At 70.2% G+C, this 110259-nt stretch carries 112 protein-coding genes and 3 tRNA genes (2 of these 115 running past the window's edge); 79 read left to right on the top strand and 36 right to left on the bottom strand.

Features of this window, described 5'->3' with window-relative positions:
• From ACFVYF_RS25970 to ACFVYF_RS25990, 5 genes are all read left to right on the top strand, one after another.
• Window positions 1-677: the 3' portion of a 2Fe-2S iron-sulfur cluster-binding protein gene (locus ACFVYF_RS25970; protein WP_389459089.1), read on the top strand. Its footprint begins 1048 nt before the window's first position; only the last 677 of its 1725 coding nucleotides appear in the window; its start codon lies off the left edge, out of view; it ends in the stop codon at window positions 675-677.
• Window positions 674-2980, top strand: a complete 2307-nt coding sequence (locus tag ACFVYF_RS25975) for a xanthine dehydrogenase family protein molybdopterin-binding subunit (RefSeq protein WP_389459091.1) — start codon at window positions 674-676, stop codon at window positions 2978-2980. The genes ACFVYF_RS25970 and ACFVYF_RS25975 overlap by 4 nt, the downstream gene beginning before the upstream one ends.
• A complete protein-coding gene (locus ACFVYF_RS25980; protein ID WP_389459093.1) occupies window positions 2977-3165 on the top strand; it encodes a hypothetical protein in 189 nt (62 codons plus the stop codon). The genes ACFVYF_RS25975 and ACFVYF_RS25980 overlap by 4 nt, the downstream gene beginning before the upstream one ends.
• A 319-nt stretch (window positions 3166-3484) precedes the next feature.
• Entirely contained in the window at window positions 3485-4663 is a 1179-nt protein-coding gene (locus ACFVYF_RS25985; RefSeq protein WP_389459095.1) for an SUKH-4 family immunity protein, read from the top strand.
• 349 nt (window positions 4664-5012) lie between these two features.
• On the top strand, window positions 5013-5501 hold the full coding sequence (locus tag ACFVYF_RS25990; RefSeq protein ID WP_389459097.1) for a DUF6083 domain-containing protein: 489 nt from the start codon (window positions 5013-5015) through the stop codon (window positions 5499-5501).
• Between the two features lie 81 nt (window positions 5502-5582).
• Here the strand turns inward: ACFVYF_RS25990 and ACFVYF_RS25995 are convergent.
• Window positions 5583-5654, bottom strand: a tRNA-Cys gene (locus ACFVYF_RS25995).
• Between the two features lie 347 nt (window positions 5655-6001).
• Between ACFVYF_RS25995 and ACFVYF_RS26000 the strand changes: the two genes are divergently transcribed.
• From ACFVYF_RS26000 to ACFVYF_RS26010, 3 genes are all read left to right on the top strand, one after another.
• On the top strand, window positions 6002-7555 hold the full coding sequence (locus ACFVYF_RS26000) for an MFS transporter (RefSeq protein ID WP_389459099.1): 1554 nt from the start codon (window positions 6002-6004) through the stop codon (window positions 7553-7555).
• Between the two features lie 612 nt (window positions 7556-8167).
• Window positions 8168-9964: a DEAD/DEAH box helicase gene (locus tag ACFVYF_RS26005; RefSeq protein WP_389459101.1), complete on the top strand. Its 1797-nt coding sequence runs from the start codon at window positions 8168-8170 to the stop codon at window positions 9962-9964.
• Between the two features lie 491 nt (window positions 9965-10455).
• Window positions 10456-11094 carry an IclR family transcriptional regulator gene (locus ACFVYF_RS26010; RefSeq protein ID WP_389459103.1) on the top strand — a complete coding sequence of 213 codons (639 nt, stop codon included), beginning with the start codon at window positions 10456-10458 and terminating at the stop codon, window positions 11092-11094.
• A gap of 99 nt (window positions 11095-11193) precedes the next feature.
• Here the strand turns inward: ACFVYF_RS26010 and ACFVYF_RS26015 are convergent, their stop codons facing one another.
• Window positions 11194-11637: a winged helix-turn-helix transcriptional regulator gene (locus tag ACFVYF_RS26015; RefSeq protein ID WP_389459105.1), complete on the bottom strand. Its 444-nt coding sequence runs from the start codon at window positions 11635-11637 to the stop codon at window positions 11194-11196.
• Between the two features lie 92 nt (window positions 11638-11729).
• Between ACFVYF_RS26015 and ACFVYF_RS26020 the strand changes: the two genes are divergently transcribed.
• The 5 genes from ACFVYF_RS26020 (at window position 11730) to ACFVYF_RS26040 (ending at window position 15428) form a co-directional block, all read left to right on the top strand.
• Entirely contained in the window at window positions 11730-12569 is an 840-nt protein-coding gene (locus ACFVYF_RS26020) for an SDR family oxidoreductase (RefSeq protein WP_389459107.1), read from the top strand.
• Window positions 12570-12851: 282 nt separating this feature from the next.
• Entirely contained in the window at window positions 12852-13211 is a 360-nt protein-coding gene (locus ACFVYF_RS26025) for an ArsR/SmtB family transcription factor (RefSeq protein WP_389459109.1), read from the top strand.
• A complete protein-coding gene (locus ACFVYF_RS26030) occupies window positions 13208-13750 on the top strand; it encodes an SRPBCC family protein (protein WP_389459111.1) in 543 nt (180 codons plus the stop codon). Before ACFVYF_RS26025 ends, ACFVYF_RS26030 begins: the two co-directional genes overlap by 4 nt.
• Window positions 13751-13800: 50 nt before the next feature.
• Entirely contained in the window at window positions 13801-14301 is a 501-nt protein-coding gene (locus ACFVYF_RS26035) for a TIGR03086 family metal-binding protein (protein WP_389459113.1), read from the top strand.
• Window positions 14302-14642: 341 nt separating this feature from the next.
• Window positions 14643-15428 carry a S16 family serine protease gene (locus ACFVYF_RS26040; RefSeq protein ID WP_389459115.1) on the top strand — a complete coding sequence of 262 codons (786 nt, stop codon included), beginning with the start codon at window positions 14643-14645 and terminating at the stop codon, window positions 15426-15428.
• Window positions 15429-15623: 195 nt separating this feature from the next.
• On the opposite strand, the gene ACFVYF_RS26045 is transcribed toward ACFVYF_RS26040, so the two are convergent.
• The 5 genes from ACFVYF_RS26045 to ACFVYF_RS26065 all read right to left on the bottom strand — a co-directional run bounded on the left by ACFVYF_RS26045 (window position 15624) and on the right by ACFVYF_RS26065 (window position 20008).
• The gene (locus ACFVYF_RS26045) at window positions 15624-16511 is read right to left on the bottom strand and encodes a glycine betaine ABC transporter substrate-binding protein (RefSeq protein ID WP_389459334.1); all 888 of its coding nucleotides are present in this window, start codon (window positions 16509-16511) and stop codon (window positions 15624-15626) included.
• A gap of 128 nt (window positions 16512-16639) precedes the next feature.
• On the bottom strand, window positions 16640-17545 hold the full coding sequence (locus ACFVYF_RS26050) for an ABC transporter permease (RefSeq protein WP_389459117.1): 906 nt from the start codon (window positions 17543-17545) through the stop codon (window positions 16640-16642).
• Window positions 17542-18825 (bottom strand): betaine/proline/choline family ABC transporter ATP-binding protein, encoded by a 1284-nt coding sequence (locus tag ACFVYF_RS26055; protein ID WP_389459119.1) that lies wholly within the window; start codon window positions 18823-18825, stop codon window positions 17542-17544. The genes ACFVYF_RS26050 and ACFVYF_RS26055 overlap by 4 nt, the downstream gene beginning before the upstream one ends.
• Window positions 18818-19465 (bottom strand): ABC transporter permease, encoded by a 648-nt coding sequence (locus tag ACFVYF_RS26060; RefSeq protein ID WP_389459120.1) that lies wholly within the window; start codon window positions 19463-19465, stop codon window positions 18818-18820. Before ACFVYF_RS26060 ends, ACFVYF_RS26055 begins: the two co-directional genes overlap by 8 nt.
• 72 nt (window positions 19466-19537) lie before the next feature.
• Window positions 19538-20008: an Lrp/AsnC family transcriptional regulator gene (locus tag ACFVYF_RS26065; protein ID WP_389459122.1), complete on the bottom strand. Its 471-nt coding sequence runs from the start codon at window positions 20006-20008 to the stop codon at window positions 19538-19540.
• 133 nt (window positions 20009-20141) lie between these two features.
• On the opposite strand from ACFVYF_RS26065, the gene hppD reads away from it, so the two are divergent.
• The 4 genes from hppD to nthA are packed head-to-tail and all read left to right on the top strand — an operon-like array spanning window position 20142 to window position 22550.
• Window positions 20142-21287, top strand: coding sequence for a 4-hydroxyphenylpyruvate dioxygenase (hppD, locus tag ACFVYF_RS26070; protein ID WP_389459124.1), 1146 nt, complete (start codon window positions 20142-20144; stop codon window positions 21285-21287).
• Between the two features lie 40 nt (window positions 21288-21327).
• Window positions 21328-21633: a hypothetical protein gene (locus tag ACFVYF_RS26075; RefSeq protein WP_389459126.1), complete on the top strand. Its 306-nt coding sequence runs from the start codon at window positions 21328-21330 to the stop codon at window positions 21631-21633.
• Window positions 21626-21976, top strand: coding sequence for an SH3-like domain-containing protein (locus tag ACFVYF_RS26080; RefSeq protein WP_389459127.1), 351 nt, complete (start codon window positions 21626-21628; stop codon window positions 21974-21976). Before ACFVYF_RS26075 ends, ACFVYF_RS26080 begins: the two co-directional genes overlap by 8 nt.
• Window positions 21966-22550, top strand: coding sequence for a nitrile hydratase subunit alpha (nthA, locus tag ACFVYF_RS26085; protein WP_389459129.1), 585 nt, complete (start codon window positions 21966-21968; stop codon window positions 22548-22550). Before ACFVYF_RS26080 ends, nthA begins: the two co-directional genes overlap by 11 nt.
• 18 nt (window positions 22551-22568) lie before the next feature.
• Here nthA and ACFVYF_RS26090 read toward each other — a convergent pair whose 3' ends face one another.
• The gene (locus ACFVYF_RS26090) at window positions 22569-24098 is read right to left on the bottom strand and encodes a tetratricopeptide repeat protein (RefSeq protein WP_389459131.1); all 1530 of its coding nucleotides are present in this window, start codon (window positions 24096-24098) and stop codon (window positions 22569-22571) included.
• Between the two features lie 92 nt (window positions 24099-24190).
• Between ACFVYF_RS26090 and ACFVYF_RS26095 the strand changes: the two genes are divergently transcribed.
• On the top strand, window positions 24191-25597 hold the full coding sequence (locus tag ACFVYF_RS26095; protein WP_389459133.1) for an FAD-binding oxidoreductase: 1407 nt from the start codon (window positions 24191-24193) through the stop codon (window positions 25595-25597).
• A 26-nt stretch (window positions 25598-25623) separates the two neighbouring features.
• Here ACFVYF_RS26095 and ACFVYF_RS26100 read toward each other — a convergent pair whose 3' ends face one another.
• Entirely contained in the window at window positions 25624-26103 is a 480-nt protein-coding gene (locus tag ACFVYF_RS26100) for an SsgA family sporulation/cell division regulator (RefSeq protein WP_389459135.1), read from the bottom strand.
• A 299-nt stretch (window positions 26104-26402) separates the two neighbouring features.
• Between ACFVYF_RS26100 and ACFVYF_RS26105 the strand changes: the two genes are divergently transcribed.
• Window positions 26403-27911 (top strand): RDD family protein, encoded by a 1509-nt coding sequence (locus tag ACFVYF_RS26105; protein WP_389459136.1) that lies wholly within the window; start codon window positions 26403-26405, stop codon window positions 27909-27911.
• 83 nt (window positions 27912-27994) lie between these two features.
• Window positions 27995-28714: an RDD family protein gene (locus ACFVYF_RS26110; RefSeq protein WP_389459138.1), complete on the top strand. Its 720-nt coding sequence runs from the start codon at window positions 27995-27997 to the stop codon at window positions 28712-28714.
• Between the two features lie 112 nt (window positions 28715-28826).
• Here ACFVYF_RS26110 and ACFVYF_RS26115 read toward each other — a convergent pair whose 3' ends face one another.
• Window positions 28827-29132, bottom strand: a complete 306-nt coding sequence (locus tag ACFVYF_RS26115) for a hypothetical protein (protein ID WP_389459139.1) — start codon at window positions 29130-29132, stop codon at window positions 28827-28829.
• Window positions 29133-29609: 477 nt separating this feature from the next.
• On the opposite strand from ACFVYF_RS26115, the gene ACFVYF_RS26120 reads away from it, so the two are divergent.
• From ACFVYF_RS26120 to ACFVYF_RS26150, 7 genes are all read left to right on the top strand, one after another.
• Window positions 29610-31955 carry an immune inhibitor A domain-containing protein gene (locus ACFVYF_RS26120; RefSeq protein WP_389459141.1) on the top strand — a complete coding sequence of 782 codons (2346 nt, stop codon included), beginning with the start codon at window positions 29610-29612 and terminating at the stop codon, window positions 31953-31955.
• A 121-nt stretch (window positions 31956-32076) separates the two neighbouring features.
• Window positions 32077-32418: a hypothetical protein gene (locus ACFVYF_RS26125; RefSeq protein ID WP_389459142.1), complete on the top strand. Its 342-nt coding sequence runs from the start codon at window positions 32077-32079 to the stop codon at window positions 32416-32418.
• A 97-nt stretch (window positions 32419-32515) separates the two neighbouring features.
• Window positions 32516-33058, top strand: coding sequence for an RNA polymerase sigma factor (locus ACFVYF_RS26130; RefSeq protein WP_389459144.1), 543 nt, complete (start codon window positions 32516-32518; stop codon window positions 33056-33058).
• Complete coding sequence (locus ACFVYF_RS26135; protein ID WP_389459146.1) at window positions 33055-33672, top strand: hypothetical protein; 618 nt, start codon at window positions 33055-33057, stop codon at window positions 33670-33672. Before ACFVYF_RS26130 ends, ACFVYF_RS26135 begins: the two co-directional genes overlap by 4 nt.
• 112 nt (window positions 33673-33784) lie before the next feature.
• Window positions 33785-34093, top strand: coding sequence for a hypothetical protein (locus ACFVYF_RS26140; protein WP_389459148.1), 309 nt, complete (start codon window positions 33785-33787; stop codon window positions 34091-34093).
• Window positions 34090-34446 (top strand): hypothetical protein, encoded by a 357-nt coding sequence (locus ACFVYF_RS26145; protein ID WP_389459150.1) that lies wholly within the window; start codon window positions 34090-34092, stop codon window positions 34444-34446. The genes ACFVYF_RS26140 and ACFVYF_RS26145 overlap by 4 nt, the downstream gene beginning before the upstream one ends.
• Window positions 34446-34829, top strand: coding sequence for a hypothetical protein (locus ACFVYF_RS26150; protein WP_389459151.1), 384 nt, complete (start codon window positions 34446-34448; stop codon window positions 34827-34829). The genes ACFVYF_RS26145 and ACFVYF_RS26150 overlap by 1 nt, the downstream gene beginning before the upstream one ends.
• A 44-nt stretch (window positions 34830-34873) precedes the next feature.
• Here ACFVYF_RS26150 and ACFVYF_RS26155 read toward each other — a convergent pair whose 3' ends face one another.
• Window positions 34874-35458, bottom strand: a complete 585-nt coding sequence (locus ACFVYF_RS26155; RefSeq protein WP_389459152.1) for an isochorismatase family protein — start codon at window positions 35456-35458, stop codon at window positions 34874-34876.
• Between the two features lie 241 nt (window positions 35459-35699).
• A complete protein-coding gene (locus ACFVYF_RS26160) occupies window positions 35700-37028 on the bottom strand; it encodes a nicotinate phosphoribosyltransferase (RefSeq protein WP_389459154.1) in 1329 nt (442 codons plus the stop codon).
• A 79-nt stretch (window positions 37029-37107) separates the two neighbouring features.
• Here ACFVYF_RS26160 and clpS point away from each other — a divergent pair, with 79 nt between their 5' ends.
• The 7 genes from clpS to ACFVYF_RS26195 all read left to right on the top strand — a co-directional run bounded on the left by clpS (window position 37108) and on the right by ACFVYF_RS26195 (window position 42075).
• Window positions 37108-37425 carry an ATP-dependent Clp protease adapter ClpS gene (gene clpS / locus ACFVYF_RS26165; protein WP_383285061.1) on the top strand — a complete coding sequence of 106 codons (318 nt, stop codon included), beginning with the start codon at window positions 37108-37110 and terminating at the stop codon, window positions 37423-37425.
• A 74-nt stretch (window positions 37426-37499) separates the two neighbouring features.
• On the top strand, window positions 37500-38105 hold the full coding sequence (locus ACFVYF_RS26170) for a DUF2017 domain-containing protein (RefSeq protein WP_389459156.1): 606 nt from the start codon (window positions 37500-37502) through the stop codon (window positions 38103-38105).
• Between the two features lie 330 nt (window positions 38106-38435).
• Window positions 38436-39872: an amino acid permease gene (locus tag ACFVYF_RS26175; protein ID WP_389459158.1), complete on the top strand. Its 1437-nt coding sequence runs from the start codon at window positions 38436-38438 to the stop codon at window positions 39870-39872.
• 183 nt (window positions 39873-40055) lie between these two features.
• On the top strand, window positions 40056-40478 hold the full coding sequence (locus ACFVYF_RS26180; protein WP_389459159.1) for a Mov34/MPN/PAD-1 family protein: 423 nt from the start codon (window positions 40056-40058) through the stop codon (window positions 40476-40478).
• A gap of 79 nt (window positions 40479-40557) precedes the next feature.
• Complete coding sequence (locus ACFVYF_RS26185) at window positions 40558-40659, top strand: putative leader peptide (RefSeq protein WP_383285048.1); 102 nt, start codon at window positions 40558-40560, stop codon at window positions 40657-40659.
• A 172-nt stretch (window positions 40660-40831) separates the two neighbouring features.
• Complete coding sequence (locus ACFVYF_RS26190) at window positions 40832-41119, top strand: MoaD/ThiS family protein (protein ID WP_389459161.1); 288 nt, start codon at window positions 40832-40834, stop codon at window positions 41117-41119.
• Between the two features lie 5 nt (window positions 41120-41124).
• Window positions 41125-42075 carry a PLP-dependent cysteine synthase family protein gene (locus ACFVYF_RS26195; RefSeq protein ID WP_389459164.1) on the top strand — a complete coding sequence of 317 codons (951 nt, stop codon included), beginning with the start codon at window positions 41125-41127 and terminating at the stop codon, window positions 42073-42075.
• 294 nt (window positions 42076-42369) lie between these two features.
• Here ACFVYF_RS26195 and ACFVYF_RS26200 read toward each other — a convergent pair whose 3' ends face one another.
• A complete protein-coding gene (locus ACFVYF_RS26200; RefSeq protein ID WP_389459166.1) occupies window positions 42370-42816 on the bottom strand; it encodes a type II toxin-antitoxin system PemK/MazF family toxin in 447 nt (148 codons plus the stop codon).
• Window positions 42817-43086: 270 nt separating this feature from the next.
• On the opposite strand from ACFVYF_RS26200, the gene ACFVYF_RS26205 reads away from it, so the two are divergent.
• Window positions 43087-43839 carry an MBL fold metallo-hydrolase gene (locus ACFVYF_RS26205; protein WP_389459168.1) on the top strand — a complete coding sequence of 251 codons (753 nt, stop codon included), beginning with the start codon at window positions 43087-43089 and terminating at the stop codon, window positions 43837-43839.
• A gap of 101 nt (window positions 43840-43940) precedes the next feature.
• On the opposite strand, the gene ACFVYF_RS26210 is transcribed toward ACFVYF_RS26205, so the two are convergent.
• Window positions 43941-45206: a PTS transporter subunit EIIC gene (locus ACFVYF_RS26210; protein WP_389459170.1), complete on the bottom strand. Its 1266-nt coding sequence runs from the start codon at window positions 45204-45206 to the stop codon at window positions 43941-43943.
• 352 nt (window positions 45207-45558) lie between these two features.
• Between ACFVYF_RS26210 and ACFVYF_RS26215 the strand changes: the two genes are divergently transcribed.
• The 3 genes from ACFVYF_RS26215 (at window position 45559) to ACFVYF_RS26225 (ending at window position 49119) form a co-directional block, all read left to right on the top strand.
• Complete coding sequence (locus ACFVYF_RS26215) at window positions 45559-45747, top strand: hypothetical protein (RefSeq protein WP_389459171.1); 189 nt, start codon at window positions 45559-45561, stop codon at window positions 45745-45747.
• 90 nt (window positions 45748-45837) lie between these two features.
• Window positions 45838-47952 carry a peptidase domain-containing ABC transporter gene (locus tag ACFVYF_RS26220; protein ID WP_389459173.1) on the top strand — a complete coding sequence of 705 codons (2115 nt, stop codon included), beginning with the start codon at window positions 45838-45840 and terminating at the stop codon, window positions 47950-47952.
• Window positions 47953-47964: 12 nt separating this feature from the next.
• The gene (locus ACFVYF_RS26225) at window positions 47965-49119 is read left to right on the top strand and encodes a glycosyltransferase (protein WP_389459175.1); all 1155 of its coding nucleotides are present in this window, start codon (window positions 47965-47967) and stop codon (window positions 49117-49119) included.
• Between the two features lie 14 nt (window positions 49120-49133).
• Here the strand turns inward: ACFVYF_RS26225 and ACFVYF_RS26230 are convergent, their stop codons facing one another.
• The gene (locus ACFVYF_RS26230) at window positions 49134-50423 is read right to left on the bottom strand and encodes a PTS transporter subunit EIIC (protein ID WP_389459177.1); all 1290 of its coding nucleotides are present in this window, start codon (window positions 50421-50423) and stop codon (window positions 49134-49136) included.
• A gap of 176 nt (window positions 50424-50599) precedes the next feature.
• Between ACFVYF_RS26230 and ACFVYF_RS26235 the strand changes: the two genes are divergently transcribed.
• From ACFVYF_RS26235 to rdgB, 4 genes are all read left to right on the top strand, one after another.
• Window positions 50600-50833, top strand: coding sequence for a glucose PTS transporter subunit EIIB (locus tag ACFVYF_RS26235; RefSeq protein ID WP_043679504.1), 234 nt, complete (start codon window positions 50600-50602; stop codon window positions 50831-50833).
• 95 nt (window positions 50834-50928) lie between these two features.
• On the top strand, window positions 50929-51663 hold the full coding sequence (gene rph / locus ACFVYF_RS26240; protein WP_389459179.1) for a ribonuclease PH: 735 nt from the start codon (window positions 50929-50931) through the stop codon (window positions 51661-51663).
• 101 nt (window positions 51664-51764) lie between these two features.
• Entirely contained in the window at window positions 51765-52157 is a 393-nt protein-coding gene (locus tag ACFVYF_RS26245; protein ID WP_383285024.1) for a hypothetical protein, read from the top strand.
• A 53-nt stretch (window positions 52158-52210) separates the two neighbouring features.
• Complete coding sequence (gene rdgB / locus ACFVYF_RS26250) at window positions 52211-52813, top strand: RdgB/HAM1 family non-canonical purine NTP pyrophosphatase (RefSeq protein WP_389459181.1); 603 nt, start codon at window positions 52211-52213, stop codon at window positions 52811-52813.
• A 54-nt stretch (window positions 52814-52867) separates the two neighbouring features.
• Here rdgB and ACFVYF_RS26255 read toward each other — a convergent pair.
• From ACFVYF_RS26255 to bcp, 5 genes are all read right to left on the bottom strand, one after another.
• Window positions 52868-52943: transfer RNA gene (locus ACFVYF_RS26255), tRNA-Leu, on the bottom strand.
• A gap of 61 nt (window positions 52944-53004) precedes the next feature.
• Window positions 53005-53661: an HNH endonuclease gene (locus ACFVYF_RS26260; RefSeq protein WP_389459183.1), complete on the bottom strand. Its 657-nt coding sequence runs from the start codon at window positions 53659-53661 to the stop codon at window positions 53005-53007.
• Window positions 53658-54317, bottom strand: coding sequence for an HNH endonuclease (locus ACFVYF_RS26265; protein WP_389459185.1), 660 nt, complete (start codon window positions 54315-54317; stop codon window positions 53658-53660). The genes ACFVYF_RS26260 and ACFVYF_RS26265 overlap by 4 nt, the downstream gene beginning before the upstream one ends.
• Window positions 54318-54394: 77 nt before the next feature.
• Window positions 54395-55903 carry a glycine betaine/L-proline transporter ProP gene (gene proP / locus ACFVYF_RS26270; protein ID WP_389459187.1) on the bottom strand — a complete coding sequence of 503 codons (1509 nt, stop codon included), beginning with the start codon at window positions 55901-55903 and terminating at the stop codon, window positions 54395-54397.
• Between the two features lie 230 nt (window positions 55904-56133).
• Entirely contained in the window at window positions 56134-56601 is a 468-nt protein-coding gene (bcp, locus tag ACFVYF_RS26275; RefSeq protein ID WP_389459188.1) for a thioredoxin-dependent thiol peroxidase, read from the bottom strand.
• 209 nt (window positions 56602-56810) lie between these two features.
• Between bcp and ACFVYF_RS26280 the strand changes: the two genes are divergently transcribed.
• The 3 genes from ACFVYF_RS26280 (at window position 56811) to ACFVYF_RS26290 (ending at window position 58100) form a co-directional block, all read left to right on the top strand.
• Window positions 56811-57149, top strand: coding sequence for a DUF3618 domain-containing protein (locus ACFVYF_RS26280; RefSeq protein WP_383285008.1), 339 nt, complete (start codon window positions 56811-56813; stop codon window positions 57147-57149).
• Between the two features lie 43 nt (window positions 57150-57192).
• Window positions 57193-57537, top strand: a complete 345-nt coding sequence (locus ACFVYF_RS26285; protein ID WP_389459190.1) for a GroES family chaperonin — start codon at window positions 57193-57195, stop codon at window positions 57535-57537.
• 242 nt (window positions 57538-57779) lie between these two features.
• Window positions 57780-58100, top strand: a complete 321-nt coding sequence (locus ACFVYF_RS26290; RefSeq protein WP_383285002.1) for a DMT family transporter — start codon at window positions 57780-57782, stop codon at window positions 58098-58100.
• Window positions 58101-58119: 19 nt separating this feature from the next.
• Here the strand turns inward: ACFVYF_RS26290 and ACFVYF_RS26295 are convergent, their stop codons facing one another.
• Entirely contained in the window at window positions 58120-60558 is a 2439-nt protein-coding gene (locus ACFVYF_RS26295; protein WP_389459192.1) for a transglycosylase domain-containing protein, read from the bottom strand.
• Window positions 60559-60793: 235 nt separating this feature from the next.
• Between ACFVYF_RS26295 and ACFVYF_RS26300 the strand changes: the two genes are divergently transcribed.
• Genes ACFVYF_RS26300 through ACFVYF_RS26315 form a run of 4 tightly spaced genes read left to right on the top strand, consistent with a single transcriptional unit; the run spans window position 60794 to window position 64406 of the window.
• Window positions 60794-61561 (top strand): ABC transporter permease, encoded by a 768-nt coding sequence (locus ACFVYF_RS26300; protein ID WP_389459336.1) that lies wholly within the window; start codon window positions 60794-60796, stop codon window positions 61559-61561.
• The gene (locus tag ACFVYF_RS26305) at window positions 61554-62483 is read left to right on the top strand and encodes an ABC transporter permease (RefSeq protein ID WP_389459193.1); all 930 of its coding nucleotides are present in this window, start codon (window positions 61554-61556) and stop codon (window positions 62481-62483) included. Before ACFVYF_RS26300 ends, ACFVYF_RS26305 begins: the two co-directional genes overlap by 8 nt.
• 6 nt (window positions 62484-62489) lie before the next feature.
• Entirely contained in the window at window positions 62490-63467 is a 978-nt protein-coding gene (locus ACFVYF_RS26310) for an ATP-binding cassette domain-containing protein (protein ID WP_389459195.1), read from the top strand.
• Window positions 63468-63476: 9 nt separating this feature from the next.
• Window positions 63477-64406, top strand: coding sequence for a DUF1707 domain-containing protein (locus ACFVYF_RS26315; RefSeq protein ID WP_389459197.1), 930 nt, complete (start codon window positions 63477-63479; stop codon window positions 64404-64406).
• A gap of 211 nt (window positions 64407-64617) precedes the next feature.
• Here the strand turns inward: ACFVYF_RS26315 and ACFVYF_RS26320 are convergent, their stop codons facing one another.
• A complete protein-coding gene (locus ACFVYF_RS26320) occupies window positions 64618-65976 on the bottom strand; it encodes an SGNH/GDSL hydrolase family protein (protein ID WP_389459199.1) in 1359 nt (452 codons plus the stop codon).
• A 204-nt stretch (window positions 65977-66180) separates the two neighbouring features.
• On the opposite strand from ACFVYF_RS26320, the gene ACFVYF_RS26325 reads away from it, so the two are divergent.
• From ACFVYF_RS26325 to ACFVYF_RS26340, 4 genes are all read left to right on the top strand, one after another.
• Entirely contained in the window at window positions 66181-67575 is a 1395-nt protein-coding gene (locus ACFVYF_RS26325; protein WP_389459201.1) for a DUF445 domain-containing protein, read from the top strand.
• Between the two features lie 146 nt (window positions 67576-67721).
• Window positions 67722-69233 carry an MFS transporter gene (locus ACFVYF_RS26330; RefSeq protein ID WP_389459203.1) on the top strand — a complete coding sequence of 504 codons (1512 nt, stop codon included), beginning with the start codon at window positions 67722-67724 and terminating at the stop codon, window positions 69231-69233.
• Window positions 69234-69317: 84 nt separating this feature from the next.
• Window positions 69318-69797, top strand: coding sequence for a hypothetical protein (locus ACFVYF_RS26335; protein WP_389459205.1), 480 nt, complete (start codon window positions 69318-69320; stop codon window positions 69795-69797).
• 124 nt (window positions 69798-69921) lie between these two features.
• Entirely contained in the window at window positions 69922-70293 is a 372-nt protein-coding gene (locus ACFVYF_RS26340; RefSeq protein ID WP_389459207.1) for a VOC family protein, read from the top strand.
• A 141-nt stretch (window positions 70294-70434) separates the two neighbouring features.
• Here the strand turns inward: ACFVYF_RS26340 and ACFVYF_RS26345 are convergent, their stop codons facing one another.
• The 3 genes from ACFVYF_RS26345 to ACFVYF_RS26355 all read right to left on the bottom strand — a co-directional run bounded on the left by ACFVYF_RS26345 (window position 70435) and on the right by ACFVYF_RS26355 (window position 71472).
• Window positions 70435-70947, bottom strand: a complete 513-nt coding sequence (locus ACFVYF_RS26345) for a levansucrase (RefSeq protein WP_389459209.1) — start codon at window positions 70945-70947, stop codon at window positions 70435-70437.
• A gap of 10 nt (window positions 70948-70957) precedes the next feature.
• A complete protein-coding gene (locus tag ACFVYF_RS26350) occupies window positions 70958-71083 on the bottom strand; it encodes a hypothetical protein (RefSeq protein ID WP_389459210.1) in 126 nt (41 codons plus the stop codon).
• An 86-nt stretch (window positions 71084-71169) separates the two neighbouring features.
• On the bottom strand, window positions 71170-71472 hold the full coding sequence (locus tag ACFVYF_RS26355) for a hypothetical protein (protein ID WP_383284973.1): 303 nt from the start codon (window positions 71470-71472) through the stop codon (window positions 71170-71172).
• A gap of 371 nt (window positions 71473-71843) precedes the next feature.
• Here ACFVYF_RS26355 and ACFVYF_RS26360 point away from each other — a divergent pair, with 371 nt between their 5' ends.
• Window positions 71844-72263, top strand: a complete 420-nt coding sequence (locus ACFVYF_RS26360) for an Hsp20/alpha crystallin family protein (protein WP_389459212.1) — start codon at window positions 71844-71846, stop codon at window positions 72261-72263.
• A gap of 179 nt (window positions 72264-72442) precedes the next feature.
• On the top strand, window positions 72443-72892 hold the full coding sequence (locus ACFVYF_RS26365; RefSeq protein ID WP_389459338.1) for a DUF2267 domain-containing protein: 450 nt from the start codon (window positions 72443-72445) through the stop codon (window positions 72890-72892).
• 255 nt (window positions 72893-73147) lie between these two features.
• On the opposite strand, the gene ACFVYF_RS26370 is transcribed toward ACFVYF_RS26365, so the two are convergent.
• The gene (locus tag ACFVYF_RS26370; protein WP_389459214.1) at window positions 73148-73633 is read right to left on the bottom strand and encodes a hypothetical protein; all 486 of its coding nucleotides are present in this window, start codon (window positions 73631-73633) and stop codon (window positions 73148-73150) included.
• 196 nt (window positions 73634-73829) lie between these two features.
• Between ACFVYF_RS26370 and ACFVYF_RS26375 the strand changes: the two genes are divergently transcribed.
• Window positions 73830-75104: a transcriptional regulator gene (locus ACFVYF_RS26375; RefSeq protein WP_389459215.1), complete on the top strand. Its 1275-nt coding sequence runs from the start codon at window positions 73830-73832 to the stop codon at window positions 75102-75104.
• On the opposite strand, the gene ACFVYF_RS26380 is transcribed toward ACFVYF_RS26375, so the two are convergent.
• Together ACFVYF_RS26380 and ACFVYF_RS26385 are read right to left on the bottom strand one after the other, a co-directional pair.
• Window positions 75085-75747, bottom strand: a complete 663-nt coding sequence (locus ACFVYF_RS26380) for an HAD family hydrolase (RefSeq protein ID WP_389459217.1) — start codon at window positions 75745-75747, stop codon at window positions 75085-75087. The genes ACFVYF_RS26375 and ACFVYF_RS26380 overlap by 20 nt on opposite strands.
• A gap of 304 nt (window positions 75748-76051) precedes the next feature.
• Window positions 76052-79213, bottom strand: a complete 3162-nt coding sequence (locus ACFVYF_RS26385) for a DUF3427 domain-containing protein (RefSeq protein ID WP_389459219.1) — start codon at window positions 79211-79213, stop codon at window positions 76052-76054.
• Between the two features lie 158 nt (window positions 79214-79371).
• Here ACFVYF_RS26385 and ACFVYF_RS26390 point away from each other — a divergent pair, with 158 nt between their 5' ends.
• Entirely contained in the window at window positions 79372-79884 is a 513-nt protein-coding gene (locus ACFVYF_RS26390) for a YDG/SRA domain-containing protein (RefSeq protein WP_389459221.1), read from the top strand.
• A 93-nt stretch (window positions 79885-79977) separates the two neighbouring features.
• On the opposite strand, the gene ACFVYF_RS26395 is transcribed toward ACFVYF_RS26390, so the two are convergent.
• Window positions 79978-80994 (bottom strand): SEC-C domain-containing protein, encoded by a 1017-nt coding sequence (locus ACFVYF_RS26395; RefSeq protein WP_389459222.1) that lies wholly within the window; start codon window positions 80992-80994, stop codon window positions 79978-79980.
• A 238-nt stretch (window positions 80995-81232) separates the two neighbouring features.
• Window positions 81233-81667, bottom strand: a complete 435-nt coding sequence (locus ACFVYF_RS26400; RefSeq protein WP_389459224.1) for a DUF3592 domain-containing protein — start codon at window positions 81665-81667, stop codon at window positions 81233-81235.
• Between the two features lie 183 nt (window positions 81668-81850).
• Between ACFVYF_RS26400 and ACFVYF_RS26405 the strand changes: the two genes are divergently transcribed.
• From ACFVYF_RS26405 to ACFVYF_RS26415, 3 genes are read left to right on the top strand one after another with little or no spacing between them, the layout of a single operon-like run.
• Window positions 81851-82642, top strand: a complete 792-nt coding sequence (locus ACFVYF_RS26405; RefSeq protein ID WP_389459226.1) for a class E sortase — start codon at window positions 81851-81853, stop codon at window positions 82640-82642.
• 11 nt (window positions 82643-82653) lie between these two features.
• Window positions 82654-82860: a DUF3311 domain-containing protein gene (locus ACFVYF_RS26410; RefSeq protein WP_389459229.1), complete on the top strand. Its 207-nt coding sequence runs from the start codon at window positions 82654-82656 to the stop codon at window positions 82858-82860.
• Window positions 82857-84383 carry a sodium:solute symporter gene (locus tag ACFVYF_RS26415; RefSeq protein WP_389459231.1) on the top strand — a complete coding sequence of 509 codons (1527 nt, stop codon included), beginning with the start codon at window positions 82857-82859 and terminating at the stop codon, window positions 84381-84383. Before ACFVYF_RS26410 ends, ACFVYF_RS26415 begins: the two co-directional genes overlap by 4 nt.
• Here ACFVYF_RS26415 and ACFVYF_RS26420 read toward each other — a convergent pair.
• On the bottom strand, window positions 84352-85743 hold the full coding sequence (locus ACFVYF_RS26420; protein WP_389459233.1) for an MFS transporter: 1392 nt from the start codon (window positions 85741-85743) through the stop codon (window positions 84352-84354). The two genes, ACFVYF_RS26415 and ACFVYF_RS26420, sit on opposite strands and share 32 nt — an antisense overlap.
• A gap of 112 nt (window positions 85744-85855) precedes the next feature.
• Between ACFVYF_RS26420 and ACFVYF_RS26425 the strand changes: the two genes are divergently transcribed.
• From ACFVYF_RS26425 to ACFVYF_RS26440, 4 genes are all read left to right on the top strand, one after another.
• On the top strand, window positions 85856-86383 hold the full coding sequence (locus ACFVYF_RS26425) for a winged helix-turn-helix transcriptional regulator (RefSeq protein WP_389459235.1): 528 nt from the start codon (window positions 85856-85858) through the stop codon (window positions 86381-86383).
• Between the two features lie 133 nt (window positions 86384-86516).
• Entirely contained in the window at window positions 86517-86834 is a 318-nt protein-coding gene (locus ACFVYF_RS26430; protein ID WP_389459237.1) for a DUF6412 domain-containing protein, read from the top strand.
• Window positions 86835-86940: 106 nt separating this feature from the next.
• Window positions 86941-87726 (top strand): YidC/Oxa1 family membrane protein insertase, encoded by a 786-nt coding sequence (locus ACFVYF_RS26435; protein ID WP_389459339.1) that lies wholly within the window; start codon window positions 86941-86943, stop codon window positions 87724-87726.
• A 180-nt stretch (window positions 87727-87906) separates the two neighbouring features.
• Window positions 87907-88764, top strand: a complete 858-nt coding sequence (locus ACFVYF_RS26440; RefSeq protein WP_389459238.1) for a fumarylacetoacetate hydrolase family protein — start codon at window positions 87907-87909, stop codon at window positions 88762-88764.
• Between the two features lie 95 nt (window positions 88765-88859).
• Here the strand turns inward: ACFVYF_RS26440 and ACFVYF_RS26445 are convergent, their stop codons facing one another.
• Entirely contained in the window at window positions 88860-89336 is a 477-nt protein-coding gene (locus ACFVYF_RS26445; RefSeq protein ID WP_389459241.1) for a heme-degrading domain-containing protein, read from the bottom strand.
• Window positions 89333-90427 carry a Gfo/Idh/MocA family oxidoreductase gene (locus ACFVYF_RS26450; RefSeq protein ID WP_389459243.1) on the bottom strand — a complete coding sequence of 365 codons (1095 nt, stop codon included), beginning with the start codon at window positions 90425-90427 and terminating at the stop codon, window positions 89333-89335. The genes ACFVYF_RS26445 and ACFVYF_RS26450 overlap by 4 nt, the downstream gene beginning before the upstream one ends.
• Window positions 90428-90726: 299 nt before the next feature.
• Between ACFVYF_RS26450 and ACFVYF_RS26455 the strand changes: the two genes are divergently transcribed.
• The 6 genes from ACFVYF_RS26455 (at window position 90727) to ACFVYF_RS26480 (ending at window position 96779) form a co-directional block, all read left to right on the top strand.
• The gene (locus ACFVYF_RS26455; RefSeq protein ID WP_389459245.1) at window positions 90727-91866 is read left to right on the top strand and encodes an ROK family protein; all 1140 of its coding nucleotides are present in this window, start codon (window positions 90727-90729) and stop codon (window positions 91864-91866) included.
• Window positions 91867-92224: 358 nt separating this feature from the next.
• Window positions 92225-93028 (top strand): hypothetical protein, encoded by an 804-nt coding sequence (locus tag ACFVYF_RS26460; protein ID WP_389459247.1) that lies wholly within the window; start codon window positions 92225-92227, stop codon window positions 93026-93028.
• A gap of 154 nt (window positions 93029-93182) precedes the next feature.
• On the top strand, window positions 93183-93962 hold the full coding sequence (locus tag ACFVYF_RS26465; RefSeq protein ID WP_389459248.1) for an HAD-IIA family hydrolase: 780 nt from the start codon (window positions 93183-93185) through the stop codon (window positions 93960-93962).
• Between the two features lie 201 nt (window positions 93963-94163).
• A complete protein-coding gene (locus tag ACFVYF_RS26470) occupies window positions 94164-94724 on the top strand; it encodes a hypothetical protein (protein WP_389459250.1) in 561 nt (186 codons plus the stop codon).
• Between the two features lie 11 nt (window positions 94725-94735).
• Window positions 94736-95401 carry a class F sortase gene (locus ACFVYF_RS26475; protein ID WP_389459252.1) on the top strand — a complete coding sequence of 222 codons (666 nt, stop codon included), beginning with the start codon at window positions 94736-94738 and terminating at the stop codon, window positions 95399-95401.
• A 358-nt stretch (window positions 95402-95759) separates the two neighbouring features.
• Window positions 95760-96779, top strand: a complete 1020-nt coding sequence (locus tag ACFVYF_RS26480) for a glycoside hydrolase family 6 protein (RefSeq protein WP_389459254.1) — start codon at window positions 95760-95762, stop codon at window positions 96777-96779.
• A gap of 93 nt (window positions 96780-96872) precedes the next feature.
• Here ACFVYF_RS26480 and ACFVYF_RS26485 read toward each other — a convergent pair whose 3' ends face one another.
• From ACFVYF_RS26485 to ACFVYF_RS26495, 3 genes are all read right to left on the bottom strand, one after another.
• Window positions 96873-98810: a galactose oxidase-like domain-containing protein gene (locus ACFVYF_RS26485; RefSeq protein WP_389459255.1), complete on the bottom strand. Its 1938-nt coding sequence runs from the start codon at window positions 98808-98810 to the stop codon at window positions 96873-96875.
• Complete coding sequence (locus ACFVYF_RS26490; RefSeq protein ID WP_389459258.1) at window positions 98807-100750, bottom strand: glycosyltransferase family 2 protein; 1944 nt, start codon at window positions 100748-100750, stop codon at window positions 98807-98809. Before ACFVYF_RS26490 ends, ACFVYF_RS26485 begins: the two co-directional genes overlap by 4 nt.
• Before the next feature lie 543 nt (window positions 100751-101293).
• Window positions 101294-101367 (bottom strand) — tRNA-Lys (locus ACFVYF_RS26495).
• A gap of 189 nt (window positions 101368-101556) precedes the next feature.
• Here ACFVYF_RS26495 and ACFVYF_RS26500 point away from each other — a divergent pair.
• From ACFVYF_RS26500 to ACFVYF_RS26540, 9 genes are all read left to right on the top strand, one after another.
• Complete coding sequence (locus tag ACFVYF_RS26500) at window positions 101557-102948, top strand: peptidoglycan-binding protein (protein WP_389459260.1); 1392 nt, start codon at window positions 101557-101559, stop codon at window positions 102946-102948.
• Window positions 102949-103146: 198 nt separating this feature from the next.
• The gene (locus ACFVYF_RS26505) at window positions 103147-104334 is read left to right on the top strand and encodes an SPFH domain-containing protein (RefSeq protein WP_389459262.1); all 1188 of its coding nucleotides are present in this window, start codon (window positions 103147-103149) and stop codon (window positions 104332-104334) included.
• A gap of 153 nt (window positions 104335-104487) precedes the next feature.
• Window positions 104488-105105 (top strand): lytic polysaccharide monooxygenase, encoded by a 618-nt coding sequence (locus tag ACFVYF_RS26510; protein WP_389459264.1) that lies wholly within the window; start codon window positions 104488-104490, stop codon window positions 105103-105105.
• Between the two features lie 114 nt (window positions 105106-105219).
• Window positions 105220-105645, top strand: a complete 426-nt coding sequence (locus ACFVYF_RS26515; RefSeq protein WP_389459266.1) for a DUF3592 domain-containing protein — start codon at window positions 105220-105222, stop codon at window positions 105643-105645.
• A gap of 102 nt (window positions 105646-105747) precedes the next feature.
• Window positions 105748-106191 carry a DUF3592 domain-containing protein gene (locus ACFVYF_RS26520; protein WP_389459268.1) on the top strand — a complete coding sequence of 148 codons (444 nt, stop codon included), beginning with the start codon at window positions 105748-105750 and terminating at the stop codon, window positions 106189-106191.
• A gap of 49 nt (window positions 106192-106240) precedes the next feature.
• Window positions 106241-107950: an AMP-binding protein gene (locus tag ACFVYF_RS26525; RefSeq protein ID WP_389459270.1), complete on the top strand. Its 1710-nt coding sequence runs from the start codon at window positions 106241-106243 to the stop codon at window positions 107948-107950.
• A 69-nt stretch (window positions 107951-108019) separates the two neighbouring features.
• Window positions 108020-109243 (top strand): sensor histidine kinase, encoded by a 1224-nt coding sequence (locus tag ACFVYF_RS26530; RefSeq protein WP_389459271.1) that lies wholly within the window; start codon window positions 108020-108022, stop codon window positions 109241-109243.
• Window positions 109228-109881, top strand: coding sequence for a response regulator transcription factor (locus tag ACFVYF_RS26535; protein ID WP_389459273.1), 654 nt, complete (start codon window positions 109228-109230; stop codon window positions 109879-109881). Before ACFVYF_RS26530 ends, ACFVYF_RS26535 begins: the two co-directional genes overlap by 16 nt.
• A 134-nt stretch (window positions 109882-110015) precedes the next feature.
• On the top strand, window positions 110016-110259 hold the 5' portion of the coding sequence (locus ACFVYF_RS26540) for a nuclear transport factor 2 family protein (protein ID WP_389459275.1). It continues 224 nt past the right edge of the window; the window shows 244 of its 468 coding nt (coding positions 1-244); the start codon lies at window positions 110016-110018; the stop codon falls past the right edge of the window.

Below are 110259 nucleotides of genomic sequence, written 5' to 3' on the forward strand. Positions count from 1 at the left end.
AGGACACCCCGGAGGACGAGAACGCCGCGCACCCGGCCCCCGCGCACAACGAACACCCCATGGCGTCGTACGTCCTGCGGGTGAACGGCGCCGACCGCCCGGTCACCGACGCCTGGATCGGCGAGTCGCTGCTCTACGTCCTGCGCGAGCGGCTCGGTCTCGCCGGCGCCAAGGACGGCTGCTCGCAGGGCGAGTGCGGCGCGTGCAACGTGCAGGTGGACGGGCGGCTCGTGGCGTCCTGCCTGGTGCCCGCCGTCACCGCCGCCGGCAGCGAGGTGCGCACCGTCGAGGGCCTGGCCACCGAGGGGCAGCCCTCGGACGTGCAGCGGGCGCTCGCCAAGTGCGGCGCGGTCCAGTGCGGCTTCTGCGTGCCGGGCATGGCCATGACCGTGCACGACCTGCTGGAGGGCAACCCCGCGCCGACCGAGCTGGAGACCCGCCAGGCGCTCTGCGGCAACCTCTGCCGCTGCTCGGGCTACCGCGGCGTCCTGAACGCCGTACGCGAGGTCGTCGCCGAACGCGAGGCGCACCACGCGGCCGCCGACCCGGCGGCCGACGGCGACGAGGCACGTATTCCGCACCAGGCGGGTCCGGGCGCCGGTGGCGTCAACCCCTCCGCGTTCGAGTCCCCAGGTCCGCACGACCAGCCGTACGGCCAGGACGGAGGCCAGGCGTGAGCAACGAAGCCGCGACCGCGACCACCCCGGCGGCCGCACCCGCCCCCGAACCGCTCCCGCACGGCCTGGGCGTGTCCCTGCCGTCCGTGGAGGCCCGCGCCAAGACCGAGGGCACCTTCCCCTACGCGGCCGACCTGTGGGCCGAGGGCCTGCTGTGGGCCGCCGTGCTCAGGTCGCCCCACCCGCACGCGCGCATCGTGTCCATCGACACCACCCACGCGCGCGAGATGCCCGGCGTCCACGCCGTCGTCACCCACGAGGACGTGCCGGGCGCCGCGCTGCACGGACGCGGCAAGCCCGACCGCCCGGTGTTCGCCTCCGAGGTCGTACGCCACCATGGGGAGCCCATCGCGGCCGTCGCCGCCGACCACCCGGACACCGCGCGCATGGCCGCAGCCGCCGTCATCGTCGAGTACGACGTCCTCGAACCGGTGACCGACCCCGAGCAGGCCTTCGAAGCCGAACCGCTGCACCCCGACGGCAACCTGATCCGCCACATCCCGCTGCGCCACGGCGACCCCGACGCGGCCGCCGAGGTCGTCGTCGAGGGCCTGTACCGCATCGGCCGCCAGGACCCGGCCCCCATCGGCGCGGAGGCCGGCCTCGCCGTGCCCCGCCCCGACGGCGGAGTCGAGCTCTACGTGGCGTCCACCGACCCGCACACCGACCGCGACACGGCCGCCGCCTGCTACGGCCTGGAGCCCGAGCGCGTGAAGGTCGTCGTCACCGGTGTCCCCGGCGCCACCGCGGACCGCGAGGACCAGGGCATCCAACTCCCGCTCGGTCTGCTGGCGCTGAAGACCGGCTGCCCGGTGAAACTCACCGCCACGCGCGAGGAGTCCTTCCTGGGCCACGCCCACCGGCACCCCACGCTGCTGCGCTACCGCCACCACGCGGACACCGACGGCAGGCTGGTGAAGGTCGAGGCACAGATCCTGCTGGACGCGGGCGCCTACGCCGACACGTCCTCCGAAGCGCTCGCCGCCGCCGTCTCCTTCGCCTGCGGCCCGTACGTGGTCCCCAACGCCTTCATCGAGGGATGGGCCGTACGCACCAACAACCCGCCCTCCGGCCATGTGCGCGGCGAGGGCGCCATGCAGGTGTGCGCCGCCTACGAGGCGCAGATGGACAAGCTCGCCAAGAAGCTCGGCGTCGACCCGGCGGAGCTGCGGCTGCGCAACGTGATGTCCACCGGCGACATCCTGCCGACCGGCCAGACGGTGACGTGCCCGGCCCCGGTCGCCGAACTCCTCCAGGCGGTACGGGACTTCCCGCTGCCCGCCCTCCCCAAGGACACCCCCGAGGACGAGTGGCTGCTCCCGGGCGGCCCCGAGGGCGCGGGCGAGCCCGGCGCCGTACGCCGTGGTGTCGGGTACGGCCTCGGCATGGTCCACATGCTCGGCGCCGAGGGCGCGGACGAGGTCTCGACGGCCACGGTCAAGGTCCACGACGGCGTCGCCACCGTGCTGTGCGCGGCCGTGGAGACCGGCCAGGGCTTCGCCACGCTGGCCCGGCAGATCGTCCAGGAGACGCTCGGCATCGACGAGGTGCTCGTGGCGCCCGTCGACACCGACCAGCCCCCGGCGGGCGCGAGCTGCCGAGGCCGGCACACATGGGTGTCGGGCGGCGCGGTCGAACGGGCCGCCAAGATGGTGCGTACGCAGCTGTTGCAGCCCCTGGCGCACAAGTTCGGCATGTCCACGGAGCTGCTCCAGATCACCGACGGCAAGATCACCTCGTACGACGGCGTGCTCTCCACGACCGTCACCGAGGCGATGGACGGCAAGGAACTGTGGGCCACCGCCCAGTGCCGCCCGCATCCGACGGAGCCGCTGGACGCCGCGGGCCAGGGCGACGCCTTCGTGGGCCTCGCGTTCTGCGCGATCCGCGCGGTGGTGGACGTCGACATCGAGCTGGGCTCGGTCAGAGTCGTGGAACTCGCGCTGGCCCAGGACGTGGGCCGGGTGCTCAACCCCGCCCAGCTGGCGGCCCGGATCGAGGCGGGCGTCACCCAGGGCGTCGGCGCGGCGCTCACCGAGAACCTGCGCACCGCGCGGGGCCTGGTCCGCCACCCCGACCTCACCGGCTACGCCCTGCCGACCGCCCTGGACACACCCGACATCCGCATCGTCAAGCTCGTCGAGGAACGCGACGTCGTCGCTCCGTTCGGCGCGAAGGCGGTCAGCGCGGTGCCGGTCGTGACGTCCCCTGCGGCCATCGCGTCGGCCGTCCGCGCGGCGACCGGCCGCCCGGTCAACCGACTGCCCATCCGCCCGCAGGCGGCGGTGGTGACGACCCCGTGAGCACGGACGACACGCGGGAGCCGGCCGAACCCGGCTCCGCCGCGCGGGAGTCCGCTGTGCGGGAGTCCGCTCCGGAGGAGCCCCGTTACGAGCCCGCGCCGAGCGTCGGCAGGCTGATGCTGGTCCTGCTGGTATTCGTCGTGGCCGCGGTGGTGGTCGTGGCGGGCGGCGTGTACTTCACCTGAGCCGGCGGTGGCTCTTCATCGTGGACGGTCGAGGAGCTCGACCACGAACTGCGCTCGGCGACCCCGCGTATCGGGCTGTGGCTGGACAGTTCCGAACTGGACGTGGCCCGGACGGTGGACGCGATTCTGGCGGGTCGTGAGCAGGCCCGGGTGGCGTGAGAACCGGTGTTCCCGCGGTGTGCGGGGGCCGTACCTGTGCGTTTCCGGTGTTGTCAGTGGTGCGGCGTATGGTTCTGCTCCATGGGGAACCGCCGCTGGGCAGTGGGGTGTTCCTCCTTCCGGGGGGAAGCACGAATGCGTTCATATGCGCGGGGGAGCCATGAGCACGACTGACACCGATGTCGGTGGCACGATCACACTGACCGACGACGAGCTGGACCCGTACGTCACGCACGCGGAGACGCGCCACCGCCTGACCGGACCCGGACTGCCCCGCGAGGGTTCGCTGTTGGGGTTCGGCGTGCTGCGGGATGCCGCGCCGCGCCGGGTGGCGGACCTGGTGGACACCATCGACAAGCTCGCCGAGGAGCTCCGGAACCAGCTGGTCATAGGGACCGTCCGCACGTACGACAGGGACCTGGAGTCGATCGTCCTGGACGGGGCGACGGGCGAGATCTGCACCACGCGCCTGGACCGCGTCCCCGGCCTCATGGGCCTCGCCCCGCTGGCTCCCTCACTGGAGGCGCTGCTGCGGTTCGCGGCGGCGACGGAGGAACTGGCGGCGGCGCGCGGGGAGTTCGCCTCGCTCAGCGGGCGCTTCGGCCCCAAGGCGGTCGCAGAGGCGTCCGAGCGGCTCTCCGCCGTCTTCGAGAAGGGCACCGAAGGCGCCGTCCCGCCGTACTGGCGGATGGCCGCGATGATCCGCCCGCTCGCCCGGATCGCGGGCCCCGGGACGGGCCTGCGCCTCGACCTGCCGCCGCGCCTGCTGGAGGAGGAGTTCGGCTCCGGCGAGATCATGCGCTTCGAGGAGGTCGACTTCCCGGCGTCGCTCACCCATGAGCCGAGCCGCCGCTTCCTGCGTGAAACGGGACTCCCGGAGGACGGTTTCATGTTCCAGCTCGACACCGAGGTACCACTGCCGACCCTCGCCGAGTACTACGCCGACGAGCGCCCCGGTGAGTTCACCGACGACGACCTCCCGGACGAGGCGCGCCGGCTGATACGCCTCGGACACCTCATGGAGGACACCAGCCTCGTGGTCGAGGGCGGCACGGGCACGGTCCTCGCCTGGAGCGAGCCCGACTTCACCCTTCGCCCCCTCAACGCCGACCTCTCCACCCTGGCGTTCACCGTCTGGCTCCTCCACCGCGAGAAGTCACTCGCCGCCACCCACGACCTCACGGCCTCCTACGGCCAACTGGCCGCCACCATGACCCAGACCCTCGCCACGGTCGACCCCCTCGCCTGCGACCCGTCCCCGGCCTTCCTCACGGACGACGGCCGCCGCCACTGGCCGGAGACGTTTGCGGATCAGGGGGTTGGGGTGCTGTACGCGTAGCGGGGCTGCCGGGCTGCCGGGGTGCTGCGGTGCCGGGGTGGCGGGGTCGCGGGATCCGCGGGCGTCGGGCCGCGAGGGTGCGGTCGACACCGGCTGAGGCCGCGACCCCGGCAACTCCGCACGTACCAAAGGGCGGCACCCTCCTGGGGCACCGCCCTTACGCCGCCTGCTGAAGGCGCTGGAGGCCGTGGCGGGAAACGGAAACAGCCCGGCCAGAGCGGGCGCGAAGGGTGAGTCGTCGGGTGTCTCCCGAGCCGTCACCCACGCTTCGGGACCCCGCCCATCTGCTTCCGTTGCGCCCTATTCGCGCCCTGTCCCACGCCCGTAAGCCACCCGCACGCTCTAACTCATGGGGGATACAGGCGAATCGAGCATCATCCCGATATCCGGCCCCGACGGACACCGCCATCCGCCGTCGGATGCGCCGCAGCCGTGGGAGAACACCGACCGTGCCCAAGCCGCGATGGAGGGTGCCACAGGGCCGGAGCCGCCGGCTACCCCCATCTGCCCCAACTGTGGGCTGGTCGGTGATCGGCATGTCACCTACTACGGCATGCATGTTCTCCTTGAGCCGGGCATGCCCGTGCTCGCGCACATGGTGCCCGCCTGGCACCGCTGGTACATCGACTCCAATGGGACGGCGTGGAACAGCCGCGAGGACGAGCCCGGGCCTGGCGCTGTGTGCCGGATACCGCATCAGATCGCCTGTCCGGGCCTGAAGCCGGAGGAGATCGGGCTGTGGCGGTGGTTGGACGCTGTGCGCGCGGAAAATGCGCGTCGTGCACAGCGGAAGGCGGACGAGGAAGACACTCCAGAAGCGCTGCCGGACGTCGGTTGAGCGGCCAACTGAGACGGACGGCCAAAAGGGCGGCACCCCGGATGGGGTTCCGCCCTTTTGTTTTGCCAGGTCAGGCCATAGAGGCCGTGGCGGGAATCGAACCCACGTAACTCGCTTTGCAGGCGAGTCCCTAAACCACTCGGGCACACGGCCGGGCCGGGAACGATGTGCAGTTCCGAACTCGGTGTACCGACCGTAGGCGGACGGGACGCGGGGCTCAAGGGGGACGGGCGCCGTGCAACGGGACTGCCACACGGCGTTCATGAAGAGCGTCGTACGGCCCAGGAGACGTGTGTGTCGTACGAGCCAGGACGCGTCGACCGGCCGGCAGCGCGTCCCTGTGTCGTACGAGCCAGGAACCCGTCGGCCGACCGGCAGCGCGTCCGTACGGCCGGCAGCGCGTCCATACGGCCGGCGGCGGGGGCGTACGACCAAGGTCGCAGGTGATCACGGCCTTCTGACAGGGGTCAAACGGGGCTACGCCTCTTACTCTGGCGTGTATGAGCACCCTGGACCCGAGGGACGACGACGTCACCGTCACCGTCACTCCGACCATGCTCCCGGATGCCGCTGAAACAGCCGTGCTCCCGGAGGCCGCTGAAACGACGGTGCCGCCGGAGGCCGCCGAGGTGACCGGACGGGCGGTGGTCGCCGAGGTGACCGTGACGGACGGGGTCGGCGGGGGAGTGCTGAGCCGGGATCACCGGGCCCTGAGCATCGGCATCGTCTCCGTCGTGCTGCTGATCGCCTTCGAGGCGACGGCGGTTGGCACGGCCATGCCGGTCGCGGCGCGCGAACTCCACGGTGTCGCCCTCTACGCCTTCGCCTTCTCGGGGTACTTCACGACGAGCCTGTTCGGCATGGTGCTTGCCGGCCAGTGGTCCGACCGGGCCGGGCCGCTGGGTCCGCTGGCCACCGGGATCGGTGCCTTCGCGGCGGGCTTGCTGCTGGCCGGTACGGCCGGAACCATGTGGATGTTCGTGCTGGGCCGGGCGGTGCAGGGTCTCGGCGGCGGACTGGTGATCGTCGCGCTCTACGTGGTCGTGGGCCGCGCCTACCCGCAACGGCTGCGGCCGGCCATCATGGCGGGGTTCGCGGCGGGCTGGGTGGTCCCGTCCGTCGTCGGGCCGCTCGCCGCGGGTGCGGTGACCGAACACCTCGGCTGGCGCTGGGTGTTCATCGGGATACCCGTCCTGGTCGTCTTCCCGCTGGCGCTCGCCCTGCCGCAGATACGGCGCCGGGCGTCCGGCCCGGCGGACGGCACCGTCCCCGCTCCCTTCGACCGCCGCCGTATCCGGCTGGCGTTCGGCATCTCGCTCGGCGCGGGGCTCCTCCAGTACGCCGCCCAGGACCTGCGTCCGCTCGCGCTCCTCCCGGGCGCCGTGGGAGCCGCCCTGCTGGTCCCGGCCGTCCTCGGTCTCCTGCCGCCCGGCACCCACCGGGCGGCCCGCGGGCTGCCGTCCGTCGTGCTGTTGCGCGGAGTCGCCGCGGGTTCCTTCATCGCCGCCGAATCCTTCGTGCCGCTGATGCTCGTCACCCAGCGGGGGCTGTCACCGACGCTCGCCGGGTTCTCGCTCGCGGCGGGCGGCGGGACCTGGGCGCTGGGCTCCCTCGTACAGTCCCGGCCGCGTGTGGAGCCGTACCGGGAACGGCTGATGCTCCTCGGGATGCTGCTCGTGGCGGCCGCCATCGCCGCCGCGCCCAGCGTGCTGATCCCCTCCGTGCCGGTGTGGACCGTCGCCGTCGCCTGGGGGTTCGGCTGCTTCGGGATGGGGCTGGTGACCGCCTCCACCAGTGTGCTGCTGCTCCAGCTCTCCGCGCCCAAGGACGCCGGTGCCAACTCCGCCGCCCTCCAGATCTCCGACGGTCTCTCGAACGTCCTCCTCCTCGCCGCGGGCGGCGCCGCCTTCGCCGCGCTCGGCGGCGGGGCGGTCTCCCACACCGCCGCCGACTCCGCCGGCTCCCACCCGGCGGCCTTCGCTGCCGTCTTCCTGCCGATGGCCGGGGTGGCGCTGGTGGGCGCCTGGGTGACTACGCGGCTTCGGGAGCGGTGATGCGAGAGAGCGGTGCTCGCTAGGGGGAGCGGTGCTCCGAACTGAGAGCGGTGCTCTCGATGGAGATCGGTGCTCACGTCTGGGATCGGTGTCCGCGTTGGAGAGCGTCGCTCGCGACGGGGCGGTGCTCCCGGCTCGGTGCCTGGGTGACCACGCGCCTTCGGGAGCGGTGATGCGAGAAGAGAGCGGTGCTCACCACGGAGAGCGGTGCTCTCGACGGAGATCGCTGCTCCCCACCGAGAGAGTCGCTCGCGACAGAGGTCGGTGCTCTCGACGGAGATCGCTGCTCCCCACCGAGAGAGTCGCTCGCGAGAGAGGTCGGTGCTCTCGACCGAGATCGCTGCTCCCCACCGAGAGCGCCGCTCGCGACAGAGATCGGTGCTCGCGACAGAGATCGGTGCTCAAGATGGAGAGCGGTGCTCACGGCGGCGGGCGCGCTCTGTGACCTGAGTCCCATCCATGGGTGCCCCCGCGTCGTCCGCCCGTTGACACGTCCGGGGCGCCGGTAGGGTGGCCCGGTTGTCATACGTAGCCGAGCCGCCCGCCCGTCTCGCATCGCCGCCCCACCCGAGGCGCAGCGCGCGGCCCTTGATTCGACCACCCACGGAGACCGTGACTACCACCGCCGCCAGTGCCGCCTCCTCGCACCACCTCTCACCCGCCTTCCCCGGCCGGGCCCCCTGGGGTACCGCCAACAAGCTGCGCGCCTGGCAGCAGGGGGCGATGGAGAGGTATCTCCAGGAGCAGCCGCGCGACTTCCTGGCCGTCGCCACACCCGGCGCCGGCAAGACGACCTTCGCGCTGACGCTCGCGTCCTGGCTGTTGCACCACCACGTCGTGCAACAGGTGACCGTGGTCGCGCCGACCGAGCATCTGAAGAAGCAGTGGGCGGAGGCGGCCGCGCGGATAGGGATCAAGCTCGACCCCGAGTACAGCGCGGGCCCGCTCGGCAAGGACTACCAGGGTGTCGCCGTGACGTATGCCGGTGTCGGCGTGCGGCCCATGCTGCACCGCAACCGCGTGGAGCAGCGCAAGACCCTGGTCATCCTCGACGAGATCCATCACGCCGGCGACTCCAAGTCCTGGGGCGAGGCCTGCCTGGAGGCGTTCGAGCCCGCCACCCGCCGGCTCGCGCTCACCGGTACGCCGTTCCGCTCCGACACCAACCCCATCCCGTTCGTGGCGTACGAAGAGGGGAACGACGGGATCCGGCGATCCGCGGCCGACTACACGTACGGCTACGGCAGCGCCCTGGGCGACGGGGTCGTGCGGCCCGTCATCTTCCTCTCCTACAGCGGCAACATGCGGTGGCGTACGAAGGCGGGCGACGAGATCGCCGCGCGGCTCGGCGAGCCGATGACCAAGGACGCCATCTCGCAGGCCTGGCGCACCGCACTCGACGCGCGCGGTGAGTGGATGCCGAGCGTGCTGCGCGCCGCCGACCAGCGGCTGACCGAGGTCCGCAAGGCGATCCCGGACGCGGGCGCCCTGGTCATCGCCTCCGACCAGGACTCGGCACGCGCGTACGCCAAACTCATCCGCGAGATCACGGGTACGAAGGCGACGCTGGTGCTGTCCGACGACACGGGCGCGTCCAGCCGGATCGACGAGTTCAGCCAGAGCAACGACCGGTGGATGGTCGCCGTCCGCATGGTGTCCGAGGGTGTCGACGTGCCCCGGCTCGCAGTCGGGGTGTACGCGACCACCATCTCCACGCCCCTCTTCTTCGCGCAGGCCGTGGGCCGTTTCGTACGGTCCCGGCGCCGTGGCGAGACCGCCTCCGTCTTCCTGCCGACCGTCCCCGACCTCCTCACGTTCGCCAATGAGATGGAGGTCGAGCGCGACCACGTCCTCGACAAGCCGAAGAAGGACGGCGAGGAGGACCCGTACGCGGAAGAGGACAAGCTTCTCGAGGAGGCCGAGAAGCAGCAGGACGAGGACACCGGCGAGGACATGCTGCCCTTCGAGGCGCTGGAGTCCGACGCCGTCTTCGACCGGGTGCTCTACGACGGCGCCGAGTTCGGGATGCAGGCCCATCCGGGGAGCGAGGAGGAGCAGGACTACCTCGGTATCCCCGGGCTCCTCGAACCCGATCAGGTCCAGCTGCTGCTGCAGAAGCGGCAGGCCCGGCAGATCGCGCACAGCCGCAAGAAGCCGGACGACGAGGCCGACCTCCTCGAACTCCCCGCCGAGCGGCGGCCGGTCGTCTCCCACAAGGAGATGCTCGAACTGCGCAAGCAGCTCAACACCATGGTCGGCGCGTACGTCCACCAGACCGGCAAGCCGCACGGCGTGATCCACACCGAGCTGCGGCGCGTGTGCGGCGGTCCGCCGAGCGCGGAGGCCACGGCGGGCCAGTTGCGGCAGCGGATCGCCAAGGTGCAGGAGTGGGCAACGCGGATGCGGTGACTCCGGGGGCTCGGCGGCTTCGGTGCCTCCACCGACTCCGGTCCCTCCAGCGACCCCGGTGCCTCCACCGACTCAGGTCCCTCCAGCGAGCCCGGTGCCTCCACCGACTCCGGTGACTCCCGTGTCTTCGGCGCGCGCCGCGCCCCAGGGAGCGCGCGGTTGAGTGGTGCGCCTGGGGGTGCGCGCCGTGTGCAGGGGTGGCGTACGCCGAGTGATCCGCTCCGTACGTACTGGGGCAAACGGAATCACCGTACCCCGGCAGGTGACCGGATTCTGGACGGTGCCTTCCGCTGAGCGGACCGGCTCGCTACTGTCCCGCTACGCACACGCCCCGTGGCAGCGCCGCCGCGGAGCGCAGCCGTGAAGCGACTCCGCCCGGGAAAGCCCGGGTCGCTTGCCGACCGGCGGCCTCTGTAGCGCGTCGCCGACGGGACCGGTGACGCAACCGCCGCGCAGGGACCGCCGACCCTCACCACGAAGGAGTGGGCGTCGTGACCGCGGAGACCTCCCAGACGCTCGACCGGGGACTGCGCGTCCTCAAGTTGCTCGCCGACACGGATCACGGGCTGACCGTCACCGAACTCTCGAACAAGCTCGGGGTGAACCGGACTGTTGTGTACCGGTTGCTTGCGACGCTGGAGCAGCACGCACTCGTACGCCGTGATCTGGGGGGCCGTGCCCGGGTCGGGCTGGGAGTACTGCGCCTGGGCCGCCAGGTGCACCCCCTCGTCCGGGAAGCCGCGTTGCCCGCGCTGCGCTCGCTCGCCGAGGACATAGGAGCGACCGCGCACCTCACCCTCGTCGACGGGGCCGAGGCGCTCGCCGTGGCCGTCGTCGAGCCGACGTGGACCGACTATCACGTGGCGTACCGCGCCGGGTTCCGTCACCCGCTGGACCGTGGTGCCGCGGGCCGTGCGATCCTCGCCGCCCGGCAGGCCGTGGCCGAGCCCGGATACACGCTCACGCACGGGGAGTTGGAGGCGGGGGCGAGCGGAGCCGCGGCCCCGTTGATCGGCGTGACCGGGGTCGAGGGCAGCGTCGGTGTCGTCATGCTCACGGACTCCGTACCGGAGAGAGTGGGACCGAGAGTCGTGGACGCGGCCCGCGAGGTCGCCGAAGCGCTCCGCTGACCCACCCCGAACCCGCACCCACGCCCCCGGCTCCCGGCTCCCGTATGCACCACCCCACCCGATACGGGATCTCAGCTCCCCTGGCCGGGTCCGGGGTGGTCAGCTGCTTCGCTCGACCTGTTGCGCCGGCCGCCGCGTGGCGAACGTTCCACTGATCGCCGGCCGCTGCGTGGCGGACGTTCCGCCGGCAGCCAGCCGCTGGGTGATCCGGTCGAACAAGTCCGTCAGTGGCTCACCGACGTCCCGGCCGAACTCGGTCAGCCCGTAGGTGACTTGGGGCGGCGTCGTCGGCGCGACCTCCCGCCGGACCAGGCCGTCCTGGACCAGGGCGCGCAGGGTCTGCGCGAGCATCTTCTCGCTGATGCCGTGGATGCTGTCGCGCAGCTCGTAGAACCGAAGGTCGTTGCTCCGCAAGGAGATCAGCACCCAGATACCCCACCTGCTGGTCACGTGGTCGACCATGTCGCGCGCGGGGCAGTCCGTGTGAAACACCTCATACCGAGGGCCCGCCTCGGCCCGCGCCAGCTGCGCACCTTCTGTCATGTCAGGAGCTTACCTTTAGGTATGTTCTTACGAAAAGTAAGCCCGGCTCCTAGTGTCAGCCACCGCAGTGCACAACGGACTAGGAGCTGAAGATGATCGTGGTAACCGGGGCTACCGGGAATGTGGGCCGGCCTTTGACGCAGGCCCTGGCCGAAGCCGGCGAGCAGGTGACGGCGGTGTCGCGGCACGCGGCGGTGGTGCCGGACGGGGTCCGGCACGTGTCGGCCGACTTGACCGAGCCGCAGGGCCTCGCCCCCGTGCTGGACGGGGCGAAGGCACTGTTCCTGCTGCTGTCGGGCGACCTGCACGCCCCCGAAGCCAGGCCGGCCGACCTCATCGACCTGGCCGCGGCCGGCGGGGTCCGCCGGATCGTCCTGCTGTCTTCTCAGGGCGTGGCGACCAGGCCGCTCGGCCCGTCGCGGATCGCGATGCGCGCGGTGGAGGACGCGTTGAAGGAGTCCGGCTTGGACTGGGCCGTCGTACGGCCGGGCGGTTTCGCCTCCAACGCCTTGGCCTGGGCGGAGTCCGTCCGCACGCAAGGGACGGTCGCCGCACCCTTCGGTGATGTCGGGGTTCCGGTCGTCGACCCGGCGGACATCGCCGAGGTCGCGGCGGCCTGCCTGCTGGACGACCGGCACGCCGGCAGTGTCCTGGAGCTGACCGGGCCCGAGGTGATCACGCCGCGTCAGCAGGCGGAGGCCATCGCCGCCGTGCTCGGCTCGCCGGTGCGGTTCCATGAACTCACCCGCGAGGAGGCCAGGGCCGCGATGACCCGGTTCGTGCCGCCGGAGCTCGCCGACGACACCCTGGACATCATCGCCGCCCCGACCCCCGCCGAACTGCGGATCAGCTCGGACGTGGAACGAGTCCTCGGCCGCGCCCCGCGGCCCTTCAACGACTGGGTCGCCCGTAACGTCGCCGCTTTTCGCTGAGAAGCGGTGCCTGAACCCCTTCCTACTGGTCACAGGGGTGTGCAGCGGGTAGGCCGCGTGCTCGCCGTTGGGATCGGCATCGACGGGCAGTGTTTCGGAGAGCGTTGGGAGCGCGCTGAGGGTGGCCGGGACGGAGGGGAGGGACGGCCGGTGTCCGGGTGCGCATCTCGGGCGGCGGCCGTGGCCGGCCGGCGCGTCGACCGCTATTCAACCAGTTGGTTGACAACGCCATGGCTCGGCCATAGGTTTAATCAACCAATTGGTTGAGGATGCGAGGTCGAGATGGCCAACGACCGGCTGTCCCGGGTGTTCTCCGCGCTGGCCGACCCGACCCGGCGCGACATCGTGGCCAGGCTGGCCGCCGGGGATGCCACGGTCAACGAACTGGCCGAGCCGTACGACGTGACGGTACAGGCCGTGTCCAAGCACATCAGGGTCCTGGAAGACGCCGGTCTGATCAGCCGCAGCAGGGACGCTCAGCGGCGGCCCTGCCGCCTTGAGGGCGAGGTCTTCGACCTGATGACGCAATGGATCGAACGCTACCGACGCGAGGCGGAAGACCGTTTCCGTCAGCTCGATGGCGTCCTTGAGCGGATGGAACAGCCGGTGACGGGCATCCCGGCGAAGGAGGCGGCATCATGAGCACCACAAAGGCGAACCGCCGGCACGAGACACAGATCGTGGCCGACCCGGCTCTGCCCACCATCCTCATCATCCGGGAGTTCGACGCTCCGCCGGGACGCGTGTTCCGGGCATACACCGACCCTGACCTGGTCGTCCAGTGGCTCGGCCCGCGTCGGCTCACCATGCGGATCGACCAGTACGACGCGCGCACCGGCGGGTCGTACCGCTACGTGCATCGCGAGGACGACGGGACGGAGTACGGCTTCCGCGGTGTGTTCCACGAGGTACGCCTCAACGAGCGCATCGTGCAGACCTTCGCCTTCGACGGCTTCCGGGACGCCGTCAGCCTGGAGACAACCGCCTTCGAGGACCTCGGCGGCCGCACCCGGGTCACCACCAGATCCCTCATGGACTCCATCGAAGCCCGCGACTCGATGATCAAGAGCGGCATGCAACGCGGTGTCCGGGAAGGCCACGAGCGGCTCGACGAACTGCTCGGCGGCCCCCAGAGCGGCAACGCCGACCGACGTACCGAGACGGAAGGCCTGGGATCATGACGAGGGCAGCCGATGAACACCGCACCGTCACAGAGGTATTCACGGACCGCGTGCGCGCAGTGCGTCCCGGGGCGTGGGACAGCCCAGCGCCGTGCGAGGGGTGGCTCGCCCGGGACGTGGTGCGCCACCTCGTCGAGTGGTTCCCGGACTTCCTGAAGGCCGGCGCCGGAGTCGAACTGCCGAAAGGCCCGTCGGTGGACGACGACCCGGTGGCGGCCTGGACGGTGCACAGCGACGGAGTGCAGGCCCTCCTCGACGACCCGGCCACGGCACAGAGGATGCTGTCGAACCCTCACATCGGAGAGGTCCCGCTGGACCAGGCGGTCGACCGGTTCTACACCGCCGACGTCTTCATGCACACCTGGGACCTGGCTCGGGCCACCGGCCAGGACGAGCGCCTCGACCCAGGCAGGTGCGCCCAGTTGCTCGACGGGATGCTGCCGCTCGACGACGTGCTCCGCAAGAGCGGGCAGTACGGACCACGGGTCGAGGTACCCGAAAACGCCGACGTACAGACTCGCCTGCTTGCCTTCATCGGCCGTACCCCCTGAGGTTCCGGTACTGGAAGCTGAGGCGCGACTCGGCTGAAGCGCCCGGGCAGTCTCGTGCGACTACGGCCGCACGGGGCGGCCCCGTGGCGCCACCGCCCACCCCACGCCCCACCCCACCCCACGCCCCACCCCGCTCCGAGCCTCCACCCCACGCCCCAGCCCCCGCACGCCCCACCCCGCTCCGAGCCTCCACCCCACGCCCCAGCTCCCGCACGCCCCACCCCGCTCCGAGCCTCCACCCCACGCCCCAGCCCCCGCACGCCCCACCCCGCCCCGGACCCCCACCCGCGCCCCCCGCCCCGAGCCCCAGCCGATGCGTGGCGTCACGTTAGATTGATCCCGTGCTCTCTCGCCTCACGCGTCCCCAGGCCGTCGTCGTCTGCGCCGTACCTTTCGTGGCTCTGCTCGCCACGGCGGTGTTCGCGCCGCTGCCGTTCTCCCTGGCGCAGCCCGGCCTGACGGCGAACGTCCTCGGTGAGAACAAGGGCGACCCGGTGATCACGATCACGGGTGCGGCCACGCGCGCGACGAGCGGCCAGCTCCGTATGACGACGATCGAGGCCACGGGCCCGGACGCGCACGTCGGTCTCGGCGAGGTCGTGGACAGCTGGTTCCGTACGGACCGGGCGGTGATGCCGCGCGACTCCGTCTATCCGAGCGGCGACAGCGTCGAGGAGATCGAGCAGCACAACGCCGAGCAGATGCAGGAGTCCCAGGGCACCGCCACCGAGGCCGCGCTGTCCTACCTCCACGAGAAGCACGTGAAGGTCACGCTCAAGCTGGCCGACGTCGGCGGACCGAGCGCCGGGCTCCTCTTCTCGCTCGGCATCGTCGACAAACTGGACGGCGACGGCAGCGGCGGCGACCTCACGGGCGGCCGCACCATCGCGGGTACGGGGACGATCGACCCCGACGGCAAGGTGGGCGCGGTCGGCGGAGTGGCCCTCAAGACCCAGGCCGCCCGGCGGGACGGCGCCACCGTCTTCCTCGTCCCTCAGGCGGAGTGCTCGGACGCCGAGTCGGAGCTCCCCAAGGGGCTGCGCCTGATCCCGGTGACCACCCTGAAGGGCGCGGTCGACGCGCTGGTGGCCCTGGAAAAGGGCAAGGGCTCCATCCCGAGCTGCTGAGCCGGGCGCCCCAGCCGGCCGCCACGGTCAAGCCGAACCGGGCTCCTCACCGAGCCGGCACGCTCACGCCGAACCGGGCTCCTCACCGAGCCGGCACGCTCACGCCGAACCGGGCGCCCCAACCAGCCGGCACGCGACGCCCAACCCAGCCCCGCCCGCCCGTCCGGCACGGACGCGGCACGCGTACCGTCACACTCAACCCCCCTTCACGAACCCCTCCTGCTTCATCCAGTCCAGCGCCACCTGGTGGGGATCCTCGCCATCCACGTCGACCTTGGCGTTCAGGGTCTGGGCGACGGAGTTGTTGAGCTTCTTGGTGATCGGGTCGAGGACGGTGGCGATCGCCGGATACTCGTGCAGGGCCTTGGTGTTGATCTCGGGGGCGACGTTGTAGTTGGGGAAGAACTTCCTGTCGTCCGCCATGATCGTCAGGTGCATCGACTTGATGCGTCCGTCGGTGGTGAACACCTCGCCGTAGGTGCAACTCCCCTTGGCCACCTGGGTGTAGATGATCCCGGTGTCCATCTGGGTGACGTTCCCGGCGGGCACGCTCATGCCGTACGCCTTCTCCATGCCCGGCAGCCCGTCGGCGCGGTTGGCGAACTCGCTCTCCACGCACAGCGTGACGGCCTTGGGGTCCGACCTGGCGAGCGCGGCGACCTCGGAGAGCGTCCTGGTCCGGTACTTCTTGAAGTTGGCCTCGTTCATGGCGAGCGCGTAGGTGTTGTCGAGGGCGGACGGCGGCAGCCAGGTGAGGCCGTTCTTCGCGTCCGCCTCACGCACCGCCTGCCACTGTTGCTGTGGGTCGGTGATGGGGGTGCCGTTGCCGAGATACGTGATCCAGGCGGTGCCCGTGTACTCGTACATGGCGTCCGCGTCCCCGCTCTTGACGGCCTCGCGGGCGCCGATGGAGCCCTGGATGCCGGTCCGGTCGAGGACGTCCGCGCCGGCCGCCTCGAAGGCGATGCCCATGATCGCGCCGAGGACCAGCTGCTCGGTGAACTCCTTGGAGGTGACGGTGAGATGGGCCCCCTTGAGCGGCTCGCCCCGGCCGATCGTCCCGGGACCGACGTCGTCGACCATGGGGGAACCGCTGGTCAGCCCGCAGCCGGAGACCAGCACCAGCGTCCCGGCCAGCGACAGGGACAGCGACACAGTCGCGGCCGGCCTCGGACGCCGTACCCCGCTCGCCCCCACCGCTCGGCCCCGCCTCATGACCCCGCCTCCAGTCCCCGTGGCCGCAGCAGCAGTTCGGCCAGCGAGGCGAGCCAGTCCACCAGCAGGGCGAGCGCGACCGTGAGGATCGAGCCGAGGACCAGGACCGGCATGCGCTGGGTGGTGATCCCGGTGGTGATCAGGACGCCGAGCCCGCCTCCGCCGCCGAAGGTGGCGAGCGTCGCCGTACCGACGTTCAGCACGAGGGCCGTCCGCACGCCCGCGAGGATCAGCGGTACGGCGAGCGGGAGTTCGACGCGGGACAGGACGCCGAGGGAGGACATGCCGATGCCGCGGGCGGCTTCCAGCAGGGTGGGGTCGTTGGCCTTCAGGCCCGCGATCGTGTTGGAGAGGACCGGCAGGACCGCGTAGATGATGATGCCGATGAGGGCCGCCTTCTGGCCGGTGCCGAGCCAGATCACCAGCAGCGCCAGCAGACCGATCGCCGGAGTGGCCTGCCCCATGTTGGCGAACGTCATCGCCACCGGGGTCGCCTTGCGGAAGGCACCGCGGGTCAGCAGGATGCCCAGCGGGATGGCGATGATCAGCACGAAGAACGTGGAGATGACCGTCAGCTGGATGTGCTGGCGCAGCGCCTTCCACACCTGGCCGTTCGACAGCGCGTTCTCGGAGATCGAGTCGAGGTCGGCCTGCCGGAACCAGAGCCAGGTGGCGAGCAGCAGGATGACCAGGACCGTGGGCAGAAAGGTCAGCTTCTGCCAGCTGACCCGCCGCCGGGTGGCCGCCGGTGACGGCGGCGCCCCGCCCCCGCCGTCCGCCCCGTGATCCTCGCGGTCGCGGTCGCGGTCGTGGTCGCCGTTGCCGTCACCGTCGTCACGGAAGGCGAGCCCCTTGACCTCGTGCTCGCCCGCCGGGCGCCGACTCGCCCAGGGAGTGCTCACGCCTTCGCCTCCCCGTCCTCGGCGCCCTCCTGCGCGAGGTGGGTCTGCTGGGCGCGCGCCTCCTCCAGCTCGTGCTGGTGCTCCATCGCGTCGAGCCGGTCGGCTTCGAGGAGTTCCTGCACGGAGTTCATCAGCGTCTCCATGTCGACGACTCCGATGTACTCGCCGCGCCGTCCGGTGACCGCGACCCGCCCCGTGTTGTCCGTGAGGACGGCTTCGAGGGCGTCCCGCAGGGTGGCGTCCCGGGTCACGGTGTCGTGCACCAGCGTGCCGGCCCGGGCAAGCGAGCCCCGCGCCCGCATCAGGTCGCCCCGGCGCAGCCATTTGTAGGGGCGGCCCCGCCGGTCGAGCAGCAGGATCTCGTTCGTACCGCTCGACCGGAGTTTGTTGAAGATGTCCTGGAGCGGGTCGTCGACGGTGACCGTCGGATAGTCGGTGATCCCCACGTCCCGTACGCGGGAGAGGTTGAGCCGCTTCAGGGCGGCGCCCGCACCGACGAAGCCGGAGACGAAGTCGTCGGCCGGGTTGGTGAGGATCGCCTCCGGGGTGTCGAACTGGGCGATGTGCGAGTGCTCCCGCAGGACGGCGATCCGGTCGCCCAGCTTGATGGCCTCGTCGAAGTCGTGTGTGACGAAGACGATCGTCTTGTGCAGCTCGTGCTGCAGGCGGATCAGCTCGTCCTGGAGGTGGTCGCGGGTGATCGGGTCGACCGCGCCGAACGGTTCGTCCATCAGCAGGACGGGCGGATCGGCCGCCAACGCCCGTGCCACACCCACGCGTTGCTGCTGGCCGCCGGAGAGCTGGCGCGGATACCGGCCGTGGAACTCGCCCGGGTCGAGGCCGACCAGGTCCAGCATCTCCTCGACCCGCGCCGTGATCCGCGTCCGCGGCCAGCCGATCATCTTCGGGACCAGGGCGATGTTCTGCGCGACCGTCATGTGCGGGAAGAGCCCGGACGCCTGGATCGCGTAACCGATCTTGCGGCGCAGCTTCACCGGGTCCATGTCGGTGACGTCCTCGCCGCCGATGCGGATGCGCCCGCCGGTCGGCTCGATCAGCCGGTTGATCATTTTGAGCGTCGTGGACTTCCCGCACCCCGAGGGGCCGACGAAGACGACCAGCTCGCCCGCCTTGATCTCCATGCTGACGGCGTCCACCGCGGGTTCCCGGCTGCCCGGGTAGCGCTTGCTGAGGTTCTCCAGCTCGATGGTGGCGCCCGTGGTGGGCGCCCTGACCGGCGGGGGAGCGGCGTCGGAGACGGGCGCGGAAGGCTCAGGCACGGATCCCCCTCGGGATGGTCAGCCGCCCGACGACGACGTACGCGGCATCGAAAAGGAGCGCCAGGATGATGATCCCGAGCGTCCCGGCGAGCACCTGGTTGAGTGCGTTCTTGCTGCCCAGGGAGCTGATGCCACGGAAGATCTCGTTGCCGAGACCCGGCCCCGAGGCGTACGCGGCGATCGCGGCGATGCCCATCAGCATCTGCGTGGAGACCCGGATGCCGGTGAGGATCGGCGGCCAGGCGATCGGCAGCTCCACCTTGAGCAGCCGGGTGATGCGTGACATCCCGATGCCGGTCGCCGCGTCCACGAGGGAGGGGTCGACGCCACGCAGGCCCACGATCGAGTTGCGCACGATCGGCAGCAGTCCGTAGAGGGTCAGCGCGGTCACCGTCGGCGGGACGCCCAGACCCACGATCGGGATCAGCAGACCGATCATGGCGAGCGACGGGATGGTCAGGACGGTGGAGGTGGCGGTGGTGGCGAGGCTGCCCGCCCACTCGCTGCGGTAGGTGACGACACCGATCAGCACGCCGATGAGGGTCGCCACGACCATGCACTGGAAGACCGCGCTGGCGTGCTGGTACGCGTCCGTGAGCAGCTGCTGATGGCGGCTGCTCAGGTACTCCCAGAAGTTCACGGACCCTCACCTCACGACGGTGTGCGCCCGGAGTCGGCCCCCTCCTCGACGGGTCGTCCGCGCGGAGCCGCGTCAGGAGTCTCCCGACGCCTGCTCCACCAGCGGGATGATCCGCAGCGGAACGGGGTTCTCCATGACGATCGCCGTGGAGGCCCGGACGATGCCATCAAAACCGACAACCCGGTCGATCACCCGCTGGAGATCGGCGTTCGAGCGGGCCACGAGCCGGCACAGCATGTCCCCGGTGCCGGTCGTGGTGTGCAGCTCCAGGACCTCGGGGACGGTCGTCAAATGCGCCCGTACGTCGGCACCTTGTCCCTGCCGGATCTGCAGGGTCGCGAACGCCGTCACCGGGTAGCCCAGCGCGGCGGGGTCGACCTGCGGGCCGAATCCCCGGATGACGCCATTCGACTGAAGCCGGTCGAGCCGGGCCTGCACCGTGCCGCGCGCCACTCCGAGCCGCCGGGACATCTCCACGACCCCGATCCGCGGCTCCCGCGCCAGCAGCACGATGAGCCCGCCGTCCAGATGATCGATCGCCATACGTGCCTCCGGGGCCTCTCCGAGGTGGTCATCCTGTACAGAACGCCCGACCTTCCGGGCCTGCTATTGAGCATATTGCTCAGCGATTACGCAAACTATTGCGCACCTTGCGGAACGGGGTGACGCTTTCGCCATGACTCAGACCACCCACCACACCCCCAGCACCGCGCGCGAGGCCGACCCCTTCCCGGTCAAGGGCATGGACGCGGTCGTCTTCGCCGTCGGCAACGCCAAGCAGGCAGCGCACTACTACTCCACCGCCTTCGGCATGCAGCTCGTCGCCTACTCCGGTCCGGAGAACGGCAGCCGGGAGACAGCGTCGTACGTCCTGACCAACGGTTCGGCCCGTTTCGTCTTCACCTCCGTCATCAAGGCCGCCACCACCTGGGGCCACTTCCTCGCCGAGCACGTCGCCGAGCACGGTGACGGAGTGGTCGACCTCGCCATCGAGGTCCCGGACGCCCGCGCCGCCCACGCGTACGCCGTCGAGCACGGCGCCACCTCGCTCGCCGAGCCGTACGAGGTCAAGGACGAGCACGGCACGGTCGTCCTCGCCGCGATCGCCACCTACGGCAAGACCCGCCACACGCTGGTCGACCGCTCCGGCTACGACGGCCCCTATCTGCCGGGTTACGCGGCCGCCGCCCCGATGGTCGAGCCGCCGGCCCGCCGCACCTTCCAGGCCGTCGACCACTGCGTCGGCAACGTCGAACTCGGCCGGATGAACGAGTGGGTCGGGTTCTACAACAAGGTCATGGGCTTCACGAACATGAAGGAGTTCGTGGGCGACGACATCGCGACCGAGTACTCGGCGCTGATGTCGAAGGTCGTCGCCGACGGGACGCTGAAGGTCAAGTTCCCGATCAACGAACCCGCCATCGCCAAGAAGAAGTCCCAGATCGACGAGTACCTGGAGTTCTACGGCGGCGCGGGTGTCCAGCACATCGCGCTGAACTCGAACGACATCGTCGAGACGGTACGCACCATGCGCGCCGGGGGAGTCCAGTTCCTGGACACGCCGGACTCGTACTACGACACGCTCGGCGAGTGGGCCGGCGAGACCCGCGTCCCGGTCGACACCCTGCGCGAGCTGAAGATCCTCGTCGACCGCGACGAGGACGGCTATCTGCTGCAGATCTTCACCAAGCCGGTCCAGGACCGGCCGACCGTCTTCTTCGAGATCATCGAACGCCATGGCTCGATGGGCTTCGGCAAGGGCAACTTCAAGGCCCTCTTCGAGGCGATCGAGCGGGAGCAGGAGAAGCGCGGCAACCTGTAACGCCCCGCGCAGCCGGCCGGCCGCGTCGTAATCTGACCCCATGGCCAGGATCAACGACGTGGGCGGCATGCAGGGGTTCGGTGCCGTCGACACCACCGACGACACCGAGCCCTTCCGGGCCGACTGGGAGGCGCGGGTCGTCGGACTCTTCAACGCCCTGCGCGGGCAAGGGCTGTTCAACACGGACGAGTTCCGTGACGCCATCGAGTCGATGCCACCGGCGGAGTACCTCGCGGCCTCGTACTACGAGCGCTGGTTCCACGCGATCTGCACGCTCCTGCAGCGCAAGGGCGTCCTCGCTCCCGGCGAGCTGGACCTCGCGTCGGACGGCGCCTCGCATGGCTGACCGCTTCGCGCCGGGCGCGCACGTGCGGACGTACCGCCACGACCCGCCGCACCACACCCGGCTGCCGCGTTACGCGCGCGGAAAGCACGGTGTCGTGGTCGAGCCGGAGGGCCGCGCCGCCCTCGCGGACGTCAGCGCGGCCGGGCACGACGACGCACCCGTCGAGCAGGTGTACGCGGTCCGGTTCGCGGCCCGCGACCTGTGGGGCACGGGCGACCACCACGTCGTACTGGACCTGTGGGAAAGCTACTTGGCAGACGACGCAGACGACGCAGACGACCCAGACGACCCAGACGACCCAGCGCACCCAGACAACGCAGAGGACCCGGGCCATGAGCGGTGACCACCACGACGACGCGCTGATCTCCCGGCGGGTACGGCGCCTGGAGACCCTCCTGGAGGAGAAGGGCGTGCTCTCGGGCGGTGCGCTGGACGAGGTGATCGACGCGTTCATGGCGGCCGCGTCGCCGGCGAACGGGGCGCGCGTGGTGGCCCGCGCCTGGGTGGACCCGGCGTACCGGTCCCGGCTGCTCGCGGACGGTACGGCGGCGGTGCAGGAACTCGGCCTCATGGAGGGCTCGTTCCAGCGCCTGCGCGTCGTCGAGAACACGGAGTCGGTGCACAATGTCATCGTCTGCACCCTGTGCTCCTGCTACCCGCTGCGCCTCCTCGGCCCGTCCCCGAGCTGGTACAAGTCCGAGTCCTACCGCTCCCGCGTCGTCCGCGAACCCCGCACCGTGCTGGCCGAGTTCGGCCTCGCCCTTCCCGCCGGCACGGAGATCACGGTCTGGGACTCCAGCGCGGAGACCCGCTACATGGTCCTGCCCCGCCGCCCCGCGGACACGGACTCCCTCGGAGAGGCGGAACTGACCGGACTGGTCACGCGCAACGCACTGATCGGCACGGCGGCCGTCTGACCGCCCGGGCCCCCGGGGTCAGCGCGTCCCCGAGCGCCGTGGAGCGGGCGCCGACGGGGAGCGGGGCGGCCGGGGCGCGGCCGGCGCCGCCGCGACCGGCTCCGGCGCGGACGCCGCCGGAGTCTCCGCCGTCTCCTCGGGCAGCCCCTCCGCCGGGGGCTCGCCCAGCGCCGCCAGGGCCTCCTTCGCCGACGGGACGAGGAGCGGGGAGAAGTACGGGTTGATACGGAGCGCCTCCGCGAGATGGCGGCGGGCCGGCCCGAACCACTCCAGATCGCGTTCGATCTCTCCGCGGTGGTAGGCGTACAACGCGTTGCGCACCCCGCCCCCGTGCTCCTTGTCCATGGCCTTCGTCGCGAACTTCACCGCTTCCTGGTTCTCCCCGGCCCGGTGCAGCGCCCAGCCCAGCGCGTCCGCGACGGCGATGCCGGGCCGCCGCTTCCACTCCTCGCGCAGCCGGCGCACGGCCGACTCCGCGTCCCCGTGGTCGGCCTCGAAGAGCCCGAGCACCAGTTCGTCGTGCACACCGCCCGCCTCCTCCTGCTGCACCCGCGTCCGCAGCAGGTCGTACTGCACCTGGGCGGCCCCGGCGAGCCCCAGCGACTCGTACAACTCGCCCAGCTCCAGGGCGTACTGCGGAGACGGCTGCTTGGTGAGCGCGGTCTGGTACGCCCGCAGCGCCTCCGAGGTACGGCCCAGCGCGGCCAGCGCCCGCCCCTGCCCGGCGACGGCGGAGTGCTCGTCGGGGTCGGTGACCAGCGCGGCCGCGTACTGGCGCAGCGCGTCCTCCGGCTCGCCGCGCTCCCAGGCGAAGTCGCCCGCCCGGGACAGCCAGGCCGCCTGCTCGGCGGGCGTCGTCGCGCCCGCGGCCGCGTCGGCGAGGGCGGCCGCCGCGTCCTCGCGCCAGCCGCGGTCCCAGTACACCTGGGCGGCCCGCGCCATGACCGTCGGCCCGGACCGCAGTTCGAGGAGCTTGTCGAGCGTCCTGCGGGTGGCCTTGTAGTCACCCAGCGCGTCGTACGCCTCGATCAGCTGCGGATACGCCGTCCACCGCTTCGGCGCCCGGGCGACCGCCGTCTCGCCCCACTTCTTCGCCGCCGGGAAGTCACCGCGCGCGTTGGCCAGCGCGGCCAGCCCGTTCAGCGCGTCCACGTTGCTCTTCGGGCCGGCCTCCAGCGAGGTGCGCAACGCCTTCTCGGCCCGCGGGTAGTACGCGGGCGTGGCCGTCCGCCGTCCCTGTTCGACGTACGCGGCACCGAGCACCGCCCACGCCTGCCCGTCACCCGGATGGGCCCGCAGATGCGCCTCGTGATCGCCGATGAGCGCCGCGAGATCGGGTAGCGCCACGGGCACCCCGGCGCCCACCGCCGTCACCGCCCGGGCCACCGGACCCGGCGCCGGAGGCGCCGTCCGGTGCCGGTCGGGAGGCAGCAGCACCAGCACCCCGCCGAGCACCGCACAGCCCGCGACCGCGCCGATCAGCGCGCGCTTGAGGACGGGGGAGCGGCGCGGGCCGGCCAGAGACAGCTGTCGCGGTTGGATCTCCATGCCGCTCACTGTGCGTCAATACGAAGACCACATCCCGGCACGCGAAGGGTGCCGTAGACGGGGTTCACACCGATGGCCCCGAGTGCGAGGCTGTGATCATGAGCCGTATCGAAGCCCCGCGCGAGGACGTCACGGGGAACCTCGTCGACCTTCTGCTGGCGGGCCTGCCGGCCGAGGCCGTCCTCACCGACCCGGACGTCACGGCCTCCTACGCGAACGACATGGCGAGCTTCTGCGAGGCCGGCACACCGGCCGTCGTCGTCCTGCCGCGCACCGCCGAACAGGTCCAGCACGTCATGCGCACCGCGACCGCGCTGCGCCTCCCGGTCGTCCCCCAGGGCGCCCGCACCGGTCTGTCGGGCGCCGCGAACGCCTCCGACGGCTGCATCGTGCTGTCCCTGGTGAAGATGGACCGGATCATCGAGATCAACCCCGTCGACCGCATCGCCGTCGTCGAGCCCGGCGTCATCAACGCCACGCTCTCCCGCGCGGTGGGCGAGCACGGCCTCTCCTACCCGCCGGACCCCTCCAGCTGGGAGATGTGCACCATCGGCGGCAACATCGGTACGGCCTCCGGCGGCCTGTGCTGTGTGAAGTACGGGGTGACGGCCGAGTACGTCCTCGGCCTGGACGTCGTCCTCGCCGACGGACGCCTGATGAGCACCGGCCGCCGTACGGCGAAGGGCGTCGCCGGGTACGACCTCACCCGCCTCTTCGTCGGCTCCGAGGGCTCCCTCGGCATCGTCGTCCGCGCGGTGCTGGCCCTGAAGCCGCAGCCGCCCCAACAGCTCGTGCTGGCCGCCGAGTTCGCGTCGGCGAGCGCCGCCTGCGACGCCGTGTGCCGGATCATGGAGGGCGGGCACGTCCCGTCCCTGCTGGAGCTGATGGACCGTACGACGGTGAAGGCGGTCAACTCGCTGGCCCGGATGGGCCTCCCGGAGACCACCGAGGCGCTGCTGCTGGCCGCCTTCGACACCCACGACCCGGCGGCCGACCTCGCCGCGGTGGGCGCCCTGTGCGAGGCTGCGGGTGCCACCCAGGTGGTGCCGGCCGAGGACGCGGCGGAATCCGAACTCCTGCTCCAGGCACGGCGGTTGTCGCTCACCGCGCTCGAAGCCGTCAAGGGCACGACGATGATCGACGACGTCTGCGTGCCGCGCTCCCGGCTCGGCGAGATGCTGGAGGGCATCGAGGGCATCGCCGAGAAGTACGCCCTCACCATCGGCGTCTGCGCCCACGCCGGCGACGGCAACACCCATCCCACCGTCTGCTTCGACGCGGACGACCCGGACGAGTCCCGGCGCGCCCGCGAGTCCTTCGACGAGATCATGGCCCTCGGTCTGGAGCTCGGCGGCACGATCACCGGCGAGCACGGCGTGGGCGTCCTGAAGAAGGAGTGGCTGGCGCGCGAGATCGGCCCGGTGGGGGTGGAGATCCAGCGCGGTATCAAGGCCGCCTTCGACCCCCTGGGCATCCTGAACCCGGGGAAGGTCCTGTAGGGGCCGCGGATGACGGGGACACCGGATCACTCCCCGTCCTTCGACTCGTCCGACGGCCACGGGTCGCGCAGCCACAGCTCGTCGGGACAGCCCGGTGTGGGAGCGAGCAGCTCGGCGAGGCCGTCGTCGATACCGAGCTGCTCGGCCTCAGAGCCCGGGGGGACCGCCCGCAGGGTGCGTTCCAGCCAGGCGGACACCTGCGCGGCGGGCGCTTCGAGCAGCGCGTCGCCGTCGGGTGAACTCAGTGCCATCAGAACGACACTGCGGCCCGCGACCTTCGTCGGCCACACCCGCACATCACCGTGTCCGCACGCCCGGAACACCCCCTCGACCAGCAGCTCGCGGGCGAAGGTCCAGGCGACGGGATGGTCGGAGCCGACGTGGAAGGTGATGTGAACGGCGTACGGATCATCGGTGCGGTACATCAGCCGGGCCGGGACCGGGATGCTCCGCTCCGGCGACAGGACGAGTTTGAGCTCCAGCTCGCGTTCCACCACGGTGTGCATGTCGGGCACTTCCTTTCCGGGTACGGGGCCCTGAGGGCGGGCCCGTACGAGTGGAGAGCGCGGGAGGCCGGAATCATTACGCGGGTCCGGAGAGATTTTTTCCGTTCGGCTTCCGCCGGCTTGATCCGGGCCGTCCCGGCTGCCGCCGCCGTGGTGCACACCGGCCGGCCCGGGGGCGCGCGAGGTGGCGGATCCTTGCCCGAAAGGGGTGGGTACGGCGGGAGCGCCAGTGACGCGCGCGCCGGTCTGATAGATGTGGAGCCCCCAAAAGACCCCCGAGCAGATACGGGACGACGGACATGAGCGCCCCAACCCCGGCCCCCGGTGACGACAGGCCCCGCGAAGGGTATTACCCGGACCCCTCCATTCCTGGATATGTCCGGTACTGGAACGGCACCGCGTGGGTGCCGGGCACGAGCCGCCCGGCCCCGAACGACGGCGTGCCCCTCGCGCCGCCGCCCGGTGGGCGCCCCGCGTCCGCGTCCGTGCCCGCGCCGAGTCCGGCTCCGGCGGAGGAGACGGGCCCGCACTTCTTCGACGAGGACCCCGGGTCCGCCGCGGAGCCGCAGCGGGTCAGCCCGGCGGAGGCCCAGCACGGCAGCCGGCCCGAGCCGGCGTCCGCCTGGGGCGCCGACCGGTCCCGGCAGACGGGCTTCGGCGGCGAACAGGACCGCCGGGTCTCCTGGGGCGCGGACCGGGGTGCCGACCCGCGCGTCCCGCACGCGGCGGAACCGGGCGACGCGGTCGTCCAGCCCGACGGCAGGTCAGCGCGTACGGACGGCACGGCGACGATTCCCCCGGCCGCATCCGACCCGCGCTCCCCGCAGCCGCCGGCCTCGGGCGGCACGGTGGTCTTCCGTCGTCCCACGGGCGGTTCGGGGAGCACGCACGCGCCGTCCGCCGCCGGACCCACGGCCGGTTCGGGGAGCTCGCCCGCGCCGTCCGCCGCCGGACCCGCGGCCGAGAACACTCCCGGCGTCCCCGGCACCCGTGCCCCTCTCGCCGCCGGGGGCAACTCGGCGTTCCGCGCGCCGTCCCCGCGCACGGAGCAGCAGGGCGGGGCGCAGAGCGGGGGCACGGGAGCGGCCGCCGCGTCCCCGGCGCCGGCCGGCCCTCGGGTGACACCCGCGCCCGTTCCCCAGCAGACGCCGCCGACGGCTGCCCAGCAGGCCGGCGGCCCGATGAGTCCCGGCGCCGGCGGCGGTCAGCCGTCCTGGGCGCAGCAGGTGCACCGCCTCGCGGGGGCCGGCGGCGAGGGGCAGCCCGTCGCGCCCTGGAAGCCGCCCGTCGACGACGTGTTCCAGGCGGCCGCGCGGGCCCAGGCGGCGGTCAGGCCCGCCGCGCTCGGCAAGCGGCTGGCCGCACGGCTGGTGGACACCGTCGTCCTGGCCGGTGTCACCGCCGTGGCCGCGGTGCCGCTGGGCACCAGGGCGATCGACCACGTCAACGAGAAGATCGACGCGGCGAAGCTGTCCGGCGAGACCGTCACCGTCTGGCTGCTGGACGGCACGACCACCGCCTATGTCGGCGTCATCCTCGCCGTCCTGCTTGTCTTCGGCGTCCTCTACGAGGCGCTGCCCACCGCCAAGTGGGGCCGCACGCTGGGCAAGAAGCTCTGCGGCATCCAGGTGCGCGACATCGAGGGCGCCGAGCCGCCGACCTTCGGCCGGGCCCTGCGCCGCTGGCTCGTCTACAGCATCCCGGGCGTCCTCGCCATCGGCGTGGTCGGCGTCCTGTGGTGCCTGTTCGACCGCCCGTGGCGCCAGTGCTGGCACGACAAGGCGGCCCACACCTTCGTGGCCGCCTGAGAGGGCTGCCCGCCGGTCCGGCGGGTAGCCCGGACGGACCCGTGCCGGATGCGGAGCCGGGGTGTTCGCGGTCGACTCGGGCCATGAGCACCGAACCGCCGCCCCCCGGCTCCGGTCAGTCCCCGGACGACGACCCGTTCAAGAAGCAGCCGCCGCCCGCCGAGGGCGGCGGCTCTCCGTACGACGCCCCGCCGCCCTTCGGCGACCAGCCCGGCGGCCGGCCCCCGAGCGGTGACCCGTACGGGAGCGGTGGCGGCCCGTACGGAGGCGGCGGTGACCCCTACGGCGGGGGAGGTGATCCGTACGGCGGCGGTCCCGGTGGTGGCCCCTACGGCGGCAACGACCCTCTCAGCGGCATGGCCCCGCTCGCCGACAGCGGCAAGCGGGTGCTCGCGCGGATCATCGACATGATCCTCGTCGGAGTCGTCGTCTGGCTGCTGACCTGGGGTTTCGGGTTCGGCCAGTACACGGTCGACTCGGACAAGCTGGAGTTCGGCAAGTCCTTCGGACAGGAACTCCTCGCCGCGGTCCTCTACATCGCGTACGACACCTTCATGACCAGCAGGACGGGCCAGACGCTGGGCAAGAAGCTGTTCCATCTGCGCGTGGCCAACCTGGACAACGGCGCGACGCCGTCCGTGCAGACCTCGCTGGTGCGGGCGTGTGTGCTGTGGATCCCGTTCGCCTTCTGCTGCGCCTGTGTCTGGACCGCGATCGCGGGCGGCTGGAGCTTCTTCGACAAGCCCTACAAGCAGGGCCTTCACGACAAGGCGGCCAAGACGGTGGTGGTCAGCACCGGTTGAGACCGGCGAAGGTCAGCGCCGGCCGAGCGGCAAGGACCAGCACCGGTCGAAGCGGGACGTCGGCACCGGCCCTACGGCGAGCCGGTGCGACAGGGGCCGGCGGATCCGTGGTTCACGGGCCCGCCGGTTCGCGTACGTGCTCGGCGGAACCGACGGATGCCGTGGCCCGCTGCACCGGCACCCGCTCCGTCACCACGGCCTGAGTCACCACCGGCTCCGCCACGGCGGGCGGCGCGGTCTTCGGCAGCGGAACGGTCAGGGCCACGAGCAGCCCGAGGACGAGCGCGCAGAGCGCGATCACCGCGATGGCCAGGCCGGAACTCGTCTGTGACAGCAGCAGCATGGCGAGGGTGGAGAAGATCACGGTGCAGGAGCCGTAGACGAGCTGTGCGGCGGTCGGACGAGACGTTGCGGTCATCAGACGTGGCCTGGCAGTCGGACGAGGCATGGCAATCGTGTCCTCGGGTGGGGTCTCCCCCCGGGTGCCTCTCGCGACGGGGGAGGTGCGGATGAAGAAAGGGGGGTGAGACAACGGTGTCGACTTGGCATTCCGCCGACATTCCGACGCTCCGCCAACCGACTCTATTCCGCTGCATGCCCGACTGGAACGACTAGTAAGCGTGACCTTACCCACGGTGCCGGTGCACAGGGGGCGCACGGAGTCATGCAGTCCACCAACTGGACACAGTGGCGCGCCCGTTGCGGACCTGTGGACCGTCCGTATAGCGAACGATCGCTTCGCATAGTGCACTTGGCCTGTTCAAGTCAAGGTCTGTCTTTTCTTTCATAACTCCGGTCGAATGTCGTCACTTGAATCGCGTATACGGCGCGCGGACCCCCGAATACCAGGACTCCCTCCTCTTCCGCGTGCACGGGCGCGGGGGAGGAACATCAAGTGACCAGCAGACCCTGGACGTTCAGAGCGGCCGCGGTGGGCGTCGCCCTCGCGGCGGCCACCGCCACGTTCTCGACGTTCGCCGTGGCCCAGGCCGATGACGCACCGTCGTCGGCGAGCGTGGACCGCCACGATCCGCAGCCGGCCAAGAGCAACGTCGAACACGACCTCGACGGCCCGCTGAGCAAGACGCAGGACGCACAGCGCCAGGAGGCCCTCAACCAGGTCATATCCGGCGACGCCAAGGTCAAGGACCGCAACGGCTCTCAGGTCGTACAGCTCGGCAAGAGCAAGTACGTGGAGCTCGGCCGGGAGAAGACCGACCAGATATTCACGATCCTGGTCGAGTTCGGTGACCAGGTCGACAGCAAGTACGGCGGCACCGCCGGCCCGCAGCACAACAAGATCGCCGCCCCGGACCGCACGAAGGACAACAGCACGGCCTGGCAGGCGGACTACAACCAGAAGCACTTCCAGGACCTCTACTTCGGCACCGGCAAGAAGACCGAGTCGCTGAAGAAGTACTACGAGAAGCAGTCCTCGGGCCGCTACTCGGTGGCCGGCGAGGTCACGGACTGGGTCAAGGTCCCCTACAACGAGGCCCGTTACGGCAACAACGCCTGCGGCGAAACGAACTGCGCCAGCGTGTGGAACGTCGTCAGCGACGGCGTCACCGCCTGGGTCGCCCAGCAGCAGGCGGCCGGCAAGTCCGACGCCGACATCAAGGCGGACCTCGCCCAGTACGACCAGTGGGACCGCTACGACTTCGACGGCGACGGCAACTTCAACGAGCCCGACGGCTACATCGACCACTTCCAGATCGTGCACGCCGGTGAGGACGAGTCCGCGGGTGGCGGCGTCCAGGGCGAGGACGCGATCTGGGCCCACCGCTGGTACGCGTTCGGCACCGACGCGGGCGCGACCGGCCCGACGGGCAACAAGCTGGGCGGCGCGCAGATCGGCGACACCGGCATCTGGGTCGGCGACTACACCATCCAGCCGGAGAACGGCGGACTCGGCGTCTTCGCCCACGAGTACGGCCACGACCTGGGCCTGCCGGACGAGTACGACACCTCCGGCGGCGGCGAGAACGGCACCGGCTTCTGGACGCTGATGTCGGCCGGCTCCTGGCTCGGCACCGGCAAGGAGGCCATCGGTGACCTCCCCGGCGACATGAACGCCTGGGACAAGCTGCAGCTGGGCTGGCTCAACTACGCCAAGGCGAAGGCCGCGACGAAGTCGCAGCACAAGCTGGGCGTGGCCGAGTACAACACCAAGAACAAGCAGGCGCTGGTGGTCTCGCTGCCCGACAAGGCGGTCACCACCGAGGTCGTCGCCCCGGCTCAGGGCGCCACCCAGTGGTGGAGCGGCAGCGGTGACAACCTGAAGAACACGCTGACGCGTCCGGTCGACCTCACCGGCAAGTCGAAGGCCACCCTCACCCTCGACGGCTGGTGGGACATCGAGGGTGGCTACGACTATCTCTACACCGAGGTGTCCACCGACGGTGGCTCCAACTGGACCGCCCTGGACGGCACGGCCGACGGCGCCGCCCTCCCGCGCGACGGCAGCGACAAGCCCGCGCTGACCGGCAGTTCGGCCGCGTACAAGAAGCTGGCCTTCCCGCTCGACGCCTACGCCGGCAAGAAGATCGCTCTGCGCTTCCGCTACCAGACGGACGGCGGAAAGGCGCTGAAGGGCTTCGCGGCCGACGAGATCTCCGTGTCGGCCGACGGTTCGCCGCTGTTCTCCGACAACGCGGAGAGCGCGGACGCCGCGTGGACCGCCACCGGCTTCTCCCGCATCGGCGCCTCCTTCACCAAGGACTACGCGCAGTACTACATCGCGGAGAACCGCCAGTACGTGTCGTACGACAAGACCCTCAAGGTCGGCCCGTACAACTTCGGCTTCTCGACGACGCGTCCGGACTGGGTCGAGCACTACCCGTACCAGAACGGTCTGTTGATCTGGAAGTGGGACACCTCGCAGGCGGACGACAACACCAGCGCCCACCCCGGCGCGGGTCTGATCCTGCCGGTCGACGCGCACGCCAAGGCACTGAAGTGGGCCAACGGCACGCTGCTGCGCAACAAGATCCAGACCTTCGACTCGACCTTCAGCACGTACGCGACCGACGCGTTCACGCTCCACAACGCGGACGTCAAGCTGAAGATCAAGTCCAAGAAGGGCGTCTCGGTCTTCGACGACCGCAAGGGCTCGTACCACGACCCGGCGAACCCGACCGGCAGTGTCAAGGTCACTGACACCAACACCAAGATCAAGATCGTGAAGGAGCCGAAGGATGGCTCGACGATCACGGTCCAGGTGGGCCGCTCGACGAAGTAACTGACGTTTTCGCAGGTCAGAGCGTGATCGGCCGCGGCCCCCTGGCGGGTCGCGGCCGATCGTGTTTAGGTGCCTCCTGTGGTTCTCTTATTGACACCGGTTCTCACGGGGGTGTGACTGCATGGCCGCAGGAGGTTTCTGCAAGCTGCCCAACGGCAGCGTGGTGGTGGCGCTGAATCTGCCCAGCCCGTCGGGTCCGGGCGGCGGCAGCGTGCGCTTCCTGGTGCTCGCCCAGAATCGCGCCCGAGCCCTGACCAGGCTGCGCAATCTGGGGATGCGGGCGGTCTACCTGCGCGGCAACGCGGAGCCACCGACCCCGGACGAGATCACCGCGGTCCTGCACCATCCCGACGGCCTGATATGGCGCACGGCGCCTGACAACGGTGTCTCGGGCCCGGAGCTCGCCCAGGAGCTCTGGCACCCGATCCGGGCCCTGTTGCGGCAGCCGGCCGCACCGGCCTGACCCGCGCCGCCCGCCGGGGTGCAGGGCGGCCCAGGCGCAGCCCAGGAAACTCCTGCCGGTACCGAACGTTTCGGGTCCCTCCGCCGTCTCAGTAGCGATGGTGTCGTCGAGATGGCTTGGGGGGACCGTGCCGGCGGAGGACGAAGACCTGCTCAGCCCCGCTCAGGTGCGTCGTGTGACGGCGGTCCTGGCGCTGGGCGGGGTGCCGCGCGAGGACCGCGCCGACGGAGTGCAGCAGGTGCGGCTCCGGCTGATCGAGCGGCTGTCCAAAGGTGCTGAGGCACCCCGGGACCTGGCCGCCTGGGCGGTCGTGGTCGCCTCGAACCACGCGGTCGACTGGCACCGCAGCCGCAACCGGCAGGAGCTGGTCAGCGAGCGGCTGCGCAGCACAGGCGAGTGGCGCCGGACCGTGCCCGGCCCGGAGACGGAGCTGCTCACCCTCGCTGTCGCCGAGGTCTTGGACGCGCTGCCGGCGCTCCAGCGGCAGGTGCTGGTCCTGCGGTACTACGCCGACCTCACCGTGCCGCAGATGGCCGATGTCCTGGCGGTGCCCGTCGGCACCGTCAAGAGCCGTCTGCACGCGGCCGGCCGGGCGATGAAGGCACGTCTGGAGAACGAGGCGGCGGTGGAGGCGCGATGAACGACGGCTGGGGCGGCAAGGACACCGAGGACCTCGTGGCGGATCGCCTGAAATTCATCGGGGCACTCCTGGAGGATGACGCTGAGACGACGGCGGCCGACGCGCCCGCGACGGGGGCCGCCGGTCTTCCCCCGGAGCCCGGCGGGCAGCCGCTGCCGACGGCTGCCCGCCGGCGCCGGCGGGCGCTGGCGGCCGTCCTCGGGCTCGCGGCGGCCGTGGGCGGAGTGGTGGTCCTCGCCGCCGTATGGGCGCCCTGGTCCCCGGGTGAGGAGGCGGCGGAGAAGCCCGACCAGTCGGGGATCGTGGCCTGCGCGAAGCTCATCGTGGAGGGCACGGTGGCCGGCACCGACTCCGCCGGGCCGGGCAAGGTCGGCGTCCGGCTGGACGTCGAGCGGTACGTGAAGCCCGGCAAGGGACCCGGCGAGGTGCGGTTCGTGGTGCCGCGGGAGGACGGCGCGGCCTATCGGACCGGCTCCCGGGTGCTGGTGAGCGTCTCGCGCTTCGACGACGAGGTGCCGTTGCTATTCACCGGAAGCGAAATCGCGTCCGCCGAGGAATGGATGACGGCGGAGGCCAACAGGACGGACGGGCCCGCCTGCCCGGGGCGCGGATAGCGGCGGCCTTTTTCTCCAGATACTTCTACCTTACTGATCGCTTACCTGTTAGCCTGACCGTCGATCACCGGGGAATGCAAGTTCCCCTCTGAATCTGTGGGGGGCTTGGCAAGTGAAAACGGGCTATTTCGTGCGCGCCGCCGTTGCTGCGGCGGCCGGTGCTATGGCCGCGATCATCGTGACTTCGCCGGGATCGGCGCAAGGCGCATCGGCCCACCGCGACGCGCGTCCGGAACGCATTGTGCACGGTCGTGAGGATTTCAGTTTCTCCACCGTCAACGCTCTGGTGGGCACCGCTCCGGTCATCATTCGGGGCACGGTACTGAGCACCGCTCCGGGCCGGACGGTCGGCACCGCCGAGAGCGGCGGCACGGATCAGGCGCGCGATGTGACGCTCCGTGTCGACGCACCAAGGCGATGAACCACGGCAAGAGCCAGCTGGAGCGCAGCGTCGTCACCACGTCCTGGGGCGGCGGTGACATCGAGGTCTACGACGGCAACTACGGGGACAGCGGCTGGCACGGCCGGACCGACTGCACCGACTGGAACGTGTTCATGACGTCCTGCGACATCATCCGGGTGCGTTTCAACACCTACCAGTACAAGACCGCCAGTCAGTGGCGCAGCCTCGGCTGCCATGAATTCGGGCACACCGCCGACCTCGGCCACCGCGGCAAGAGCAATGACACGGACAACAATTCATGCATGCGGGTGGAAATCTGGCCCCAGTATTATGACCAGCACGACCTCAACGCGATCAAGGCGGGGACGTGATGGGGAAATTCTGGCGCATCATCTGCTATATCGCGGTGGCGGTCGTTTCGTTCGCCGGAGTGTACGCGCTGCGGTCGGGTGACAATGGCCCCGATGCCGAGTCTTTCCGGAATTCAAAGGAGCAGCCGAAATTCTGCGAGGAGGCAGAGCCGCTCGATTTCTCGAAGTCCGCGGAATTGTCGGCGCACCGCCGTGCTCATCTCCTCGAGGACCTGGGCGAGCTGGCCCCGGACGACATCGCGGGCGAGTTCAACCGGCTGATCTCCTGGTACGAGCATCCGAGCGAGGCGGAGCAGGACCGGTTCCGGCAGGCCACCGTACGGGTCGGCGAGTTCATCGAGCGGAGCTGCGACGGGATCAACCTCGGGGGCATCAGGACCTGACCGGGCCCCGGACGGGCCGTACACCGGCCCGTCCGCCGGCCTGTTCAGACGACCGGCTTGCCGGACAGGTCCACGCCCGCCTCCCGCAGCTCCTCCAGGGTCCGCTCCGTGCTCTCCTCGGCCACCCCGGCGGTGAGGTCGAGGAGCACCTGCGTACGGAAGCCCTCCCGCACGGCGTCCAGCGCGGTGGCCCGTACGCAGTGATCGGTGGCGATGCCGACGATGTCGACCTCGTCGATCTCGCGGGCCTTCAGCCAGTCGCCGAGCGTGACGCCGTTCTCGTCGGCGCCCTCGAAGCCGCTGTACGCGGCAGCGTAGGCACCCTTGTCGAAGACGGCGTCGATGGCGCCGGAGGCGACGGCCGGGGCGAAGTTCGGATGGAAGCCGACGCCCTCGGTGCCGGCCACGCAGTGCGCGGGCCAGGAGTGGACGTAGTCCGGGTTGTCGGCGAAGTGACCGCCGGGGGCGATGTGGAGGTCACGGGTGGCGACGACATGGCGGTAGCCGGCGGGCGCCTGGCCGATCAGCTCGGTGATCGCGGCGGCCACGTCGGCACCCCCGGCCACCGCGAGGCTGCCACCCTCGCAGAAGTCGTTCTGCACATCTACGACGATCAAGGCGCGGCGCATGGTCGGTGTCCTTCGGCTCGGCGAGAGGTCGGTGAGGTGCGGCCCGGCCGTTGAAACACCGAGCCTAGAGACTTCACGTGCCCGCGGGGAGGGGGCAGGCGGCTTCCGCGCGATGCTCGGGCACGCTGCCGTTGCATTCCCGCTCACCGGTCGTTCATGCCTGGCGCGCGGCCGGGACCCGTGGGGCGCCCCGGTTGTGCCCCGTTGGGCGCCGCCGGGACGGTGCCCCGGCGGGCCCGCGTCAGACGTACTGCGTCGGGATGACCGGCTCCCCGCGGGAGAGCTGTGCGGCCGACAGCGGGAGGTTCGCGCGGGCGGCCGCGTGCCGCTCACGGACGGCGTCCAGCGGCTCCCGGGCGACGACCTGGCCGCCCTTGACCAGCTCGACCAGTAGCTGACGGTCGGCGAGCTCGGCCGGCACCGGGCCCGTGCCGATCACCTCGGCCTCGGCGACCCCCTGCTCGTCCAGCCGCCGCGCGGCCCACTTGCGGCCGCCGATGGACGTCTTGCCGCCGGACGACTTCTTGGCCACCGGCTCCAGCGGAGCCTTCGGGTCCGCCGACGTGGCGCGGGCGACCAGTTTGTAGACCATCGAGCACGTCGGGTGGCCGGATCCCGTCACCAACTGGGTGCCGACGCCGTACGCGTCCACCGGCGACGCCGCCAGCGAGGCGATGGCGTACTCGTCCAGGTCGGAGGTGACGATGATCTTCGTGCCGGTTGCGCCCAGCTCGTCCAGCTGCTGGCGCACCCGGTGCGCGACCAGCAGCAGGTCACCGGAGTCGATGCGCACGGCGCCGAGCTCGGGTCCGGCGACCTCGACCGCCGTACGGACGGCCTCGGCCACGTCGTACGTGTCCACCAGCAGCGTCGTGCCCCGGCCGAGCGAGGTCACCTGGGCCTGGAAGGCGTCCCGCTCCCGGTCGTGCAGCAGCGTGAAGGCGTGGGCGCTGGTGCCGACGGTGGGAATGCCGTAGCGGAAGCCCGCGGCGAGGTCGGAGGTGGTCGTGAAGCCGCCGACGTACGCGGCCCGCGCGGCGGCCACCGCGGCCAGCTCGTGGGTGCGCCGGGCGCCCATCTCGATCAGGGGCCGCTCGCCCGCCGCCGAGGACATCCGGGACGCGGCCGCCGCGATCGCCGAGTCGTGGTTGAGGATCGACAGGATCACGGTCTCCAGGAGCACGCACTCCGCGAAGGACCCCTCGACCTGCAGGACCGGCGAGCCCGGGAAGTACACCTCGCCCTCGGGGTAGCCCCAGATGTCCCCGGTGAAGCGGTACGTGGCCAGCCACTCCAGGGTCGGCTCGTCCACGATCCCGTTCGCGCGCAGGAAGCCGAGCACCCCCGCGTCGAAGCGGAAGTTCTCGACCGCGTCGAGGACTCGCCCGGTTCCGGCCACGACCCCGTAGCGCCGCCCCTCGGGCAGCCGCCGGGTGAAGACCTCGAAGACCGAGCGCCGCTCGGCGGTTCCGCCCGCCAGGGCGGCCTGCAACATCGTCAGCTCGTACTGGTCCGTGAAGAGCGCCGTCGAGGGAACGTCCACCGGCAGCCCAAGGTCCGCTGTGTTCATGGCAAGGGATCGTACTCCCATCTCGTCACTCTGACGATTTGTGGGTCCGTTTGTGCGGGTGCCCCCCTCTGGTGGCAGCATGGGGCGTGTGACGGCTCCCGCACCCCTAGAGATCGAAAAGACCGAGTCGGCGGAGGAGGTGTTCGCCGTACCCGAGCCGGACGTCCCCTGGGTGACGATCGTCCACAACGACCCGGTCAACCTCATGAGCTATGTGACGTATGTCTTCCAGACGTACTTCGGCTACTCCAAGGACAAGGCCAACAAGCTCATGCTCGACGTCCACCACAAGGGCCGCGCCGTGGTCTCCAGTGGGACGCGCGAGGAGATGGAGCGCGACGTGCAGGCCATGCACGGCTACGGTCTGTGGGCCACCCTTCAGCAGGACCGGAAGTAACCGCACCGGCAGCACCGCAGGACCGGACAGAGACCGACCGCAGCGTGCAGTACTGGAAGTAGCGACCCAACCTGATGCCAGGACACTTCGAACCGCTCCCCGGCGGCGGCGCGGCCGTCGCGCTCGACGAGGTCGAGATCTCCATCATCCGCTCCCTCGCCGTCCAGCTCCTGGAGCTGATCGGTCCCGGACCGGGCGAGAACACCGCGGAGGACCCGCTCGCCGAGCTGTTCGCCGAGGGGCCCAGCGAACCGCCCTCCGACCCCGTACTGCACCGCCTCTTCCCGGACGCCTACAGCGGCCCCGACGTCGAGGCGAACTCGCGCGAGCAGGCCGACGAGCAGCGCGCCCACTCCGCCGAGTTCCGCCGCTTCACCGAGAACGACCTGCGCGCGGGCAAGCGCGACAACGCCCTCGCGGTGATCCGCTCGCTGGACGCGCTGACGCTCGGCGGTGACGGCGGCGCGGTCCTCAAGCTCTCCGCCGAGCAGTCCGGGCAGTGGCTGCGCGCCCTCAACGACCTGCGCCTGGCGATCGGCGCGCGGCTCGACCTCGTCGACGAGGAGGACACGAACCTTCTCTACCGCCTCCCGGACGAGGACCCCCGCAAGCCGATGGTGATGGCGTACCTCTGGCTGGGCGGACTCCAGGAGACCCTGGTCGAAACACTTATGCCCTGAGCTGTCAGGACAAATGCCCCTCTGTTGTTCGCTCAACGGACGCTCAAATCCGGATAACGATCAAGTCACCGCAGCCGTGTCCTATGGGGCGCGGCTCGTCCTTTGTCCGGTTCTTCCTGTGGCGTGCGCCACGAACACCTGCGCCGATGACTGTTGCGGGCGTGATAAATCTTCACGACCGCCCGACGGGACACCACCCACGTCCTGCCGGGTGCGCCACCGAGCCGGCGGATCGCCGGCCAGGCACAGCTCCATCACATCCGGGGGGATCGGGACCCGATCCGAGGCCACGCAGACGGCTCGGATCGGCATGGAGAAAGGCGCACCAACATGACCTCATCGCAGGTCGACAACAAGTACGACGGCAGTGAGGCCGTGCAGGCCGCGGCGACGGACGACGGCGAGGGATATCAGCGCGGGCTGGGCGCCCGGCAGATCCAGATGATCGCCATCGGCGGTGCCATCGGCACCGGCCTCTTCCTCGGCGCGGGCAAGGGCATCTCGAAGGCCGGACCCAGTCTGATCCTGGCCTACGCCATCGCGGGCGTGGTCATCTTCTTCATCATGCGGGCGCTCGGCGAGCTCCTCATGTACCGCCCCGTGTCCGGCTCCTTCTCGGAGTACGCACGCGAGTTCATCGGCCCCTTCGCCGGCTTCGTGACCGGCTGGACCTACTGGCTGTTCTGGGTGGTCACCGGCATCACCGAGGTCACCGCCGCCGCCACCTACATGACGTACTGGTGGGACATCCCGCAATGGGTCTCGGCCCTGGTCTTCACGGTCATCCTGTACGCCGTGAACCTCATCTCCGTGAAGCTCTTCGGTGAGCTGGAGTTCTGGTTCTCCATGGTCAAGGTCACCGCGATCGTCGGCATGATCCTGATCTGCGCCGGCATCCTCACCCTCGGGTTCTCCGACGCGGGCGACACCGCCTCCGTCAGCCACCTGTGGAGCGACGGCGGCTTCTTCCCGCACGGCGTCGGCAACACCCTGATGACCCTGCAGATGGTCATGTTCGCCTTCCTCGCCGTCGAACTGGTCGGCGTGACGGCCGGTGAGTCCAAGGACCCGAAGACGGTCCTGCCGAAGGCCATCAACACCGTGCCGTGGCGCATCGCCGTCTTCTACGTCGGCGCCCTGATCATGATCCTCTCGGTCGTGCCGTGGACGAGCTTCCAGCCCGGCGTCAGCCCCTTCGTGGAAGCCTTCGAGAAGATGGGCCTCGCCGCCGGCGCCGGCATCGTCAACTTCGTGGTGCTCACCGCTGCCCTGTCCTCCTGCAACTCCGGCATGTACTCCACCGGCCGCATGCTGCGCGACCTCGCGCTCAACGGCCAGGGCCCGAAGTTCTTCACCAGGCTCACCAGGAGCGGCACCCCGCTCATCGGCACCACGGTCTCGGCCGCGCTGATGATGGTCGGCGTCTGGATCAACTACCAGTGGCCCGGCGACGCCTTCAACTACGTCGTCTCCTTCGCCACCATCTCCGGCATGTGGGCCTGGATCGTCATCCTCGTCTGCCAGATCCGCTACCGCCTCAAGGCCGACCGCGGCGAACTGCCCCAGTCCACCTTCAGGGCCCCCGGCGGCATCTGGGCCAGCATCCTCTCGCTCGCCTTCATCGGCATGGTGATCGTGATGATGGGCATCGACAAGGACGCCCGCATCTCGCTCTACTGCGCGCCCCTGTGGGCCCTCGTCCTGGGCGTCTCCTACCTGGTGCTCAGGAGCCGCAACCCGCAGGGTTCCGCGTTCGTCAAGCGCTGAGACCCTGGCGGGGCTCGGCGTCCGTCGGGCGCCGAGGCCCGCGCGGTTCGGCGTCCGTCAAGCGCCGGGACCCGCGCGGTTCGGCGTCCGTCAAGCGCCGGGACCCGCCCGCTCCGTCCGGCATATGGGCCGCCGCGTACCACCCTTCGGTACGCGGTGGCCCTTCTGCTTATCCTGACCGACATGCTGACCATCACCCAGGCCCTCGTCGACCAGATCGTCGCGCACGCGCGCCAGGACCACCCCGACGAGGCGTGCGGCGTCGTCGCCGGCCCGGTGGGCTCGGGCCGCCCAGAGCGCTTCATCCCGATGCTCAACGCCGCCCGCTCACCCACGTTCTACGAGTTCGACTCGGGCGACCTGCTGAAGCTCTACCGCGAGATGGACGACCGGGACGAGGAGCCGGTCGTCATCTACCACTCGCACACGGCGACCGAGGCCTACCCCTCCCGCACCGACATCACGTACGCCAACGAGCCCGGCGCCCACTACGTGCTGGTCTCCACCGCCGACGCGGACGGCGCGGGCCCCTTCCAGTTCCGCTCGTACCGGATCGTCGACGGCGAGGTGACGGAGGAGGAGGTCACGGTCGTGCGAGACCACTGATCCCGCATGCCGGTCAAAATTCGTCCACTATCCGAGATCACACTCCGGGACCCGGACCGGGAATCGATACGATGAGCCCATGGTTTCCCACGACGTGAGCGAGAAGACGCCGGGCATGCTGCTCGTGGCGCGGCTGCACGTCGACCTGTGCAGGCTCAGCAGCGCCCTCTGTCCGCGCTGACCCCTGCCGCCGTACGGCCGCGGAGGCGACGGAGGCACCCGCCGCCCGAAGCCGACAGCGCGGGGGAGTCCCCCCGCGTACCCCGTATTCCGTACCAGGCACCGCGCAACCCGCACCTCGCGCCGCCGCGCGCCCACCGAACCGACTTTCCTCCCGACAGGAGCCCGCAACCATGGCCATCGAGGTCCGCATCCCCACCATCCTCCGCACCTACACCGACGGCCAGAAGGCCGTCGAGGGCGGCGGGGAGACCCTCGCCGAGCTCTTCGCCGACCTCGACACCCGGCACACGGGCATCCAGGCACGCATCGTCGACGAGGCAGCCGGCGGCGGGCTGCGCCGCTTCGTCAACGTGTACCTCAACGACGAGGACGTCCGCTTCCTCGACGGCATCAACACCAAGCTGACCGACGGCGACAACGTCACGATCCTGCCGGCCGTGGCCGGCGGCATGGCCTGATCGGGATGCGGTACGACTCTCCGCTGGCCGCGGTGGGCAACACCCCTCTGGTGCGCCTGCCGCGGCTCTCGCCGTCCGAGGACGTGCGCATCTGGGCCAAGCTGGAGGACCGCAACCCGACCGGCTCGGTCAAGGACCGACCCGCGCTGCACATGGTCGAACAGGCGGAGAAGGACGGCCGGTTGACGCCCGGCTGCACGATCCTGGAACCGACCTCCGGCAACACCGGCATCTCCCTCGCCATGGCCGCGAAGCTCAAGGGCTACCGCATGGTGTGCGTGATGCCCGAGAACACCTCGCAGGAGCGCCGGGAACTCCTCGCGATGTGGGGCGCGGAGATCATCCCGTCACCCGCGGCGGGCGGGTCCAACACCGCCGTACGCGTCGCCAAGGAGCTGGCGGCCGAACACCCGGACTGGGTGATGCTCTACCAGTACGGCAACCCCGACAACGCGGGCGCCCACTACGCGACGACCGGGCCCGAGATCCTCGCCGACCTGCCCTCCGTCACCCACTTCGTCGCCGGGCTCGGCACCACCGGCACACTGATGGGCGTCGGGCGCTTCCTGCGCGAGCAGAAGCCCGGGATCAAGATCGTCGCCGCCGAGCCGCGCTACGACGATCTCGTGTACGGCCTGCGCAACCTCGACGAGGGGTTCGTCCCCGAGCTCTACGACGCGTCCGTCCTCACCACCCGCTTCTCCGTCGGCTCCGCCGATGCCGTGACCCGCACCCGTGAGCTGCTCCAGCAGGAGGGCATCTTCGCCGGCGTCTCCACCGGGGCCGCGCTGCACGCCGCGATCGGCGTCGGCACCAAGGCCGTCAAGGCCGGCGAGTCCGCCGACATCGTCTTCGTCGTCGCCGACGGCGGGTGGAAGTACCTGTCGACCGGTGTCTACACCGCGGCCACCACGGAAGAGGCCATCGAGACGCTGCAGGGGCAGCTCTGGGCATAGCCCGGGGTGGGCTGCGGGGCCCTGCCCGGGCTTCCTTCGCCCCCTCCGCCCCTGCCCGTCCCGTACCTGGGGCTCCGCCCCAGACCCCGCTCCTCAAACGCCGGAGGGGCTGAGTCTTGCCCCGGCGACTCTTTGCCCGCGGGCGGTGAGCTCTTTCGTCCCGGGCGGGAGATTTTCAGCCCGTCCGGCGTTTGAGGACGAGCGCGTCAGCGCGAAACGGGGGTCTGGGGGCGGAGCCCCCAGGTACGGCGCGGCAACGGACCGGCTGCGCGGCCGTGGGGCCCGGGAAAAGCGTCAAGCCAGGTGGCGGAGCTGGTCCCACAGGGCCGGGTCGACCACGCCGGCCCGCCGCCGGAACTCCCGTAGGGAAACGTGCCGCAACTCGTCCGTCTCCAGAAAGCTGGGCCTCCCGTGGGCGTCACCCACGGCCCCCGGCGGCAGCGGAATCACCCCGGCCCGCTCGTCGTGATACTTCGTGGTGATCTTCGCGACCTTGGCCCGGCCACCCCGCACGGACAGCACCAGACAGGGCCGGTCCTTGGCCCCGGGCCCGTCCTCGAACGGAACGTTCGCCCACCAGATCTCCGCCGGCCGAGGCCCACGCGCCCGCCCCCGCGGACGGCCCGGCGGCCGCGTACGCCCCCCGGGCCGGCGCCCACCGCGCCCCCAGCCGTCGATCAGCGTCGCGACCAGCGCGAGCAGCACGACCGCCACCAGAGCGAGCCACCAGGAGGTGTCCATACCGTAGAAGGTACCGGCGCGCATCCCGGGACGCTCCCCTGAACGCCATCCTCCACACAAGGCTCACCCGCCCCCTGTGCATCAGGTCCATCCGAACCGGTGACAGCACGGGTGAGTTCGCCCACAACGGCCCCTGGCGGAGGAGCGACCGGCCCTTTTGCGCCTTACGCTCGACGGACCGCACGACCCCGTTTTCCCCTGTCCGATCCGAGTACCTGCTCACCGCATCTGCTCTCTGCACTTCCTGCCAGCGCGGAGGTTCCAGCTCTCATGAAGCTCACCGTCGTCGGCTGCTCGGGGTCGTTCCCGTCCGCGGAATCGGCCTGCTCGAGCTACCTCGTCGAGGCCGACGGCTTCCGGCTGCTTCTCGACATGGGCAATGGTGCCCTGGGCGAGCTGCAGCGCCACTGCGGTCTCTACGACCTTGACGCGATCTTCCTCAGCCATCTGCACGCCGACCACTGCATCGACATGTGCGCGTACTTCGTTGCGCGCTACTACCGCCACGACGGCGGCCGCTGCGACCCCCTCCCCGTCTACGGACCCGAGGGCACGGAGCAGCGCCTGACCACCGCGTACGCGGACACCCCCAGCGCCTCCTCGATGAGCGAGGTCTTCGACTTCCACACGGTCAAGCCGGGCACGTTCGAGATCGGCCCCTTCACCGTGCACACGGAGAAGGTGCGCCACCCCGTGGAGGCGTACGGCATCCGCGTCGAGCACGGCGGGCGCGCGCTGACCTACTCCGGGGACACCGGCGTGAGCGAGGCCCTGGACGAACTCGCCCGCGACGCCGACCTGTTCCTGTGCGAAGCCGCGTTCACGCACGGCAAGGAGAACATCCCCGACCTCCACCTCAACGGACGCGAGGCGGGCGAGACGGCCACCCGCGCGGGCGCGCGCCGCCTGGTCCTCACCCACATCCCGCCGTGGACGGACCCCCAGGTCAACCTGGCCGACGCCCGGGCGGTCTACACCGGAGCGCTGGAACTGGCGTCCCCCCGGTCGACGTACGAGATCTGAACCCTCCCGCTGCCACCACACACGAGGACCCCGGAACCGACTCGGTTCCGGGGTCCTCGTCATGTGCGGCGAAGGCCACTGGGCCCTCCCGGCAGGGCAGGCTACTTGGCCTCGGCCTTCTGGAGTTCAGCAAGCTCCTCGTCGGACTCGCGGCCCGGCGTAGGCAGGTTCCACTTCGTGATCGCGAAGCGGAAGACCACGTAGTAGACCACCGCGAAGCAGAGTCCTACGAGAACCAGGCCCCATGGGTTGGTCGCGATACCGAGGTTGAGGCCGAAGTCGACCGCGCCGGCTGAGAAGCCGAAGCCGTCCTTCATACCGAGGGCCCAGGTCAGCGCCATCGAGACGCCGGTAAGCACCGCGTGGATGGCGTACAGGGCCGGAGCGATGAACATGAAGGTGAACTCGATCGGCTCCGTGACGCCGGTGACGAAGGAGGTCAGCGCGAGCGAGAACATCATGCCACCGACGACCTTGCGGCGCTCGGGACGGGCACAGTGCACGATCGCGAGACAGGCCGCAGGCAGCGCGAACATCATGATCGGGAAGAAACCGGTCATGAACTGTCCGGCGGTCGGGTCACCGGCCAGGAAGCGCGAGATGTCACCGCTCTTGCCCTGGTACGAACCGGCCTGGAACCACGGGAAGGAGTTCAGCAGGTGGTGCATGCCGATCGGGATGAGGGCACGGTTGGCGACACCGAAGATGCCTGCTCCGACGGCACCCGAACCGACCAGCCACTCACCGAAGTTGTGCAGTCCCGTGCCGAGGACCGGCCAGATGTAGCCGAAGACGACGCCGATGAGCAGACCCGCGAAGGCCGAGAGGATCGGGACGAGGCGGCGGCCGCCGAAGAAGCCCGCCCAGTCGGGCAGCTTGGTCCGGTGGAACTTCTGGTACAGCAGGGCGACGACTATGCCCATCACCACACCGCCGAGGACCTTGGCATCCACCGGGGCATCGACCATGACGACCTTGCCGTCGACGGCCGTCGCGACCTTCGGCAGGTTCTTGTCGGTGAACGTGGCGAGTACGTTCTTGAAGACCAGGTAACCGACCACCGCCGCGAGAGCGGTCGAGCCGTCCGACTTCTTCGCGAAGCCGATCGCGATGCCCACGGCGAACAGCAACGCCATGTTGTCGAGAATCGCGTTGCCACCGGCCGACATGAAGCCGGCGATCTTGGTGACGAACGCGGGGAACGACTCGCGTCCCAGCATGTCGGCGTTGCCGAGGCGCACCATAAGCGCGGCGGCGGGCAGGACGGCAACCGGCAGCATCAGGCTGCGGCCGATGCGCTGCAGAACAGCCATCGCGCCGGAGCCCTTCTTCTTCTCGGCCGCGGGAGCGGCGCTGGCCGTGGACATCAAGTTCCTCCATTGGGCAAGGCGCCGCCCAGGGGACATCGAAGTGGGAACGGCGGCGTCTCGGGGGAGCGCAGTCTGCACCGCGCGGTCTATACCACTGAGTGGTGTAGACCAGTTGTAGCACGTTGGGTCTGCGTAAGGAACAGTCGATTTTTGTGGTGCAAGTCACGCCTGGAGTGTCGTCGGGGCCCCTGCGTTCCATCGGGGCGCCGTGATCTTGATCTCGAGTGGAGTGGGCCGGAATTCCTTGAAAGGCGCAGCTCAGGATGGTTGTCTAGACCTGTCGCCGAGTGAATCGGCAGCAACTGCCTATGAGGAAGCCAGAGTTATGAGCCTTACCAATCTCCGCACTATGGGTATTTCCCTCCTCGCCGAGGAGGAGGCCGCTCAGATCAGCGGTGGTGCGATGTCCAAGACGCAGTGCCGTGTTCTCTACAACGAGATCACCAGCGGCGCGATCGACATGTACGGAAGCGCCGACACTTCCGGCTACATCTCCCTCTACCGCAGCCAGTGCAAGGGCAAGGGCCCGAAGCTCTGAGCCAGGCTCGTAGCTGGCCGTGCCTCGCTCCCCGGGAGCGGGGCACGGCCTTTTTGAGGCCCGCCGGGTCAGAGGGACACACGACATGAAGTGGCAGCGGACATGAAGTGGCAGCGCTATCACGCGCATCAAGAGGGCGAGACCGACTGCGGCCCGGCATCCCTCCGGATCGTGCTCAAGCGGCACGGCATCCTGGTCGACACCGCCACTCTTCGCGAATCCGTAGGGCTGGGCGAGTCGGGTGCCTCCTTGCTGAGACTGCGGGATGTGCTCGACGGATACGGCCTGGAGTCCCTGCTTCTGCGCCCGGCGGCGGACGAGGTCATGGCGGCGCTCGGCGCGGCGGGCCCCTCCGTCGCCGTGCTGCACGATGACGGCCTCAACCACTTTGTCGTCGTCCACGAGGTCCGTGCCGACGGGAAACTGGTGATCAGTGACCCGGGCCTGTACCGGCCCACCGTTCTGGCCCTTGAGGACTTCCTCAGCCGATTCAGTGGGCAACTGCTGGTGACGGACACCCCGTTGAACGGCGGGGTCGGCCTGGGGCGGGTACTGAAAGAGGCGCGGTCCCAGAGCCTGGTCTGGCGGATCGCGGCGGAGCGCCGCGGCAGCCTGCTGGCCATCGGGCTCCTGACCGCGGCCGCCGCGGTCCTGCTCATCACGGCATCGACCTTCTTCTTCCAGGTCGCGATCGACCGGTATCTGCCGGCGGGCGACATCGGCGGGCTGGCAGTGGCGGCGCTGACCGCCGTCCTCGTCGTCCTGGGCGGCGCGGTGATCCAATGGGTCCGAGGCCGCCTCGTCATCAGGCTCGGGCAGTCACTCCAGAGTCAGCTCACCCAGGCGTACACCCGCAAACTGATGCGTCTGCCACTCTCCTTCTACGCGACCCGAAGGACTGGGGACCTGGTCAGCCGGTTCGGCGATGTCCAGGCAGTTCAGGCGCTGGTCGCCACGCTCACGGTCGGGGCGGCCATCGACGGGTGCACCGTGATCTTCTCGGGGGCCTATCTCGCCTGGGTCGCTCCCTGGTTGTTCCTGGTGCTCCTTGCCTCCGCGGCGATCGACGTCATCACCTCCTGGGCCTTGTACCCCGCGGTGCGAGAGCAGGCGGAGGAGGTGCTGCAGCGCGACTCCTCTCTCAAGGCGGAGGCGTACAACCTGCTGCGCGGACAGCTGGATCTTGCCGCGCTCGACAGGCGCGACTACGCCGCCGGACGGCTCGACCATGCACTGGGCAGGCTGATCGACTCCGAGATCAGGCTGGGCAGGCTGGACAACCTCAGCGGCACGATCAAGATCGCCAACCAGGGCGTCTTCGTCATCATCGTGGCCTGGCTCGGCACCGTCCAGGTCAGCGGCGGATCCCTGGCGATGGGGCAGTTGATGAGCTTCCTGACCCTGTCAGGCTACTTCCTGGCCTCCAGCGAGAAACTCGCGGTTCTCCAGGTGACGGTCCAGCGCGCCGCCGCGGCGCTCGGCCGCTACCGCGATGTCATCTCCCAGCGCGAGGAGCCGCGGGCCGGATCGGGAAACTCGGACAGCCGAAGTGGCGCAATGCTGCCGACGGGGGCGGAACTCCGCGTCGAGGCGCTCTCCTTCAGCTATTCCGGCACCGCGGCCCCGGCCATTCGAGACGTGACCTTCACTGTCCCCGAGCAGGCACGGGCCCTGGTGCGAGGGCCGAACGGGTCGGGCAAGAGCACCCTGCTCAAGGTGCTTGCAGGCCTGTACCCCGGATACGAAGGGAACGTCACCATCGGTGGAGTCGACGCCTGCGGTATGACGGAAAGCGGGCTGCGGCAGCGCATCCTGTATGTGGCGGAGGAGCCGCTCGTCGTTGCGGCAACCCTGCGAGAGAACCTGGCGCTCGGACGGGAATGCGCTCAGGACGAGATCGATCTGGCCTGCCGCATCGCCTGCTTCGACGACGTGGTGCACCAACTCCCCAATGGGTACGACGAGTTCCTCAAGGAGGACGGCGGGCTCCTGTCACGTGGACAGGCCCAACGACTGGCCGTGGCCCGAGCGGTGCTGCATGCGCCTGACATCTACCTCTTCGACGAGACCTTCAGCGGCATCGACGAGGACACGTTCCGCCACATATGGAAGAACCTCGGAGATGTCCGCGGATCAAAGGTCCTCGTCTCCCACCGGGACACACCCGACACCGCGTTCGACACGACCGTCACGGTCGGGGAATGAGACGAGGACACCATGCCCTCCCAGGTCACACCCACCCTCACCGCGGTCATCCTCACGCGGGACGAGGAAGCCAACATCGTGGACACGGTCAAGGCGCTGGCCGGCGCCGTGGATGGAGTCCTTCTCATCGACGCGGACTCCGCCGATGACACGATCGGGGCGGCACGCACCGCGGCTGCGGGCGCAGCGCTGGAGTTCACCGCGGTGCGCCGGCCCTGGAGCGACGACTTCGCCGCTCAGCGCAACCACGCCTTCGGTGAGGTGCGAGAGGGCTGGTTGCTGTTCATCGACGCCGACGAACGGCTGAAGCCTGGCGACGCGAACAAACTGCGGCGGACCCTCCACGAGGTGGACCGCACCCGAGCCGGCCGTGATCTTGTCCTGTCACCCCGCATCGTCAATGCCGGCAGCGCCGGAGCATACGACCGCACCAGGCGGTTCCTGCGAGCGGACACCCGGCTGCGTTTCCGCGGCCGCGTCCACGAGCAGCCCTTCCACCCCGACGGCAGCGCTCCGGATTCGCTCCGACTGGACGTGGAACTCATCCACCACGGGTATACCCCCGACGCCATCAGGGCCCGCTCCAAACGGAACAGGGACGGAGCACTCATCGCCCGGTGCCGCCGCGAGGAGCCCGGGAACCCCACCTGGGTGTTCTACGCGGCGCGTGAGGTTCTCGCGGGCGCCGTCACCGACCGGGACACCATCACGGCGGCGTACGACGACCTCCGTACAGCCCTCGTCCGCTACGCCGACGCCGACCTGACCGACTATGAGCGGCAGCGCGAGCAGGAGGCGTACAGCCTGTTGGCCGAGCTGGCGCTGAGGAGCGGCGAGCGCAACCGGATCGACGCCTGCCTCGCTGCGTTGCGCAAGGCGGGCAGAACTGCTGAAGAGGCCTACTACGGCACGTTGGTGGAGAGCAGTGTGCTGCTCGCCCGACTCTCCGGGCTGGTGGACCGCCTCGACGAAGCGGCGCACTCGACGGGCGAAGTGCGCGTTCAGCTGGCCGGAAAGCACGCCGAACTGCGGGCCCTGATCGCCCTCGCCTGCGGGCGGTACGACGAAGTACCGGGCTCCTATCGCAGCGCACTGGACTGCGGCGCGGGTGACGAGGTGAGAGCGGCCGTAGAGGGCCTGCGCTCAGTGCTCGAAAAGGTCCCCTAGGCGAAGGCGTGGGATCACGCCTTCGTCGTGTCCTCGACCTCCTCCTCCGGCTCGCGCCCCGGAGTCTTCAGGTCGAACTTCGTGATCGCGAAGCGGAAGACCGTGTAATAGACGGCGGCGAAACACAGGCCGATCGGGATGATCGCCCACGGCTTGGTCGCCAGGTTCCAGTTGATGACGTAGTCGATCAGACCCGCCGAGAAACTGAAACCGTCATGCACGCCCAGGCCCCAAGTCACCGCCATGGACACACCGGTGAGCACCGCGTGGACCACGTACAGCAGCGGCGCGATGAACACGAAGGAGTACTCGATCGGTTCGGTGATGCCGGTGACGAACGACGTCAGCGCGACCGACAGCATCATGCCGCCGATCTCCTTGCGGCGATGGGGCTTTGCACAGTGCGTCATCGCCAGACACGCGGCCGGCAGCGCGAACATCATGATCGGGAAGAAGCCCGACGTGAACTGCCCCGCGTTCGGGTCGCCCGCCAGGAACATGTTGATGTCACCGTGCACCACCGTGCCGTCCGGCTTCGTGAAGCTCCCGAACTGGAACCAGATGGGCACGTTCAGGAACTGGTGCAACCCGATCACCAGCAACGCGCGGTTGGCGAGACCGAACACACCCGCACCCCACGCACCCAGGCTCACCAGCCAGTCGCTGAAGTTCTGCAACCCGTCACCGATCGGCGGCCAGATCCACAGGCACAGCGCCGCGAACGCGATCGCCACGAACGCCATGATGATCGGCACCAGCCGGCGCCCGTTGAAGAAGCCGAGCCAGTCCACCAGCCGCGTCCGGTGAAAACGCTGCCAGAAGTACGCCGTCATCAGCCCCATGATGATGCCGCCGAACACACCCGGATTCTGGTACGTGAACGCCGTCACCGAACTGTCCGCCGCCTGGCAGCCGATGCTCTGGATCACCTTCGCCTGCTGCGCACAGGACTCCGGGAACTGGTGCAGCACGCTGAAGTAGACGAGGAACCCCGCCACCGCCGCCAGCGCGGTCGAACCGTCCGACTTCTTCGCCATCCCGATCGCCACGCCCACACAGAACAGCAGCGGCAGACCCAGCGAACCGTCGAGCAGGGCGCCACCGGCACCCGCCATCACCTTCGAGACATTGGTCCAGCCAAGCCCGTCGGCCCCGAACACATCCGGCTGACCCAGCCGGTTCAGGATGCCGGCGGCCGGCAGCACCGCAATGGGAAGCTGGAGACTGCGGCCCATCTTCTGCAACCCCTGGAACGCGTTGTTCCAGCGGGCACGCGCGGGCGCGGCAGCGCTGTCGGCACTCATCGGCGTCCTCCGGACCGGGCCGGGTTTGGCTCATGTCCGCCAACTGGTGTAGACCAGTCGACAGACGGTCGCCCTGTCGTGAACGCCATCATTCGGCACCCGCGACATGACCGCTCGCGAAGATGGGCCAACTGTGGGTTACTGCGACAAAGCGGTTCGGATCAGGGAGTAGGGACATGGCCACCAAGGCTGAGAAGATCGTCGCCGGGCTCGGCGGCATCGACAACATCGAAGAAGTCGAAGGCTGCATCACCCGCCTCCGCACCGAAGTCCACGACCCGAGCAAGGTCGACGAAGCCGCCCTCAAAGCCGCCGGCGCCCACGGCGTCGTCAAGATGGGCACCGCCATCCAGGTCGTCATCGGCACCGACGCCGACCCCATCGCCGCGGACATCGAAGACATGATGTGAGCCGACGGGGCCCCCACCGGCCCCCGCTCACCCCCGAGGGGCTGCCTCCCACACCCGAGGCAGCCCCTCAGCCATGTACGGCTAGGCTCATCCGCATGTCTCGAATCGACGGCCGCACCCCCGACCAGCTCCGCCCCATCGCCATCGAGCGAGGCTGGAGCAAGCACGCCGAGGGCTCCGTCCTCGTCTCCTTCGGCGACACCAAAGTCTTCTGCACCGCCACCGTCACCGAAGGCGTCCCCCGCTGGCGCAAAGGCAGCGGCGAAGGCTGGGTCACCGCCGAATACTCCATGCTCCCCCGCTCCACCAACACCCGCGGCGACCGCGAATCCGTCCGCGGCAAGATCGGCGGCCGCACCCACGAGATCAGCCGCCTCATCGGCCGCTCGCTGCGCGCCGTCATCGACTACAAAGCCCTCGGCGAGAACACCATCGTCCTCGACTGCGACGTCCTCCAGGCCGACGGCGGCACCCGCACCGCCGCCATCACCGGCGCCTACGTCGCCCTCGCCGACGCCGTCACCTGGGCCCAGGGCAAGAAGCTCGTCAAAGCCGGCCGACAGCCCCTCACCGGAACCGTCGCCGCCGTCTCCGTAGGCATCGTCGGGGGCATCCCCCTCCTCGACCTCCGCTACGAAGAAGACGTCAAAGCCGACACCGACATGAACGTCGTCTGCACCGGCGACGGCCGCTTCGTCGAAATCCAGGGCACCGCCGAAGCCGAACCCTTCGACCGCAAAGAGCTCAACACCCTCCTGGACCTGGCCGTTTCGGGCTGCGACGAACTGGCCGCGCTCCAACGCGCCGCCCTCGAAGCAACCACGCGATAACCGATCGCGTTCTCACAGGTACAGGCGTACGGTCCAGCCGTGCGCCCCGCCGGCCACACCACGAGGCCGAGCACACCATGCCCACGGGGAGGGACCGTTCCATGGCCGCGCGCCACCGCCGCCGCACCGCCGCAATCGCCGTCGTCACCGCACTCATCGCCCTGCCGGCCGCCGTCGGCTGCGACGCCGTCAGCAAAGCCCTCGACTGCGTCCAGACCGCCGACGCCATAGCCGACAGCGTCACCGACCTCCAACAGGCCGTCGAAAACGCGGCGAACGACCCCACGCAGACGGACCAGTCCCTCAACTCCATCGAGAAAAACCTCGACAAAATCGGCGACAAAACCGACAACGCCGACGTGAACAAAGCCGTCGACGACCTCAGCCAAGCCGTCGAAAACGTCCGCACCGCCGTCAAGAACGGCGACAACACACCCGACATCAGCCCCGTCACCGACGCGGCGGGCGAACTGACGAAGGTCTGCACACCGTAGGAGCGCCCGGAAGGCGCACGGCGCACCCCGGGAACCTGGGGATACTGAGGGCCATGACCCGCCTGATCCTCGCCACCCGCAACGCCGGCAAAATCACCGAACTGAAGGCGATCCTCGCCGACGCAGGCCTCACCCATGACCTCGTCGGCGCGGACGCCTACCCCGACATCCCCGACGTCAAGGAAACCGGCGTCACCTTCGCCGAGAACGCCCTCCTCAAAGCCCACGCCCTCGCCCAGGCCACCGGCCTGCCCGCCGTCGCCGACGACTCCGGCCTCTGCGTCGACGTCCTCGGCGGCGCCCCCGGCATCTTCTCCGCCCGCTGGGCCGGCCGCCACGGCGACGACAAGGCCAACCTCGACCTCCTCCTCGCCCAGCTCGGCGACATCGACCCACCCCACCGCGCCGCCCACTTCGCCTGCGCCGCCGCCCTCGCCCTCCCCGACGGCACCGAACGCGTCGTCGAAGGCCAGCTCCGCGGGACCCTCCGCCACGCCCCGTCCGGCACGAACGGTTTCGGCTACGACCCGATCCTCCAGCCGGACGGCGAGACCCGCACCTGCGCGGAACTCTCCCCGGACGAGAAGAACGCGATCAGCCACCGCGGCAAGGCGTTCCGGGCGCTGGCACCGGTGGTTCGGGAGTTGTTGGGCTAGTCATGACTAGGCGAAGGCCCGGCTCGCGGAGCGCGCGAGCCGGGCCTTCGGCCTTGGTGCGCCCGGTCGGATTCGAACCGACAGACACGACCACCTAAAGATCGCCGCTCAGCCCTTGGCGTACGGGCGCAGGCACCGAGGCTCACTTTACCGGGAGAACCGGACTGTCCGTGAAGAGAGGCCGACTGTGATCATCGCCGTCGGCCCCCGCGGCACCAGGTGCTGGTGATCGCATGGCAGTTGGGGCACAGCAGCCGGAGGTTGTCCGGGCGGTTGTCACGCCAGTCCCCGTTGATGTGGTCGATCTCCAGCGTCATGGGTTTGCCGAGCCATTCCGGGGCGGTGCCGCACCGGGCACACTGCTCGGGTACACCGATCTCGCGCAGTGCACATCGCAGCTGCCCGCTCTTCGTGCGGCGCTCGCCGCTGTGCTTGACCAGCAGGTCTTCTGGCCGTTTCAGGGGAGTCGGCCCATGCTTCCCGCGCTGATGTCCCTGCCCGAGGAAGTGCGATGTGTCGATTCCGTACGAGGTGGTCAGCTGTGGGAACAGCGCGCGTAGACGCGTGTTGTCCGGGCGCCGCAAGAGCCGAAGGACTCCGGCGACCGAAGTGGACTGGGCTACCGCATGCCGCAGCTCGCCCGCGCTCGGCAGATCCTTGGATCTGCGTCGGCCCTTGCGTGCGAAGTGGGAGATGTCGATGCCGAAGTGCTCGAAGCGCTTGTACAAATGCCGTCGAAGATTGCCGTAGGGCTGGGTGTCGAAGAAGGCGATGACCTCGTCGATGTCGGAGCACTGTTCGGCGGCCTGAGCCAGCCGCTCCCGGGTGTACCGGATGCCACTGCTCATGGGGTGGAGCTCCGGCCGCGTCCCTTGGCTCGACCTCGATAAGTGTCCGTAGTGGAATGGCAGTTGGGGCACAGCAGCCGTAGGTTTTCGACCCTGTTGTTACGCCAATTGCCGTCGACGTGGTCGACTTCGAGAGGTAGTGGCTCGCCGAGCCAGACTGCTTCGATGCCGCACATGGCGCAGCGCTCCTCAATGCCGTGGCCCAGCATTGCTCGCTTCAGCCGAGCGCTCTGCTCACGGCGGGCGCGCTCCGGGCCCTGTTCGACGAGCAGTTCCCGAGGCGTACGTTTCCGCCTCCGCTCTCGTCTGCCGGCGTGTGCATCCGGGTCGAAGTGAGCAGTGTCGATGCCCAAGGCCTTGACCCTGCGACTGATGTGAGTGTGATGGCCGCCGACGACTTCAAGCCCGAGGCGGCGCAGCACTTCGCACATGTTCTTCGAGGCGGATACCGCGGGTTCAAGGATCTCCCTGGTCCACCGCACCCCTTCACGCTCGAAGTGAGAGGTGTCCACACCCAGCTTCTTCATGCGCCCCTGGACGTAGCGTCGCGTCGAACTCCTCGGATCCACCCCAAGCTTGGTCAGCGCCTCGGACAACGTCCGTGACGAGCTCGCCGCCTCCTCCAGGCGTTCCCTGGTGTACGGACTGATCGGCATGGTTCCCCTCCGCCCCGGCCACACGTTCGTGGCCTCGTACGGAGTAACGAACCGACTATCGGACAGTCACGCGGGTGTCAGAAGCGTGGTACCGGGGCCTGGGCCTCGACCAGTTCCGCCGCCTCCTCGTGGGTTTCGACCGAGGGGGGTGATCCCGCCAGAGGCTTTTGGGCGGTTTCCTTCATGCAGGCGACGGCGATGACGCCGATGAGGGCCGCGGCCATGGCGTAGTACGCGGGCATCAGGTCGGAGCCGGTCGCGCTGATGAGGGCGGTGATGACGAGGGGGGTGGTGCCGCCGAAGAGGGAGGCGGAGAGGTTGTAGCCGACGGAGAGGGAGCCGTAGCGGACCTGGGTGGGGAAGAGGGCGGGGAGGGCCGCCGACATCGTGCCGAGCATGCAGACGAGGGAGAGGCCGAGCAGCAGCATGCCCGCCGAGACCGCGACCAGGCTGCCCTGCTTGACCAGCAGGAAGGACGGGACGGACAGGACGAGGAAGCCGAGCATGCCGGTCATGAGGAGCGGCTTGCGGCCGAAGCGGTCGGAGAGCCGGCCCACCTGGCTGATGATCAGCATCAGGACGACCATGGTGGCGATCAGGATCAGCAGGCCGTGGGTCTCGGTGTAGCCCATCTCGTCGGACAGGTACGTCGGCATGTACGACAGGAGCATGTAGTCGGTGATGTTGTACGCGCCGACGAGGCAGATGCACAGGATCAGCGTCGGCCAGTAGTTCCGGAAGATCTTCGCGAGGTCGCCCTTGGCGGTGGTCTCGACCGTGGAGGCGGCGTCGGAGGCCTGGTGCTTGGTCTCGTCCTCCAGTTTCTGGAAGGCGGGGGTCTCGTCCAGCTTCAGCCGCAGGTACAGGCCGACGAGGCCGATGGGTCCGGCCACCAGGAACGGGACGCGCCAGCCCCAGGACTCCATGCCGTCGCTGCCGAGGAACGTCGTCAGCAGGGTGACCAGGCCGGCCGCGCCGACGTATCCGGCGAGTGTGCCGAACTCCAGGAAGCTGCCGAAGAATCCGCGGCGCTTGTCGGGGGCGTACTCGGCGATGAAGGTGGACGCCCCGCCGTACTCGCCGCCGGTCGAGAAGCCCTGGACGAGTCGGAAGAGGATCAGCAGGGCGGGGGACCAGAAGCCGATGGTGGCGTAGGCGGGGATGACGCCGATGGCGAAGGTGCCGACGGCCATCAGGATCATCGTCAGGGCGAGGACCTTCTTGCGGCCGACCTTGTCGCCCATGGGGCCGAACACCATGCCGCCGATGGGCCGTACGAGGAAGGAGACGGCGAAGGTGGCGAAGGTGGCGAGCAGCTGGACGGTGCCGTTCCCGGACGGGAAGAAGACGTGGCCGATGGTGACGGCGAGGTAGCTGTAGATGCCGAAGTCGAACCACTCCATGGCATTGCCGAGCGAGGCCGCTTTGACGGCGCGCTTGACGGCGCTTTCGTCGGTGACGGTGATGTCGGTGCGTCGCAGTGGGGGGTTGCGGCGGCGCCGGACGGCACGGAAGAGCGTGCGGTGACGTTTCACTGCCTCGGGATCGGCAGCGACCTCTGCGGTTTCGGGCGCGGTGGCCGCCATGGGGGTGATCCTTTCGTTCCTGGACGCACGTACTTCCAGGGGATCACCTGCTCGGGGTTGCCGACCGCAAACGGAAGTCCTCACTGAGAGGGACTTCCGTCACATGGGGGCGGGCCCCCGCCCGGGGTGCGGGCAGGGGCTGCTGTGCGGGGTCTTCGGCGGGCCCGGCCTGCGCAGACACGGGCGAATCGGTACGGCAGCCCGGGCGGATCGGCGCGGGGACGGGCGCGTCAGATGCCCAGGTCCTTGATGATCTTCGCGACGTGTCCGGTCGCCTTCACGTTGTAGAACGCCCGCTCGATCTTGCCGTCCTCGTCCACGATGACCGTGGAGCGGATGACGCCGAGGTAGGTCTTGCCGTAGTTCATCTTCTCGCCGTAAGCGCCGTAGGCCTCGATGACGGTCTTGTCGGGGTCGCCGACGAGGGTGACCTTCAGGTTCTCCTTGTCGCGGAACTTGGCGAGTTTCTCGGGCTTGTCGGGGGAGACGCCGATGACGTCGTAGCCGGCGCTCGCGAGCACGTCGAGGTTGTCGGTGAAGTCGCAGGCCTGCTTGGTGCAGCCGGGTGTCAGGGCCGCCGGGTAGAAGTAGACGATGACCTTGCGGCCCTTGTGGCCGGCCAGGGAGACGTCGTTGCCGTCGGCGTCGGGCAGGGTGAAGGCGGGGGCGGTGTCGCCGGGCTGGAGTCGCTCGCTCATCGGTACCTCACGTGGCAGGGGCGGTTTGGTCACCGAGCCTAATGCGCTTCGGCGCACCCAATAGGGGCGCATCCAATAGGGGTGCCGTGGGGTGCGTTCGCTCCGGAGCTGACAGACTGTCGACCACGGGAAGGCGGAGTCGGGCCCCAGGGCCGGACGGAGCCGGACCACAGAAGCCAGTACGTCGATACGACCACGGAGGCAGCGCGGTGTCGGATACGTCGAGAACGTCGGATACCAGGACTCCGGCGCAGATCGAGGCGGACATCAAGCGCCGCCGCGAGGTCCTCGCCGAGACGCTCGACGAGATCGGGGTGCGGGTGCATCCGAAGACGATCGTCGGGGACGCGAAGGCCAAGGTCGTCTCGAACATCGACCACACGCTCGGCCGGGCATACGTGGGTGTGAACCGGGTCGTGGGCGATGTGAAGGGGCGGTTCGTCACCGAGGAGGGTGCGCCGCGGCTGGAGCGCATCGTGCCGGTGGCTCTGGTGGTGGTCGGCGTCGTCGGTCTGCTGGCCGTGGGTTCACGGCGCCGCAGGGGCTGACCCGACTGCGTACGGAATCGGCCGGGGCAGGTAGGTTCGGGGCGTGAGCGAGAAGAACCACCACGACGACAAGCTGCCCATCCGGATGCTGCACGACCGTGTGCTCGTGCGGCAGGACGCGGCCGAGGGCGAGCGCCGGTCCGGCGGCGGCATCCTGATTCCCGCGACCGCGGCTGTGGGCCGGCGCCTGGCCTGGGCGGACGTCGTGGCGGTGGGGCAGAACGTGCGGACGGTGGAGCCGGGCGACCGGGTGCTGTACGACCCAGAGGACCGCGCCGAGGTCGAGGTGCGGGGTGTCGCGTACGTCCTGATGCGTGAGCGGGATCTGCACGCGGTGGCCGCGGACCGTTTCGAGGGGTCCGAGGATTCGACGGGCCTGTATCTGTAGGTTCCACGGGCCTGTGTCTGTAGGTCCCGCGGGCCTGTACCTGTAGGTCCCACGGGCCTGTGTTCATAGGGCCTGCCGTGGGCTTCGAAGGGGCTGGTGACCATGGTCACCAGCCCCTTTCGCCTGGGTTTTGCTACGTTTGAGGGACCCCGACGAGACGCGCCGTACCGGGTGGGAGCAGGAAGAGGGCTCCTGGGCAAAGACGACGCACCCCTGTTGATTCCCAGACGGAGGTGCCTGTCATGGCCTGGATTCTGCTGCTCGTCGCCGGTCTGCTCGAGGTGGGCTGGTCGATCGGGATGAAGTACACGGACGGTTTCACGCGGCTGGTGCCGAGCGTGCTGACCGGTGCGGGCATCGTGGCGAGCATGGTCCTGTTGTCGTATGCCGCGAAGTCGCTGCCGATCGGTACGGCCTATGGCGTGTGGGTCGGGATCGGCGCCGCCGGGGCGGCGGTGCTCGGCATGGTCGTGCTCGGTGAGCCGGTGACCGCCGCCCGGATCTTCTTCGTCTGTCTGCTGCTGGTGGCCGTGGTGGGCCTGAAGGCGACGTCCGGCCACTGAGCCCGCCGCCGGACAGAACCTAGGGGCGCCGGTGCGAGGGGCGGCTGAGGGGTCCCGCGGTGGTCGTGCCCGTGGTGCCGCCGTCGGTCGTCCCGCCGCCGTCCGTGGTGCCCCCGTCGGTGGTGGTGCCGCCGTCGGTGGTCCCGCCGTCGGTGGTGGTGCCCCCGTCGGTGGTGGTGCCCCCGTCCGTCGTCCCGCCGTCCGTTGTCGTCCCGCCGTCCGTGGTGGTGCCGCCGTTCGTCGTGCCGCCGTCGGTGGTGGTGCCGCCGTTGCTCGTCCCGCCGGTGGTGGTCGTGCCGCCCGTGGTCGTCGTGCCGCCGTTGTCCTGGCCGCCCGGGCCGGAGGGCTGGTCGCTGGGTTCGTTGGTGGGGGGCTGCTGCTCCTCCGCGCCCGGCTGCAGCTCCAGGTCGAACTCCTTGGCCGGGGTGCCCTTCAGGGCCGCCTTCGTGTACTGGGCCCAGATCTGCGCGGGGTAGGCGCCGCCGTTGATGCGGGGCTGGCCGAGCGCGCCGTACAGCGACTTGTGGCTGCCGGTGTCGGGGTCCTGGCCCATCACGGAGACCACCGTGGCGAGGTCGGGGGTGTAGCCCGCGAACCATGCCGCCTGGTCGTTCTCGGCGGTGCCGGTCTTGCCCGCGGCGGGGCGGCCGGCGGCCTGGGCGGCCGTACCCGTGCCGCCCTCGACGACGCTCTGCAGGATCGCGGTCGTCGTGTCGGCGGCCTCCCGGCTGACGGCCTGCTTGGTGTTCTGCGCGGGCAGCTTCACGTCCGCCGCGCCGTCCTTGCTGATCTTCTCGACGAGGGTGTACGTGCCGTGCCTGCCGTGGTTGGCAAGCGTCGCGTAGGCCTGCGCCATGTCGAGGACGCTGGCCGTGGCCGGGCCGAGCGCGATGGAGGGGGTGGCCGTCAGGTCGGGGGTGTCGGACGGGATGCCGAGGTCGATGGCCGTCTGCTTGACCTTGTCCGGGCCGACGTCGACGGCCATCTGCGCGTAGACCGCGTTGACCGACTTGTCGGTGGCGGTGCGTACGGTGATCGGGCCGTAGGAGACGTTGTCCTCGTTCTCGGGCGCGTACGGACCGCCGTTCCAGCCCTGCACGGGCCGTTTGTCGGTGCCGTCGTAGATCGTGTTCGGGGTGATCGTGCGGCCGTCCTGGGTCTCGGAGTCGTTCTGCACGGCCGAGGCGAACACGTAGGGCTTGAAGGTGGAGCCGACCTGGTAGTCGCGGCGGGTGGCGTTGTTGACGTACTGCTTGGTGTAGTCGATGCCGCCGTACATCGCGACGACCTTGCCGCTCGCGGGGTCGATGGAGACGCCGCCCGCGCGGACGTAGTTGTCGACCTTGCGGTCCTTCTTGTCGAGTTCGTTCATGACCTGGTCGTCGACCGCCTGCACGAAGGCGTCCTGCTTGCTCTTCTGCAGGGTGGTCGTGATGCGGTAGCCGCCGGTGTTGAGGGTGTCCTCGTCGATGATCCTGTTCTCGACCAGATAGTCGTTCACGGCCTTCAGCAGGTAGCCGCGCTGCCCGGACATGCCGGCCGCGGTGACCGTCTGCTTGGGCTCGGGGAACTTGACCTTGTCCCGTGCGGCCTGGGTCAGCCACTTCTTCTTGACCATGCCGTCGAGCACGTAGTTCCAGCGGGCCAGGGCCGCCGACTTGTTCTCGGGGTGGGCGATCACGTCGTACTCGCTGGGTGCGTTGAGCAGCGCCGCCAGATACGCGCCCTGGCCGGTCGACAGGTCCGTCGCGTCGACGCCGTAGTAGGCCTGCGCGGCGGCCTGGATGCCGTACGCGTTGCGGCCGAAGTAGCTGGTATTGAGGTAGCCCTCGAGGATGTCGTCCTTGCTCTTCTCGCGGTCCAGCTTGATGGAGATGAAGAACTCCTTCACCTTCCGGGTGACCGTCTGCTCCTGGCCGAGGTAGTAGTTCTTCACGTACTGCTGGGTGATCGTCGAACCGGACTGCTTGCCCTTGCCGGTGACGGTGTTCCAGGCCGCGCGGATCATCGCCTTGGGGTCGACGGCCGACTCGGTGTAGAAGTCCCGGTCCTCGGCGGCGAGTACGGAGTGCTGGGTGCCCTTGGCGATCTGCGCGAGCGTCACGTTCTCGCGGTTGACCTCGCCGTCGCGGACGAGTTCGCTGCCGTCCGCGTACAGGTACACGTTGCTCTGCTTGGTCGCGGCGGCGTTCGCGGGCGGGATCTGGACGAGGTAGTAGCCGAGGGCGAAGAGGCCGACCAGCAGCAGGATCAGGCCGATGAAGGTGCCGAGCACCATCCGCCAGGTCGGGACCAGCCGGCGCCAGCCGGTGCGCCTGCGCTTCTGCTTCTTGCCGGGCTTGCCCGGCGCCGCCGCGGGTGGTGCCGCTCCGGGTTCCGGTGCCGGAGCGTGCGCCGGCCCCGGGTCCCGAGGGGCCCAGCCCTGGCTGTTCTCCTGCGGCTTCGGCTCGTCGCTCATCTGTCTGCCCGGACTCCCGTTTCGCGTCGTACGTTCCCGTACGCCCTCGTACGCCTTCTGCGCCCCCTCTTGAAGACTGTCGCACCATGCGTTCCGTTCCCTGACCTCGGCACGCGTCCCGCGGGAAAAATGCCTGGCACGCGGCGTCACCGGCGGGCTAGGCTCCTGCGCTTTGGTCCGGCGTGGCGGAAGGGGCGGTCTCGTGGGGACTGGACGGTTGTACGCGGCCGTCGCGATGAGCGGGTTTTGGCGGCACGCCACCTATCGGATGGCCACGGCGGCGGGGGTCTTCACCAACACCGTCTTCGGGCTGATCATGGCGTACGTCTTCATCGCGCTGTGGGACGTCAAACCGCACCTCGGGGGCTACGACCAGGCGCAGGCGCTCACCTATGTGTGGCTCGGCCAGGCGCTGCTCATGGTGGTGTCCGTGATGGGCGGCGGCTTCGAGGACGAGCTGATCGAGCGCATCCGTACGGGTGACATCGCGATCGACCTGTACCGGCCCGCCGACCTCCAGCTGTGGTGGCTGGCGCAGGACGCGGGCCGGGCGCTGTTCCATCTGCTGGGGCGCGGGGTCGTGCCGCTGGTGTTCGGGGCGGTCTTCTTCGACCTCGCGCTGCCTGCCGACGCGCTGACCTGGGTCGCGTTCCTGGTCGCGGTCGCGCTCGGGGTGCTGGTCAGTTTCTCGATCCGCTATCTGGTGGCGCTGGCGGCGTTCTGGCTCCTCGACGGGGCGGGCGTGGCGCAGATCGCGTGGATCGCGGGGCTCTTCTGCTCGGGGATGGTGCTGCCGCTGAACGTCTTCCCGGGCGTGCTCGGCGAGGTCGTGCGGGCCCTGCCCTGGGCGTCGCTGATCCAGGCGCCCGTGGACGTGCTGCTCGGCACGGCCGACCCGCTGGGCACGTACGCCCGCCAGGCGGCCTGGGCGCTCGCGCTGCTCGCCGCCGGACGGCTGGTGCAGTCGGTGGCCACACGGAGGGTGGTGGTGCAGGGTGGCTAGCCCCGTGCGGGAGGACGAGCCCCGGTACGAAGGACCAGCCGGCGCGGGTGGCACCGCGGCGGGCGGGCGGGCGCGGGTGGCCGGCCGGCCGGCCGAACGGCAGGGGGCGTACGCCCGGGTGTGCGACGGACTGCGCGCCTACCGCATGATCGCCGCCATGTGGATCCGCTCCACGATGGCCTACCGCGCGTCCTTCCTGATGACCGCCTTCGGCAACTTCACGGCGACCGCGCTCGACTTCGTCGCCATCATGCTGATGTTCTCGCAGATCGACCGGCTCGGCGGCTACACCCTGCCCGAAGTCGCCTTCCTGTACGGCGTCTCGGCCGCCGCGTTCGGGCTCGCGGACCTGGCCCTCGGCTCGATGGACCGGTTGGGCCGGCGGGTGCGCGACGGCACGCTCGACACCCTGCTGGTGCGCCCCGCGCCGGTGCTCGCGCAGGTCGCCGCTGACCGTTTCGCACTGCGCCGACTGGGCCGGATCACCCAGGGCCTGCTCGTCCTCGGATACGCGATCGGCGCGCTCGACATCGCGTGGAGCCCGCTCAAGGTGCTGATGATCCCGCTGATGCTGGTCAGCGGCGGGGCGATCTTCGGAGCCGTGTTCGTGGCGGGCGGGGCCTTCCAGTTCGTGGCGCAGGACGCCTCCGAGGTGCAGAACTCCTTCACGTACGGCGGCAACACGCTCCTGCAGTACCCGCCGACCGTCTTCGCCAAGGACCTGGTGCGCGGGGTGACCTTCGTGCTGCCGCTGGCCTTCGTCAACTGGCTGCCCGCGCTGTATGTGCTGGGGCGGCCCTATCCGCTGGACCTGCCGACGTGGGCCGCCTTCGCCCCGCCGCTGGTGGCCGCCGGCTGCTGTGCGCTCGCGGGGCTGGCCTGGCGGGCCGGACTTCGTTCATATCGCAGTACAGGGAGCTGAACTCGCTTGGAAACAGACCAGGTTGGTGCCTTCATCGAGCTCGACGGCGTCGAGAAGGTCTTCGACGTGCGCAGGAAGACCGGCTTCCTGCGCAGCGAGCGGCGGCAGGTCCGGGCGGTCGACGGTCTCTCCTTCACCGTGGCGCGCGGTGAGATGGTCGGCTACATCGGCCCGAACGGCGCGGGCAAGTCGACCACCATCAAGATGCTGACCGGGATCCTCACCCCGAGCGGCGGCCGGCTGCGGGTCGCGGGCATCGACCCGTCCCGCGAGCGGACCCGCCTCGCGCAGCGCATCGGGGTCGTCTTCGGGCAGCGTACGACGCTGTGGTGGGACCTCCCGCTGATCGACTCGTACCGGCTGATGCACCGCATGTACCGCATCCCCGACGCCCGTTACCGGGCGAATCTCGAGCGGTGCGTCGAACTCCTCGAGCTGCACGCCCTGTTGGACGTGCCGGTGCGGCAGCTCTCCCTCGGCCAGCGGATGCGCGGCGACATCGCGGCCGCGCTGCTGCACGACCCCGAGGTGCTCTACCTCGACGAGCCGACGATCGGCCTCGACGTGGTCTCCAAGGCCAAGGTCCGGGAGTTCCTGCGGGATCTGAACGCCGAGCGCGGCACGACCGTGCTGCTGACCACGCACGACCTCACCGACATCGAGCAGCTGTGCCGGCGCGTGATGGTCATCGACCACGGGCGGCTGATGTACGACGGCCCGCTGGCCGGGCTGCACGAGGTGGGGGAGAGCGAGCGGACCCTGGTCGTGGACCTGGAGCGGGAGCTGGCGCCGATCGAGATCGAGTCGGCGCGGGTGGTCAGGGTGGAGGGGCCGCGGCAGTGGCTCGCCTTCCCGGCCGCGGAATCGGCGGCTCCGCTGGTGGCGCGGATCGCGGCGGACTATCCGCTGGTCGATCTGTCGGTGCGGGAGCCCGACATCGAGGCGGTCATCGCGAAGATGTACGCGGAGAAGGCGACCTCGTAGGCTGCTTTCATGACGGACGCCGAGCCTTCCCGGGGAAACGACGACGAGCTGCCGGTGCCGCGGGCCCCCGGTCTGCCGAGCCCGGAGCTGCGCGCCTCCGACGCCGATCGTGAACGAGTCGCCGAGCAGCTGCGGGACGCCGTCGCCGAGGGCCGTCTCGACATGGCGGAGTTCGAGGAGCGGCTGGAGGCCACGTACGCGGCGCGTACGTACGGGGAGCTGGCGCCGATCACCCGCGATCTGCCGGGCGCGGCGGCCGTCGCCCCTGTGTCCATGGTCAAGTCGCCTGCCGTGAGCGGGAGTTGGGGTGAGCGGATCGTCGGCGGCGAGGGCTCGTCCTCGTGGGGGGTGGCGATCCTGTCGGGGTTCGAGCGCAAGGGCCGCTGGACCGCGCCGCGCCGCTTCACCTCCTTCTCGTTCATGGGTGGCGGGGACATCGACCTGCGCGACGCGGACTTCGCGGACCGCGAGGTCGTCTTCAACTGCATCGCGGTCATGGGCGGGATGAACATCGTGGTGCCGCCCGGCGTCGAGGTCGTCGTCCGCGGCATCGGCATCATGGGCGGCTTCGACCACCGCGAGGACGGCGTCCCGGGGGACCCGGGCGCCCCGCGCGTGATCGTCACCGGCTTCGCGTTCTGGGGCGGTGTCGGCGTCGAGCGCAAGCTGCCCCGCGCCGAACGCCTGCGCCTGAAGGAGGAGCGCCGCCGGCAGAAGCTGGAGCGCAAGGAGGCCCGCCGGGAGATCTACGGATCGGGCCGCGGCGACCTGAACGCCCTCGACGACGACGTGTACGACGCACGCGGCGGGGAGCGGGAGGAGCGCCGCGACCTCGCGCGCGAGCGGCACGAGGAGCGCCGGGAGCGGCACGCGGAGCGCCGCGAACAGCACCGGGAACGCCGGGAGGCCCGCCGCGACGAGCGCCGGCGGCGGGACTAGGACCTGTCCGGTCGATCACGGCGGAGCCGCAGGGCGTGGACGGCGGAACGCGGCAGCGGGACGAGCCAGTGGGGCTGGACGGCGGGACCCGGGAGTGGGACGAGGCGGCGGGACCAGACGGCGGGAGTGGACCGCGGAACCCGGCGGCGGGACTGTACCGCCGCCTGGATCTGCTGGATCTCCTGGGCGTCCTGGGCCTCCTGACCCCCCGTCACAGCTCCGCCGGAGCCGCTCCCTTCAGGCTCTGAAGGTCGAACACGTCCGCCATCCGCTGGTAGCCCTTGTCGCTCGGGTGGAGATGGTCGCCCGAGTCGTAGTCGGCGCGCAGCCGGCGCGGGTTGTACGGGTCGCGCAGTGCCCGGTCGAAGTCGGCCACGGCGTCGTACACCTGGCCCGACCGGATCCGCGCGTTGACGGCCTCGCGGACCGCCTCGCGGTCGGTCCGGTAGCCGCGGTGGCCCTGGAAGGGCATCAGCGTGGCGCCGACGACGCGCAGCCCGCGCGCGTGCGCCTGCTGGACCAGCGTGCGCAGCCCGGCGACGATCCGGTCGGGGTCGGCCCGGCCCGGGTTGCGCAGGATGTCGTTGACGCCGAGGTCGATGACGACGGCCTTCACGTTCGTACGGCCGAGGACGTCACGCTCGAAACGGGACAGGCCGCTCGGGTTCTCCGCGGGCCGGCCGAGGCCCGCGGCCAGCACCTGGTTGCCGCTGATGCCCTGGTTCACGATGCTGTAGCGCGGCACGTCACGCGAGCCGGCCGCGTTCCGCAGCCGCTCCGAAAGCACGTCCGTCCAGCGCTTGTTGGCGCCCACGGTCGAGGTCACACCGTCGGTCAGCGAGTCGCCGATCGCGACGACCGTGCCGACCGATTCGTTGCTCAGCACATCGAGCGCGGTCAGATAGCGCCAGTACGGCGTCTGCGCGGTGTAGGGCGTGCCGCTGACGTCCTCCGTGCGCTCGCCCTCGGCCGTGTACGACATCTGCCGTGCCTGCGGGTGGTAGGTGACCGGACCCGACGGGGTGGGGGAGTACGTGGTGACGAGGATGTCGCTGCCCCGCGGGACCGTGATCTGTACGGCGTCGCTGAGCACCTGCCGGCCCGCCGGGATGATCACCGAGACGTTGCCGCCGAAGGTCAGCCGGCGCATGGTGCCGGTCGCCGCGGCGGGGTTGTTCGTGGCCGCCGCGACGGCGAGCGTGGCGTGCGTGATGCTGAGCGGCTGCTGTCCGTAGAGATTGGACAGCGTGATGCGGGCACTCGTACCACCGACACTCGCGTGCACGACGTTGCGTACGGAACGGCCCGCCATGCCGTTCGTCTCGGTGCCCGGTTCGGCGCCGGCCGGGGAGGCCGACCATGAGCCGACCCAGGCGCCGGTGGACGCCGGGGCGGCCGGATTGTGCGGGGTGCGGCCGCCGGCGATGTCCGTCCGGCCGCCGCCCCCATCGGTGGAGGCACCGACGTATATGGCGGCGGAGAAGACGACGATCACGGCAACGATCGCCGCCAGCAAGGCGCCGTGCCTTGCGGGGGACACCCCCGCACCCCCGGCGTGACGCTTGGTCATGCGGTGTGTGACTCCTCGGGCGATGGGAGCCCGAGGCTCCGATGTGATGACCCCATGATGCGTCATGGGGAGGAAGAACACCGAAAAGACCCCCAAGGTCCCCCGACGAACTCCCGTCCGGACAGACGCCGGGAACTCCTGTTCCGTTCCATGAGTCGGTCAGGAAGGGACAATGTGTACTAGGTCACCGAACGGGTGGAGCGGATGGAACGTACGAAACCGGAAGAAGAGGGCCCCGAAGGGCAGCATGCCCGGCCGGACGCCGCCGTGAACCGCACGACGACGGCTCCCGGCCCACCCGGCCCCGCGCGCGGCGCGACGGCCCCGAACCGCGCCATGACCTCCTTCAGCCCCGCCGACGAGGAGAAGCGCCGCGGCGTCCGCCGGATGAAGACCACGGCGACCGGCCTGCTGCTGCTGGTCGCCGTCGTCTACGTACTCGCCAAGTGGGCGTCCAGCGAAGGCGCGGGTGCCTGGGCGGACTACGTCGCCGCGGCCGCCGAGGCCGGCATGGTCGGCGCGCTCGCCGACTGGTTCGCCGTCACCGCCCTCTTCCGTCACCCGCTCGGCCTGCCGATCCCGCACACGGCGATCATCCCCACGAAGAAGGACCAACTGGGCATCTCCCTCGGCGAGTTCGTCGGCGAGAACTTCCTCTCCCAGGACGTCGTACGGCAGCGGCTGCGCGCCGTCGGCATCAGCAGCCGCCTCGGGGCCTGGCTCGCCGAACCGGAGCACGCCGACCGGGTGACCGCCGAGCTGGCCACCGCGCTGCGGGGCGCCCTGACGGTGCTGCGCGACTCCGACGTCCAGGCGGTCGTCGGAGAGGCCATCACCCGGCGCGCCGACGCCCAGGAGGTCGCGCCCGGCATCGGGAAGATGCTGGAGAAGATCGTCGCCGACGGCGGTCACCGCCGGGTCGTCGACCTGATCTGCGTCCGCGCCCACGACTGGCTGGTCGAGCACGGCGACTCCGTGATGGACGCCGTACAGGGCGGCGCCCCCGGCTGGACCCCGCGGTTCGTCGACAAGCGGGTCGGCGAGCGCGTCTACAAGGAACTGCTCCGCTTCGTCACCGAGATGCGCGACGCGCCCGCGCACCCGGCCCGCGGCGCCCTCGACCGCTTCCTCACCGACTTCGCCACCGACCTGCAGTCCGACACCGACACCCGGGCCCGCGTGGAGCGCCTCAAGGGCGAGGTTCTCGGCCGCGGCGAGGTCCAGGACCTGATCGCCTCCGCCTGGACGGCCGTACGGTCCATGATCGTCTCCGCCGCCGAGGACGAGCGCAGCGAGCTGCGGCTGCGGGTGCGGGCCTCCCTGCTGTCCCTCGGCGCCCGCATGGCCACCGAGCCCAAGCTCCAGGACAAGGTCGACGGCTGGGTCGAGGGCGCGGCGGTGTACGTCGTGACGACGTACCGCGACGAGATCACCTCCCTGATCACCGACACCGTCGCGGGCTGGGACGCCGAGCACACGACGAAGAAGATCGAGGCCCACATCGGCCGTGATCTGCAGTTCATCCGGATCAACGGCACGGTGGTGGGCTCGCTGGCCGGACTGCTCATCTACGTGGTGTCGCGAGCGCTGGGAGCGTGATTTCCCGGGCCGGCGGCTGAACCCCTGTGGGCTGCGGTCCCCGTCCGCCGGGGGCCGTGCGGACACGCCGCTCGCCGGGCGTGGGACGCGCGGATCAGGGCACTCTGGATGAGGTCACCCACGGGTCACTCAACGGAGAGGGAGCCATGACAGCATCCGATACGCCGGCCTCTGTGCCCGCCGCCACGGGAACCGTCACCACCGCCGTACCGGCCCGCCTCGACCGGCTGCCGTGGTCCCGCTGGCACTGGATGATCGTGATCGGCCTGGGCACCGTGTGGATCCTGGACGGTCTGGAAGTCACCACCGTCGGCAACATCGCCAGCCGCCTCTCCGAGGAGGGCAGCGGTCTTGCCGTCTCCTCCGCACAGGTCACGGGTCTCGCGGCGGCCCTGTACGTGGCGGGGGCCTGCGCGGGCGCGCTGTTCTTCGGCTGGCTGACCGACCGCTTCGGCCGCAAAAAGCTGTTCATGGTCACCCTCGTGGTCTATCTCGCGGCGACGGCCCTGACCGCGCTGTCCTTCTCGCCCTGGTGGTTCTTCACCTTCCGCTTCCTCACCGGCTTCGGCATCGGCGGCGAGTACGCGGCCATCAACTCGGCGATCGACGAGCTGATCCCGTCGAAGTACCGCGGCCGGGTCGACCTGATCATCAACGGCAGCTACTGGCTGGGCGCGATCGGCGGTGCCCTGCTGTCCGTCGTGATGCTGAACACCAGCATCTTCCCCAAGGACCTCGGCTGGCGGCTGACCTTCGCCCTCGGCGTCGTACTGGGCCTGGTCATCCTGCTGGTCAGGCGGCACGTCCCGGAGAGCCCGCGCTGGCAGTTCATCCACGGCCGCGGCGAGGAGGCCGACGAGCTGGTCTCCTCCGTGGAACGCGAGATCGAGGAGGAGAAGGGCGAACCGCTGCCGCAGCCGGACCGTGAGATCACCATCGAACAGCGCAAGAGCATCGGCTTCGGCCTGATCGCCAAGACCGTCTTCGGGCGCTACCCGAAGCGGGCCACCCTCGGCCTCTCGCTCTTCATCGGCCAGGCGTTCCTCTACAACGCGATCACCTTCGGTTTCGGCGCCATCCTCACCAAGTTCTACGACGTGCCCTCCGACCGCACCGGCTACTACTTCGCCGTCATCGCCGCCGGCAACTTCATCGGCCCGCTGCTGCTCGGCAAGCTCTTCGACACGGTCGGTCGGCGCATCATGATCTCCTCGACCTATCTGCTCTCCGGCATCCTGCTGTTCGGCACCGCCTGGCTCTTCGACCGCGGCTCGCTCAGCGCGACGACGCTGACGGCCTGCTGGTGCGTGGTGCTGTTCTTCGCCTCGGCAGGCGCCTCCAGCGCCTATCTGACGGTCTCGGAGATCTTCCCGATGGAGACCCGGGCCATGGCCATCGCCTTCTTCTACGCGCTCGGCACCGCCGCCGGCGGTATCAGCGGCCCGCTCGTCTTCGCGGACCTCACCGAGTCCGGCGTGGTCGGCGACACGGTGCTCGCCTTCCAGATCGGCGCGGGGCTGATGTGCGCGGCGGGGCTGGTCGCCGCGGTCTTCGCGGTGAACGCGGAACGCCGGTCCCTGGAGGACATCGCCACCCCGCTGTCCGTGGCGAAGTCATCGGGGAAGCCGCCGGGGCCGGCCTCGGCGCCGGCGACCTGAAGCCGCGAGGGTGAAGCAGGCGGGCGGCCGGTCTGAGTACGCGTACTCTGTCGGCCTCCCGCCGCCCGCGGGACGCTCGCAGGTATGACCGAGAAGCTGTTGAGCCCCCTGCGGACGCGCCCCTGGCCGGAACGCTGGCTGACGCGCGCACTCGGCGCCGCCCTCGCCGCGGCGGCGTATCTCCTCTGCCTCCCCTGGGATCTGCGCAACCGCGTCCAGAGCGCGGACTCCGTACAGGAGACGACCCCGGTGACCGGCGTCGGCGTCCTGCTGCTCGCCGTCGCCCTGCTCCTGCTGGCCGCCTACTTCGGCCGCCGGGACGCGCTCGCCTGGCCGCTGCTGCTGGTGGCGGTGCCTTCGGCGGCCCTGATGTACGTCTCCCTGCGCACCCACCCCGGGCCGCCGGACGGGTTCGCGTCGGCGTGGCCCCTGGCATGGGCGTTCTGCACGCTCCTGATCGCGGCCGCGGTCCTCGTAGTGGCGGCGGTGGCACGGCAGTTCAGGGCAGACTTGGCGGACTTGGCCGACGAGGAATTCGTACTGACCCGCGTCTGTGACGTATGACTCGTGGACGTATGACGTCGTGGACGTATGACTCGTGCTCGTGCTCGCTTGAGTCTGTGACGGGTGCCGAGGAGTCCCGGTGCCGGCCCGGCCCGGGTCCGTGACGTGTGAGGAGCCGCTCTCCATGACTGTCCGCAGGATCGTTCCGGACATCCACGTCGAGTCCGAGCAGGCGATGGGGGAGAACCGCGACTTCTACGGCCTGCTGGGCTTCGAGGAGGTCATGAACCAGGGCTGGGTCATGACCCTCGCCTCACCCGCCAACCCCACCGCCCAGATCAGTTTCCTCACCGAGGAGCGGACCGCCCCGGTCGTCCCCGACCTCAGCGTGGAGGTCGAGGACGTCGACGCGGTCCACGCCCGACTGCTCGCCGCGGGCGCGGAGATCGTACGGGGCCTGCGCGACGAGGAGTGGGGCGTACGACGCTTCTTCGTACGGGATCCGAACGGGCGGGTGGTGAATGTGCTGGGGCACCGGGGGCGGGCGGGGGGCTGAGCCGTTACCCTTTGGGCGCCGTGGGCGCCGTGGGCGTCCCGCGGCGGCGGCTTACGGCGTCCGGCTGGGTCTCCCGCGGGGCTCGCTTAGGCGTTCCGTTGGGCGGGTGTCCCGCGGGGCTCGCTTACGCGTCCCGTCGGCTCAGGGGCCGTAGAAGTACGCGGTGCCCTTCTCGATGAAGTGCGAGGCGTAGACGCGGCCGAGCGCCGGCTTCCCGCGGTACATGCCCACGTACTGGCGGCCGCTGTCGACCACGACGGGCCGTGTCATGCAGGCGAACTTGAGGCGCTGCTGCTCCTCGGCCCAGTGCACCGCGGCCGGGTCGACCCGATCGCTGACCAGGACGGGGAAGGCGCCGATCCCGTTCTGCAGGCCGACCGGCAGACCGCCCTTGTGGTCCTTGGCGTACTTCGTCACCTGGTCGGTGAAGGCCGAGACAGTCGCGACGGTTATCTCCGGAACGGCCGCGGCCACGGTGAACAGATGCAGCTTCGTCGCCATCCAGCGCATCCGGAAATCGGCCCGCCGCCCCACGAGCACGGGCACTCCGTTCCAGTCCTCCCATCGCGTGGCGCATCCATCGGCCGTCAAGCGGCCCTCCAACGAGGCCAGGTAGGCCTGGGAGGCCCCCGCCTGCTCATGCTGTCCGTACATGAGCGGGATCCTAAGCCCCGGTCGTGAACGACCCCGGCGGGGTGACCATCAGGACGGTGACGGTGACCGTGACCGTGACGGTGGCCGTGACGGTGACGGTGGCCGACGCCGGGCGGTCCGGGGGGCGGGGGCTCACTGTGCCGGTGGCTCCGGTGGCTCCGGTGGCTCCGGTGGCTCCGGGCCCCGGGCTCCGGGCCGGGGCATGGCTGGCCGGTGCCAGGGCTAGGCGTTGCGGTCGGCCACGACCCATGAGGCGAGCGCCACCGCGCCGGCGACACCGAACACCGCGGGCCAGGCGCCCACCTTCTTGGCCAGCGGATGGGACCCGGCGAAGGCGGCGACGTACGCGACGCTCAGCGCCCCCGCGGCCTTCCCGCCGGCCTGCTGCCGCCACTGCTGCGCGGCCGCGGCCCCGGCGACGGCCAGCACCGCCCCGCCGAGCGGCCGCTTCCTGGTCCAGCGGGCCACGCCGTACCCACCGATGAGCCCACTCGCGGCCACCGCCGCCGCAGGTACCTTCGCCATCGCTGCCTCCCGCTGCTCCGTCTGTCGAACGAACCGAGGCTAACGCGGCCGGCCGGTCGCCCGGACGACGGGCACCCTACGACGGGCACCCTCACCGCGCATTGCCCATCCGTGCCCATCCGTGCCCATCCGTGCACGCACTGCCGTACGCCTGCTGTGTATTCGATCCTGCGTCGATCCTGCGTCGATCCTGCGTCGATCCTGCGTCTTCGGTCCTGCGTCTTCGGTCCTGGTATCAGTCCTGCCTGCCTATTCGGTCGAGTCGGTCGAGCCCGTGCTTGAGTCGAGGCTTGTCAATTTTCCTCCTCCGAGCTATATAAGAAGCCGTAGGGGGCATCGCACCCACCAGCAGATGAAAGGAGTGACCTGTGATGCTCATGCGCACCGATCCCTTCCGTGAATTCGACCGACTCACGCAGCAGGTCTTCGGCGCCGCCCGCCCAGCCGCGATGCAGATGGACGCCTACCGCGCCGGTGACGATTTCGTCGTCCACTTCGACCTCCCCGGCATCGATCCCGAGACGATCGCCCTGGACGTCGAGCGCAACGTCCTGAACGTGCATGCCGAGCGCCGTTCTCCCGCCCCCGAGGGCGCGGAGATGATCGTGTCGGAGCGCCCCACGGGAGCCTTCACCCGTCAGCTGTTCCTCGGGGAGACCCTCGACACGGAGCGCATCGACGCCTCGTACGACGCCGGGGTCCTGACGCTGCGCATTCCCGTGGCCGAACAGGCCAAGCCCCGCCGTATCCAGATCACCGGCGGCAGCAAGCCCAGGCAGCTCAACGGCTGACCGGCGCCCACTCCGGCCCCGCCGCCCCCGCGGGCGCGCATGCCGACCCGCGGGGCGGCGCACGGCCACCGCCGGAAACGGTCCACGGAGGAGACCACCCGATGAAAACGCTGAACAAGACCCTGGTGAGTACGAGTGCCGGTACGAGTACGGGGGTGACTGGGGCCGCGGTGAGGACGATGACGTCGGCGCCGTTCAGGTCGGCGCTGCCCGTGGCCTCGACGGGCCCGACGAGATGGCGCGAACTGGTGGAACTGGTCAGGCGGTTCGGCCAGTACCCCACAGCGGCGGAGGCCGAGCGACGCACCCGCGTCGTACTGTCGGCCCTCGGGCCCCACGTGGTCGGCGACGAACGCGTCGATCTCGTGCGCCGGCTCCCCGAAGAGGCGGCACTCCTGATCGCCTCCCGGGTGCCGGCCACCCGGAAGCTGACCGCCGCGGAGTTCGTGGAGAGTGTCGCCCCGCGTATCCCGGGCGCGACCCCGGCCACGGCCCGCTGGGACGTCAGCTCGGTGCTGAGCGTCCTGCCCCAGCTGGTCGGCGACGACCTCACCGACCGCATCCTGCACCAACTCCCGCCCGGCTACGCCCTGTTGTTCGGCCGAGCGGAACTCAAACAGTCGGCCTGACCGCAGGGAGTCCGGTGAGGAGGCGGCTGCCCGCAGTCGGCTCCGTGACGAGGAACGCTCCGCGCCGCACCGAGCCGCGCGGATGGTCGCGCCCGGCGCCCGGCGGACATCCACCGGGAGCGCCGGGCGCCGGCCGCAGCCCGATTCCGCCACCCGGCCTCCGACCGCACGGAGGAGACAGGGCAAAGCCCAAGCGTGCGCGCGGCTCTTACCGGGTCCCCGAGGCGCAGGGGTGCAGAGCATCCCGGGTCGCTATCACAGCTCCGCCCCCTGGATGATCCGTTGTTGACCAGCGTCGATCAGGTCGGCCACAGCCTGCGGACTGCACAGATGGCCCTCATGTCGCGGTGCCACTACCCAGTACGTGCCGGGGGGCTCGCAACGGCCGATGCGTGGCACTCCCAAGTACACCCCGGCGCCAAGGCGGGGTGCGACCTCGTTGTGTCCCCAGGCGAAACCGGCGTCGCATTGGACGAGGGCGTAGTACGTCACGCCGGCAACTCGGCGGTCATGGACTACAGGTCCTCGGAGCAACTCCTCCAGTCCTGAAGCGACTTGGGCGGGATCGTCAGAATCGACCGCGGCATGTACGACCTCTGCGGTCATGCGCACTGCGGCGAACCGCTTTCCGAGCGGCACCAGCGCAACACCCATCGTCGCCCACTCCGTCCACACCTGCTCCGGCATCGGGTGGTCTCTGGTGAGCCACTCGGCAATTGCTCTCTCGGTCGTCTGCTGCATGCCCACGGTGTACCCCTGTCTTCGTCAGTGGCCGGCTTGTGGGTCCAGCGTGTACGCACGGGGCGCCGCATTACAGGACTTTAGGCGGGCTTCAAGAGGACGTTAGTAGGGCCTAGTTGGCGCCAAGGGGTGACTCGATGCCTTGTGTCGGACTTACTGTGGGACGGTCGGTGCAGTCTCCCTAAGGAGGGACCCCATGGCTCGCCCTAGTGGCAACGTCCGTCTGAAGGCCGCTCGTGTGTCGGCAGGCTTCAACTCGCAGCAGGATCTGGCCGACGCTCTGACGAGAACGGCCGGCCAGTTCGGCATGCGTGGGTTGTCGATCGGCGTGCGTCAGGTCAGGCGCTGGGAGTCGGACACGCCTCCGTGGCCACAACCGGACTGCCAGCGGATCCTGGTCCATTTGCTGGGACAGGACATGGAGTCCCTCGGCTTCACGCCTCCGTGGGGCTCCGAAGGGGTGCAACCCGACCGCCTTCGTCGCACACTCGTGGCCGGTGGTGCAGCCGCCGTGGGCCTCGCAGCAGTACCAGGGCGGACAGCTGCCACGAGGCAACCCGCCACGGCCGGGGCGGACTTCGAAGCGGTGACTCGATCGCATCGACGTTTGTACTGGACCGTCGCCCCGGCCAAGTTGCACCCCGCCGTGCTCGCACATGCCGCCTTGGGATGCGCGTTGCTGCCGGAGACGGAAGCCTCCACACGCCGTACAGTCGCCGCGGCACTTGCGGAGTCCTACCTCTTGGCGGGGCGGATCGAGTTCTTCGACCGCCGGGAACCGGGCAGCGCGAACGACACATTCCTTTTGGCCCTTCAGGCTGCGGGCGAGGCCGACGACCCGCTGCTCGGTTCGGCAGTCATCGCGCACATGGCGTTCGTCCCCGGCTGGGCAGGTGATCTGGACGGGGCCCTGGAACGAATGGTTGCCGCCCGCACGTACGCCCGTCGCGCCCCCGCCTCAGCGGAGTTCCTTGCGTGGCTCGATGCCGTAGAGGCGGAATGCGAGACCCGGTGCGGGGACACACGAACGGCGCTGCACTTGATCGGTCACGCCGAGGACGTGCTCACCACGGGTGGTGAGCATCCATCCCCTCTGTGGATGGACTGGTTCTCTCCAGCTCGCCTGGCGGCTTTCAAGGGGAACACTCAGTTGGTTGCCGGACATCTTCCTCAAGCCCGAGAGACGCTGATGAGGGTTCTGGAAGAGATGCCCGCAAGCGAGGACAAGCAACGGACTGTCGTATTCAGTGACTTGGCCGCCGTTGAAGCCGCGTCCGGCAATCCGGAGAAGGCGTGTGACTACGCGGGCCGAGCCCTCGACCAGCTCGGGCTCACCTGGTACGCGACCGGCATGGACCGCGTACGAGAAGTTCGGCGCACGCTCACTCCGTATCAGCACGAGCGCTGCGTTCGCGATCTCGACGACCGCCTCTACGGATGGTCGACGACAGTCAGCGCGCTGAGCCGTTGAAACCGATGATCAGGCCGGAGAGTTCGAGGAGGCTGCCGACGCGGAAGGTGGGCACCTCCCGAGCCTCGGCGCTGGTCCACTGGATCGTTGCCCACGGCCCGCGGCGGATGAGCGCGGCATGTATGCCAGCCTCGACTGCGGGGCGAATGTCGTTGTCGCAACGATCTCCTACGTAGAGAATCTCGTCGACGTCGAACGGCACCACGTTGGCCACGCGCTTGAAGAACTCGGGGTCGGGCTTGCTTGCGCCCCAGTCGTCCGAGGTGCCGATCAGATCCACGGCATCGGAGAACAGCGAACGAAGGATGTGCCCTGCTCGCACGGTCTGGTTGCCTGCGATGCCGAGCCACAGTCCGTCGGCACGCAGTTGCGCGAGGGCTGGGCGGACATCCTCGTACAGGTCCTCCTCGCCGAACGTCTCCGGCTGCCCGGCGGCGGCCCGTCGGTCCCGCTCCTCGTAGAGATCGAAGCCAGGCTGGAACTCCTGAAAGGTCTCGCGGTAGTCGCGTCCTTGGGCGATCACTGCACCGAACATCGCGTGGAAGGTATGCCGCGGCACCCCCATCCAGTCGGCCCAGGTCCCGTACTCCCGGGTCTCGTCCACGAGGCATTCACCGACGTCGAAGACCACTGCGCGAATCATGGAGGCAGGGTAGCGAGGCGCAGTACTGAGGTGTCGACCTCGTCGCCGCGACGGCCTGGTGGACCACTGCGCATGGTCGAGGCCCGGACGACTGCTGAACCGGGCCCAGACGCCCTATGAGGCCGAGGCGGCTTGGCCGCCGGCCTCCTCCGCTCAGTGGTGCCGCATGCTGGCACGAGAAGTGTCAGCCTGGCGCGCCAGTTTTCCCACCTGTGTCTCGAAGTGGAGCCTGCTGCCGTGATCACACCAGACACGACAAGATCGTCTCACCCGTGACCAGCAGTTACGGGACAGCTAGTCGGAGTCACCCGGCTGCGATAGCCGAATACGTCCAGACCTCCGCCGGCATCTGGTGCTTCAGGTTCCACGTAATCGACATCGGCTTGCTCCCCGTGTGCTCGACATACTCGGCAGGGCCAAGCAGCATCCATGGCTGAGCGCCGCCGATGTCAGTGTTCTTGTAGCGGCGGACAAAGAGTAGGACGTGGCTTCCCTCGGCAACATGACGCTGGTAGCGGAGGCCGGTCGGGGACGTCTCCGAGGTCTGGTTCTGTGACTCCCAGTGGAAGAGCGTCTCGTTCAGTGCGTAGTCGTGGTAGCGGGTTTGTGGGGAGAAGTCCTTCTCGTCCTTGTCTAGCGTGATGAGGAGGGCGTCGGTCTTGATCGACTCGCACCACTTCACGCCCTCACGAAAGTCGCCGGGCATGAAGCCGCCAATGTAGGACTGGCCCAATGCTGGGAGGATCTCCTCACGGCTGTACGAGGCGTGCACGGTGAGGGGGATGCCACTCTGACCGCCTACTCCAAGAAGGGGGATGGGGACGTGCTCAGTGTGGGCGAGGTTGTGTTCCAGGACCTGGCGCAGTTCGCTGCGTACGGCGGTTTGGTCCCGCAGAGTTGCAAACCCGGCATCGTAATCTGCGAAGCCTTTGCGGGTGACTCCGCCGAGGGGCCATAGCTGGAAGAAGAGCATGCGAGCGTAGGCCTGCCCCTGCTCGTCGAGCATGCCGTAGTCGGGAGCGTCGTCCTCCAACATGCGTGTGTACGCCGCCACCCGCAGTGGATCGTCCACGTGAAGGAAGGCGGAAATGCGTTTGAGTAGCGGGGCTTCCCCTTCGGGTGCTGCTGCTTTCAAGAGACCAGATCGGCGGAGCAGCCCAGTCCATGAGTTCCCGCTGCCTCGATAGAGCTCTTTGAGTTCGCGGCCGCTCTCGTAGAGGTAGCGGCTGAGCTTCGGCTCGGCATAGTCGGCCACCTCTCGGGCCAGCGCGGTGACATTGACGCCGAGCTGGTCCTTGATGTTGGCGATGATTGTTTTCTTGGCCTTCTCCTCAAGGATGATCTGGCAGCCGGAGGGGAGTTGCGGGAAATCCTGCGCGATGTTGTCCAGTAGTCGCTTGCGAGTCAGGTTGGTCAGGGCTCGGAACTGATTCTCGAATCGGAATTCCTTGCGGTGCTGGCCGATGAAGTCCAAAACGGTCAGCACCGCCTTGTCCTCGGTGCGGCGCAGGCCTCGACCGAGTTGCTGAAGAAAAAGCGTCGCACTTGAGGTAGGGCGTAGCAGGAGCAGCGTGTCTACGTCAGGGATGTCGAGCCCTTCATTGAAGAGATCGACCGAGAAGATCACCTGCAGCGCTCCCGACCTGAGGTCGGCGAGTGCCTGCTTGCGTTGCTCAGCTGGAGTTTCGCCGGACAGAGCAATGGCGTTGAGGCCGGCGGCGCGGAAGCGCTCCGCCATGAAGCGCGCGTGGGTGACTGATACGCAGAAGCCCAGTGCCCGCATGGTGCCTGGCTCGGCGATCTTTTCCTCGACAGCTTTCACAATCAGACGCGCTCGTGTGACGTTGCTGCTGAGCACGTTGTTGAGCGCGCTCGCTTCGTATGCCCCGCGCTTCCACTCCACCGTGCTGAGGTCAGTGTTGTCGCTAATTCCGAAGTAGTGGAAAGGGCTGAGAAGGTCGTTCTCCAGGGCCTCCCATAGACGCATTTCGGCAGCAATCCGGCCGTCGAAGTACTCGTCCTGGATGGTCTTGCCGTCCATGCGCTCGGGTGTTGCTGTCAGCCCGAGCAGCTCTGCCGGCTGGAAGTGATCAAGGATTTTCCGATACGTCGGTGATGTCCCATGGTGGAACTCATCGATCACGATCACATCGAAGTGACGGGGATCGAGTCGATCCAGCGCTCGTGTGTTCAGCGACTGCACGCTGGCGAACACATGCGTCCAACGCTCGGGGATCTCTCCGCTGTGGAGGGGTTCGCCGAAGTTTGGGTCGACCAGGACGTCTTGGTAGGTCCGCAAGGACTGCTGCAAGATCTCCTTGCGGTGGGCGATGAACAGCAGGCGCAGGTCGCGGCCATGCTTCTTTCGTAGTTGTTTGTAGTCGAGTGCCGCCATGACCGTCTTGCCTGTGCCGGTCGCCGCCACCAGCAGGTTCCGGTGCCGGTCATGAACCTCCCGCTCGACTTCCAGTCGCTCCAGCATGTCGCGCTGATGCGGATACGGCCGTACCTCCAGGCCGGACAGGGTGATCCTGCGGTCAGCGGCGGAGGTCGGGGAGCTACCCCCTGCGATTGCCAATGCCTCCGTCAAGCGGATTCCGTCCGCCTCGGGGTCGTACGCCTCGAACGATGGATCGCTCCAGTAGGCCGCAAAGGTCGCTTCAAACTTTCGCAAGACGTCGGGGGTGGCAATGGAAGACAGCCGGACGTTCCACTCCAGACCATCGAGGAGCGCGGCCTTGGAGAGGTTGGAGCTGCCGACGTACGCCGTGTCGTAGCCACTCGTGCGACGGAAGAGCCACGCCTTGGCGTGGAGCCGCGTGGATCGCGTCTCGTAATTGATCCTGACCTCGGCCTTGAACTCCTGTACCAGCCGATCCAACGCCCGCCGCTCGGTCGCTCCGATGTACGTCGTCGTGATGACACGTATAGGAACGCCCCGCTCATGCGCGGCTTTTAGGGACTGCTCGATGATGCGCAGACCATGCCACTTGACGAAGGCGCAGAGCAGGTCAACCCGGTCAGCGGTGGCGAGTTCGGCACGCAGCTCGAAGCCGAGGTTGGGGTCCTCGGGTGCGTTGGTGATGAGTGCGGTGTCGGAGAGCGGGATACCTGGGCGTACGGCAAAGACGCCGGGAGCCTCCTGCCGTGTCAGCGCCAGGAGTTGACGAGGCCCGTCGGCTACCAGGTCCACCCACTCCTGTGCCCCTTCGAGAGTGCTAATGGATTCCAAGATGTGGTTGGTCGCGTGCACCCGCTCCGCGGCTGGCAGGCCTTGCAGGACGCGTCGCACCGTCTGGGCGATGTGTCTGGCCAGAACGTGAGGAACGGACTCGGCTCCCACCATGTCGCTCAGGGGATGCCATCCGAGGTGGGCGAACTCCTTCAACTTCTGCTCGAAGCGCACCGTGATGAGCTCCTCGTACAGCCCCACGGCAGGCGGCGTCAGATCCCCCGACTCGGACACTCTGGCTCCCTTGGTCGCCCGGACAGCTGTGCCCATGTGTAACAGGGGGCACTGACACTCGGATCGAAGGGTTTGATCCGGAAGGCCCATGCGTCATTATCGGTCAACTCTCGCCACAGGTCTGACTTGAGTGATCGACTTCGTCGCAGTATGGGTGCATGGAAATCGAACGAGTCATCGGTCATATCGAGGGTGTAGATCCGGGGGCGGTCTTTCATCGGCGGATAGACGTGTTGCGAGCCAAGTTGCACCGAACCAACCAGAACGGCATCTCTTGGCTGATAGACGAGGACGGCAGCAAAGTGGGGGACGCCATCGTGCTGCACGGCGGGTACGAGGATGACGAGGACCATGGCACGTGGGTGAGATATACGGGTGCCTCGCCTGGCCGGGACAAGACCGAGGATGGGAAGCTGCTGCGTAGCCAGTCATGGACGTATGAGGACAATGCGGCTCTCAAGCTCAGCTTTGATCGCAAATATCCCATTCGTGTCATTCGTGGCTACGAAGGAGATCCTCAGTACTCGCTTAAAGATGACTACAGGTACGACGGCCTGTACGAGATAACGGCCGTCCGTACGGCAGTTTCTAAGTCACTAGCGCCCGATGGCTCTGAAATCAAGATTTGCCAGTTCGATCTGCAGTGTCTTCCTGGAGCTCTCCCGGGATAGACCTTGCAGAGCGCATGGCAGAAGGGTTCGAAGGGGACCAGGGGAGACCTGCGAGCACTTCCGTCATGCCGGTGAGGTGCGTTGAGCTTTCGGTCAGGCGGCCTTCCCGTGGCACTCCCCATACCCCCGCCCCGACCCGCACCAGCAGCCATCCCCCCGCTGCGGGGGCCAGGTGACCGCTCGTCCTCGGGCCGCCAGGGTCGTCGCGTACTGCGGTAGCAGGGTCGCGTCGGCCGGGGATGACGCTTCCGAGGCGGCGAAGGCCTCGTACGACGGGACCGTGCCGGTGACGATGCCCAGGTTCGGGGTGCCGGAGGCGGCGAGTTCGCGGAGGGAGGCCTCTATGGTCGCGAGGTGTTCCTCGTGGGAGGGGTACTCCTCGGAGAGGGTCGGGTACGCCGACAGGAGTTCTGTCAGTTCGGGCGCCGGCCAGTGGAGGATCGCGACCGGGAACGGGCGGGAGAGGGCCTCGCGGGCCGTGGTGAGTTCGGACTGGAGACGGGCGATCTCGGCCTGGAGCTCGGCCGGGTTGTTCGAGCCGAGGGACCAGACCCGCTTGGGGTCGTGGAGCTCGTCCAGGGACACCGGCGCCGTGTGCAGCGTGTCCGCCAGCGCGTCCCACTCGTCGTGACCGAGTCCGAGCATGCGGCGCACCCGGTGGCGGCCGAAGAGAAGGGGATGCGTCGCGTACGGCGGCTCGGACACGCCGGCGAGGAGAAGCTGGGCGCCCTGCGTGAACGTCTCCTGCGCCGCCTCCAGCTCGTCGTGCGACTCCAGGGCCTCCGCCACGATCACCCAGGCCGCCGGGTCCCGGGGGGACGACGCGCGGACGCCCTCGATGATCGCCCTCGCCTCGGCCTCATGGCCGTACTCCCACAGGTTGGCCGCCTTCAGGGCCCGTACCAGGTGAGGGTTCTCCAGCGGAGTGGAGGAGGACAGCAGGCTGTCGTAGAGCGACGTCGCGCGCGGGCGCTCGCCTGACAGTTCGAGGTGGGCCGCAGCCTGCACGAGCAGGTGTTCGGCGTCCTCGGGGTAGAGGCCGGCAGTACGTTCCAGGCGGGCTGCTTCGGCGTTGTGGTCGACGTTTTCGGCAGACGTGTCGGGGCGCATGGGTGACACCGTACTGCCGTTGCCCCACGAAAAAGAGATCCCTGCAGGCCAGGGACGGTCGAGAGCAGGCCGAGGGACAAGAGGAGGGACAGGCCGAGGGACAAGAGGAGGGGGAGGTGGAGGGACGGTGAGGAGGGACGGTGAGGAGGGGCAGGCGGAGAGGTGGACCCCGAGGGGTAGGCCCTACGGATAGGGCCGCGGGGCGGGGCGGGGTACGTCGTCGCAGGCCAGGGACGGATCAGAAGTAGCCGTCCGGCAGCAGTGTTGCGATGCGGATAAGGACCGCCGTCAGCGAACCCGCCCACAGCAGGACGCCGGCCCACACGCCCAGCACCGCCGACCGGTAGCGGTCCGGTGTGTCCAGGGCCACCGAGTCGGGGGCGCCCGGGGTGCACAGGAGCCGCACCCGGCTGCCCTCCGGCAGGGCGTGGGCGCTGACGGTGTCGGGGACCGCCCGCTCGTACTCCTTCCCGTCGTCACCGGTCCAGCGGACGACGGGGTGCAGAGCGGCGTACGTCGCCTCCCGGGACGCCAGGTGACCGGTGACCACGCCCTCCTTGCAGCGGGCGGTGCGGCGCAGCACGTGTTCGGTGACGGCCGTCATGCCCTGCTGCCCCGTTACGGCGAGACCGGCGATGAAGGGGATCAGGGCCAGGAACCAATACGCACTCATGGCTGGGGAGCCTATGCGGCCCGTGAGTTGTGACCGCCCCCGGTACCGGGCACCAGGGCACCAGGGCAGCCGGACACCCTGGCTCCCGCCCCGCCCCGCCTCGCCCTGCCCCTTGAGACTTCCACCCCTGGAGACTTCCGCAAGCACCCCCTATCCTGCGCCCCCGGTGAAGGAGGCGTACGGATGCGGGCTCCCGGGATCGTGCACCACGCCACGCGGCGGCGACGGGCCGCGTACCGGCGAGTGTTGTGGAGCGGCGGCGAGGTGCTCGTCACCGTCGGCGTGGTGCTGCTGCTCCTCGTCGCGCACCAGCTGTGGTGGACCAACCGGCAGGCCAGGCAGGGAGCCGAGCGCAAGGTCGAGGCACTGGAGCGGGAGTGGGACCGGCCGGCCCAGGGCACCCCGAACGGCTCGGCACCCGGTGCAGACAGCGGCACCGGGAAGAGGGGCACCGGCGACAGCGGATCCGCCCCCACCGGCGGGAAGCGCGAGACCACCCCCGCCGCCCCCCAACAGCCCCACTGGTCCCAGGCCTACGCCGTCCTCACCATCCCCCGGCTCGCGCTCCGCGTCCCCGTCGCCGAGGGGGTCAGCAAGCCGAACGTGCTCAACAAGGGGTACGTGGGCCACTATCCGGGGACCCAACAGCCCGGCCGGGCAGGGAACTTCGCGCTCGCCGGGCACCGGAACACCCACGGCGAGCCCTTCCGGTACCTCAACCGGCTCCGGCTCCACGACACGATCCAGGTGGAGACCGCGGCCGCCGTCTACACGTACACCGTCGACAAGACCCTTCCGCAGACCTCGGCGAGGGACGGCGGGGTCATCCGCGCCACGCCCCGCAGCAGCGTGCGGCCCTCGTACGGGTACGACGAGCCCGGGTACTACATCACCCTCACCACCTGCACCCCCGAGTACACCTCCCGGTACCGCCTGGTGGTGTGGGGGCAGCTGCGCTCCATGCGGCCTCGCTAAGGTCCTCTCATGTGAAACCACGTCTCCACCATCTGTGGCTCCTGACGCCCTTCGTCCTCTTCCTCGGGGTGCTGCCGTTCGTGAACCGGGTCGACCCGGTGCTGCTCGGTCTGCCGTTCCTCTTCGTCTGGCTGCTGGGGGCGACCGTGCTCACCCCGCTCGCCGTCTGGCTGACCTGGCGCGGGGACAAGAAGGAGCGGGGGGCCGGGCGGGCATGAGCAACTCCACTGTCGCCACCACCGTGTTCGGCGTCTTCATGGTCGCCACCGTCGCCCTGGGTCTGCTCGCCGTGCGCGGCCGCGGCGGAGGCCAGGGCGGGCTCGCCGAATGGTCGGTGGGCGGGCGCAGCCTCGGGGCCGTGTTCATCTGGGTGCTGATGGCGGGGGAGTCGTACACCAGCTTCAGCTATCTGGGGGCGGCCGGCTGGGGGTACAACTACGGCGCCCCGGTCCTCTACGTCGTCGCGTACATGTCCTGCGGATACGCGGTGGGGTACGTGGCGGGCCCCATGCTCCACGGGTACGCCCGGCGTCACGGCCTCGTCGGCATCACCGACATGGTCGCCCACCGGTACGGCCGCCCCTGGGCCGGAGCGCTGGTCGCCGTCCTCGCCACGGTCTGTCTGCTGCCCTATATCCAGCTCCAGATCACCGGCATGGGCGTGGTCGTCTCGACCATCTCGTACGGGGCCGTCAGCCTCAACTGGGCCTATTTCGTGGCGTTCGCCGTCACCACCGGCTTCGTCGTCGTCAGCGGGCTGCGCGGCAGCGCGTGGGTCTCCGTGCTGAAGGACGTGCTCGTCATCGGGACCCTCGCCTTCCTCGCCGTCTACGTCCCGCTGCACTACTTCGACGGGTACGGCGACTTCCTGGACCGGCTCGTCACACAGAAGCGGGAGTGGCTGACCCTGCCCGGGCACGGCGGCGGCGACAGCGGCCTGGGCACCCCGTGGTTCATCACCACCTCGCTCCTCAACGCGCTCACCGTGGTCATCTTCCCTACCACCGTGGCCGGTTACCTCGGCGCCCGCGACGGGGACGCCCTGCGCCGCAACGCGATCTGGCTGCCCGCGTACAACGTGCTGCTCTTCGTGCCGATGCTGCTGGGCATGGCCGCGCTCTTCGTCGTCCCGGGGCTGACCGGCGCCGGGTCCAACCTCGCGCTGTTCCGGCTGGTCGTGGACTCCCTGCCGGCCTGGGCCGTGGGGGTCATCGGGGTCGCCGCGGCCCTCTCCTCCATCGTGCCGATGGCCGTGTTCATGCTGGTCATCGGCACGATGTGGGGACGGAGCGTGCTCTCGCTCGTGCCCCGGTGGCGCGAGCGGCAGAAGCTCGCCTCGCAGGCCGTCGTCGTGGTCGCCGGCGCGATCGCGCTGATCATGACGTACACGGCGCCCCACACCCTCGTACGGCTGTCGCTCATCTCGTACGAGGGGATGGCGCAGCTCGTGCCGATGCTGCTGCTCGGGCTGGTGTGGCGGCGGTTCACGCTCACGGCGGCGCTCAGTGGGCTGGCGGCCGGCGGCGCACTGGTGTGCTGGCTGGTGTTCAGCGACCGGGATCCCGTGTTCGGGGTGAACGCCGGGATCGTCGCGCTGGCGGTCAATCTCGCGGTCGCGCTCGTCGTGGCGTACACCGGCGCCGGCGCCCGCGGCGACGAGCGGCCCGACGACGAGGTCCTCGCGGTCAGCCCCGCCCCCGAAGCGGTGGTCAGCCCCGGTCCCGAAGCACCAGCACGCTGACGGTCGCCACCGCGGCGAGGCCCGCCGAGACCGCCATGGCGAGGTCCGCGCCGCGGGCGAAGGAGCCCTGGGAGGTCACGAGCGCGATGGTCAGGGCGACCCCGGCGCACGAGCCGATGTACCGGAAGGTCTGCTGCGCGCCCGAGCCCATCGCCGCGCGCTCGGCCGGGACCGCCTCCACGGACAGCAGCGGCAGCGCGGCGTTGAGGAGGCCGCTGCCCACGCCGGCGACCAGCAGCCCCGGCAGCAGGCGTACCCAGGAGCCCGCGTCGACCGCGCCCAGCATGGCCAGCGAGCCGGCGCCGTGCAGCGCGAACCCCAGGGCCAGCTGGTGGCGCGGCGAGACCCGGCCCGCGAGGCGCCTGGCCTGGAGCGCGACCGCGAAGGACAGCCCGGACCACAGGAGGAACAGCCACGCGGTGTCCATCGCCGACAGCCCGAGCGTCTGCTGGAGCAGCGCCGGCAGATAGCTGAACAGGCCGATCACGGCCAGACCCGTGAACAGACCGCCCGCGGACGAGGCCAGGAAGCGCGGCCGCCGGAGCAGACCGAGGTCGATCATCGGCGCCCGGCCGCGCCGCTCGACGGCGACGAAGACGGCGGTCAGCAGCACGGCCGCGGCGAACAGCAGTCCCACCGGCGCGCGCAGCCACCCGTCGCGGCCCAGGGTCAGCGCGGCCACCAGCGACGCCAGCGCGAGGCTGAAGACGAGGGCGCCCGCGAGGTCGGGGCGTCCGCCGCGGGGCGCGCGGGACTCGGTGAGCGCGCGGGCCCCGAGGGCCGCGACGACCAGCAGGGCGGCGCCCAGGATCCCGTACGCGGTACGCCAGTTGGGCAGGGATCCCGCGAGCAGCGGGCCGACCGCGATGCCGCCGCTGACGAACGCGCCCCACACGCCGGTCGCGTGCAGCCGGCCGCGCGGGGTCGGGAAGGCGTGCACCAGCAGGCCCAGGCTGCTGGCGAGGATCGCCGCGCTCGCCGCGCCCTGGGCGATCCGGGCCAGCGTGAAGAGCCAGGTCGAGCCGGCGAGCGCGCCCAGTGCGGTGGTGATGCCGAGGGCGACCGTGCCGGACAGGAAGATCCGGCGGCGGCCGTAGTCGTCCGCGAGGCTGCCGGCGACCAGGAGCAGCGCGGCGAGGCCCAGCGGCGTGCCGTTGAGCAGCCAAGCCTGGGCGGAGACCGAGGTGTGCAGCGCGGCGGCGGTGTCGGGGAGCGTGACCATCGGCGCGGTGTACGTCATCAGGGCCAGGGCGGTGGCGGCGCTGGTGACGGCGAGGGTGGCGGCCCCGCGCGGGGTCTCCCGCGCCGGGGCCGCCCGGCGGGCGGGGGCGGTGACTGCGGTGCGGTCGAGCTGGGACATGGCCTGGCCTTCGATGAGTAGGTTCGGTCAATGAACTGAAGGTATGCGACGAAGGTAGCACCTAAGGTTCGCTCATTGAACCTACGTGTCGAAAAGTGGCTACAGTGGGGCCATGGCTCTGGGCAAGGACTACGCGACGCAGGAGTGCTCGATCGCCCGCGCGCTCGAGGTCGTCGGCGAGCGGTGGACACTCCTCGTCGTGCGCGACGCGCTCTACGGCGTACGGCGCTACAACGACTTCCTCGTCCACCTCGGGATCCCGCGCGCGGTCCTCGCCGCCCGCCTCCAGACGCTGACCACCGAGGGCGTCCTCGAAAAGCGCCGCTACCAGGAGTCGCCGCCGCGCGACGAGTACGTGCTGACGGAGCGCGGCATCGCCCTGTGGCCCACGCTGCGCTCGCTCGGCCTCTGGGGCCGCGAGCACTACTCCGAGACGCAGCTGCGCCACTTCCGGCACGCGGACTGCGGCACCGAGCTGGGCCCGTACGGCGAGTGCCCCGCCTGCGGAATCATCGTCCCCGTCCCGGACGTCGAGATGACGCCGGGCCCCGGACTCGACCCGGACCCGGCGAATCCGGTCAGCCGGGCACTGCTCGCGCCCAGACGCCTCCTTCAGCCGCTCGAGGCGGATCCTGTATAACGGCAGGACCGCTACGCGCACGACGGGACCGACGCGTACGCCACGACCGAGGCGTACGACAGGACCGCACCGCGTAGGGCAGGACCACACCGCGTACGGCAGGACCGCGACGCGTACGAAGGGGGAGCGGCCGATGATCCGGACCTGGGCGAACATGCGCCCCGCCGCGCTGCTGCTCCTGCTTCTCGTCCAGGTGGCCGTGCTCGACAGCGGCAGCCTCACCGCGGCCGTCGCCGTCGCGTTCACCGCCACCGCTGCGGCCGGCTCCGCGCTCGCCGCCTGCGCGCTCGTGGCCTCGCGCTGCGCGCCCGCCGTACCGCGTACGCACGTACGGACGGCCATCCGCGACCGCGAGCACCGTACGGCCTTCCTGCCGCAGCGTGATCCCGACGCATCGGGGCGCAGGCGTCCCCGAGCGCCCGGGCGGGCCCTCCTGACGGCCGCCGCGTAGGGATCCACGCTCAGTTCACCACCGCGTACCCCGCGCGGGCCGTCATGCCGACATCCGTACGTCCGGCACGACGAGACCCCCGGAGGGCTCACCCATGTCCGCTTTCATGTCCGTTTTCGCCAGTCTGGTCGAGCACCTCGCCGACCTGCTCCAGCCGCTGTTCCACGCCTCGGCGGCGGCCGCCGCGATCGTCCTGTTCACCGCGCTCGTACGGCTCCTGGTGCACCCCCTGTCCCGGGCATCCGCGCGCGGACAGCGGGCGCGGGCCCGGCTCCAGCCGCAGATCGCCGAGCTGCGCAAGAAGCACGGCAAGCACCCGGAGAAGCTCCAGAAGGCGGTGCTGGCGCTGCACGCCGAGGAGAAGGTGTCCCCGCTGTCCGGGTGCCTGCCCAGCCTCTTCCAGATGCCGGCCTTCTTCCTCCTCTACCACCTGTTCTCCAGCACGACGATCGGCGGCGACGCCAACGCGCTGCTCGGGCACACGCTGTTCTCGGCCCCGCTCGGGGACCGGTGGGCGGACGCGCTGGGCGACGGCGGGATCCTCGGGGCGCAGGGGCTCGTCTACCTCTGCCTGTTCGCGCTCGTCGCCGTGGTCGCGACCTTCAACTTCCGGCGCACCAAGGCGATGATGGCCGCCGGTTCAGCGTCCGCCGCCACGTCCGCGTCCACGGCGTCCGCCGTTCCGGCGGCGGACGGCACGCAGGTGCCCGGACTCGGCGCGATCAACAAGATCATGCCGTTCATGGCCTTCTTCACGCTCTTCACGGTCGCGGTGGTGCCGCTGGCCGCCGCGCTGTACGTGGTGACCAGCACGACGTGGAGCGCGGTCGAGCGGGCCGTGCTGTACCGCGACATGCCGGGCGCGGCACCGGCGACGGCGGCCCTCGTCTAGGGCCGGTCCGGCGGGCGGACCCCAGGGCCCGTCCGGCGGGTCACGCCGGAGGCGCGGAGCGGTGGCGGTCCAGTCCGTGAACTGGGTATTGCGGACTGGACGCCGAGCTTGGAGGATCGACCAGTCCTCCGATGGCTGCACCCGTCGGTCAGGACGCCGCGATCGAGGGAGACTGTGATCATGAAGCTGCTGCGAGTCGGTACGGCAGGGGCGGAGCGGCCGGCGCTGCTCGACGCCGACGGGACGCTCCGGGATCTGTCGGGCGTCGTCACGGACATCGACGGGCCGCTGCTCGCGGACACCGCGGCGCTCGGCGGGATCCGGTCCGCCGCCGACGCCGGTGAGCTGCCCGCGCTGGACGCCGACGGACTGCGCGTCGGACCCCCGCTGGCCGGGATCGGCAAGGTCGTGTGCATCGGCCTGAACTACCACGACCACGCGCGCGAGACCGGCGCCGAGCCGCCCGCCGAGCCGGTGATCTTCTTCAAGGCGGCGGACACGGTGGTCGGCCCGACCGACACGGTGCTCGTGCCGCGCAACTCGGTCAAGACGGACTGGGAGGTGGAGCTGGCGGTCGTGATCGGCCGTACGGCCCGCTATCTGGAGTCCCATGAGGAGGCGCTCGCGCACGTCGCGGGGTACGCGGTGGCGCACGACGTCTCCGAGCGCGAGTTCCAGATCGAGCGCGGCGGGACCTGGGACAAGGGCAAGAACTGCGAGACGTTCAACCCGCTGGGCCCCTGGCTGGTGACGGCAGACGAGGTACCCGACCCGCAGGCCCTCTCGCTCCGGCTCTGGGTCAACGGCGAGCTGAAGCAGGACGGTACGACGGCCGAGCAGATCTTCTCCGTCGCCGAAGTCGTCCGCTACGTAAGCCAGTTCATGACGCTCTACCCGGGCGACATCATCAACACCGGTACGCCCGCCGGGGTCGCCCTCGGGCAGCCCGAGCCCAAGCCGTATCTGCGCGCCGGGGACGTCGTGGAACTGGAGATCGAGGGGCTGGGGCGGCAGCGGCAGGAGTTCAAGCAGGCGTAGGCGCTCCGCTGGTTCACCAGGAAACTACGGCCGGGTCGGGGTTGGTCCGGATTCTTCGCCGGGTGCGGGTTTCGTTGTGGCTGGGCGCGTCGGCCTTACCCGGCGATGAAGCGCTCCAGGGCCTCCACCACCAGGGCGTGGTCCTCGATCTGGGGGAGGCCGGAGACCACCACCGTGCCGATGACGCCCGCGCCCTCGACGGCGATCGGGAACGCGCCGCCGTGCGCCGCGTACGCGTCGGGGTCGAGGCGGGAGGACTCCTCGAAGGTCGTGCCCTTGGCGCGGAAGCGGGAGCCGACCAGATACGAGGAGCAGCCGTAGCGCTCGACGACCCGGCGCTTGCGGTCGATCCAGGCGTCGTTGTCCGGGGTCGAGCCGGGCAGTGCCGCGTGGAAGAGCTGCTGGCCGCCGCGCCGGATGTCGACGGCGACGGGGGCGCTGCGCTCCCGGGCCAGCTCGACCAGGAGTGAACCGAGGGCCCACGCGTCGTCGTACGTGAAGTGCGGAAGCGTCAACCGGCGCTCCTGCTCCTCGAGTTCGGGGATCGTGGGCGGGGTGGTGGAGGTGCTCACAGGGACACCACCGCACCCGTGTCGGCGGAGCGGCGCGCGGCCTCCAGGACGTCGAGCGCGGCCGCGGCCTCCAGTGCGGTGACCGGGTTCGGGCCGCCGTCGCGGAGGGCGGCGGCCACCGCCTCGTAATAGGCGGGGTACGCGCCCGGCAGCGTCGGCTCGGGACGGCCGCCGCCGGTCAGCGGGGACTCGCCGGCGCCGACTTGGCCCCACAGCGCCTCGGGCTCGACACCCCAGTTCGCCGAGCTCCCGGGCCGCTTGCCGTCGCGGAGGTCCGCCTCCTGCGGGTCGAGGCCGTACTTCACATAGCCGGCCTCCGAGCCCAGCACCCGGAAGCGCGGGCCGAGTTGGGCGGTCGTGGCGGAGACGTAGAGGTGCGAGCGGACGCCGTTGGTGTGCGTGATCGCGATGAACGTGTCGTCGTCGGCCTCGGCGCCGGGGCGGCGTACGTCCGACTCGGCGTAGACCTGCGCGGCCGGGCCGAAGGCGACCAGGGCCTGGTCGACGACGTGGCTGCCGAGGTCGTAGAGAAGACCTCCGATCTCTGCCGGGTCGCCGGACTCGCGCCAGCCGCCCTTCGGCTGCGGACGCCAGCGCTCGAAGCGGGACTCGAAGCGGTACACGTCGCCGAGTTCACCCTCGGCGATGAGCCCCCGGAGGGTCAGGAAGTCGTTGTCCCAGCGGCGGTTCTGGAAGACCGAGAGCAGCAGGCCGCGCTCGTCCGCGAGGGCGGCGAGCTCGCGGGCCTCGGCCGCCGTGCCGGCGATCGGCTTGTCGACCACGACCGGGAGGCCGGCCTTGAGGGCGGCGGTGGCGATCGGGACATGCGTCTTGTTCGGGGACGCGATGACGATCAGGTCGAGCTCGTCGGCGCGCGGCCACAGGTCGTCGGGCGTCGCGGCGAACCGGATGCCGTCGCCGAACTCGGCCCGGGCCTGCGCCTGCCGCTCCGGGTTCGAGGTCACGACCGTGTCCAGGGCGAGGCCCTCGGTCGCGGCGATCAGCGGGGCGTGGAAGACGGAGCCCGCCAGGCCGTAGCCGACCAGGCCTACGCGGAGGGAGGTGCCGGGGTCAGAAGCAGTGCCAATCATGCCTCCACTTTCGCAACGCTGTTGCCAAAGTGCAAGCGCGGGGGACAATGGCGTACGTGAACAGGACGAACGCGGAGACGGGAGCGGGCGGGCCGGACCCGCGGGGCCGCGGTGCGGAGGCGGTAGTGGGCAGGCCTGGGGTGCCCGGCTGGGGTGGAGAGGCGGGAGTGGGCAGGCCTGAGGTGCGCTGTCGTGGTGCGGAGGCGGGAGTGCGCGGTCGTGGTGCGGAGGCGCGCGGTCGTGGTGCGGAGGCGGTTGTGGGCAGGCCAGGAGTGCCCGGTCGGGGTGAGGAGGCGCGGGTGAACAAGCCAGGAGTGCGCGGTCGTGGTGCGGAGGCGGGAGTGAACCTGCTGGCGCTGCGCAGCCACAACGGAGCGCTGGTGCTCGACCTGCTGCGCACGGCCGGGCCGGCCGGCATCAGCCGCCTCGAACTCGCCGAGCGCACCGGGCTCACCCCGCAGGCCGTCAGCAAGATCACTGCCCGGCTGCGGGCGGAGGGCCTGGCGGCCGAGGCGGGCCGTCGCGCGTCGACGGGCGGCAAGCCGCGCACGGTGCTGCGGCTGGTGCCGGAGGCCGGCCACGCCGTGGGGCTGCACCTCGACCGGGACGAGCTGACGGCGGTGCTGTGCGACCTCACGGGGGCGGTGGTCGCCCAGCGGCGGGCTCCGCTGGGCCTCGGGGCGGGGGCGGAGGCCGTCGTCGCGGGGGCCGCGAGGGAGGTGGAGGCCCTGCTGGCGGACGTGCCGGCGGCCGCCTCCGTACTCGGTGTGGGAGTGGCATTGCCCGGCCCGCTCGACCATGCCCACGGGGTGCTGCACCGGGTCACCGGGTTCCCCGAGTGGGACGGGTTCCCACTGCGGGACGCCCTGACGCGGCGGCTCGGGGTGCCGGTGGTCGTGGACAAGGACACCAACGCGGCCGCGCTCGGCCTCGCGCTCGGTCTCACGGTGGGCGGAGCGGTCGGGTCCGGCTACGGCTCCTTCGCGTATCTGCATCTCGGTACGGGGCTCGGGGCGGGCCTGGTGATCGGCGGGGCGGTGCACCGGGGGGCGCGGACGGGAGCCGGGGAGTTCGGGCACCAGGTCATCCAGCTGGACGGGCCCGTGTGCACCTGCGGCAACCGCGGCTGCGTCGAGGCGCTGTGCCTCGCCGCGGTGGCGGCCGGTGCGCTGGACGAGGCGGCGCGGGTCCTCGGCACGGGCGCCGCGAACCTCGCCGGGCTGCTCGACATCGACCTCGTCCTCCTCGGCGGCCGCACCGTCGCCGCCCATCCGGAGCCCTTCCTACGAGGGGTCGGGGCCGTCCTCGACGAACGCGCCCGGCGCGAGGGCCTGGACGCGGCGGTCCCGGTCCGCCTCGCCCCCGGCGAGGCCCGCGGCGTCGCGGAGGGCGCGGCCCAACTCTTCCTCGCGCCGCTGTTCGGGCGGGCGGAGGGGTGAGGTCGGCGGGGGTGAGCTGGGGGACGGGCTGAGGTTGGTTGGGGTGAGCCGCCGGACGGGCTGAGCTCGGCGGGGGTGAGCCGACGGACGGGCTGAGGGCCGCTTGGTCCTGGACCGCTGGAGCCCGGGAGGGGATGGGCTGTGGGTGGCCGGGAGCGGATGGGCTGCGGATGGCCATCCCCGGACCATGGATGGGCCGCGGATGGCCGTCCCCGGACCACCGCACGCCCGTGCTTCGTGGCACCGGGCGGGCACGTCCGCCGCCCGCGTCCGCTGCGCTGATCGAGGGGATCTGGGGCGCCGTCCGGGGTGTCTTGGGCGTGGCAGACCCGGAGGCGCGGTGTGTATGGCGGGTCATATGTTCATGCGACTGTGCACGTCCCTGTCCCTCGCCGTTGCCGCCGCAGCAGCCGTCACCTGCGGCCCCGCCCCGAACGCCGCCCAGGCCCACGCCGCCCAGGCCCACAGCTCCGCCCGCGACCGCCGGCCCACCTGTGCCACCCCCGGTGACCGGGCCTTCCCCCTCACCACCCGGGTTCACGGGGGGCCTGGGGCGTACGAACCCGGAGGCGGGGACGGGACCTGGTACATCGATCTCACCAACACCACCGCGCACCCCTGCGGGAACATCCACCCGGTCGTGCTCCTCGTCGACCGCAAGAGGGAGCTGCGGCCGGCGCAGGTGCGGCTGGAGTTCTACGAGGGGACGCGGCCGCATGCCGTGCCCTTCACGCGGACGGACGACGACGAGCTCGTGGGGGCCTTCGACGGCGGGTTCCCGGGATTCACCGTGGCGCCCGGCCGGACGCTCAGCGTGAAGGTACGGCTGACCGTCACCTCCGACGCCGCTGTCCCCAACGACATCGTGGCCAACGCGGCCGTCGTGCAGCGGCACAGCAACGACGGCGAATGGGTCGGCCAGTCGAACGACTACCGCTTCCGGATCGACGACGACCCGGACGCCCCCGCCACGGAGCCCGCGTCCGGCCACCCCACCGCGCCCGGCGACGGCGTACCCGACCGCACGTCGGCCGCGGACGAGCTCGCCAGCACCGGCCCCGGCGCACCGCACGGACTCGGAGTCGTCGTCGGGGGCCTGCTGCTCGCCGCGGGCGGCGTGCTCCTGGTGATCTCGCGCCGCGCGCTGCGCGGGCGCCGCTGAGGCGGGCGGATCCTGACCTGACCTCAGGTCCGGCCGCCCCGTCTGCGCCCATCCCCGTGGACTACCGGCCTCGAACAGGCGTCCGGAAGACCGTGACCGGCGGCTGATCGCTAGGCTGAGGCGCACGCAGCACCGCGTACGGCAGGAGAACGGCATGGCAGACCGCAAGCCCATCGAATCGTGGCTCACCGACATGGACGGTGTGCTCATCCACGAGGGCGTGCCGATCCCCGGCGCCGACGCCTTCATCAAGAAGCTGCGGGAGTCCGGGCGCCCCTTCCTGGTGCTGACCAACAACTCCATCTACACCGCCCGTGACCTGCACGCCAGGCTCCAGCGCATGGGCCTGGACGTGCCGGTCGAGAACATCTGGACCTCCGCCCTCGCCACCGCCAAGTTCCTGGAGGACCAGCGGCCCGGCGGCACGGCGTACGTCATCGGCGAGGCGGGCCTGACCACCGCCCTGCACGACATCGGGTACGTGCTCACCGACCACGAGCCGGACTACGTGGTGCTCGGCGAGACCCGCACGTACTCCTTCGAGGCCATGACGAAGGCGGTCCGGCTGATCAACGGCGGCGCCCGTTTCATCTGCACCAACCCGGACGAGACCGGCCCGTCGACGGAGGGCCCGCTGCCCGCCACCGGCGCGGTCGCCGCCCTGATCACCAAGGCGACCGGCAAGCAGCCGTACTTCGCCGGCAAGCCGAACCCGCTGATGATGCGGACCGGCCTGAACGCCATCGGGGCGCACTCCGAGACCAGCGCCATGATCGGCGACCGGATGGACACGGACGTGCTCGCCGGCCTCGAGGCCGGGATGGAGACCTTCCTGGTGCTCACCGGGCTCACCACGCCCGCCGAGATCGAGAAGTACCCCTACCGGCCCTCCTCGATCGTCGACTCGATCGCGGACCTGGTCGACCGCATCTGAGCCGATCGCGGACCCGGTCGGCCGGGTGCGAGGCGGTCGCGGGGCTCGTCGGCCGCGGCTGAACCGGATTCCGGGCCGGACCCGCGTTCCGGATTCCATGCGTCGGGCGGCGGGATTCCGCTCGAACGGAGCAGCGATTGCCCTCCCCGGGATGCGCGGGACGCCCGGCGGGAGGAGTCTCCAGGTGACTGGAGGTTCACGATGGGTTCACTGCGACTCACTCTCTGTGCCGGGGCGGTCCTCGCCGCCGCGCTCACTCCCGCGGCGTACGCCGCGCCCATGGCGTACGCGGCCGACGCGGCCGTCTCCGTCACCCCGTCCACCCCCGCCCCCGGCGGCGACATCTCGCTGCGGGCGACCGGCTGCCAGGGCAGGACGGGCACCGCGGCATCCCCGGCGTTCGTCTCGGACGCCCGGCTCACGGGCAAGGACGGCGCGCTCACCGGCGAGACCCGCGTCCGCTCCTCGCTGACGCCCGGCACCTATGACATCAAGGTCACCTGCGACGGCTTCGACGACAAGGTGAAGGGCACCTTCACGGTCGCCGACCGGGACGGGGCCGGCCATCCCGCCTCGTCCGCCCCGGCCTCGCCGGTGGCGCCCGTGCACGCGGGCGGCGGCGGCACCGCGTACTTCGCCTCGGTCGACACCCGGTCGACCGGCCCCGGTACCCGGCAGGCCGTGATCGGCCTGGTCCTCGCGAGCGCCGCCGCGGTGGCCGTAGCGGTGCGCAGCGCCCGCCGGGGCCGCGGCACCGAATAGGGGGACCCGCCATGTCCGACCGGGAGCGTTCCTCCGGCGCCGGGCGCCTGATGACGGGCGTCGCCTGGGCGGTACTGCTGCTCGGGCTGTGGCTCTGGGGCCGCGAGGTGACCGACGTACGGCACGGGATATCGGCGCCGGCCACGGGTGACGTGGCGGCGGTCGGCCGGCCGTGGGGCGTCGAACTGCCGCCCGCGCACAAGCCGTTGGGCCAGGCGCGGCCACAGCGCGTCGACATTCCGGCGATGGGGGTCCAGGCCCCGGTCGTGACCAGCGGCCTGGACGGGCAGGGGGCGATCGAGCCACCGCCCTACGACCAGGCGGGAGTGGTCGGCTGGTACGCGGCCGGCGCCCAGCCCGGCGCCGCCGGCACGGCCCTGTTCGTCGGTCACGTCGACACCGAGACCCGGCCCGCCGTCTTCTACAAGCTCAGCTCGGTGCGGCCCGGCGACACGGTCCGGGTGATCCGCGACGACGGCACGGTCGCCGAGTTCACCGTCGACGACGTGCAGGTCATCGCGCGTGACCGCTTCGACGCCCAACAGGCGTACGGGCCAAGGAAGTCGGGCCGGGCCGAACTGCGGCTGGTGACCTGCGGCGGCACCTTCGACCGGGCCAGTGGCTCGTACACGGCGAACGTGGTCGTGTCCGCGTACCTCACGGGCAGTGGACGCTGAGGCGTACCCGCCCGACGCGGTGACGGCCCACCTGACCCGGTCGGCGACCCGCTCCCCCCGGAGCCGCCGACCGGGCTGGTCCTCGACCGCGCTCGCTCGGGCTGCGGGAGTAGCCCGGCGACCGGCACGGGAGGTTCTTGGGGGGTACGTCCGAACCTCGCGCATGAGGTCACAGGCCAGGGTCTGGGGCCGTATGAGACGACTCTAGAACGGACGGGCGTCCCGGCCTAGAAGAGAGTCGGACAGCCGGCGCCCGGGGGCTGTAACAGCTCTCCGACAAGGATCGGGCGACCTCGTGGGCGAGGCGTCGCGTATGTCAGGATTGGGCCTTCGGACAGTACAGCCAAGGGGGAGTTGGATGTACGGCGGCAGGCAGGCCGGGGCACGCGCGTCCGTGGCGGTGGCGGGGGCGGCACTGCTGCTCGCGGGGTGTTTCTCCACCGGGGACGGGGGCGACAAGAACGAGGGATCCGGCTCCAGGATCACCCAGCAGCCCAAGGGCACGGACCCGTACTGGGTCAACCCGGACGGCAACGCGGCGGAGCAGGTCGCCGCGTACGAGAAGTCGGGGAAGAAGGACGACGCGCGGCAGATCCGCAAGATCGCCGAGCAGCCGACCGGCGAGTGGATCGGCCCGGAGAACCCGGAACAGGAGGCGCGCGGCTTCACCGAGGCGGCCGAGAAGGCCGACCGGTCCGCCCTTCTCGTCCTCTACAACATCCCGCACCGCGACTGCGGCCAGTTCTCCCAGGGCGGCGCCGCCGACGGCGACGCCTACCGGAGCTGGATCGACGGGGTCGCCCGGGGCATCGGGGACCGGTCCGCCACGGTCGTCCTGGAACCCGACGCGATCCTGCACCTGGTCAACCAGTGCACCCCGGACGAGTTCCACGAGGAGCGCTACGACCTTCTCAAGGGCGCCGTCACCACGCTCACTTCGCTGAAGAACACCAAGGTCTACCTGGACGCGGGCAACGCGGGCTGGGGTCACCCCGACCAGATCTTCCAGCCGCTCCAGCGGGCCGGTGTCGACGGAGCCGACGGCTTCGCGGTCAACGTCTCCAACTTCTACTCGACCCGGGAATCCATCGCCTACGGCAGGCAGTTGTCCGCGAAGATCGGCGACAAGCACTTCGTGATCGACACCAGCCGCAACGGCAACGGACCGTATACGGGCGGCAAGGCGGACGAGAACTGGTGCAATCCGCCGGGGCGTGCGCTGGGGGAGGCGCCGGCCACGAAGACCGACGACCCCCTCGTCGACGCGTACCTCTGGGTCAAGCGCCCCGGCGAATCGGACGGCACCTGCAAGGGCGGCCCCAAGGCCGGCCAGTGGTGGCCTGCCTACGCCCTGAAGCTGGCCAAGGCCTCCGACTGACGGCAGTGCTCCCGCGCCCCACCCGGGGCGCGGGGAACTGCGCGACCAGCCCCACGCACCCGCAGTCAAAATGGGCGGACCAGCAGCGGAGTGCTAAGTCACCTTCACCCACTGCGCCTTGGAAGGCGTCCCCTGGTCGTCCGTGACGAAGAGCATGTACCACCCGGACTCCACGAGATTCCGGTTCTTCGGGATCGTCACCGTGATCCCGTCCTTCGTCCTCGTGAGGTCCAGCGCGATGGACCGCTGATCGGTGTCGGTGACATGCGTGGACGCGCTCGGCCGGATCAGCCGGGCCGTCCTCAGCGACGAGGCGTGCGCCGACGTGAACGTCGCCGAGCCGCCGCGCGCGACGGTCTTCGGGCCGCCGGAGAGCGAGGGCCGCGCATCGCGGTAGAGGTAGGGCGGGGTGTAGATCTCGATCCGCTGCTCGAACGTACCGGGCTTGGTGTTGGCCCTGTCCGCGTAGAGCGAGTCGGAACCGAAGAACATCACCCGGCCGTCCGGCAGCAGGATCGACCCCGAGTGGTAGTTGCGTCCCACCAGCGGGTCGGCGACCCGGTCGAAGGTGTTGCTCCGCCCGTCGTAGATCCGGGCCTGGAGGATGTCGGAGTCGCCGCGTCCGCGGTAGTCCTCGGAGCCGCCGGACACCAGCACGGTGTCGTCGGGCAGGATCGAGTACTGCGGATAGCGGGTGCCCTTCTCCAGCTCGGGCCCGTCCGTGAACTCCGGCTTCCGGTCCAGCAGGTCGACGAGCCGGGTCCGCTTGCTGGACCTGGCCGACTCACCGACCCCACCGCCCCCGATGACCAGGTACTTCTCGTCCTGCGCGGGCGGCAGCAGTACCGTGCCCGAGGTCTCGAGCAGTTTCGGGTCGCTCATCCCGGGGACCTTGGTGAACTCGTTGGTCGCCAGGTCCCAGACACCGGGTTCACGGCCCACGTCGTCCGGTCCGTAGCCGGCGTTCGACCCCGAGTAGAACAGCTTGCCGTTCTGCATCAGGGTGATCGCCGGATAGGTCGGGAACTGCCGGACGCCCTTTGTGTACGTCCACTTCCTGGTCGCCGGGTCGAAGACCTCGTTCTTGCCCGGCACCAGCTGGCCGATCTCGTCGAGGCCGGAGAGGCTGAGGACCTTGCCGTCCGACAGCGTGGTGAGGGTCGGGTACCAGCGGGCCTCGTTCATCGGGTCGACCTTGATGTACTTCTCGGCGACCGGGTCGAACTCGAAGGCGTCGCGGATCCCCTGGAAGTCCTTCTTGTCGAGGGCGAGCTTCTGCGCGATGCCGTAGGTGTTGCGGGCCTCGGATCCGGTCAGACCCTGGATCCGGTAGTTGTCCTGGGTGCCCGTCTCGTACTTCTTGCCGCTCCGCTGCGCCTCGACGTAGATCCGGCCGAGGCCCGGGTCGTTGCGCAGGAACCTGCCGGTCGCCTTGTCGAAGACCTTCTTCGCCCGGGGCACGAGCACCGGGTCCTTCGACACGAACGTCCGGCCGTTCTCCTTGCCGGTGAACCGGGTGCCGGCGGGCAGGGTGACGGGCCGGTCCGGGTTCTCGTTGTGGACGATCATCAGGCCGCCGGCCTTGGTGACATCACCCTTCAGCTTCTCGTACCGCTTGGTGCCGCCGGCGATCAGCAGATTTCCGTTGGCGAGCTGGGTGTGCCCCGTGCAGAACAGGTCCTTGGGCGTCGGCACCGTCTTGACGGTCCCCTTGACCGGGTCCCAGATCCGGGTGTCGAACTTCTTCGCGTCGAAGTTGTCCTGGTTGTTGCCCGATCCCGCGATCAGCAGGACCTTGCCGGTGTGCAACAGGGCCGCGTGGATGGTGTTCAGCCGCAGTTCCTCGGGGAACTCGACGACGTCCCAGTGCCCGTTGTCGGCTTTGTACTCGGGTCTGTTGATCTTGTACTCGTGGTACCGCTCGGTTCCGAAGCGGTAGAGCCACGGCCCGTTCATCCCGGCGAGGGCGAGCACCACCGCCGCGCCCACCGCCAGCCGACGGGCGCGGCGGTGGCCGGCTCGGTCGTTCATTTCTTACGTCCCCCCAGGGCGATCTTCATGGTCTGGTCGCCGCTTGCCTGACCCGCCGGGCCGCCCTGACCGCCCTGCGCCGCGGCCCAAGTGGGCCGGTGCTGCGGCGAGTGCGGGGCAGGTACGGCGTCCTGCGGTTCCGGCGCCGCCGGCTTCCGCTTCTCCTGCCGCAGCGTCCAGCGCCAGGCGAAGACCGGCGAGGCGGTGATCAGCAGGGCGACGGAGGCCCAGGTGAGCATGGCCGGGTGGGAGTGGCCGTAGAGGAAGGAGGCCGCCATCGAACCGGCGAAGACCAGAACGAAGAACAGATGGATCCGGAAGGTCCCGAACAACGTGTCCGGGCTGGCCGAATCCCCCTTGGGAGTCACCACGAACTTGCTCTTGCGGCGCAGTACGGCGTCCATCAGCGAGCGGGCGTAGATCGGCGCCGACAGCGCGGACATCACCATGCCGGCCACCCCGCCGGAGCCCTCGGGCTCGTGCGGGGAGACGTTGTGCCGGCGGTTCCAGATGTACAGGCCGATCTGCAGCGCCGAGGCGTTGCCGTACAGCATCAGCCAGATGGTCGGGTCGATGTTCACACCCGAGGCGCCCATGCCCAGGAACAGCGCACAACTCAGCGCCGCGAGGATCCAGTTGAGGGCCGACATCGGGTAGAAGATGATCATCATCGTGTAGTTGAAGAACCGGCCGGGAGGCAGTGTGAAGAGGCCCTTCCAGTACTGCTTGAGGATCGTCTCGTAGGTGCCTCTGGACCAGCGCAGCTGCTGGGTGAAGAAGTCCGTCCAGGCGTTGGGCCCCTCGCCGACCGCGAGCACGTCGGGCGTGTAGACCGAGCGCCATCTCCGGCCGGTGGCCGGGTTCTTGGCGCGGTGGATCTCGAAGCCGGTCGCCATGTCCTCGGTGATCGAGTCGTACAGACCGCCGATCTGCTTCAGCGTCCTGATGCGTACGGCGTTGGAGGTGCCGACGAACATCGGGGAGCCGTAGAAGTTGCCCGCGCGCTGGATCAGGGCGTGGAAGAGGAACTGCTGCGACTCGGCGGCCTTGGTGACGAAGGAGTTGTAGTTGCCGTACACCTGTGGGCCGATGACGAAGCCGACGTCCGGGTCACGGAAGAAGCCGAGCATCCGCTCCAGGTAGTTGGGCAGCGGCACATGGTCGGTGTCGACCGAGGCGAAGTAGTCGTAGTCGTCGCCGTGGGCTTCCAGCCAGGCGTTGTAGTTGCCGTGCTTGGTCTTCGCGCGGTGCGGACCCTTGGGCTGGTTCCAGCGCGCGACCCCCTTGCGGGAGAAGTGGTGCACACCGAGGCGCGCGCAGACCGCCTTCACGCCGGGGTCGTCGCCCTCGTCGAGGAGCCAGACGTGCAGAAGGCCCCGGTGCCGCAGCCTGACGGCCGCCTCCAGGGTCTTCGTCACCATCTCCAGCGGTTCCTTGCCCGGCACGAACGAGGTGAGGAAGGCGACTCTCGTGCCGGTCTCGGGCACCACCGGGACCGGGTCCCGGGCGACCAGGGTCGCGTGCGCGTTCGACAGTACGTTCATGCAGCGGAAGAACTCGATCAGACCGATCGAGACCAGCATCACGATGTCGAGCGCCGGCAGGAAGTCGTAGGCCGGGTAGTCGCGTTGTGTCCAGTGGTCGGGCTGCAGCAGCCAGCCCAGCAGGACCAGGGAGAGCAGCGGGGCCGCCCCCAGCATCAGCGCGGCCCGCAGCCGGTGCGGCTCCTGCGAGAGCAGGGAGCGGTACTGCACCTTGTACGGCTTGCCCGGGTCGGGCTGTGTGAGGGGCCCGGCGAGCCGGCTGTAGTGCTCGTAGTCGTATCTCGGAAGTGTCTTCTTGACTCTGCGGAATCCGCCGGTCCGATGGGCCGGCACTCTCAGCTGGGTCGTCTCTGACGGGTCGAAGTCCTGTCGGGCGCCCGTCGGCGTCGACGTCATGAGTCATTCCCCCCGCACGCACGGTGAGGTGCGTGGTCGTCGGTTCTGTATCGCCCGCTCGGGTCCCCCTCGACCGTCCCGGACGCATCAGTGGCAGGCCACCGTCACCACGTCTTCCACGCCTGTACGGACATGGAACGACGGCCTTCCGGTTGCAGAATGCCCCCCTCGGCATCGGTTCATGAGCGGGGCCTGTGGCCCCACCGCGGCGCAACCGGTTCGCTCCCCCAACTGCCGTGTACCGACAGTCCCTTGAAGCCCAGGGTTCTATGCCGTTCGGCATGATCGCAAGGGACGAAACGCGCTGTTTACCGGTCATACATCGCTGAATGGGACGTGTGTGCGAAAAGGGCCTTCGTTGACGCGGGGGGCGCGTCGGGTTCCAGGGGTGCGGGGCGTGAGGCCGGCGCGCTGGTTGAGGGGCCCTGCCGGGCCGAGGGGTGTGGGTGGCGAAGCCCTCACCGCGCGCGGCGAAGCCGCGCGGGAACGACGATGGCGAGACCGGTTCGCGCTGTCCGCGAACCTGCCTCGCCATCACCATCGTGCGCCGCCAGGGACTCGAACCCCGGACCCGCTGATTAAGAGTCAGCTGCTCTAACCAACTGAGCTAGCGGCGCGCGCTGACCTGGAGAACTCTACCCGATTCCGGCCGGTGGTCCGGACTGCCGGAGAGCCCGGCGGGCCGGGGTGCGCGACGGGGCCCGTACATCATTCGGACCGTCAACATGCGACAACGGATGACAGTTGAGAAACTGACGATCGTGCAGAAATGCGGACATTTCGATCTGGAGTGTGAGGGCAGTCGCATGGGGACTCCGGTCTTCGAGGAAATCGCCCCGGCGAGCAACTGCGACTGCCCCGGCTGTGTTCACTGGCGGAGCCGCGGGGGCCTGCCCGCGCGGGCACGCCCGGGCGCGGAGGAACCCCGGGCGCCGCTGTCCGGTCCGGTCACCCGTCCGGCGGCGCGAGGGGCGCTCGCGCTGGCCGCCGCGGCGGGTGCCGTGCTCGGCGGAGGCCACCCGGCGCCGGCCCTCGCCGCCACCCACGGGCCGGTTAGGCCGGGCATTCCCGCAGGTGACGAGCCCGATACCCCGCAGGGTGGCAAGGCCCCCCTGCACGGCCCGTCCGGGAGGCCGGTGGAAGGGCCCGGCAAACCCGCGGCCGCGGCCAAGGCGCCCGCCACCACCCGGGCCGAGATCATCAACCGGGCCAAGAAGTGGGTCGCCGCCCAGGTGCCGTACAGCATGAGCGACTACTGGTCGGACGGTTACCGGCAGGACTGCTCGGGCTTCGTGTCGATGGCCTGGAACCTCGACGGCAACGAGTGGACGGGCAGCCTCGACACCTACAGCGTACGGATCACCAAGGAGCAGCTGGAGCCCGGGGACATCCTGCTCTTCCACAATCCCTCGAACCCCGAGGACGGCTCGCACGTGGTCATCTTCGGCGGCTGGACGGACTACACGCACTCGTCCTACATCGCGTACGAACAGACCCGCCCGCACACCCGCAAGCAGGCCACTCCCTACGGCTACTGGAGCAACTCGGACCGCTATCTGCCCTACCGCTACAAGGGGCTGAGCGACGGCGGCACGGTCACGGCCGTGCCGCTGCCGGGCGGGAAGGATGACAAGGACGACAAGGGTGAGAAGGGGACCCGCTACCCCGGGTCCTGGTACTTCGGTCCGGGTGCCGACAACTCCTCCGTCACCCAGCTGGGCCGGCTCCTCGTGGAGCGGGGCGCGGCCCGGTTCTACTCGACGGGCCCCGGGCCGCGCTGGTCGGACGCGGACCGGCGGGCCACCCAGGCCTTCCAGCAGGCCCAGGGCTGGAGCGGGGCGGACGCGGACGGCCTGCCGGGGCCGACGACGTGGTCGTACCTGGTGGAGAAGAAGGGCCGGGACATTCCGGCGGCCGGGAGCCCCGGGTCCAAGGGGTCGGGCGTCTCCTCGCACGGGGTGGCCGGCTATCCGGGGCGCGCGATGTTCCGGCCGGGAGCGGACAACGCGTATGTCACGCGGCTCGGCAAGCAGCTGGTCAAGAAGGGGTTCGGCAAGTACTACACGCAGGGTCCGGGGTCGCGCTGGGGCGAGGCGGACCGGCGCAACGTCGAGGCGTTCCAGCGGTCCCAGGGCTGGCGGGGCGGCGCGGCGGACGGCTATCCGGGACCGGAGACCTGGCGGCGACTCTTCTCCTGACGCATCGAGGCACCGACGCATCGAGGCACCGACGCATCGAGGCACCGACGCATCGAGGCGCCGGTGTGCTTGTGCCGGGTCCGGGTGCACCGGTGTTCCGGCGCAGTTCGTGGCACCGGCGTGCTGAGCAGTTCGTGACACCGGCGTTCCGACGCAGCTCGTGACAACACTTCCAGGCGCGGAGGCATGGAGGCAGGTATGACTACGACGACTTCACACACCCCGGAGTCCGAAGGGGCGCCCTCCGGGCCACCCCCGGACGCAGCCCCGGAGACGGCCCCTCGGTCCGCCCGGGTCATCCACAACGAGGCGACCACCGAGATCCCCGTCCACCTGCTCTTCCGGGACGACCCCGTCCCGTTCTCCGTGCCGGTCGCGCCCGCCGTCGTGGGGCGGCGGCGCGGTACGGGGGAGCAGCCGCGGGTCCGGCGTCCCGCCCCGGTGCGGACCCGGCCGGTCCCGGAGGTCGATCCCGAACTGGCCGAGCGTCCGGCGCGGGTGCTGCCGGGAGCGGCCGGTGTGCTGGCCGGAGCCTGCGGGGTGGCCGGCTGCGTGCTCACCTCCTGGTGGGCGGGGGTGCTGCCGCCGACCGTGACGCGGGCGCTCGAACTGCCGGTGTTCGCCGCCGGGCTCGGCCCCGCCCAGTGGGCCGCGTACGCGGGAGCCGGGGCCCTCGGCCTGTTCGGCTTCGGCGGGCTCGCCCGGGGCCGGGCCGGGCGGGCCTGGGTGCTCGGGCTCTTCGGCCGCTACCGGGGAACGGTCCGGCGCACCGGCCTGATGTGGGTCAATCCGCTGGTGCTGCGCCGCCGGGTCGACGTACGGCTCCGGCACTGGCGCAGCGAGCCGATGGCGGCGGTCGACGCGAACGGGGTCGCGCTGCGGGTCGTCGTGCTCGTGGTCTGGCGGGTCAGGGACACCGCGCGCGCCACGCTCGGCGTCGAGGACCACCAGACGTATCTGCGCGAATGCGTGGAGGCGGCGCTGGCCCGGGTGCTCTCGCAGCTGCCGGCCGATGTGCCGACGGGCGTGCGGGGGGTGCTCGGCAAGGACGGGCCGACACTGCGCAACACCGAGGCGGTCGGCGACGCGCTGACCCGGACGGTGGCCGCGGACACGGCGCCGGTGGGCCTCGAGGTGTTCTCGGCGCAGCCGATCCGGATCGAGTACGCCCCCGAGGTCGCGGACCGGATGCAGCGACGCCGGATCGCGGCGCTCGACGCCCAGCACCGCGACACCGTGCTCACCTCCGTCGTCGACTCGGTCGAGGACACGGTGACCCGGCTGACCATGCGCGGTCTGGTCGAACTCGACGACTACGAACGCAAGGCGCTGGTGAAGGACCTGACGGTGGCCTTCTGCACGGGCCGCAGCGGCGACGGCGCGTGAGGGGCCGTCAGGGGCTTGGGCGTCGTACAGAACTGGCTAGCTGATTGGTATGGACATGTTCAACTCCTGGCAATAATCTGAGACTTGGTCTAGACCTGAAGAAACGCGCGCACAGCTCACGGAACTTCCCCACGCACTCCTGGAGCGGCAGCCATGCGCATACGCACGACCAAGAAAGCGAAGTGGTACGCGGCCGCCCTCGGCCTGACCACCGCCGGAGCCTTCGTGCTCTCGGCCGGCGGCGCGAGCGGCCACGGCTACACCGACCTGCCCATCAGCCGGCAGAAGCTGTGCCAGAACGGCACAGTGACCAACTGCGGCAACATCCAGTGGGAGCCGCAGAGTGTCGAGGGCCCGAAGGGGTTCCCCGGCGCGGGGCCCGCCGACGGCCAGATCTGCTCGGCGAACCACACCGAATTCGGTCAGCTGAACAGTCCGACGAAGCCGGACGGCGGCGCCTGGCCGACGACCAAGGTCACCGGCGGCCAGAGCTACACCTTCCGGTGGCAGTTCACGGCCAGTCACGCCACGACCGACTTCAAGTACTACCTCACCAAGCAGGGCTGGAACGCGAACCATGCGCTGACCCGCGCGGACCTGAACACCACGCCGTTCCTCACCGTCCCCTACAACAACGCGCGCCCGCCGTCGACGCTCTCGCACAGCGGCACGATCCCCACGGGCCGGACCGGTCACCACGTCATCCTCGCCGTGTGGACGATCGCCGACACGGCGAACGCCTTCTACTCCTGCGCGGACGTCACCTTCTGATCCACGCTCGGGTGTCCCGGCCCGAACGGGCTCGGGTAGGGTCCGCGTGCGCCGTGACCGACTCCGGTCGGCACGGCGCACGCGGGTCCTTCTTCGAGCACGGGGGTGCACTCCATGGATGCAGTCTTCGACCTACTCATGCCGCTGATCATCGTCGGCATGCTCTGGGCCGCCTACGCCATCGTCCGCAGGACCAAGGAGCGGCAGGAGGCCTGGGAGAGCGGGCTCAGCGCGCGGGCGCGGGTGGTGCGGGCGTGGGTGCGGGTCCAGATGGTCAACAACATGCCCCGGCGCATCCAGTTCCACCAGTACGACTTCACCACGAGCGACGGCCGCGCCGTCCGCTTCGAGGAGTCCGGCGGCCCCGCGAGCCGCGTCGTCGGCGACGAGACCCTCGTCTACTACACGCCGGACCGGCCCGACAAGGCGACCGCGTCCGAGCCCCAGGCGGGCAAGGACATGGCCGTGACGGCGATCTGGCTGATCCTCATCGGCGTGGGCGTCGCCGTCATCATCAACGCGATGGTGCAGTACGGCTGAATCATGTTCTGAGCATCCCTTGAGGCGCGCGCCCTCGCGGCACGGGTAGGTTCCCTGCACGTCGGCAGTCTCCGGCGGTGCAGCGGACTTCGGGGGAACACCATGGATGCCTTTTTCTACGTCGTGCCGAGCCTGATGATCGCCATGGTCCTCCTGGCCGCGGCCAGGGTGGTCAGGCGCTCGCTGCGCCTGAGGAGCGCCTGGAACAGCGGGCTCACGGCCGAGGCGCGCTGTCTGCGGACGTACACGACGACGCGGGGCGGCGGCGACAGCGCCGTGCGCACGACACTGCACCACGTGTACGAGTTCACCACGCGTGAGGGCCGGCCGGTGCGCATGGAGGAGGCGGGCGGGCCGTCGACCGTCATCGAGGGCGACATCGTCACCGTGCACTACACGGCCGAGCACCCCGAGCTGGCCACCGCCCACGCCCCGGCGCGCGGCAAGATGGCCGCGGGCACGGTCGGCCTCCTGGTCTTCTTCGCCGTGTTCATCGCCTTCTGTGTCGGCTTCATGGTCACGTACCACCAGACCTTCTCGGCGTGACCTCTCTCGCTCTCCACATCTGACGGTATGTCAGTTACCGTGCGCCCCCATGGGGTCCATGAGGGGTACCGTCGCGGAGCTCGTGCGGGAGCGGTGGGACGACCACCGGCCGGGGCTGTGGTTCGAGGGGCGGACGCTGAGCCACCACCGGGTGGCGGCCGGCGCGGCGGCGCGGGCGGCGCTGCTGGCCGACCTGCTGCCGCCGGGCGCGGAGCCGCACGTCGGCGTGCTGCTCGACAACACCCCTGAATACCCGATGTGGTTGAGTGCGGCCGCGCTGGCCGGGGCGGCCGTCGCCGGCATCAACCCCACGCGCCGCGGCCCCGAACTGGCCCGCGACATCCGCCACACCGACTGCCGCGTCCTGGTCACCGAACGAGTCCACCTGCCGCTCCTCGACGGACTCGAACTCCCGGGCGTACGCGTCCTGGTGACCGACACCGACGCGTACGCCGAACTGCTGTCCTCGTACGAGGGCCTGCGGCCGGACGCCTCGTCGGCCACCGCGTCCGACCGACTGCTGCTCTACTTCACCTCCGGTTCCACCGGCGCCCCCAAGGCGGCGATCTGCACCCAGGGGCGCCTGGCGGCCGCCGGCCGCTCGCTGGTCGACCACTTCGGGGTGCGCCGGGACGATGTCCACTACATCTGCATGCCGATGTTCCACGGCAACGCGGTGATCGCCGACTGGGCGCCCGCGCTCGCGGCGGGCGCCGGCATCGCGCTGCGCCGGCGCTTCTCGGCGTCGGGATTCCTGGCGGACGTCCGGGCCTGCCGGGCCACGTACTTCACCTATGTCGGGCGGGCCGTCCAGTACCTCCTGGCGACCCCGGCCCGGCCCGACGACCGCGACCACGCGCTGCGCCTCGGCTTCGGCACGGAGGCGGGCGCGGTCGACGCGGCGGCCTTCCAGCGGCGCTTCGGGGTGCGGCTCGTGGAGGGCTACGGCTCCTCGGAGGGCGGGGCGGCGATCCAGTGGACCCCCGGGACCCCGTCGGGCGCCATCGGCCGGGCGGCCCCCGGTGACGACCTCGCGGTGGTCGACCCGGCCACCCGCCGGGAGTGCCCGCCGGCGGAGTTCACCGACGCGGGCCGGCTGCTCAACGGCTCCGAAGCCATAGGGGAGTTGGTGAACCGGGGCCCCAACCCCTTCGAGGGGTACTGGCGCAACCCGGAGGCGGAGGCGGCCCGGCAGCGCGACGACGGCTACTGGACCGGAGACCTCTTCTACCGTGACACGGACGGTTTCCTGTACTTCGCCGGCCGCACGGACGACAGGCTGCGCGTCGACAGCGAGAACCTGGCCGCCGCGGTGATCGAGAGCATCCTCGCCCGCCACCGCCACGCGGCGGCCGTCGCGGTGTACGCGGTGCCGGACCCGGTGGCCGGCGACCAGGTGATGGCGACGCTCGCCCTGCACCGCGGCCCCGCGTCCTTCGATCCGCTCGCCTTCGCCGAATTCCTGCTGTCCCAGCCGGACTTGGGGACCAAGATGGCCCCACGGTTCCTGCGCATCGTGGAGCGGATGCCGGTCACCGCGACCAACAAGATCCATCGGGTACGGCTGCGGCGCGAAGGCTTCCGCTGCGCCGACCCGGTGTGGTGGCGGCCGCCCGGGGAGAGCGCCTACCGCAGGCTGCGGGAAGCGGATGTGCGGGAGCTGACGGCTCAGTACCGGGCGCGCGGGCGGGAGCACCTGCTGCCGGCGGACGGGGACGCGGCTCAGGGGCGAGGCACGGCCCAGGGGCCCGGAAGGTAGGGCTGGACCTACCCCGGAAGACCCCCTGGCCGTATGGCCCGCGTCCGCGGTGCCGCCTACGGTGGGCGCATGATCAGCGGCCTTCGGCGGTACCCCTTCCGTGCGCTCGCCCATCTCGTCACGGGCGTGCTCATCGGCGCCCCGCTGCTCGTCGGACTGCTGGTACTCGGGGTCGCCGGCGCCGTACTGACGCCCGTGCTCGTGGGGCTGCCGCTGCTGGTGATGCTCGCGCTGTCCGGCATACCCGTCGGGGCCCTGGAGCGTCGCCGGCTGCGGCTCGTCGATCCGGTGCCGCCCGCTGATCCCCACCGCGTCCCGGACGCGCCGGGCCTCGCCGCCTGGACCCGGCTGCGGCTGACCGAGCAGGCGACCTGGCGCGAACTGGCGTATGCCGTACTGCTCGCGCTCGTCCTGTGGCCGCTCGATCTGCTGGTGCTGGCGGCCGTGCTCGGTCTGCCCGGAGCGCTGCTCGGGGCGCCCCTGCAACTCGCCCTCACCGGCGGCGACACCCGGATCGCCAAGCTGTGGCTGATCGACACCTACCCGCAGGCGGCCGGCTGCGCGATCGCCGGTGCCGTACTCCTGCCCCTGCTCCTGTGGCCCCTCGGTCTGTACGCCCGGGCCCGCGTCGCCCTGCCCCGGCTGCTGCTCGCTCCGCGCGCCACCGAGCTGCGGCTGGCCGAGGTCACCGAGTCGCGGGCCCGGCTGGTGGCCGCGTTCGAGGCGGAGCGGCGCCGGATCGAGCGGGATCTGCACGACGGGGCGCAGCAGCGGCTGGTGGCGCTGAGCATGCACCTGGGACTCGCGCGCCTCGACGCGCCGCCCCGGCTGGCCGCGCGGCTCGCGGCCGCACACGCGGAGGCGGACCAAGTTCTGGGGGAGCTACGGGAGTTGATCCACGGTATTCATCCGCAGGTGCTCGCGGACTATGGGCTCGGTGACGCGATCGCCGACGCCGCGGACCGGTCCGCCGTCCCCGTGGAGGTGGACACGGAACTGCCGCGGTTCGCCGAACCCGTCGAGTCGGCCGCGTACTTCGCGGTGCGGGAGGCGCTCGCCAACGTGGGCCGGCACAGCGGCGCGGGGCGGGCGTGGATCAACGGGCGGTACGGCGCCGGACGGTTGCGGATCGAGGTGCGGGACGACGGGTGCGGGGGAGCGGAGCCCGGCCGGGGTTCCGGGCTCGCCGGGCTTGCCGACCGGCTCGCGGTTCTCGATGGGACACTGACCGTCACGAGCCCGGCCGGCGGGCCGACCGCCGTCCACCTGGAGATCCCGTGCCTGCCCAGCTGAGAGTGGTGCTCGCCGAGGACGGGGTCCTGTTGCGTGAGGGACTCGTGGGACTGCTGGCCCGGTTCGGGCACGAGGTCGTCGCGGCGGTCGGCGACGCGGACGGGCTGCGCGCGGCGGTCTCCTCCTGCCGCCCCGATCTCGTCGTCACCGACGTCCGGATGCCGCCCGGCTTCCAGGACGAGGGGCTGCGCGCGGCCGTGGCCCTGCGCGCGGCCGACCCCGCCCTGCCGGTCCTCGTACTGAGCCAGTACGTCCAGCGCGCGTACGCCGCCGAGCTGCTCGACACCGGGGACGGCACCGGCGTCGGCTATCTGCTCAAGGACCGGATCGGCCAGGTCGAACAGTTCACCGAGGCGGTGGAGCGGGTCGCCGCGGGCGGCACGGTCGTCGACCCGGAGGTCGTACGGCAGCTGCTGCGGCGCCGGCGTGATCCGCTCGCGGCGCTGACGCCCCGCGAGCGGGAGGTGCTCGCGCTGGTCGCGGAGGGCAAGTCGAACGGCGCGATCGCCCGCGACCTGGTCGTCACCGAGGCCGCCGTCGGCAAGCACATCGGCAACATCCTCGGAAAGCTCGGCCTGCCCCCGGCGGAGGACACCCACCGGCGGGTACTGGCGGTGCTGGCCTATCTCCGGGGCTGAGGCCGGCCCGCCTCCGGGGGCCCGGCGGGAGAGCCGCGGCTGACCGGTTCTCCAGCGGGCCTGGAGCGGTGGCGGGCAGCGTGGTCGGCAGTCGTGCCGCCGGTCCGGTGGCCGTCGCCACGAAGGGAGTCGCCGTGTCCCAGGCGGTCCAGGAAACGTACAAGAAGGTGTCCGGGGAGGTCTTCGCCGAGGTCCAGACGTTCTACGCCTGGCAGATGCGCCGCGTCGACGCTCTGGACATCGAGGGGTTCGCCGCCACCTTCACCGAGGACGGCGAGGTCGTGCACGCGGGCGGGGCCGTGCAGCGCGGGCGCGAGCAGATGCTCGCGGGGATGCGGGCCGCGCTGCCTCGCTACCGCGACATCGCCGTACGGCACT

The organism is Streptomyces sp. NPDC058274, assembly GCF_042881375.1.
In the GTDB taxonomy this organism is placed as follows: domain Bacteria; phylum Actinomycetota; class Actinomycetes; order Streptomycetales; family Streptomycetaceae; genus Streptomyces.

Coding starts and splice junctions, on each gene's coding strand:
- ACFVYF_RS25985 (WP_389459095.1), top strand. CDS start 3,485: ATGAGCACGACTGACACCGATGTCGGTGGCACGATCACACTGACCGAC.
- ACFVYF_RS25990 (WP_389459097.1), top strand. CDS start 5,013: ATGGGGGATACAGGCGAATCGAGCATCATCCCGATATCCGGCCCCGAC.
- ACFVYF_RS26000 (WP_389459099.1), top strand. CDS start 6,002: ATGAGCACCCTGGACCCGAGGGACGACGACGTCACCGTCACCGTCACT.
- ACFVYF_RS26015 (WP_389459105.1), bottom strand. CDS start 11,637: ATGACAGAAGGTGCGCAGCTGGCGCGGGCCGAGGCGGGCCCTCGGTAT.
- ACFVYF_RS26020 (WP_389459107.1), top strand. CDS start 11,730: ATGATCGTGGTAACCGGGGCTACCGGGAATGTGGGCCGGCCTTTGACG.
- ACFVYF_RS26025 (WP_389459109.1), top strand. CDS start 12,852: ATGGCCAACGACCGGCTGTCCCGGGTGTTCTCCGCGCTGGCCGACCCG.
- ACFVYF_RS26030 (WP_389459111.1), top strand. CDS start 13,208: ATGAGCACCACAAAGGCGAACCGCCGGCACGAGACACAGATCGTGGCC.
- ACFVYF_RS26045 (WP_389459334.1), bottom strand. CDS start 16,511: ATGGTCGACGACGTCGGTCCCGGGACGATCGGCCGGGGCGAGCCGCTC.
- ACFVYF_RS26065 (WP_389459122.1), bottom strand. CDS start 20,008: ATGGCGATCGATCATCTGGACGGCGGGCTCATCGTGCTGCTGGCGCGG.
- hppD (WP_389459124.1), top strand. CDS start 20,142: ATGACTCAGACCACCCACCACACCCCCAGCACCGCGCGCGAGGCCGAC.
- ACFVYF_RS26075 (WP_389459126.1), top strand. CDS start 21,328: ATGGCCAGGATCAACGACGTGGGCGGCATGCAGGGGTTCGGTGCCGTC.
- ACFVYF_RS26080 (WP_389459127.1), top strand. CDS start 21,626: ATGGCTGACCGCTTCGCGCCGGGCGCGCACGTGCGGACGTACCGCCAC.
- nthA (WP_389459129.1), top strand. CDS start 21,966: ATGAGCGGTGACCACCACGACGACGCGCTGATCTCCCGGCGGGTACGG.
- ACFVYF_RS26090 (WP_389459131.1), bottom strand. CDS start 24,098: ATGGAGATCCAACCGCGACAGCTGTCTCTGGCCGGCCCGCGCCGCTCC.
- ACFVYF_RS26100 (WP_389459135.1), bottom strand. CDS start 26,103: ATGCACACCGTGGTGGAACGCGAGCTGGAGCTCAAACTCGTCCTGTCG.
- ACFVYF_RS26105 (WP_389459136.1), top strand. CDS start 26,403: ATGAGCGCCCCAACCCCGGCCCCCGGTGACGACAGGCCCCGCGAAGGG.
- ACFVYF_RS26110 (WP_389459138.1), top strand. CDS start 27,995: ATGAGCACCGAACCGCCGCCCCCCGGCTCCGGTCAGTCCCCGGACGAC.
- ACFVYF_RS26115 (WP_389459139.1), bottom strand. CDS start 29,132: ATGACCGCAACGTCTCGTCCGACCGCCGCACAGCTCGTCTACGGCTCC.
- ACFVYF_RS26125 (WP_389459142.1), top strand. CDS start 32,077: ATGGCCGCAGGAGGTTTCTGCAAGCTGCCCAACGGCAGCGTGGTGGTG.
- ACFVYF_RS26130 (WP_389459144.1), top strand. CDS start 32,516: ATGGTGTCGTCGAGATGGCTTGGGGGGACCGTGCCGGCGGAGGACGAA.
- ACFVYF_RS26135 (WP_389459146.1), top strand. CDS start 33,055: ATGAACGACGGCTGGGGCGGCAAGGACACCGAGGACCTCGTGGCGGAT.
- ACFVYF_RS26145 (WP_389459150.1), top strand. CDS start 34,090: ATGAACCACGGCAAGAGCCAGCTGGAGCGCAGCGTCGTCACCACGTCC.
- ACFVYF_RS26150 (WP_389459151.1), top strand. CDS start 34,446: ATGGGGAAATTCTGGCGCATCATCTGCTATATCGCGGTGGCGGTCGTT.
- ACFVYF_RS26155 (WP_389459152.1), bottom strand. CDS start 35,458: ATGCGCCGCGCCTTGATCGTCGTAGATGTGCAGAACGACTTCTGCGAG.
- ACFVYF_RS26160 (WP_389459154.1), bottom strand. CDS start 37,028: ATGAACACAGCGGACCTTGGGCTGCCGGTGGACGTTCCCTCGACGGCG.
- clpS (WP_383285061.1), top strand. CDS start 37,108: ATGGGGCGTGTGACGGCTCCCGCACCCCTAGAGATCGAAAAGACCGAG.
- ACFVYF_RS26170 (WP_389459156.1), top strand. CDS start 37,500: ATGCCAGGACACTTCGAACCGCTCCCCGGCGGCGGCGCGGCCGTCGCG.
- ACFVYF_RS26175 (WP_389459158.1), top strand. CDS start 38,436: ATGACCTCATCGCAGGTCGACAACAAGTACGACGGCAGTGAGGCCGTG.
- ACFVYF_RS26180 (WP_389459159.1), top strand. CDS start 40,056: ATGCTGACCATCACCCAGGCCCTCGTCGACCAGATCGTCGCGCACGCG.
- ACFVYF_RS26185 (WP_383285048.1), top strand. CDS start 40,558: ATGGTTTCCCACGACGTGAGCGAGAAGACGCCGGGCATGCTGCTCGTG.
- ACFVYF_RS26190 (WP_389459161.1), top strand. CDS start 40,832: ATGGCCATCGAGGTCCGCATCCCCACCATCCTCCGCACCTACACCGAC.
- ACFVYF_RS26195 (WP_389459164.1), top strand. CDS start 41,125: ATGCGGTACGACTCTCCGCTGGCCGCGGTGGGCAACACCCCTCTGGTG.
- ACFVYF_RS26200 (WP_389459166.1), bottom strand. CDS start 42,816: ATGGACACCTCCTGGTGGCTCGCTCTGGTGGCGGTCGTGCTGCTCGCG.
- ACFVYF_RS26205 (WP_389459168.1), top strand. CDS start 43,087: ATGAAGCTCACCGTCGTCGGCTGCTCGGGGTCGTTCCCGTCCGCGGAA.
- ACFVYF_RS26210 (WP_389459170.1), bottom strand. CDS start 45,206: ATGTCCACGGCCAGCGCCGCTCCCGCGGCCGAGAAGAAGAAGGGCTCC.
- ACFVYF_RS26215 (WP_389459171.1), top strand. CDS start 45,559: ATGGGTATTTCCCTCCTCGCCGAGGAGGAGGCCGCTCAGATCAGCGGT.
- ACFVYF_RS26225 (WP_389459175.1), top strand. CDS start 47,965: ATGCCCTCCCAGGTCACACCCACCCTCACCGCGGTCATCCTCACGCGG.
- ACFVYF_RS26230 (WP_389459177.1), bottom strand. CDS start 50,423: ATGAGTGCCGACAGCGCTGCCGCGCCCGCGCGTGCCCGCTGGAACAAC.
- ACFVYF_RS26235 (WP_043679504.1), top strand. CDS start 50,600: ATGGCCACCAAGGCTGAGAAGATCGTCGCCGGGCTCGGCGGCATCGAC.
- rph (WP_389459179.1), top strand. CDS start 50,929: ATGTCTCGAATCGACGGCCGCACCCCCGACCAGCTCCGCCCCATCGCC.
- ACFVYF_RS26245 (WP_383285024.1), top strand. CDS start 51,765: ATGGCCGCGCGCCACCGCCGCCGCACCGCCGCAATCGCCGTCGTCACC.
- rdgB (WP_389459181.1), top strand. CDS start 52,211: ATGACCCGCCTGATCCTCGCCACCCGCAACGCCGGCAAAATCACCGAA.
- ACFVYF_RS26260 (WP_389459183.1), bottom strand. CDS start 53,661: ATGAGCAGTGGCATCCGGTACACCCGGGAGCGGCTGGCTCAGGCCGCC.
- ACFVYF_RS26265 (WP_389459185.1), bottom strand. CDS start 54,317: ATGCCGATCAGTCCGTACACCAGGGAACGCCTGGAGGAGGCGGCGAGC.
- proP (WP_389459187.1), bottom strand. CDS start 55,903: ATGGCGGCCACCGCGCCCGAAACCGCAGAGGTCGCTGCCGATCCCGAG.
- bcp (WP_389459188.1), bottom strand. CDS start 56,601: ATGAGCGAGCGACTCCAGCCCGGCGACACCGCCCCCGCCTTCACCCTG.
- ACFVYF_RS26290 (WP_383285002.1), top strand. CDS start 57,780: ATGGCCTGGATTCTGCTGCTCGTCGCCGGTCTGCTCGAGGTGGGCTGG.
- ACFVYF_RS26295 (WP_389459192.1), bottom strand. CDS start 60,558: ATGAGCGACGAGCCGAAGCCGCAGGAGAACAGCCAGGGCTGGGCCCCT.
- ACFVYF_RS26300 (WP_389459336.1), top strand. CDS start 60,794: ATGAGCGGGTTTTGGCGGCACGCCACCTATCGGATGGCCACGGCGGCG.
- ACFVYF_RS26315 (WP_389459197.1), top strand. CDS start 63,477: ATGACGGACGCCGAGCCTTCCCGGGGAAACGACGACGAGCTGCCGGTG.
- ACFVYF_RS26320 (WP_389459199.1), bottom strand. CDS start 65,976: ATGACCAAGCGTCACGCCGGGGGTGCGGGGGTGTCCCCCGCAAGGCAC.
- ACFVYF_RS26325 (WP_389459201.1), top strand. CDS start 66,181: ATGGAACGTACGAAACCGGAAGAAGAGGGCCCCGAAGGGCAGCATGCC.
- ACFVYF_RS26330 (WP_389459203.1), top strand. CDS start 67,722: ATGACAGCATCCGATACGCCGGCCTCTGTGCCCGCCGCCACGGGAACC.
- ACFVYF_RS26335 (WP_389459205.1), top strand. CDS start 69,318: ATGACCGAGAAGCTGTTGAGCCCCCTGCGGACGCGCCCCTGGCCGGAA.
- ACFVYF_RS26340 (WP_389459207.1), top strand. CDS start 69,922: ATGACTGTCCGCAGGATCGTTCCGGACATCCACGTCGAGTCCGAGCAG.
- ACFVYF_RS26345 (WP_389459209.1), bottom strand. CDS start 70,947: ATGTACGGACAGCATGAGCAGGCGGGGGCCTCCCAGGCCTACCTGGCC.
- ACFVYF_RS26355 (WP_383284973.1), bottom strand. CDS start 71,472: ATGGCGAAGGTACCTGCGGCGGCGGTGGCCGCGAGTGGGCTCATCGGT.
- ACFVYF_RS26360 (WP_389459212.1), top strand. CDS start 71,844: ATGCTCATGCGCACCGATCCCTTCCGTGAATTCGACCGACTCACGCAG.
- ACFVYF_RS26365 (WP_389459338.1), top strand. CDS start 72,443: ATGACGTCGGCGCCGTTCAGGTCGGCGCTGCCCGTGGCCTCGACGGGC.
- ACFVYF_RS26370 (WP_389459214.1), bottom strand. CDS start 73,633: ATGCAGCAGACGACCGAGAGAGCAATTGCCGAGTGGCTCACCAGAGAC.
- ACFVYF_RS26375 (WP_389459215.1), top strand. CDS start 73,830: ATGGCTCGCCCTAGTGGCAACGTCCGTCTGAAGGCCGCTCGTGTGTCG.
- ACFVYF_RS26380 (WP_389459217.1), bottom strand. CDS start 75,747: ATGATTCGCGCAGTGGTCTTCGACGTCGGTGAATGCCTCGTGGACGAG.
- ACFVYF_RS26390 (WP_389459221.1), top strand. CDS start 79,372: ATGGAAATCGAACGAGTCATCGGTCATATCGAGGGTGTAGATCCGGGG.
- ACFVYF_RS26395 (WP_389459222.1), bottom strand. CDS start 80,994: ATGCGCCCCGACACGTCTGCCGAAAACGTCGACCACAACGCCGAAGCA.
- ACFVYF_RS26400 (WP_389459224.1), bottom strand. CDS start 81,667: ATGAGTGCGTATTGGTTCCTGGCCCTGATCCCCTTCATCGCCGGTCTC.
- ACFVYF_RS26405 (WP_389459226.1), top strand. CDS start 81,851: ATGCGGGCTCCCGGGATCGTGCACCACGCCACGCGGCGGCGACGGGCC.
- ACFVYF_RS26415 (WP_389459231.1), top strand. CDS start 82,857: ATGAGCAACTCCACTGTCGCCACCACCGTGTTCGGCGTCTTCATGGTC.
- ACFVYF_RS26420 (WP_389459233.1), bottom strand. CDS start 85,743: ATGTCCCAGCTCGACCGCACCGCAGTCACCGCCCCCGCCCGCCGGGCG.
- ACFVYF_RS26425 (WP_389459235.1), top strand. CDS start 85,856: ATGGCTCTGGGCAAGGACTACGCGACGCAGGAGTGCTCGATCGCCCGC.
- ACFVYF_RS26430 (WP_389459237.1), top strand. CDS start 86,517: ATGATCCGGACCTGGGCGAACATGCGCCCCGCCGCGCTGCTGCTCCTG.
- ACFVYF_RS26435 (WP_389459339.1), top strand. CDS start 86,941: ATGTCCGTTTTCGCCAGTCTGGTCGAGCACCTCGCCGACCTGCTCCAG.
- ACFVYF_RS26440 (WP_389459238.1), top strand. CDS start 87,907: ATGAAGCTGCTGCGAGTCGGTACGGCAGGGGCGGAGCGGCCGGCGCTG.
- ACFVYF_RS26450 (WP_389459243.1), bottom strand. CDS start 90,427: ATGATTGGCACTGCTTCTGACCCCGGCACCTCCCTCCGCGTAGGCCTG.
- ACFVYF_RS26460 (WP_389459247.1), top strand. CDS start 92,225: ATGTTCATGCGACTGTGCACGTCCCTGTCCCTCGCCGTTGCCGCCGCA.
- ACFVYF_RS26465 (WP_389459248.1), top strand. CDS start 93,183: ATGGCAGACCGCAAGCCCATCGAATCGTGGCTCACCGACATGGACGGT.
- ACFVYF_RS26470 (WP_389459250.1), top strand. CDS start 94,164: ATGGGTTCACTGCGACTCACTCTCTGTGCCGGGGCGGTCCTCGCCGCC.
- ACFVYF_RS26475 (WP_389459252.1), top strand. CDS start 94,736: ATGTCCGACCGGGAGCGTTCCTCCGGCGCCGGGCGCCTGATGACGGGC.
- ACFVYF_RS26480 (WP_389459254.1), top strand. CDS start 95,760: ATGTACGGCGGCAGGCAGGCCGGGGCACGCGCGTCCGTGGCGGTGGCG.
- ACFVYF_RS26485 (WP_389459255.1), bottom strand. CDS start 98,810: ATGAACGACCGAGCCGGCCACCGCCGCGCCCGTCGGCTGGCGGTGGGC.
- ACFVYF_RS26490 (WP_389459258.1), bottom strand. CDS start 100,750: ATGACGTCGACGCCGACGGGCGCCCGACAGGACTTCGACCCGTCAGAG.
- ACFVYF_RS26500 (WP_389459260.1), top strand. CDS start 101,557: ATGGGGACTCCGGTCTTCGAGGAAATCGCCCCGGCGAGCAACTGCGAC.
- ACFVYF_RS26505 (WP_389459262.1), top strand. CDS start 103,147: ATGACTACGACGACTTCACACACCCCGGAGTCCGAAGGGGCGCCCTCC.
- ACFVYF_RS26510 (WP_389459264.1), top strand. CDS start 104,488: ATGCGCATACGCACGACCAAGAAAGCGAAGTGGTACGCGGCCGCCCTC.
- ACFVYF_RS26515 (WP_389459266.1), top strand. CDS start 105,220: ATGGATGCAGTCTTCGACCTACTCATGCCGCTGATCATCGTCGGCATG.
- ACFVYF_RS26520 (WP_389459268.1), top strand. CDS start 105,748: ATGGATGCCTTTTTCTACGTCGTGCCGAGCCTGATGATCGCCATGGTC.
- ACFVYF_RS26525 (WP_389459270.1), top strand. CDS start 106,241: ATGGGGTCCATGAGGGGTACCGTCGCGGAGCTCGTGCGGGAGCGGTGG.
- ACFVYF_RS26530 (WP_389459271.1), top strand. CDS start 108,020: ATGATCAGCGGCCTTCGGCGGTACCCCTTCCGTGCGCTCGCCCATCTC.